Origin of the sequence: Paracoccus homiensis (assembly GCF_900111675.1) — a bacterium.
Classification (GTDB): Bacteria; Pseudomonadota; Alphaproteobacteria; order Rhodobacterales; family Rhodobacteraceae; genus Paracoccus; species Paracoccus homiensis.
This window is the reverse complement of the sequence record NZ_FOHO01000009.1, coordinates 1-106869: the sequence shown is the minus strand read 5'-3', so window position 1 is coordinate 106869 and position 106869 is coordinate 1. Positions and strand designations below refer to the sequence as shown.

Below are 106869 nucleotides of genomic sequence, written 5' to 3'. Positions count from 1 at the left end.
GAAGCTGGGTGCGACCAAGCTCCCACAGGCGTAACGATTCTCCTTTGATGATCTCGTAAATCTCAAGGGGGACCGGGCCAAATTTCATTGCCTTATAGGTTGCGCCAAAAATGGGCTGCAAATGCTCATTTAAATGTGTTTTATCAGCGAAGTATGCTGTCTTTAGGGCTGCGTGCAAGTCAACCGGCACGCCCTGAGAGGCCATCCAGTGGACCGCCTGAAACGCTTTCACTGCTGAAAATCTGTACCGTGCAGTCATGGGGTTAATATAGCCAACGTTTTCGCATCTTTCCAATCACATCTGATTTCCATGGGCGACCCTGTTAGTGGTTGTTCTAAGCATCCTGGCCACTGTGAAATCCGCGAGACGGTATCACTCGTTTGCAGATCTAGGCGTCGGGCTTTCTGGCGCGGCCTGTGTGGCAATCAAGGCATCCAGCCGCTTGATGATTGCGTCCTGTTCGGCGTCGCGCTGCATCTGTTCTAGTCGCTGATCGGCCATGCCGACCCCTCCATCAAAACGATCTGACCCGAAGGCCAGCGCGGCCAGCATGACGCCAAGCACGGTTGCCGCACCGGTCAGGACTGCACCCCAAAGCTGCCGGGCAGAGAGCTGTGAGCTTTCGATGTGCTGAAGGCGCTGGCCAATGCCACGGATCTCGCCAAGAACCTCTGCAAAGCGCGCATCGTTCTGGGCACGGACGGTTTCCATGCTGCGATCGATGTAGTCTTTCTGCGAAATTTCCCCGGTCATCGTTGGCCCCGTCGCCTGGGCCTGCGGGTTTCGCACGCCCTCTATGACTGAATCTAGGAGATTATGTGCGTAATTGCTACTGCCGACCGTATGGATGGCGCGACTTCGCCCTGCCACAGACTTGCGGGCTGCGCGTCTTTCCTTCCATTGGGTCGGTCCAGATGTCGCCATATTACCCACTGGTGTTGGCGTCCTTTAGCGCAGCCTGCAACAATTCGACCAGCTGACTGGCAGTGTACACATCCATCGTGATGGCGCCGCGAGGCGCCAGCGGTTGATCAGGCAGCAGCTGTTCAGCAAAGCCGACCCGGACGATATTGCGCGTCCAGAATGTGTGCACGCGGTTCGCGTGTGGGGCTTGAGATGCCAGAAAGGCCGCCAGTTCATCTTCGCCAATCTGTTCAATCCCGATCGCGTCCACTTGCTCATCACTCATAGTCAACTGTCCTTCTCGGCAGGTTGGCGCGGCGTCAATGTTCCGCTTACGTTCTTTTGTGCAGAGGAATCAGTGAGGGGGTTGGTGTGGTTTATCTTGTGGCGAAAATTGGTCTTTGGCTTGGGGTGAGCCTCAACCTTCTTTTTGATCCCATTCACTGGTTGCGGCTTCGAGCGCGGGGAAAAGGCGATCCTGCACGTCGCCCGGCAGCTGCGCGAAGTCGCCGTTCAAGATGAAATTGAAATCGATGCGATGCGCTCGATAGAGGTATTTCATCACGTCACGGTTGGGGAAGGTTGATCCCGCCATGGCGTTGCTCAGCACAGTCTTCGAGATGCCCGACGCCTTGGCCAAGTCTTGCTGTTTGGGCAGGCCGGTCACGATATAGGCTGCCCGGAGCCTGATCGCGGTCGCGGCCAGCCCCATATCATTCACTCTTGCGAGCTTGGTTTTCTGTTCCAGGTCCATGCGGTGATTATTGCCATCTGTTCAAAAAAATTGAACGGCAGGCGATCTGAACCTTGATAGTCCAGATTATCTGAACTATGCTGAGCGCATGGATCAGAAAACTTGCCCCTCCGTTGCTGATATTTGCGAGGCCATCGGTCGCCCAGTGATCGCTTCTGCGGTCGGGGTAGGTCTGACAGCTGTAAGCAATGCGGCAGTTGAGAACCGCTTCCCGGCGAGGTGGTTCTTCATCATTCGCAGTCTTTGCAAAGAGCAGGGTCTGGATTGCCCAGAGTCGCTGTTCAGCTTTGCCGGGATTGCCAAAACCTCCGAGGGCGCAGCATGACCGCCGCGCCCTCTGTCTCTGTTGCTGTTCAACGATCTCCACGGATCAACAACAGCACAGGAACCCCAGAAATGTCGTCCGGAATTTTGTCCGGGTCCGAGAAGCCACGCAGCTTCGAGGCCCATCTGCGCGATGCGTGGATCGAACTTATCAACAAGCATTTTCAGAGCCCTGAACACGCCGCCGTTTTCTTTGGCGTGTCGGAAAAGACCGCCCGGAATTGGGCCAGCGGATCGTGCGGCCCGCGCGGCGGCCCCGTGGCCTACGCAATGAAACACATGCCTGGGGCAGCGCAAATGCTGCTTGGTGATACGTGAAATCCTTACTTCTCAAGATCTCCAGAATGGAAGTCAGAGCCGCCATGCGCGTCGTCGCGTTTGGCCGGTGGTGGGCAGAGCATGCCCTCCATCGCTGCGGACTTTTCTCCGAACAACAGGGGCCGAGGTGATGCGGGTGCTGATCGGCTGCGAAACATCAGGCGTGATGCGCCGCGCGTTCGATGCGCTTGGGCACGATGTCTGGTCCTGCGATTTGCTGCCCGCCGAGGATGGCAGCAACCGCCACATCAGGTGCGATATCCGCGAACTGCTGGACGATGGCTGGGATCTGCTGGCAGTCATGCACCCGCCCTGCACCCGGCTTTGCCGGTCCGGTCGGCGCTGGATGAGCGGTCCGGGCAAATGGACGCCGCCGAAGCAACTGCCGAAGGGCAGGACCATCGAGGACATGCGCGCCGAGTTCGAGGAAGGCGTGGGCCTGTTCATCGACTGCTGGCGCGCGCCGATCGAGCGGGTCGCCATCGAAAACCCGGAAATGAACGATCTGGCCAAGGACCGGATGCCTGCGGACCTGCCTGCGCCTCAGATCGTCCAGCCGTTCTGGTTCGGTGAGCCGGCCTACAAGGCCACGGGCTTCTATCTGCGCGGGCTTCCAAGGCTCACGGCTACCGATCGACTGCCCGAACCCGAAAGGGGCAGCGACGAGTGGAAGGCGTGGAACGCCATCCATCGCACACCGCCAGGGCCGGATCGCTGGAAGATCCGCAGCCGGACCTTTGAGGGCGTGGCCAAGGCCTGCGCGACGCAGTGGTCGCCACACGCGATGGAGCAGGCAGCATGACCCCCTCCGAGCATTCCTTGGCCTTTCTGCGCGCGGTCCGCACCGGGCCTGCCACGCTGGCGGAGAACGCTGAACGCGCCGGCCTGACGCTGGCGCAGGCGCGCGAGGTGCTGTTTCGCGGCACGCAGGCCGGGCGCCTCCGCGTCAACGACAAGGATCGGCAGAATATCGTGATCGAGGTGGTTGAATGACGCAGCACATCGTCAACGTGAGCGGCGGTAAAGACAGCACCGCCTGTTACCTGCTGGCTTTGCAATCTGGTCGGCCTTTCCGCGCCGTCATGGCCGACACCGGCAACGAGCATCAGATCACAATGGATTACGCCCAAGGGCTTGCAGCCAAAACGGGCGGACCAGAGGTCGAAGTGTTCCGCGCTGATTTTTCAGAGCGGATCGCGAAGAAGCGGCGATATGTGGCAGAAAAATGGCCGCTGAAGGGCGTTCCCTGCGCGACCATAGATCGCGCGCTTGAAGTGCTTCAGCCGACCGGAAACCCGTTCTTGGACCTGTGCATCTGGAAGGGTCGGTTCCCGTCTCGCCGCGCGCAGTTCTGCACAGAATTTCTGAAATCCGAAGCCATCCAGCAGAAGGTTATCGACGTTACCCGTAAATCCGCCACCGTCATTCAGTGGCTGGGCGTGCGTCGCGACGAAAGCATAGCCCGCCGACACTCGCCCATGTGGCAGACGGTCAGGACACCGGGTCAGCATGTCATGCGGTTCTATCGCCCGCTGATCCATTGGACTGCTGAGAATGTGTTTTCTTTCGCCGCGCATCACGGCGTCGATCCCAACCCGCTCTATCTCGAAGGGATGGGCCGCGTCGGCTGCTTCCCGTGCATCAACGCCAGTAAAGCCGAACTTCGCGCAATTTGGCGGCGGTATCCTGATGCTTTCGAGCGCATCGAGGATTGGGAGGACATAGTTGCGGACGCCAGTAAGCGTGGCGCTGCGACGTTTTTCGCGGCTGATGTGACGCCGGAAGGCGCAAGGATGGCGAGAGCCGGGATCAGCGGTGCGCGTGGCGGGCCTCAATACCCAAGAGCGAAACAGGTTGCGGCGTGGGCGCAAACGGATCGCGGCGGTCGTCAGCATAGCTGGCTGATCGACGCTGAAGATGACGGCGTTTCCTGCACTTCACAATATGGGCTTTGCGAATGACGGACCTGCCGACAACCCATGGCGGCTGGCAGGTGATCTATGCCGATCCGCCCTGGCGCTTTGCCAGCAATAGCGCGGCCAAGCCCGGTCGCAACGCGCGCCGGCACTACGACTGCATGACAGTCGAGGAAATCTGCGCCTTGCCGGTCAAGGATATCGCAGCCCCCGCCGCGCTGCTGCTCATGTGGGTGACGGTGCCCTTCGCGCACCGCGCCGACGAGGTTGTCCGCGCATGGGGATTCCGCACCAAGTCGCAGATCGTCTGGCCAAAGCAGCGGATCGGAACCGGCTATTGGGCGCGCAATCAGCATGAACTGGTCGTGATTGCCACGCGCGGCCGGTTCCCATGCCCGCGGCCCGCACTGTTCCCAACCAGCATCGTTCCCGGCGCGCAGCGCGAACACAGCCGCAAGCCGGAATGGGTCGCGGATCAGGTCGATGCGCGCCTGCCGGGCCTTCGCAAGCTGGAAATGTTCGGCCGCCGCCAGCGCGCAGGCTGGGCTGTCTGGGGCAATGAAACCACGAAATTTGAGAGGGTCGGTGAATGATCGTCGCTCGCATCATCCTGCCATGGCCGCCGTCAAATCTGTCCCCGAACGGGTCGCAGAAGGGGCTGCGCGGCAAGCGCGCCTCTGCGCGGGCCTACAAGGCGACCTGCGCCGCGATCATGCGCGAGAAGGGCCGGGCCGTTCAAAAGTTGCCCGCCGGCGCGGTCGTCGAGCGCGTGACGCTGACCTACTGCCCGCCGCCGCGCGTCCGTCTGAACGGCTACGACTTCGACAACATGGGCAAGCGGATGAAGCAGGGCCTCGACGCGCTGGCGGAGGCTATCGGCGTCGATGACGGCGAGTGGCTGGAGCTGCTGCAGAAGCGCGGTGAGCGGTGCCGTGACGGGGCCGTTATCGTGGAAATCGAGGTGGGCGAATGAGCGAGAAGGCCGTTCATATCGCCTTGTATCCGTCCGACTGGCTTGCCGGGACGCGCGGCCTGACGCCGGCAGAAACCGGGGTCTACATCACGCTCGTTTGCATGATGTATGAGCGGCAGTCTCCACTGCCATTCGACCACGCGCGCCTTGCCCGGATGTGCAATTGCCCGGCCGGGACATTCAAGAAGATCCTCGCCGTTCTGATTGACGAGCGGAAGCTGATCGAGACGCCGGATGGGCTCTGGCAGCGCCGCGTTGATCGCGAGATTGCAGCCGCAAAAGAGGCCATTGGCGAGGCGTCCGAACGCGCGAAACGCGCGGCTGATGCCCGCTGGTCGAAATCCAAAGGGCAAAGTGGCGAGTGCGAAAACGCGAAGGTCAAACGGCAAAGTGACGAACAGCAAAGCGACGATCACAGGCCGAAAAAATCAAATGAAAACAGTGAGGGCAATATGCAGGAGCAATGCCCGAGCAATGCTAACCAGAACCAGAACCAGAATATAGGTGGTGGTGGTGGTAGCGCGTGTGCGCACGAGCCCGAAATTCGAGAGCGCGTTCTCGCCGCGATGGGTGTCAGCCCTGATGGCGTTATCGGGCCGTCGAAATTCATCGGCGGGGCAGGGGACGTGTCCGAACTTCGCCGCTGGTTGGACCTGCCGAACCTGAACCCCGACCTGATCTGCGCGGAGATTGCCAGGATATCAGCCGGCAAGCGCGACGGGCCGCCCAAATCCTTCACCTACTTCACCGAACCGCTGCGCCGCCTGAGCGGCCAGCTATCCGCACCTGCCCTGAAACCGATCGAGGGAACCCGCCATGACCCGCAATCTGCCCGCACAGATCACCGCGCCGCTGCCCGCTCCGACGCCACAGCTCGCCAAATCGCTTTCGCCGCAAGAGCTGTCCGCACACCGTCAGACGATTGCTTCTGAGGTCAAGATCGTCATGGCAGCGTATTTCGACCCATCGGAAAGCGATGAGGTCAAAGCGGGCCTGTTGGCGTGGTTCTGCGATGAATTGCAGGACTGGACTCACGAGCAGGTCGTTTGGGCACTGCGGTCCTGGAACCGAGAGAACCCGCGCCGCCGCCCGACGCCCGGCGATATCGTCGCCCTGCTGAAAAAAGCCCGTGGTGAGAAGATCGCCCGCGAGCGCGCCGCAGCCGTGCAGCCCGACGATCACGCCGGCATGAGCCGCGAGGATCACCAGCGCGTCAGCGCCGAAATGTCCGACAAGCTGGCCGCCTTCATCCGGCCAATGCCGAAGGTGGCAGAATGACCACCCTGCCGCGCATCGTGCGCCAACCCGATGCCTCGCCCTTCACCCGCGAGGATGTCGCCGCCATCCGCCGCGCAAGCAGCGAGGTCATGGCGATCGAGGGGATCGCAGGAGAGGCCGCAAAGCTGGCGGGCATGACCTTCGCCCGCATCACCGGACCCGATCGCCACGCCGCCGCCGTCAAGGTCCGGGATGTGATCTGCTATCGCTGCAACGCCCTCGGCTACAGCGCCAGCGACATTGCCCGAGCTCTCAAGCGCGACCACTCGACCATCATCACCGCGATCCGACGCGAAGCCGCAAGAAGGGGCGAGATATGAACACCGACAACATGCAACTGACAGCCATCCGCCGCTATGCAGCGGGCGAGGACGCAACAGCCATAAGTCGCGACCTGGGCATGAATGACACCTGGGCCCGCGTCACGGTCGGCCGCATCCGCCGTGCCGATCTTGCCGAAAGCGGAGAGGATCCGGCGGCTGTCCGCGCCGCATACGGGAAAGGCGGTGGCGCATGACGGTCGATGAAGCCCAAGACCTGCTGCGCCGCGTGATGACCGCCGGCGTTCCCAAGCATCTGCGCCCGAAGCATGACGATCGGCGCGTGTTCGGCAAGGGCAATGCCGCGAGGTCCAAGGCCATCCGCAATTCCGCCCGCGTCGAGGTCTGGGCCCTGCGTGATGCCGGGCTGACGCAAGCGCAGATCTGCGAGCGGCTGAACCGGTCGAAGTGCTTCATCCAGCGGGTTTTGAGGGAGGGGCGCGAGGCATGAGCTGGCAAAAGGCACGGATCACCCGGCGCCTGTCGGATCCAGAAGTTGCCGAGCAGTGGCGGCAAGGTTCCTGTGCCGGAAAGGTTTCGTTCGACACGCCCCAGATGGCCTACCAGACCGCGCGGCGCCAGCGCTTTCCCGGCAAACACTACCGCTGCCTGATTTGCGGAAAATTTCATATCGACGGCGTTGGAAGGAAAAACCGCTGATGGCACCAAAGCCCAAGACTGGCCCCATTGATGATGCCGAGCGCTTCATCATCGCCAACCCCGAAACCACGTATGGCGAGGCCGCCCGCGCGTTCGGCATCACGCACAACGCCATCAGGGCGCGCATCTCGAACAAGTATGGGTCGCTGGCCGAGGCACGCCTGCTGGTCGATGCGGGCATCGTCCCGCGCGACCCGCGCCGCGTCCTGAAACCCATCCGCCGCTGCATGCGCTGCGGAGTGTCCAGCAACATAGATCAGGGGCAGCGAATGTGTAACGGATGCAAGAAGGAAATCGCCAAGCTGCATGATGGGGGTGTTTGAGCATGGACAGCAAACAAGTGAAATCTGCTGCGCCCGCTGAAAAGCCGCGTCGCAAGCCGCCAGCCGCAGGCAAGGGGCGGAAAAAGGGCACGCCGAACAAGATCACCGCCACGCTGAAAGAGGCGATCCTTCAAGCCGCAGAGAACGCAGGCGGGGTAAAGGGCACGGTCGGATACCTTGAAAAACAGGCCAAGGAAAACCCGCAGGTGTTCATGCCGCTGCTTGGGAAGGTGCTGCCAATGCAGGTCCAGCATGAAGGCGCGATCAGGATTGAACGCGTCGACGTTAAATTTGTCGGGGATGAATGATCCTCAACGTCACGCCGCCTAAAGTCTTCGCCCCGCTTTGGAAGTCCAAGGCGCGCTATCTCGGCGCGCATGGCGGCCGGGGCTCGGGCAAGTCCTGGGACCGTGGGGCGCATCTTCTGGTTCGCCATCTGACCGAGCCCGGTCTTTCTTCAATCTGCCTGCGTGACGTTCAGAAATCGCTCGATCAATCTGTTTTCAAGCTGATTGTAGAAACCGCGCACCGCCTTGGCGCGATCGAGGCCATTAAGCCGGTGGAGTCTGATCGCGTGATCAGAACGCCAGGCGGCGGAATCATCACCTTCGCCGGGATGAACGAGTTCAACGCCGAGAACATCAAGTCGCTGGAAGGCTTCGACATTGCTTGGTGGGAGGAGGCCCAGACTGCCGGCCAGCGCGCCCTTGATCTTCTGCGCCCGACGCTGCGCAAGCCCGGATCGCAACTATGGTTCACCTGGAACCCGCGCCTGCGGTCCGACCCCGTTGATCAGATGATGCGCCAGGATCCGCGCTTCGCGGATTCGCGCACCGTGGTCGAAGCAAACTGGCGAGACAACCCGTTTCGCGGCGATGAACTGGAAGAAGAGCGCCTGCTCGACCTTGCGGGCGACGAGGCGCGCTATCGCCACATATGGGAGGGCGATTACGAGGCCGAGTCCGACATGCAGTTCATCGGCGGCGGCATGGTCCGCGAGGCCATGGAGCGCCAGCCGAACCCTACGACGGTCGATGAACTGGTGCTTGGCGTCGATGTGGCGCGCTTCGGGGATGACCGGACGGTGATCAAGGCGCGGCGTGGGCGGGACGGCACGACAATGCCCGCGATCAAACTGCTGCGTGCCGACACAATGCAGGTGGCCGCCCGCGTCATGGCCGAGATTGACCGCCTGAATCCGGACGGAGTATTCATCGATGAGGGCGGTGTCGGCGGGGGCGTGGTCGATCGCTGCCGCCAGATGGGCTACAACGTCATCGGCGTGAACTTCGGAGGCAAGGCAGATCGCGTGATCGATGGCGTTCCGAAATGCGCCAACAAGCGCGCGCAGATGTGGGCGACGATGCGCGAATGGCTCAAGTCCGGGGGCTGCATCGAGGACAATCGTGAATTGGAGATGGACCTGACGGGTCCGCTCTATAGCTTCGACAACAACAACGCGATCGTGCTGGAAAAGAAATCCGACATGAAGAAACGCGGCGTGGCCAGTCCCGACGAGGGCGACGCGCTGGCGCTGACTTTCGCTTATCCGGTTGTGGCCCGGTCGATCGGCCGCGCCGAGGATCAGCGCAAGCAGGAAGAATGGCACCCCGTCTGGGGAAGCCAGAACGGCTGAGCCCGACATATATCGCGGGACTAGCTGTCCATATCCTGCGCGTGCCACAGATCGCAGGAACACACCATGCCCGCCTATACCGTCGCGAATGCAACGCCCGCCCCGCAGACCCTGCCCACGCCCGGCGCTGATGCTTGGGTAATGCCTCTGGGCGGCACGATCCGCATCGCTGAATCTGACGGTGATCTTGCTCTGGCAATGCCGATCGCAAGTGGCGTTCCGTTTCCCGTAACCAATGGCGCGTCAGGCTTGCGCTATGTCTCGGATGGTTCGGCATCCGTCATCGTGCGGATGCAGGATAAACTCTGATGCGTTTTTTCGGCTGGTCTGAGTTCGGGGCGATCTGGGCGGCGCTTCGTGGCGGTGCGAACAATCCACTTGCCCCGTTTTACGCTAGTGGCGCTATCGCGATCCACCACAGCGTGGAGGGCGCGACCCCCGCTGGTGGTCCTGCTACTGCGTTCACGAACCAAGGCGGTGCAGGCGCTGCGTTTGACGCGGAGGTAATCGGCTCACCTCTTGCTCTACAGGGCAAGTTTATTCAGCCACAGCCGAGCGACAGTTACCCGCAAATGGCCAGCGCTGCCGATCTGGTGGGCGTGCATCTAATCTGGGTTATGGCGCCCCAGGTCGCCAACGGCACCTATATGTGCTTTGGCTCTGAGGTTGCCCCGGCGCCTTACCTACGCATTTCAAACGGCATAGCTATTCAGCTGTACGATGGCAGCGGCAGCATATCGTTGTCTGGTATTCCTCAATCGACCGCGCCTCGGATCTTCGAGGTTCGCATCGACGCCACCACTGCGACACTGATTATCAACGGGCAGACAATCGATATCGAAAACCATACATTCACTGCGCTGAATGTTGACAATATCATGCGCCGCAATGGCACTTTCCAAGCCTTCGCCGGAAAGTTTGGTGACATCTTGGGTGTGCTCTTGGATCACCCTCAAGCGGAAGCTGCGCTGTCAGAAGCACGCACATATCTGAACGAACGTTTTTCATTGGGGCTGGCGCTGTGATCCGCGATCTGTTTCGAGCCGAGGCGCATCGGGACGGCTACACATGGATGGCTGTTCTGCTGGCGCATTTCGCCATTGGCGTGGCACTGTGGATGCTATGCCGAGGATGGGGCGATATGAACGCGGTCGCGGCTGCGGGTATCGTCTATGCGCTGTTCGAGCGAGTGCAGGGCTATATCGGTGACCGGTCATTGTATTGGGACTCGGTGCTGGACTGGACGGGCGTTATGCTCGGCAGCGTCGCTGCGATGATGATCTGGCAGCATAATTCCGGGATGTTCGCCACAGCCATCGTATCGCTCGCCATCGTGTCAATCGCTGGTGGGCTGGCGAGAAGCTGATACCCCAACATATATCGGCCCCTATTCCGCCCGCATGATGCCCTCGACGTAACGCGATCGAGGGCATTTTCATGTGCAGCAAGCCGGACATTCCCGAGCCCACCGAATACCAGGCGAGCAAGGCGCCGGTGTTCAACAGCCAGTCTGAAAGCCGCTCGAAGACCGGGCGGCAGGGCACGTTGCTGGCGACCAGCAATCCCGGCGCCGGGCAGGAATACGCCCCTGGCGGCAAGAAAACGCTGCTGGGCCAATAAGCCATGGCGGCGAAGCGCGACGAAATGCTGGCCAAGACCCTGAGGAACCGCCGCGATGCGATGAATCAGGAGTTCAACTATTGGCAGGGCCACTTCCGCGAGCTGCGGGACGTTATCCAGCCGTCGCGCGGCCGGTTCGAGATCAGCGAGCGCCGCGGCGACTCTTCGATCAACCGGCGCATTCTTGACGACACGGCCAAGATGGCGCTGCGCACTCTGCGCGCGGGCCTGATGTCCGGCGTCACCAGCCCGTCGCGCCCGTGGTTCCGCCTTGGGCTGCGCGGGTCCGAGGCCGACAGCGCGGTCTACGAGGTCAAGGAATGGCTGCAGGAAGCGCAGCGCCGCATGTACGAGGTCATGCGCGGGTCGAACGTCTATCGCATGCTGGATGGCCTCTATGGCGATCTGGGCCTCTACGGCACCGGGTCCAGCCTGATCGTGCAGGACTTTGAGGATGTGATCCGGGCGCACAAGCAGCAGGTCGGCCTGTTCCGCCTGGGCGATGATGGCAGCGGTCGCATCACCGGGCTTTACCGCGAGATGAAGATGTCGGTGCGTGGCATCGTGGAGACCTGGGGCCTGGACAACGTGTCGGATCAGGTGCGCCGTGACTGGGATCAGGGCAGCTATTACCAGACCCACGACATCTGCCACATGGTGGACAAGCGCGCCGATGGCGATCCCGAGGCGATGACGTCAGCCCGCCGCCCGTGGGCATCGGTTTACTGGGAAAAGTCGAAGGAAAGCGAGTTCCTGCATATCGGTGGGCATCGCGTCCGGCCGATCCTTGCGCCGCGCTGGGAAGCGATCGACGGCGAAGCGTGGTCCGTGTCATCGCCGGGCATGGACGCCCTGGGCGACGCCGCATCGCTGCAGACGCTGCAGGAGCAGAAGGCCATCGCAATCCAGAAGATGCACAACCCGCCGCTGCAGGGCGGCCCAATGGCTGCTGGCAGCTTCTTCAAGAACGTGCCGGGCGGTCTGACCGCAATGGCGGCCTCGGATCTGAACGCTGGCGGTCTGCGTCCGGTCTACGAGGTGCGGCCCGATATTCAGGGGCTGCTGCTGGATATTCAGGAGACGCAGCGCCGCATCGATGTCGCGTTCTACAAGGACCTGTTCCAGATGACCGCTACGGCATTGGACGGTCGCAGCCAGATCACGGCGCGCGAGATCGCCGAGCGGCATGAAGAAAAGCTGATGGCCTTGGGGCCGGTTCTGGAAAGCCTTGACCACGAGCTGCTGCAGCCCCTGATCGAAGCGACATGGGCCTACATGCAAGAGGCAGACATCATGCCCGAGGCGCCGGATGCAGTCGCCGGGATGCCGATCAAGGTCGAATATATTTCGCTGCTGGCGCAGGCCCAGAAGGCGATCGGCGTCGGCGCGATCGAGCGGACCATCGGATTTGCCGGGACGCTGGCGCAGGTCAGCCCCGAAGTGCTGGACATGCTGGACGGCGACAAGGCCCTGCGCGAGTTTGCCGATTATGTCGGCGGGCCGCCGTCGATCCTGCATTCGCCCGAAGAACTGGAAAAGCGCCGCAAGGCCAAGGCAGACGCCGCAGCACAGGCGCAGGCCGTTGAAGCTGCCGAACCCATGGCCGGGGCAGCAAAGCTTCTGAGCGAGGCAAACCTGAACGGGATCGACGCGCTGCAGCGAGGGTCGGCCCTATGAGCATTCGCGAGGACATCATCGAACAGCGCGCGATGCAGGTTCGTCAGGCCTGGGATGCGATCCTGCGCCAGCCCGAGGGCCGCCTTGCGGTCTGGTCGATCCTCGAAGGCTGTCACCTGTTCGGGCAGACGCACTTCGGAAACGACCTAGACGGGTTCCGGGCAGGCCAACGCGATATCGGGCTTGGCATCTTGCGTGACCGCGTTTTTCCGCATGGGTCGAAAACCTTCACCGACATGCAGATCGAACACGCTGATCTGATCGATCGGCTGGAAGCCGCGGCCGAACGCGATGCCGCCAATGCTGAAAAGGAAAACAGCGATGAGTGATGAAGCCAATGCCTCGACCGAAACCGCCGATGCCACCGCGCAGGCCGCCACCACCGAGGGACTGACCACGGAACAGGGCGCAACCCCCGGCGAGACGGGCACCACGCAGGAGCAGGGCCAGAGGGAAGGCGATCAGAATTCGAATGACGGCGGTGACGCCGGGCCCTTCGCGCTGAAAGCCCCGGAAGGTGCCGAGGCATTCCAGGCGGATTTCGACAAATTTGCGGGTGACATGGATGGCTGGCTGAAAGCCAACCCCAATGCGACCGCGCGCGAGGCGCTGGCAGAGGCCGCCAATCGGCAGGCCCGCACCGCAGGCGAAGGCCAACAGGCCGCGCTGGCGGCGCACAACAAGCAGATTTCGGACTGGGAAGCTGGTCTGAAAGCAGATCCCGATTTCGGGGGCGAGAACTTCGACGCCAATGTCGCGACCTTCCTCAAGGGCGTGGATGCAGTCGGAAGCCCCGAACTTCGGCAAATGCTCGATCGGTCGGGGATGGGAAGCCACCCCGAGATCGTGAAGGCCTTCCACAAGGTCGGAAAGATGGTCGCGGACTCGTCCGTCGCCACCGGCAAGGCGGGCACCGAGACGCGGAGCAACTTCGCGAACTCCCTCTATGGCAGCAACGGAAAGGGTTAAGCCATGGCCGAACTGAATGTGAAGAACCCGGGTCTGGTCGACATCCTGACCCGCACCAACGCCGGGGGCGATATCGCCCAGATCATCGAACTGGCAGAGAAGTCCAACCCCATCATGCGCGATGCGGTCTATACCGAGTGCAATGACGGGACCAAGCACCAGCATGTCATCCGCACCGGCATCCCGGAACCGGCATGGCGCCGCTATAACTCGGGCGTGAAGCAGGGCAAGACCACCACCGCGAAGGTCGTGGACACCACCGGCATGGCCGAGGAATTCAGCGTTGTCGACAAGGCGCTGGCCGACATGAACGGCAATGCCGCGGCGTTTCGGGCTTCGGAAATGTCGGGGCTGGTCGAAGGCTTCAACCAGTTCATGGCCCGCAACATGGTCTATGGCTCGATCGCCACGACCCCCGATGGCTTCATGGGCCTCGATGTCCGCTACAATGATCCGGGCGTCGCTTCGGGCCGCCAGCTGATCAACGGCGGCGGCAGCGGCAGCGACAACACCTCGATTTGGTTCGTGACCTGGGGGCCGCGTGCGACCACGCTGCTTTACCCCAAGGGCTCGGCGGCTGGCCTCTCGCGTCAGGATATGGGCGTGCAGCTGTGGGACGCCCCGGACGGCAGTGGCAAGTTCAAGGCCTATGTCGATCACCTGAAATGGGACATGGGCCTGTCGGTGGGCGACTGGCGCGGCAACGCGCGCATCGCCAACATCGACGTGTCGGCGCTGACCAAGGATGCCGCCACCGGCGCAGACCTTCTGGATCTGCTGATCGACGCCGAGGAAATGATCGACACCTCGTCGCGCGTCGGCATCGACAGCAATGGCAACCTCGTGGAAGGCAAGACCGTCATCTACGTGGGCCGCACCGTCGCGAAGTTCCTGCGCAAGCAGGCGCTGAACAAGAAGAACGTCAACCTGACGGTTGAGGAAGTCGCGGGCGAGCGCGTGACGATGTGGGGCGATATGCCCGTGCGTCGCCTGGATGCGATCACCGACACGGAAAGCGCGATCACCTTCCCGTAAGGGCAGGGCGCGCGCAGGCTTCGCCCTTCGGGGCGGGGCCTTAACCCCATCGCATCGAAAGGAAATCGAGATGCACTTGGACGCTCAAAATCTGTTCTCGGATGCGCAGGCACTGACCGCGACGGCGAACAGCACGAACCATCTGGATCTGCAGGCCACGGCCACCCCGGCCATGTCGCCCGCAGCGTTGAAACGCGACATCGGCGGCGGCATCGACGTTCCGTTGCTGGCCCAGGTCGTGGCCAACTTCACCGGCGGCACTTCGGTCGAGGTGCAGGTGCAGGTCGATGACAACGCGGCCTTTTCCTCGGCAAAGACCGTGGGCTCGTCGGGCGCGATCCCGGTCGCGACGCTGAAAGCCGGTTACAAGTTCCCGCTGCCCGTGATCCCATTCGGGGCCGATGAGCGCTATATGCGCCTGCGCTACGTGGTCAGCGGCACGCCGACCGCCGGCGCCGTGACGGCCGGCATCGTGCCGGGGATCCAGACGAATGGCTGAGAATGGTGAAATCTGGGCCGTGGCGACGCGCCGCGGTCAAACCCCCGATCGGCTCTGGCATTCGCCGGAAAGCGGGCCTTTCCAGATTGATCCTTCTCTGTTCTCGTCGCGCTGGATGCGCAAGGCCACCAAGGCCGATCTGACCGACGCCATGGTCGAGGATGGCGAGGCAGATCAGGCGGCGGTGACCGGCTCGGCAAAGGCCATGAATGAGATGACCGATGATGAGCTGGCCGCGCATTACAAGGCCGTCATGGGCGAAAAGCCCCACGGTCGCGCCAAGCGCGAGACCCTGATCGAGCGGATCACGGAAAAGCTGAACGACGATTGAGGGCGGGCGGCTTTGGCCGCCCCCTTCGCAACCTGGAATTTCTCACATTTGAGGCCCGCGCCATGCAATCCGCCATCGCCATCTGCAACGTCGCCCTTTCGACCTATCTTGGCGCGGCCACGATCACGGCGCTGGAAGGCCCATCCCCGGAAGCCGAGGCCTGCAACCTGCATTATGATCGGGTCCGTCAATCGCTGTTGCAGCGGTTCCCGTGGTATTGGGCTGGCCGACGCGAGGTTCTGGTCGAGGAAACCCTGAACGATCGCGCGGGGGCATGGGCGCACAAATATGCCCGTCCTGCGCATCTGGTCGCTATTCGTTGGGTCAACCATCCAGCCGCGGCGCGCATGGCACTGGAAGCCGGGCGGTCACCGGACAGCCTGCGCGAACTGACGGCCACCGCCATCTATTCCGACATGGCCGACGCCGTGATCGAATACACCCGAGACGAGACCGATCCCACGCTGTTCCCGCCTGCCTTCGCGGATGCTCTTGCGGCCTCGATCGGCGCGGCCATCGCAATGTCGATCACCAAGGATGTGGCGAAGAAAAAGGACGCGGAACAGGCGGCGGCGCTGCTTTTGGATCAGGCTATGGCCATGGATTTCAATGAGCGGCCTGCTGTCGAGCATCGGCATGTTCCGCCCAACCTTGCCGTGCGGGGGATCGTCTGATGCCAGCGGCGCGTTTTCAGCCCAGCTTTGGCGCGGGCGTCCTTGGCCCGGCGATCTGGGGTCGCATTGATCTTGCGAAATACGACACCGGACTGCGCAAGGGGCGCAATGTCTTCATCCACACGCATGGCGGCGTTAGCAACCGGCCCGGCCTGCGATTCATCTGCGAGGTCATGGACAGCACGCACCGGCATCGTCTGATCCCTTTCACGCGCGAGTCCGATGACACGGCCGTTCTGATCTTCGGCGAGAATGAAATGGGGATCGTGAAGGATGGGGCGCGAGTCCAGTCGGGCGGTTCGCCTTACGCCATCTCGACGCCATGGACGGCGGCCATGGTGCAGGATCTGGACTTTGTCCAGTCGATCGATGTTCTGTTCACGGCGCACAGACTGCGCGCGCCGCGTCGCATTTCTCGGTTTGCCGATGATAACTGGGCGATCGATGATGTGCAGATAAACCCGACGACGCCAGTCCCGACGATCAACAGCGTCACGCCGCGCAACGCTGGCGATGAAACCTACCGCTACAAGGTGACCGCGATCGTCAACGGGGTGGAAAGCTTCGCCTCTGGCCCACTTGCGACGACTGCAGCGCAGATGCTGAACGAGGCCGGGGCCTATAACACGATCAATTTCACTGCCGTCGCAGGGGCCGACGAATATCGCATCTACCGGATGCGGAACGGCGTGGCCGGATATATCGGTTTCACCGACAACACGACATTTCGCGACGACAACATTTCGCCGGACACATCAGTCACCCCGCCCAGGCAGGCGAACCTGTTCGGCAGCGCAGGAAATTACCCGTCCGTGGTGTCCATTTATCAGCAGCGTCTGGCGTTCGGCGCTTCAATCAATGATCCCGAAACGATCTGGATGTCGCGGATCGGAGACTACTTCAATTTCACGCGGTCGCAGAATTTCATCGGCTCGGATCGGGCCGAGTTCAATCTGTCAGGCGAGCAACTGAACCGCGTCCGGTCGATGCTGCAACTGCGCGAGTTGCTGGTTTTCACCTCGGCGGGCGAGTTCAGCGTGACCGGCCCCGATGGAGGATTCGACGCGACCAACCCGATCGTGACGCAATACGGCTATGTCGGCTCGTCGCGGGTCAAGCCGCTTGTGGCTGATGACACGGCGCTTTTCGTTGACCGATCTGGCCGGAATGTCCGCGATCTGCGCTATGCCTATGAAAGCGACGGATACAGCGGGAATGATCTGACCATCTTCGCAAGCCATTTCTTCGAGGGCCGTTCGATCGTTTCCTGGGCGATGGCAAAGAACCCCTGGTCGATCATCTGGGTCGTGCTGGACAACGGCAAGCTGCTGGCGCTGACTTATAAGCGCGAGCATCAGGTCTGGGCATGGACCGAAATGGACATCGACGGCGAAGTCGAAAGCGTTGCCTGCGTCACGGAAGGCAATGCCGATGCAACCTACCTGATCGTCCGGCGTCAGGTGAACGGATCGCAGCGGCGCTATGTCGAACGGTTCGATGATCGGTCCTTCAGCACAGCGGCCCAGGCCTATTTCGTGGATTGCGGCATCACCTATCAGGGCATGGCAACGGCGACGATCACTGGCCTGGGGCATCTTGAAGGCCGCGAGGTCGTGGCGCTGGCGAATGGCGACGTGGTGGCCGGGCTGACGGTCACCGGGGGCGCGGTGACGCTGCCGTTTCCGTCGAGCCTGGTCCACGTCGGCTTGCCGTATACCGCAGAGATCGAAACCCTTCCGCCTGCGATCCAGTTCGATGATGTCGGCGCCAGCAGGGGGCGTCCGCATTCTATCAGCAAGATCCGGGTCCAGATGGAGAAGACGCGCGGCATCAAGGTCGTGGTGGATGGCACACGCGAGAATGAGATCGTGCAAACCGGGGGCAATCTGTCAGAGGCGATCCCGTTGTGGACGGGGATGCACGATCTGACATCGCCGCCGCATTGGAACAAGGACGGGACCGTCACGATCCGGCAGGACTATCCCCTTCCGATGACGATCCTTGGCCTTTCGCCGGAGTTGAGCATTGGCCGCGGTTGATCTGAGGCCCATCACGCGCGCGGTGATCGAGGATCTGATCCCACGCCTTCGCCCGCTTGATCGTCTGGAACTGGACTGCATGACGCCGGGCGATCCCGCTGATCGGCTTGCCGAAATGGTCGCCCGGGCGCGAAGATCCCGCGCGGCATATATGGGCGGGGATCTGGTCTGTATCTTCGGGGTCAGCGCGGCGTCTCTGGCCGCCGATGTGGGTTGCCCGTGGGCCTTGATCACGCGGGCGGTCGATCGGCCGGACGTGCGGCGGGAACTGGTGGCGGATTCGCGCGTGGCGCTGGAATGGGTCGGCCAGGACTTTCGTCGCCTCTGGAACTACGTCGCAGCCGAGAACGTCACGGCGATCCGCTGGCTCAAATGGATGGGGTTCAGCTTCGGCGGGCAAGAGGTGGTTCTGCAGGGCCATAGGTTCCTGCATTTTGAGAAGGAAACGGGCTGATGTGTGTGGCGCCAATGGCAATTCTACCCGGCCTTGCATCGGCGGGTTCGGGTGGCGGCATCCTCGGCGGGCTTTCGGGGCTGATGCAAGGCTTCGGCGGCTGGGGCACGGCACTGACGGCGGCGTCCGGGGCGGTCTCCACCTATTCTGCGGTTCAGCAAGGCAACGCAGCTCAAGCCGCAGCAGAGGCGATGGCTAGGCAGCAGGATGCAGCGGCCAAGGATTCACTGCGTCGGGGCGAAGATGAGGCCGAGCAACGGCGCCGGCAGGGCGCGGCGATCATGGCGCAGCAACGCGTCGCGATGGCGGCCAATGGCATCGACACCAGCGCGGCATCCGCGATCGAGCAGCTGGACAGCACCAAGGGCGCGATCGAGGATGACGCCTTCGCCATCCGCAAGAACGCGGCGCAACAGGCGGGCACCTATTCACAGCAGGCGGCCAACAGCCGGGCCGAGGGCGCGGATGCCCGGTCGGCTGGCATGTGGGGCGCGGCGGGCACGCTGCTGACCACGGGCGCAAAGGTCGGGTCGAAGTATTCAGAATGGGCGCGGTCGCGCACCACATCGGCGGGGTATGCGTGATGGCGATGCGCGTTCCGGGATATGAGCGGCGCGAGGTCGTTCAGGTTCAGCAGCCGGTCGGGGTAACCCCCCGGCAAAGCGGCGTCGGGCAGGTTGCACAGGGCTTGGCGAATGCCGGCGCGATGTTCGACCAGTGGCAGGCGGATGTGGACGAGGCCGACGCCAAGCGGGCGGATACGGCGTTTTCACAAGATATCAGGACGGCGCTGAACGATCCTGAGAAGGGATATCTGTATGCTCGCGGTGGCGATGCCATGTCGCGCCGCAAGGAAGTGATCAGCGGGCTGGAGCAAGCCTATAACCAGCGACTGAACGGGTTGAGCCCCGCGGCCAAGGAAATGGCGCAAAGGGCGCTGCAGGCCCGCAAGGATTCGGCCTTGTCTGGCATCGCTACGCACGCGGGGCGAGAGCGGATCACCTATCTGGATAATCAGTCTGATGCCCGGATGCAGGCGGCGGTAAACGATGCCTTGGTCGATCCGCGATCTATTGATCGGTCCCGCCAAATCCTGCGAGGCGAGATCTCGGAACGGGCGTCTCGCGCCGGATGGTCGCCTGAACAAACCGCCGCCGCATACACGACCGCCGAATCCGAGATGTATCGGATGGCCACGGTCAGCATGGCGCAGTCCGATCCTGTCGCTGCCGCTGAGTTTCTGACGGCGCACGCCGCGACGATGGACCCGGGTGAGCTGATGGCGGCGCGGGACGCGCTGCTCAAACCTTTGGCTGCGGTCGCAGAGAGGGATGCGATTTCAGGCATGCAGGCCGGTGATGGCCCGGCGGTCAGTCTCGATGATATCGTCGCCAAGATCATAGGGGCGGAAAGCAGCGGAAACCCCAACGCAAAAAACCCGAACTCGTCTGCATCTGGCCTCGGTCAATTCATCGACTCCACATGGCTGAACGTGGTCAAGAAATACCGCCCGGATGTTGCGGCTGGTCGCAGTGACGCCGATCTTATCGCACTGAAGGGCGACCGTGCGCTGGGTCGTGAAATGACCTTGCGATACACGCAAGAAAATGCGTCCGCCCTGCAGGCGGCCGGCCACGTGGCCACGCCCGGGAACGTTTACCTTGCACACTTTCTCGGGCCTGCCGGTGCGCGAACCGTTCTGGCTGCGTCCGATGATGCTTCGGTTTCGGACCTTCTGCCGGCGGAGGTGTTGAAGGCCAATTCGTTCCTCAGGGGGATGACCGTCGCAGATCTGCGCGGCTGGTCGGACAAGAAGATGGGCGGAACCGGAGTCGTTCAAAGCTTCAGCCCCCGGGTTTCCGAGGCTATCAATGCCCTTCCGTCATTCCAGGCAGAGCAGGTTAGGCAGGCGTCCTTTTCCGGCGTGTCAGCCTGGCAGACGCAGGAGGCGGCGGCGGTCAAAGCGGCTCAGACGCAAGCCGTCGATTCTTTCAAATTGAGGATCGCGCAGGCCGACAAGACCCTGACAGACGGGGAAATCCTTTCAGCCGATATTGATGACGGCGACAAGGCAACCTTGATCACCTCGCGAAAGACCAAATTCAAGGAGGTCGCCCAGACAGCCACGGATGTCGCCGCGTTTCAGGCGGGACGCCTGATCGTGGACCCTTACAGCGGCGAAGGTCGGAAGCGTGCTGACGCCCTCTTTGGCGAGATGGCGAAGACCATCCCGGAGGGGCAGAGCAGCTTGCCGATGATCGAGGGTATCGTTGAGCAGACGGGGATTGTTCCGTCTTCCGTGTCTGGCGCATTGCGCATGGGATTGACCAGCCGTGATCCGGCGCAGGTCCAGCAGGCACTGATGATGGGCCAACGGATCGACGCCATTGACCCGCATGCGATGGGTCGCAGGGATGGCGGCGGGCAAGTGAGTGACCGCGTTGACCTGTTCAATCACCTGACCGGGCCGATCGGACTGTCAGCTGAAGATGCGACGCGGCGGATCATGGATATGGATGACCCCCAGAAACAAGCCGACAGGAAGGCGCTTCTTGGAAGCCCCGATACGGAAACATGGCTCAAGGAAAACGCGACCACCGAGAGCGCGCGCGCCGTTTTCGATGAAGGGTGGTTCAGCAGCGCGCCACAACTTGGCGAGACGCCCATGCAGTCCGCAGCGGCGACGGCGGAATACCGCGAAATCCTGCAGGAGTCGCTGGTCGATGCGAATGGCGACGAAGACATGGCCAAGCAGCTTGCCGCGAGCCGGTTCCGGCGTCGCTATGGCGTGTCGTCATACAACCTTTCGCAGTCGGGCGCGGTCACCAGGCTTCCACCAGAGGTGACATATCCGAAGGGCCTTGACGGAACGCATGACTATATCGGTGAACAGGCCATCGCTGCGCTGTCAGCAGAGGATATCACCGCAAGCAGCGTGTTCATGCAGGCAGACGTGCAGACGGAAGCGGATATGCGCGCGGGACGGCCGCCTCGCTACGCGCTGTTCTATGTCGATGAAGAGGGGATGGTGCAGCAGTTTCAGCATGCCTTCTACGCTGATCCACCGTCGCCGGCGGATATTGCCAAGACGCGCAGGGATGAGGCGATGAAGGCTCAAAGGGATCTTCTTCGCCGAAATCAGGAATTGCGTGCGCCCGAAAATCAACGAGGCAACAATGCCCTTCGATAAGACAAAGACAATCTCGCCATATACGCCGAGCGGCGATCAGATGAGCGCGCAGGGCGTCGGACTGGGGGGCACGCTCGGCGCCGCATTCCGTCAATCCAACATGGTCGGGTCGCTTGCGTCGTCAGATGCCGCCTGGACGAGGGCGCGCGGAACCTATGACAGGGTCGATCCTGCCTATAATGTCTTCGATGACATTTCTGGCTATGAGAGCCATATCGACAGCTTCATCGACGTGTTCAATCCCGAAGCGGCGGCAGCGGTGAAAGCCGATATCGATCGCGAGACGCGCGACCGGAGGACGCTGGAGGCGTCGGGTTGGGTAGGAACCGCGGCTGAAATCGGCGCCAGCATCGCGGACGTGCCAACGCTGTTGCCGGGCGGCGTGCTGGCTCGGACCGGGCGCGTGGGCTATTCGGCGCTTAAATCAGCCGGGTCCGTCTCAGCTGCGGCGGCGGTCGCGACCAGCGTGCAGGAGACCGGGCTGCAGGCATCGCAGGAACTGCGGACAGGAACAGAGAGCGCGTTGGCGATCGGTGGGTCCGCGCTGTTTGGCGCGATCCTTGGTGGCGCCGCTGGCGCGATCATGAGCCGCGCCGAATACAAGGCGGCTGGCTCGGCCATCCAGAATGCAACCCGGCCAGACTTTGACGCCGCGACCGATAGTCTTCACGCCGAATTGGCTGTGATGGCAAAGCCTGAAAGCGCCGGGGCCGCCGCCGCGCCGGTTTCCACGCTTGAGGATTTTGACATTGCAGGCAGGGCGGCCAGCAAGGCCGCGAAGGCCACCGCGCAGTTGAACCCGCTTCTCAGGACGCTCCAAAGCCCATCAAGGCTGGTCCGGGAGATTTCCTCGCAGATGCTGGAAAATCCAGTCTATCTCAAGCGCAACATGGCTGGGGAAGGCGAGGCGGCAGCAGAGACCGCCATGAAGGAATGGACGCGCGGCGCGGTCGGATCGACCGTAGAGACGCTGAATGATGCGTATAAGGCCCTGCGGCAGAGGGGCGCGCAGATGTCACGCACCGAATTCAATGAGGCCATCGGCATGGCGATGCGTCGCGGCGATCAAAGTGATGTTCCTGAAGTCGCAACAGCCGCATCCGCCATCCGCAGCAGCGTCTTTGATCCGCTGAAGGATCGGGCCATCGAGGCTGGCCTCCTGCCAGAGGGCGTAAGCGTGGATACCGCCGAAAGCTATTTCAGTCGGCTCTGGAACCGGAAGGCGATCGAGGCCAACGAAGCCGAGTTCAAGGCGATCCTGCGCAACTATTTCGACGGACAGATAACCGCGGCATCCGAGCGCGCCGCCGCCGATACCGAAAAGGCCACTGAAGCGCTGCGAAGCGCGCGTGAGGCCGTGGAGAGAGGGGTGTCGGCTCGTCGGGCTGATGCGGAAGCATTGTCCGATGGTGTCGCACGGGGCGTGGCCGATATCATGTCCGACGATGCCATGCGCGCGTTTCGCTCTGGCGTTGACGATCTGTCTGGCCGCGTGGTCGGGGAGTTGGACCGCGCCGACGCGGATCGGCTGTCCAAGATCGAGGGAGATTTAGAGAAAATCGGCCGGCGCGGTGAGTTCGATTTCCTGAGCGACGCCGATCGCGCCGACTATCTCGAAGGCATCATCGAGGATGTCTATGCCGCTGTGACCGGTCGAGGCTATGACGGGTCACTGCCGACCGGCATAGTGGTGGCAAAGCGTGGCCCCTTGGCTGAACGTACATTCCATATCCCGGATGAGCTGGTCGAGAAGTTCATCGAAAACAATGCCGACCTGGTAATGCGCCGCTATGCCCGCACCATGTCCGCGGACATCGAACTGCAAAACCGCTTTGGGTCGGTGACGATGAAGCCGCAGATTGAGCAGGTTCGTTCAGAATATGCTGATCTCAAGGCCGCGCTTGAGGCGCGATCCGACCTTGATCCCGCGAAAAAGGCAAAGCAGCTGGCGGATCTGCAGGCGCGCGAACGCTCTGACGTGCGCGATCTTGAGGCGGTCCGGGACATGCTTCGCGGGAACTATCTGGCGGACCAACAGGGAACCGGATTTGCGCGCACGCTAAGCGCCGCTCAGACCTTCAATTACCTGACATCCCTGGGTGGGGTCGCGATCTCGTCTCTCACGGATGCTGTTCGCCCGGCCATGGTCCACGGCCTCCGCTCATATATAGAGGACGGCCTGCGCCCCCTAATCCGAAATCTGGACGGGATCAAGCTGACCAAAAGTGAAGCAAAGCGGGCCGGCGCGATCGCTGAAAAGGTTCTGCAGTCCCGCATGGCGACACTGGCGGATCTGACCGACCCCTATGCACAAGGGCATCCCTTCGAGCGGTTTCTGAACAATGCGGCAAACGGCTTCACCAAGATGACCGGCTTGCTGCACTGGAATGATTTCCAGAAGACGCTGTCCGCGACGATGACCCAGAACCGGATCCTGAAGAATGCAGAGATCGCGGCCGAGAAGGGGTTCGACGCCCTTCCCAAGCCCGAGCAGGCCTATATGGGCTATCTGGGTGTCGGTCGTGACAGCGCCGAATTGCTGGGAAGGCTGTTTCGCCAGCACGGCGATACGTTGGATGGCGTCCGCGTAGCGAATGCTGAAACTTGGCCGCCCGAAATGGATCACATGCTCCGGGCGTGGCGCGCGGCGATCAACAAAGACGTGGATTCAATCATCGTCACCAAGGGCCTCGGTGATACGCCGCTGTTCGCCTCGACTCCGATCGGCCGTGCTGTCCTGCAGTTCCGATCCTTCGCACTGGCGTCCAATCAACGCGTCATGCTGCGGGGGCTGCAGGAAGATCAGACGCGCTTCTGGGGTGGCGTGCTTGGCATGTCCACCATCGGGGCGTTCATCTACTGGATCAAGAACCTGGAAAGCGGTCGGCCAATTTCGGACAATCCCGGCAAGTGGGCCGCTGAGGGGCTGGACCGTTCCGGTATTTTCGCGATTGCCTTCGAGATCAACAACGCGCTGGAAAAAGCTGGTGGGCCAGGCATCTACAAAACTGCATCCGCAGCGTTTCCGAACGCCAGCCAGCAGGCGCCAGCATCGCGTTTCGCAACCCGAAACGTAGTGTCAGGTTTCATGGGGCCGACCTTCGGTCGAGCGGAGGATGCGGTCGGAATGCTGTCACTCGGGTTCCGCGCAGGGGGCGATTTGCTGGCCGGGGAGGCGCCGGACATCGCGGCGAGTGACGTATCCCTCATGCGTCGCCAAGTGCCCTTCGCTTCGCTGCCTTATTGGCGGTGGCTCATCGACGGACAGATTTTGTCGCCACTGAAGGAGGATCTGCAGAGGTAAGCTGTCGATACTCTGAATGCAGATCTTTCCCCTGACTGTACCATTTCTCGTGAATTTCTCGCCACGCCCTTCTCGCCGAATAGTAGTCTATGGCGTAGCGCGAAAGAAATCCGGCAGCCAACGCCATTGAGACGATCGCGCTTAACGAGTTAGAAAACCAGAGCGACGCACCAAGGCCGATCCAAGCAGCCACGCCAAATAGTGCGTAAGGCCCGGCGTCCGCCTCTATTTTATGAAGTTCCTCGGACTTCGCGTAGTCGCGCAAAATCTCGCCACGCCTATCCTCATCCCACGCGCGCCGCCAAGCCTCGGCGGATCTTGGGTCGAGGTCGTTGCTCATTCAGCCGGATGCCGGTTCTGCCGACGACTATCCCGCCCGGTATACCAGACGAGAAACCCGGCGATCAGCAAGCCGCTGGCCGGCATGATAAGCAGCGTGAGTTCCAGTCCGGTCATGGTTCAAGCCTCCGCAAGATGCGTCGTGCTATCAAATGTAGGGCCAATGAGCCGATCAGACAATATGCCATGAGGATGGCGACCAATGGTGCCGGGGGCACTGACCCGGCCGCCATACCGATGGATGGCGCCAGACCTCCCACGGCGAACATCGCAATTGCCATCCCGTTGATGAATGTCGCGGTCAGCTTGGTCTGTTCATTGCGGAAGTGGTTCATTTGGTCTTGTCAGACGATGGCTGTGATGCGTCGCGCCCGCGATAATCGGCCAACTTCTCAGAAAGATCGTCAAGAACCTCCACAAAAAGGCGCTTTGCAACATCTTCACCCACGCCCTCTGGAAGCGCATAAATCTCTGCAAGAAGTTCGTTTTTTTCGGCTTCTGTCCGGGGCACAAGGCCTTCCTCTAATAGGAAGTCTAACATCTTAGACAGGATGTCTCGGTAGCTGTCGCGGGGGGCTGGGTATTCCTTTTCCAGCGTTGCCACGATTTCAGCGTTCATACTGCGGTTGTTTGCCTCGGCGGCGGCCTTGATCCGGTCCCGCATCCCGTCAGGGAGGCGAAGCATAAAGCGGTCGCTCTCGCGGTTGGTAGGTATTGTTGACATCTGCGATTCCCTCTTTGTGCCACGGTGACATAAAAAAATTATTGCAGCCATGCTTCCACCGTGGCATAGATGAATTGTGCCACGGTGGCATATTTGGAGGTGAGATGAAGAGATACCCCAGCCAAACCGCAGATCGCTTTATGATCCGTCTTCCTGACGGATGGCGAGATGTGATCAAGGTGGAGGCGGCCAAGAACCGCCGGTCCATGAACAGCGAGATCGTGGAAGCCATCGCGACGGCGATGCGCGTTAAGGGGGTGCAGCTTGAGCAGGCATCCTGAAACGAATGAAGCCGCCGGGAGTGCCATCCCAACGGCTTCGATGAAACCCAACATGTGCATAGGAGGGAGTTCCCTATGAAAATGGAACAGAACCGCCCGGAAATCAAGATGCCTGCCATCATGGGTGCAGGTGAAACGCTGACCATGAGCAGCCGCGAGATCGCGGATCTGGTCGAGGCGCGCCACGACAACGTCAAGCGGACCGTCGAAAGGCTGGCTGAAAAAGGGATCGTGACTTTTACTCCGGCGGAGGAAAAGTCCTCCGGGGGTCGTCCGGGCACGGTCTATCACGTCAACAAGCGCGACAGCTTCGTCGTTGTCGCACAGCTTTGCCCCGAATTCACCGCGCGCTTGGTGGATCGCTGGCAGCACCTTGAGAAAGAGAAGGCCAATGGCACCGCGGCCATGCTGACTGGCCCGCAGCTGATGGCGGCGGCGCTGATCGAGGCCGATGCAACCATGAAGGCGCAAGCGGAACAGATCGAGGTCATGAAGGAGGATGTTGCCGCGCATGAACGGCTGGTGAAGGCTGAGGGATCGCTGAACATCACCGAAGCAGCGAAGAACCTGGGCATGCGGCCCAAGGACCTGTTCGACTGGCTGTCGCACAACGGCTGGATCTACAAGCGGGCCGGGTCGGCAGGTTGGCTTGGTTATCAGCCGAAATGCAATCAGGGGCTATTGGAGCACAAAAGCACCACGGTTACGCGGGCAGATGGAAGCGAAAAGATCACCGAACAGGTTCGGGTGACGCCCAAGGGCTTGTCAGTTCTGGCGAAGCTAATCTTCCCGACTGTTCGTCAGATCGGGGGTGCGCAATGAATCGCCGCGAGATGATGGCCGCGCTGCCCGCTGCGGCGCTGGTTCCTGCTGCCGCGCTGTCGGGCGAGATCCTGCCGCCGATCACGGAAACGCCGGTCATGGCGCTCTACCGGAAATGGGAGTCGATTTTCGCTGTCCAGAACGGCGCGGAAGGGGAACGCCTGACTGAGGCGGAGCATGGTCGCCTCGATCGGCAGCGGTGGGCGCTTGAAGACGCGATTTTTGAAACGCCGCCGCAGAATGCAGCTGACGTTCTGGCAAAGGTCGCGGCGAGGTCGAACCTTGGGGATCACCCCCTGCCGGACATGAAGGAAAGCCCTGCGTTCTGGCAAGATCTAAGAGACGCCATCTTGACATGACCGGGGTTCAATCACTGATCACGCCGGATGATGTTCGCCGCCTCGTCCGGTACGACGCAGAGACGGGCCGCCTCTATTGGCTTCCCCGACCGCCGGAAATGTTCCCGACTGGTCGATACAGTACAGAAAGGCGCGCTGCCCTATGGAATAGTAGATGGGCAGGGAGGGAGGCATTCACTTCAGCCAGTCACGGATATCGGAGCGGGTTAATTTGCGATCGGAAGATGCAGGCTCACAGGGTTGCATGGGCGGTCATCCACGGTCGATGGCCGAATGGCGAGATCGATCATATCAATGGGGATCGCAGTGACAACAGGCTTGCCAATTTGCGAGAGGTGACCAAGCGCGAAAATCATCGCAACATGGCCATACGTAGCGACAACACATCAGGCGTTACGGGGGTCTACTGGGCTCGGGAAAAGGGCAAATGGGCAGCCTATATTAAGGCGGATAAGATGGTTGCGCTTGGGCGTTATGACACATTCGCGGAAGCTGTCGCGGCGAGGCGGGCGGCGGAAAAAGTTCTTGGGTATCATCCGAACCATGGGCGGCGATAATTCGCTCGACCGGGCAGAGTCCGAACCAACCGGGGTCCAATTCCCCTTATGTCCAGCCGCAGAGGGCTGATCTCACTCGGTCGAGCAAACGAAAGATACTCTCCCGCGAAGATGTTTTCAAGAAACCGGATCGGTCCTGGGCCGAGATGTTCCTGGGCTCGAACCCGCTGGATCGGTAACCGCCAACATATATCGCGAGTTGTGCGGTTCCTAACCTGCGCTTGACCCAGACAAGCGCAGGTTAGACATGACCGTCGAATCCACCAAGAATAAATCCGGCCCATTTAATGCAACCGGGGCTGGCGGGACCTTTCCGCGTGATTTCCTCATTCTTGATGAAGACCACCTGCGTGTCATTCGCGTTCGCGGCGAGATCGAGACGGACCTGACTGCGGGTGTCAGCCATACCGGCATCGGAGAAGCCAGCGGAACGGTGGTGGTCAGTTCCGGGTTGCGGGCCGGCGATCAGGTTTACTTGCTACGATCTGTCCCGAACCTGCAACGCTCGGACTATAATGCGCAAGGCAGGGTGCGCACGGATCAGGTTGAAACCGACCTCGATCTTCTGGAAATGCAGATTCAGGATCATGGCGAAGTTCTGGATCGTGCGCTGGTCGTTCCTGTCAGCGAGGAGATGCCCGGCGAAGAGGCGATGAGGGAATTTCTGCTCGCCGCTGAGAGATCGGCGGCGGCCGGTGCCGCTGCGATACGCGCGAACAATGCCGCCGATTTGGCTGAGGCAGCAGCCGGAATGGTGGTTCGTGATCCATACATCATCCTCGTCCTGGGACAGTCCCAGGCGCGCGGGAACGCGGGCAGCACCGGGGGCGATTACTCGACGCCAGAAGGCGTGTTCTTCTGGGACAACGACATGAGCGGCAACAGCTCGGCCAGCTTTGTCGAAGGCACCGCATGGCGGCAGGCCGCTTTCGGCACGCCGCCCCTGAATATCTGGAACGGCGGGCAAAGCCTCTATGCCAACAACCTCGCGCTGGCTGCGGCCCGGAAGGCGTGGAAACAAGGCTTCGCGGTCTATGTCATCCAGATCGCCATCGGCGGAACGCCCGCAGAAACCTTCATCACCGATGCCGGTCTTTCCGCAAACGGCTGGACCCGCACGGGCGGCGAGGACATGACCCCGTTCATGTATCCCGGCATCAGGACGGCTATCGACGCCGTGCCGGGCCGCGCCGGTAGTGCAGCAGACGCCCTGTTCTGGGTCCACGGCGGCGACAACGCATTCGAGTTGCCCGAGACCCATGCCAGCAAGGTTAAAGTTGTTTTCGATGAGCTGGAAACGGCGGGCCTGATCGACCAGCAGCAGACCCCGATTGTCAGTTCCCAACTGGCGACCTATGGCGAACGGACGACGAAGATCAAGCGCCATGCCGCGGCGATGTATTCCCTGCAATATCGCTGCCCGACCCTGCGCGTGGTCGAGACTGTCGGGATGGCGACGCATGACGGCATCCACGCCACGGGCCGCGCGATGGGCGAATGGGGCGCACGGTATTTCGACGCCACGATGACGCCGCCGGTCTATCAAAACCTGCTTGGCCGACCGCTGCCGATGGAGGCAAATCCCGACACGGGCTTCCTTGATTTCACCTATGCGCCCGCAATCGACAACGCCCGGGCCGCGCCATGGAACCCGGTCAGCACCGTGTCGGACGTGATGGATGCCTACGAGGACAGCATCCTCGGCTGGTGCTTCCGCCGCGCCGCCGGATCGCAGGGCGTCGTGGTCTGCCGCTACAAATGGGACAAGCCGACACGCGCCAAGGCGGTCATCGAGGTCGCCGCGCGGTCGTCCGGCACCTCTGCCATCGGCTGGCGCATCTATGAGTTCGGCGCGGATGGCGAATTGCTGGATCCGCCCTTCATAGGCCAGTGGTTCGAAAATAACGGGGCCTATCCATTCAACGGATCGGCCAGGTCCTTTTCGGTCGAGATCAATCCTTCAGGATCGTCAGGCCCCACCTTCCGGAATGAAACGCGCTATTGGACCTTCGGCCTGGTCTATGGCACCGGGACGGGTGACGATATTCGGTTCAACCTTCGCAGGTTCGACATCGAGCAGGTCACCACGGGCGGCGCATGGGTCAATGTGCTGGGCAGTCGAAGCCCGAATGCCGCCTATACCAATACCAACGATCACGAGGTCGAGGTCGCGCTGTCAGGCGTTCCGACCGCACAGCAGTTCGTTCAGGTTTCGGAAGATGGGTCGTCCTGGATCTCTGTCGGCAGGCTTTCCGCCGGCACGGGCGATACCTGCACCTTCACCGTGCCCATCGGCCATCAATACCGGATCAATGGCCCGGTCGAGACCCTGAATTTCTGGGCCGAGCGGAGGCGGTGATGTCGTGGGAACAGCTCATATCAGAGCTGGGTGGCGGCCTGCCAAGCGTCGTGATCGTGGGGCTGGCCTTCTGGGGCTGGAACCGCGACCGCGAAGTCACCCGGCAAAGCGACCTGCGCATTCAGGATCTGCACAAGGCCAACAAGGAGCACCAGGACCTGGCGCGGGAATTTGCCCGCAGTCTCGACGCGGCTGTCGATAGTTTGCGCAATGGTCGGGGGTGAGGCGATGCACATCTGGCCGTTTCGCAAGCGCCCGCAAGAGGTCGATTTCGAGAGCCAGCGCGAACTGGCGGAAATGGAAAACAGCACGCGAGAGGTTCGGGTGAAGGTCGATCAGTTCACCGCGCTTCTGGCTGAACTTACGGAAAAGAAGCGGGGTCAAAATGATCGTTGAATGGCTGGCATGGGGCATCGCCATCGGGCTCGCGGGGATGATGGCGCTTGTCATCCGGGGCTTTCTGCCGGTCGCGCTGCACAACAACGGATCGGCTGTATATCACCTCTCGATCGGCGTGATCCTGATCCTGATCGCCAGCGCGGCGCGTGCCCTTTACTGGGACGCCCTGCCGATGCTGCTGGACGCGATCCAGCCCGGCCTGTGGGCGCTGTGGCACCAGCATATCGGGCGGCCGCTGCCGAATATCGCGATGGGCCTGATCTTCGGCGCCGGCCTGCTGCACATGCTCAAGCTTTCGCTGCTGCTGATCCCGGAGCCGGACCGGTCCCGCTACTCGATGTGGTCGGCGCCGTTCTATCCGCAGCGCGTCTGCATCATCCGCGGCGTCGATGCGCTGCGCCGTGTTTGGAGGAAAGACCGATGAGAGCGAATACCGAAAAGGCACTGGCATGGATTGGCCTGTCCGAAGGCGGCTATGTGAACCATCCCGATGATCCGGGCGGGGCGACGGACCGCGGGATAACGCAGCGCACGTTCGACGCGTGGAACCGCAGCCAAGGGCGGCCCGCGCGACCCGTTCGCGGGATTTCCAAGTTCGAAGCCGAAGCGATCATCGTCTCGCAGTATTTCCAGCCGGTGCGGTTCGATGACCTACCTTCCGGTCTCGACTATGCCGTCGCTGACTGGTCGGTGAACAGCGGACCATCGAGGGCCGCGAAAGAGCTGCAGCGGATCGTCGGCGTGGCGCAGGATGGCGTCATCGGGCAACAGACCCTAGCCGCCGTGGCGCGGGGCAGCACGACCCAGATCATCAACGCGTATTGCGACCGCCGCATGTCTTTCCTGCGGTCCCTCAAGACCTGGGGCACCTTCGGACGCGGATGGTCGTCCCGCGTCCAGGCCGTGCGCGAACGCTCGATCGACATGGCGATGGGCGCGGATCGTCCCGACACGTCCACCGTTCCGCGCACGCCGAAAGCACCGGACGCGGACCGGGCAGAAAGCGCATGGATCAAGAAAGCGCTGGAAGAACCGGCGGTGTGGATTCCCGCAGCCGGGGGCGTCCTGTCCGGTCTGACGGACGGCGACGGGCCGATGCAATGGGCCTTGGCCGCCGTGATCGTGGTGGGCGCTGTCTATGCGGCCACGAGGCTGCTGAAGAAGGCGGGCGCGTGATGCGCGCCTATCTCGCAGCTGGTGCGCTGGCGGCGGTTCTGTCCGCGCTGGGGCTGGCCTACTGGCAAGGGCGCGGGGCTGGCGAGGCCGACCGTCTGCGCGATCACATCAGCACAAGGGAACGGATGGATGAAGTGGATACTAGCTTTGACGGCTGTGGCTGGTTTGACCGCCTGCGTGAAGCCTGCGAGTGACGGCGCGATCTGCGCTGGCCTCAAGCGCCCCGTTGCCGAACTGCGCGGGTCGCTGATGGCGCATCCCGAAACCCCGCAGGACGTGGGCGAGGCCGGGACGCGCGTTGTGCTGCTGACCGAAGCCGGGTGCCGGTGAGGGCGCGGCGGGTGTGGCCGTATTGGGCGCGGATCATCAGGCCGAAGTAGGCCAGTCGGCGGGGCGGTATGATACGAGGTAGGCGCGGACTAGTCGGACGCTGCGGCCATCGGCGGGGGTTCTGGATGATCTGGCTCGGCCGCAGGCAGTCGGCGAGGACCTTGGACTTTCCGAAGATGAAGCAGCGTAGTGAGGCGACCCCCCCTGCAAGAATTCCTCGGGGGTGAAATTGCTTCGAGGAATAACGCGCATTTGTGGAGGTCCGAAGCTCAATGCATCGGATCTCCACTGATTTGCTATTTAGCGATCATCCTCAGAACAGGAAAACGTCGTCTCTCAGATCCGACAGTGCATCAACATTCTCGACGATGAGTTTGTGTTTGCCATCCAGATCAAACACAGCATTGCCGCCCTTTATTTCTGCATCGCGAAATAGCTGCGCTTTGCTGCCAGAGTAGAAGTCCCGGTCGATCTTGATTGTGTCCACATCATCTTGGAAGTCAGTGATGCGGTCACGTCCCCCGGTGAAGATGAATTTATCGGCGCCTGCGTCGCCGGTCAGAGTGTCAGAGCCTTTGCCGCCATCGATAACGTCGTTTCCTCGGCCACCGCTGATAAGATCATTTCTATCACCGCCCCACAGTCTGTCGTGACCGCCACCGCCTAGGATCGTATCGTCACCTTGCCCTCCAAAGACATGGTCTGCCCCCGCGTTGCCAAATAGGCGATCTGGGCCTCCCTGTCCGTAGATAGTATCGTTACCACTGCCGCCGTAGACGACGTCGTCCAAATCTCGCCAAAAAAATGGATCGTCAAACGCGCCTTCATACACGGGGGTGCCGGCGAAAATCACATCGTGACCGGTTCCGCCGTATATATTGTTCGCGCCCTCTGGTGCGCGGACTGTATCGTTACCTGCGCCGCCGTCGATTCGATCACCCGCCGTGCCAAAAGGAGCGTCCCAATAGGTCGGGTGTTCGCGGCTGAAGCTCCAAGACCTTACGATGATCAGGTCATCGCCAGCATGCCCATTGATGTAACGGTGGGGCAAATTGTTATGATAGAAGGTAGTTATTTTATCATCAAATTTGGTCCCATCGACGTATTCACCGTCGGGGTAAACCCGAATCACAGCCATTTTTTGCTCCGAAAACAAACCTTTATTTTGTTATCGATATGAATGCGTCCAATCAAGCAGATTTGGCTTACTCTTCGATGTGTTCGCATCGGGCTTTGCATTCCCCCTTAAACCCAAAATCGCTACGGGTACGGGGTCCTTTCATTTCGCGCTGTTTCACCACCGCATCGATCACGCGTAACAACCCGCGCTCAATCGAAATGTTTGCCCGCGCAGGCGCGGTGTCGACCGGCCGCGACGTTCTTGCGGTCTATGTCGCCTGGACTGGCCCGCGCTGACCGCTTGCGCTTTTGTTCTGCATTCGTTCTTGTCGAGCGATGCGAATCCACACCCCGTTTTTCGCGCGCGACACGGCGCTGTTCATCATCTGGGCGCATCCTCCCAAGGGGGAGCCCTACACCTTGGCTGCGGGCGGCTTGCGGGCGATGAATGCCGCTTGGCCGACCGTCCAGGATGAGGCGCGGGACTGCGAACTGACGCTGCAGCACGGGGCGCGGGTGATTAGGAGCCGGGATCCGGTGGGGAGGTGATGCGCGTGAGATCTGACTTTTTCGGCCTTGTGTAGCAATCGCACCAGACCAAAAATGAACTTTGGTCAGTGAAGGAAAAAGACTCACGAAATCGTCAGCTGCGTGCCAATCTCTCGGAATGACAGAGATTCGTCTTCCCCTAACAATCGTTTACGAGACACAGGCACCTGTGGCTGTTCGCGATGTGATCGCCGCGCTATCTTCCGCTGACGAGATAGCGAGCGATGTGGCGTCATTGCTTCCAGGGCTAATAGATGGCTTAATCGTAGAGCGAAGTTCGCTAAACGTTCGTGTCGTGAAAGAGGGCTCGCTTCGCGAGGCGTTGTTTCTCGCAATACTAGTTACCTATCAGGACGACCTGTCGAAGGAGGTGCCCCCCATGCTTGAACGCATCTTCGACGTGACGGTCAGCGATAAGTACGACACATTGGCAACTGTGGTTTTTCTTACCGTTCTCTTCTATGGGGCTGGCCTTGCTGTAGATGCGGCGAAGAAAGCTTTTAGTGACAGCCTGCCGCGACAGAAGCTTGATGAACTGATTGATGTTTTGGCAAGGGAAACAGGCAAACCCGCCTCCGACATTCGCAGTCAGGTAGAGGCTCGGTTTAGGAAACCAGCCGCCGCAAAGCGCGTGGTCAAATCCGCCAAGGAATTTTTCTTGCCCAGCCAGAGACAGAGTAACGCCCCTGTGAGTTTTGATCGCGACCGAGTCCCTTCGGAAGTGATCCGCGAAATCCCGTATCCTAGTGCAGCCGATAAAGAGCAAGACTTCGACAGATACATACCCAAGTATGATGTTGAGTTGGAGCTTCATGCACAGGACAAAGATAAGCGGGCGACGGGATGGGCTGCCATTGCCAAAGATGTGTCAGATGAGCGGCTAAAGTTGCGGTTTGTTGATCCTGTTCGGCCCGCCGATTTATGGCAGAAGGAAACAGCCCGCGCGGATATAGTGGTGGTGTCAAAGCTCACATCAGAAGGCTATGTTCCCGCAGAGTTACAAGTCATTGCTGTGCATTCGGCCAGTTAGAGGCGAACTTCGCTCATCCCAATTGCGGATAAGCACTGCAAGAGGATCGCCGCGCTGAATTTGCCGCGGGACAGCTTATTGCGAGTACTGCAGATTTGCCGCTATGGCCCTGTTCGCTGAACGCCTAACACCCTCACGAAGCCACTTGTCGGACCATCTTCGTCATCCGCGAAATATTGTTCAGCTTCCAGTTCGGTCTCTGCCCAATTCAAGAGAATCATGCCTTTGCCTTTCCGGGGTAGGATTGGCGTTTCCCACTTTCCCGATTCGTTTACGGTATGTCTGTGGGACAAAATTCCTGTATTGTATTGATCTGTTTCAGTTTAGGTGGGATTCAAAATCCGCCGGAGCAATCCATGCCGGTTCGAGTCCGGCCTCGGGTACCAAGCTTCCAGACTGAACGCGCAAGGCCGACTGGGTTCCAGCCGGCCTTTTGCATGTCCGGATAACGGGATGCGGCTTGCGATGGGCGCACACGCTATCTAGGTGTTGCCGAAAGCGCCGTTTCGGGCCTGATCACAGGAGATATCTGATGGACCTTCCCCACACGCAGGAGCCGCGCCTGACCTCGCTGTCACATGGCGGGGGATGCGGCTGCAAGATCGCGCCGGGCGTGCTGACCGGCCTGTTGCGCGGCACCGCGATGCTGCCCGTGCCCGAGGAACTGATGGTCGGGATCGAAACCTCGGACGATGCTGCGGTCTATCGGCTGAACGACCGGCAGGCCCTTGTCGCGACCACCGATTTCTTCATGCCCATCGTCGATGACCCGCTGGATTTCGGCCGCATCGCCGCGACCAACGCGATCAGCGACGTCTACGCGATGGGCGCCACTCCGATCATGGCGCTGTCGCTGGTCGGCATGCCGATCAATACGCTGTCGGGCGAAACCATCGCGCGTATCCTGGAGGGTGGCGCGATGGCCTGTCGCGACGCGGGCATTCCCATCGGTGGTGGCCATACGATCGATTCCGTCGAGGCGATCTATGGCCTTGTCGCCTTGGGTCTGATTGATCCCGACCACGTAAAACGCAATGCCGGCGCGCGTCCGGGTGATGTGTTGATCCTTGGCAAGCCGCTTGGGGTCGGCATCATGTCCGCCGCGTTGAAACAAGGGCAGCTTGGCGACGAGGGTTACGCACGCATGATCGGGGCGACCACGCGGTTGAACACGCCCGGCCCCGATCTGGCGCGGATGGACGCCGTGCATGCGATGACCGATGTGACCGGGTTCGGGCTTGCCGGGCACGCGCTGGAAATGGCGCGCGGATCGGGCTGCGGGTTGCAGTTGGACTGGTCTGCCGTGCCGCTGTTGCAGGATGCGCGCGATCTTGCGGGACAGGGCTTTGTCACCGGCGCCTCGGGCCGTAACTGGGCCAGCTATGGCGGCGATGTCGAACTGGCGGCAGGCTTTGCCGATGTCGATCAGGCGCTTCTGTCGGATCCGCAGACCAGTGGTGGCTTGTTGGTCGCCTGCGCCCCCGACAGCGCCGAGGCAGTGCTGACGACCTTCCGCGATCATGGCTTTGCCGAGGCCGCGGTCATCGGTCGCGCGGTAGAAGGGCCGGGACGCCTGCAGGTCGCCTAGGCCCACGAAAAGGGCCGCCGCGACATTATCGCGGCGGCCCATGTCATCGGCGATCCGGACGATCAGCCTGCGTTCGGCGCCAGTTTGCCGTTGCGCTGCTGGATCATCATGAAGGTATCGAAGGTGTATTCCGCGGTCTGGGCATACAGATACCAGTCGTTGCGGAATTCCAGCATGGCTTCATACTGGGTCTTGAACCATTCATTTTCGGCCGACAGTTCCGCATAGACTTCGTTCGCGGCGTCGAAGGATGCGGTCAGGATTTCCTCGCTGAACGGACGCAGCTGCGCACCGGCGGCAACCAGTTCCTTTAGCGCGGGCGGGTTCTTGCTGTCGTATTTCGCCTGCATGTTCTGGTCGGTGGCCTGCGCGCAGGTGCGAACCAGGGACTTGTAGGTATCGGGCAGCTGATCCCACTGAGCCTTGTTGAAGAAGAAGCTGACCGTCGGCCCGCCTTCCCAGAAACCCGGATAATAGTAATAGGGCGCGACCTTCTGGAAGCCCAGCTTGCTGTCGTCATAGGGGCCGACGAACTCGGTAGCGTCGATGGTACCCTTTTCCAGCGCCGCATAGATGTCGCCACCGGCGATCTGCTGCGGCACCACGCCCAGCTTGCTGAGAACGCGCCCGGCCAGACCTGCGATCCGCATCTTCAGCCCCTGAAGATCGGCGACGGTGTTGATTTCCTTGCGATACCAGCCGCCCATCTGGGTGCCGGTATTGCCGCCCGGGAAGCTGACCAGATTGTACTGTTCCAGGAACTCGTTGTAACGCTCAAGCCCGCCGCCGTGGTAGTTATAGGCAGCCTTCGCACGACCCGAGAAGGTGAAGGGCAGATCGGCGCCGCAGGCGAATGCCGGGTCCTTGCCCCAGTTGTAATAGCCGACCGAATGCGCACATTCGACGGTGCCGTCGGTGGCTGCATTGATCGCGTCCAGACCGGGAACGATCTCGCCGGCGGCAAAGACCTGAAGCTTGAACTTGCCGTCTGTCGCCTCTTCCAGGCGCTTGGCGAATTCCGGTGCGCCGCCATAGATCGTGTCCAGCGAGGTCGGGAAGGACGATGCCATGCGCCAGTTGATGCTGGGCATGTCCTGCGCGATCGCGGGCGCGGCCAATGCCGTTCCGCCAGCCGCCGCCGCTGCGCCGCCGATCGAGGCACGCGTCAAAAAGGAACGACGGTCCAGGTTTTTGGATTCTTTCATTTAAACTCCCTCCGCATCGGGTGGTTGGGCCAATGGACCCTGTATTCGACCACCCAGCATGGGGCCGCAGTTTAATCGCGGATGCCCGGCTGTCGAGGGGGCAAACCCGTTGATCGGGATGAATTTTGGATCGGATTTTCACGCATTCCGCGATGGGATCCAGATGCCGCAACGTCACCATGAAAAACGCCCCCGCCCGGAATGCGGGCAGGGGCGCGGTGCAGATCGACCGTTCAGGTCTTAGCGCAGGATCGAGCGGCCGGCATATTCCGCGGTCGCGCCCAGCATCTCTTCGATGCGGATCAACTGGTTGTATTTCGCCAGACGGTCCGAACGGGCCAGCGAGCCGGTCTTGATCTGACCGCAATTGGTGGCGACGGCCAGATCGGCGATTGTCGCGTCCTCGGTCTCGCCCGAGCGATGCGACATCACGCTGGTAAAGCCCGCGCGGTCGGCCATGCGCACGGCGTCCAGCGTTTCCGACAGGGTGCCGATCTGGTTCACCTTCACCAGCAGGCTGTTGCCGCAGCCCTTGGCAATGCCGTCGGCCAGGCGCGCGGGGTTGGTCACGAACAGATCGTCACCGACCAGCTGCACCTTGTCGCCCAGCTTGTCGGTCAGCATCTTCCAGCCGTCCCAGTCATCCTCGGAACAGCCATCCTCGATCGACAGGATCGGGTAGTCGGCGCACAAAGCGGCCAGGTATTCCACATTCTCGGCCGGGCTCAGCGATGCACCTTCGCCCTTCATCTCGTATTTGCCGTTCCTGAAATACTCGGTCGAGGCACAGTCCAGCGCCAGCATGATATCGTCGCCGGGCTTGTAGCCCGCCTTTTCGACGGCTTTCAGGATGAAATCCAGCGCGTCGCGGGTGCTGGACAGGTTCGGCGCAAAGCCGCCTTCATCACCGATCCCGGTGGACAGGCCCGCCGCCGACAGTTCCTTTTTCAGCGTGTGGAACACTTCCGAACCCATGCGGACGGCCTCGCGGATGTTTTCCGCGCTGACCGGCATGATCATGAATTCCTGAATGTCGATCGGGTTGTCGGCATGTTCGCCGCCATTGATGATGTTCATCATCGGCACCGGCAGCAGCCGGGCCGAGGTGCCACCGATATAGCGGTACAGCGGCTGGCCCGTCGCTTCGGCCGCGGCCTTCGCCACCGCCATGGACACGCCCAGAATTGCGTTCGCACCCAGACGGCCCTTGTTCGGCGTGCCGTCCAGTTCGATCATCAGCGCGTCGATGGCGCGCTGTTCGGTGGCGTCTTCGCCGACCAGGTTTTCCGCGATCTCGCCATTGACGGCGGCAACCGCTTCCAGAACGCCCTTGCCCATATAGCGCGACTTGTCGCCGTCGCGACGTTCGACCGCCTCATGGGCACCGGTGGACGCGCCCGAGGGGACCGCCGCGCGACCCATGATGCCGTCTTCCAGCGTCACATCGACCTCGACGGTCGGATTGCCGCGGCTGTCGAGAATTTCACGTGCGTAGATGTCGATGATGGCGGTCATAGGCCCCTCCGTTGACTGACGTTAGCGCCTACATAGCTGCCCCAAGGGCAGGCCGAAAGCCGCAATTTCTAGGGCAGCCGGATTTGTGCCCAGATCGGCAGGTGATCCGAGGCATTGCGCGCATCCGCGCCCGAAAAGACGCCGTGGCGAATGACCTGAATGTCGCGCGACATCGCCATGCGGTCCAACCGCAATTGCGGCATCGGGGCGGGATAGGACGGGCCCGGCGCGATCACCTGAAACCCCGCAAGCGATTCCAGCCCGCGATCGTCGCGCCATTCGTTGAAATCGCCCATCATCACGATATGGTCCTCTGCGATCCGCGCGGCCTGCGCCGTGATCCGGGTCAGCTGCGCGCGTCGCGACGACCGCGCAAGCCCCAGATGCATCGCGATCACCGTCAACCCTTCCAGGCGCAACGCAAGCGCGCCGCGAGGCTCGATCCCCGGCAAGGGCAGGCGGCGCAGTCGGGCGGTTGCGGCAATGTCAGGGCGCAGCAGGATCGTCTGACCATGCCAGCCCAGGGAATTCGTGCCCGTGCGCCCGACGATATCCAAGGGCACCAGCCCGGTCATTTCCGCGATCAGGCCGCGCGGCAATGCCTCGGGGCGGGCGCCAAAGCGGAAATCCACTTCCTGCAGGGCGATCAGATCGGGTTGCAGGGCATGGATGACCGAAAGGTTCCGTTCCGGTGCATGGGGGCCGGTCAGCCCCCGGCACTTGTGCAGGTTATAGCTTGCAAGCTTCAGAACTGTCACAGGTCTTCCTCGTCACCCGAAACCGACGATATCCTGCCAGCGGCCACGTGCAAGCCGCGATCACGTTCCGCAGAATGTCTGGCTGACCACCTGTTCCGGCCGTGGTGCCAAGGCCAGATCGGCCCATTCGCGGCGTTCCTCGCGCAGGTTCGTCAGGGCGACCGACAGGCGATGGAAGGGCGCGAAATCGCCGTTGCTTGCGGCCGTGATCGCCGCCTCGATCTGATGGTTGCGGGGGATCCTGCGCGGATTGGCCGTCGCGATCAGATCCCTGTCGGGGCCTTGCGCGCACCACGTGCGGATCCATGCGTCAAAGGGGGCAGGATCGGTGAATTCATGCCGTGCGGTGCCATCCGTCAGCCCCGCGAAGACGCGGGTGAAATCGGCACGCTGCCGCGCCATGACGGTCAACAGTTCTTCGGCCAGTGGTTGGATCTGCGGGTTTTCGACAAGGCCCAGCTTTGCCCCGAAGCGGCGCAGCCACGCTGCCTGATACAGCGGCGCGAAATCATGCACAGCCTTGGTCGCGGCCTCGATCGCGCTGTCCTGTTCCCCCATCAGCGGGATCAGGCTGCTGGCGAATTGCGCCAGATTCCAAACCGCGATCTGTGGCTGTTGCGCCCAGGCATAGCGGCCCATCCGGTCGATCGAGGAAAACACCGTGTCGGGGTGATAACCATCCATGAAGGCGCAGGGCCCGTAATCGATCGTCTCGCCCGAAATGGCCATGTTGTCGGTATTCATGACGCCGTGAATGAAGCCCAGACCCATCCATTGCGCGATCGTATCGGCCTGCCGTGCGACAACCTGCTGCAACAGCGTCAGGGGGCCGTCGGCGGTGGGGTAATGGCGCGAAATCACGTGATCGGTCAGCGCGGTCAGCGCGGCCTCGTTTCCGCGCACGGCAAAGAACTGGAAGGTGCCGACGCGGATATGGCTGGCGGCCACACGCGTCAGAACGCCGCCCGGACGCCCGGCTTCGCGCCACACCGTTTCGCCGGTCGACACGGCGGCAAGTGCCCGCGTGGTCGGTACATCCATCGCCGCCATGAATTCGCTGACCAGATATTCGCGCAGCACCGGGCCGACCCATGCGCGCCCGTCACCGCGGCGCGAGAATGGCGTCTTGCCGCAGCCCTTCAGCTGGATGTCATGGCGCTGCCCGTCGGGCGAGACGACCTCGCCCAGCAGCACCGCACGCCCGTCGCCCAGTTGGGGGACGAAGCCACCGAACTGATGGCCCGCATAGGCCTGTGCGATCGGATCGGCCCCTTGCGGCAGGTCGTTGCCGGCCAGCATCGCGATACCTTCGGGCCCGCGCAGCCAGTCCGGATCAAGCCCCATCGCGCGCGCAAGGGGCTCATTCAGGGCGATCAGGCTGGGCGCGGCCACAGGCGTCGGGCGCACGCGGGCGAAAAAGCCGTCTGGAAGCCGGGCATAGCTGTTGTCGAAATGGATCATCGCGACCTCCTTTGGTTCCTACATAGGGGGCCGGGCCGGGTTTGCCATCCCCGCGACCCGCTTGCGCCGCGCGTCACATCGGTCTAGTGCGATCCGCAAAGGAGCGCTGTGATGAAATTTCTGGACCTGGCGAAAGTCTATATCCGTTCGGGCGGCGGTGGCGCGGGATGCGTGTCCTTCCGCCGCGAGAAATTCATCGAATATGGCGGACCGGATGGCGGGGATGGCGGCAAGGGCGGCGATGTCTGGGCCGAGGCCGTGGACGGGCTGAACACGCTGATCGATTTCCGCTATCAGCAGCATTTCTTCGCCAAGTCCGGCCAACATGGCATGGGCAGCCAGATGACCGGAAAATCGGGCGACGATATCGTGCTGAAGGTGCCGGTCGGCACCGAGATCCTGGAAGAGGACGAGGATACCGTCATCGCCGACCTGACCGAGGTGGGGCAGCGGGTGTTGCTGGCCAAGGGCGGGAATGGCGGCTGGGGCAACCTGCATTTCAAGACCTCGACCAACCGCGCGCCGCGCAATGCAAATCCGGGTCAGTCGGGGATCGAGCGTACGATCTGGCTGCGGCTGAAGCTGATTGCCGACAGCGGCCTTCTGGGTCTGCCGAATGCCGGGAAATCGACCTTCCTTGCAGCGGTGTCGAATGCCCGGCCCAAGATCGCAGATTATCCCTTTACCACGCTGCATCCCAATCTGGGCGTTGTCGGGGTCGATGGTTATGAATTCGTGATGGCCGATATTCCGGGCCTGATCGAAGGCGCAAGCGAGGGTCGCGGCCTTGGCGACCAGTTTCTGGGCCATGTGGAACGCAGCAATGTCCTGCTGCATCTGGTCGATGGCACCTCCGAGGATGTGGCAGGCGATGCCCGCACCATCCTGAACGAGCTGGATGCCTATTCGCCGGTCCTGATGGACAAGCCGCGCGTGACCGCCCTGAACAAGATTGACGCGCTTGACGATGAGACCATCGCCGAACGCAAGGCTGCGCTAGAGGCCGAAATCGGCGGCCCGGTGCATCTGATGTCCGGCGTCGCCAAAATCGGCGTGACCGAGGTTCTGCGGGCGCTGTGGGTCGAAATCGCGCCCAGCCGCAAGGGCGAAGATCAGGAACCCGACGCACCATGGCAGCCCTAGCACCGTCGCTGACCGGCGCAAGACGGCTGGTCGTCAAGATCGGCTCGGCCCTGCTGGTCGGGCCGACCGGGCTGAATGCGGATTGGCTGCGTGGGCTGTGCGACGATGTGGCCGATCTGCGCGGGCAGGGGATCGATGTCGTTCTGGTCTCTTCGGGGTCGATCGCGCTGGGGCGGCGGGTGCTGGACCTGCCGGCAGGGGCCCTGTCGCTGGAACAGGCACAGGCAGCGGCGGCCGTCGGGCAGATCCGGCTGGCCCGCGCCTATGAAGAGGCGCTGGCCCCGCATGGCGTCAAGACCGCCCAGATCCTGCTGACCCTGGAAGACAGCGCGGATCGCCGCCGCTACCTGAACAGCCGCGCGACGTTGCAGACGCTGCTGTCGCTGGGGGTCGTTCCCATCGTCAATGAAAACGACACCGTCGCCACCGATGAAATCCGCTTTGGCGACAATGACCGACTGGCCGCCCAGATCGCCGTCACCTGCGGCGCGGATCAGCTGTTGCTGCTGTCCGATGTCGACGGGCTGTACACCGCGAACCCCAAGACCGACCCGACCGCACGGCACCTGCCGGTGATCGACCAGCTGACGCCCGAAATAGAGGCGATGGGTGGCGATCCGGTATCCGGCCTGTCGAAGGGCGGGATGAAGACGAAACTGATGGCCGCGCGCACCGCCATTGCCGGGGGCTGCGCGATGGCCATTGCCGAAGGATCGGTCTTGCGGCCGTTGTCGGCTGTCATCGACGGGGCGCGTTGCAGTTGGTTCCTGCCGGAAAACGACCCGCAACTGGCGCGAAAACGCTGGATCGCGGCGATGAAGCCAAAGGGCAGCCTGCAGATCGACCAGGGCGCCGCCGATGCGCTGCGTCGTGGCAAATCGCTGTTGCCCGCCGGGGTGCGCGTGGTTCAGGGCGATTTCGGTCGCGGCGAGCCGGTGCAGATCACCGGCCCCTCGGGCGAAACGCTGGCGACCGGGCTGACCCGCTATACTTCGGACGAGGCGCGGCAGATCGTGGGCCATCATTCAGCCCGGATCGCGGAAATATTGGGTTATCCGGGCCGCGCCGCGCTGATCCATCGCGACGATATGGCGGTCTAGGATGGCGCATCTGGAAATCACCTATTGCACCGGCTGCAACTGGCTTCTGCGCGCGGGCTGGTATGCGCAGGAATGCCTGTCGACCTTCGGCACGGCGCTGCGCGTCACCATCATTCCCGATGACAGCGGCGGCGTCTTTCGCGTCGAGCTGGACGGCACGCAGATCTGGGAACGCAAGGCGGATGGCGGATTTCCCGACATCCGCACGCTGAAACAACGCATCCGCGACCAGATCGAGCCCGAGCGGTCGCTGGGGCATCTGGATCGGCACTAGCGGTCAGGCGATCTTCTTCTTGCGCCCGATGATGCGTGGCCCGGTGACGCCCTGCCGCAGACGCGGCGCATCCGGTCCCGGTTTCGGAAGGGCCAGCACCCGGTCGCGAAGCAGGGAAATCGCCTCGTCACCGCTGCGCGGTAATGTGGTGGGATCGACCGGCTGACCGATGGTCACGCGATAGGGCTGACGCGCCTTGTTCAGCACCTCGTTGAACAGGGTCACATCGCGCAGCGTCGGATGGATCGCGTCCAGCAGATAGAACAGGATCGAGTTCCGCGCCCGGATATGCAGCGGGATGATCGGCACGTCGAATTTCCGTGCGATCATCGCCGCGCTGGCCATCCAGGGTCGTTCATGCAGCGTCAGACCATGCCGTTTCGCAAGACGACCCGAGGGGAAGATCAGGCCGATCCGACCCGATTCCAGCGCGGTTCGGGTGTAATCCATCGTTGCCTTTGTCTTGGCGTGACTGCGCTTTTCCAGCCGCCATTCGACGCCCGCGATCATATCGGCCGTCTGCGGCAGGACGCGGATCATGTCGTGATTGGCATAGATGAACAGATCGTCGCGCAGGTTCGAAATGACCGAGTGCATGACGATCCCGTCAGCGATCCCGGTCGGGTGGTTCGACACGATCAGCGCCGGCCCCGAGGCCGGGATATGTTCCAGCCCTTCGACCTGAACATCGCGGACGATCAGGCGGCTGACGCGGCGCATGATCTCATCGGTCGGCAGGTCGCGAAATTCGGACGCAAGCTTGATGGTGCGCGGATATCGCAGCAGCCGCATCATGACAGTCTGGGCGATCCGGTGATGCGGCTTTCCGGAATAAAGCCACGGTGCCCGCTCGGCGATCAGCGGGTCCAGCCTGGCCTGCATATCGGCCTTTGGATCGGCATGTGCGTTGTCCATTTCGCCTATCTTGCCCCGCTCCATGACCGCTCGCAAGCTGTTCATTATTTCGCCTCCAGCATGCGCGACACCATTTCGCGCAGATTACGGCTGATGTCGGTCAAACCCGCAACCCGCTGCAATTGTTCCCGAACCAGCTGTTGCCGGTTTTCATCATACCTGGGCCAGGTCTCGAAGGCGGTGGACATGCGCGCCGCGATCTGCGGATTGACGGCATCCACGCGCATCAGCCAATCGGCGGTAAAGGCATAGCCCGCGCCGCCTGCGTGGTGGAAACCGGCATGATTGGCGGCCAGACCGCCCAGAAGCGCACGGAACCGGTTGGGGTTCTTCCAGTCGAAATCCTGCCGCTGCGACAGGCGTTCGGCAATGGCGGCTGCGTCGTCGGACGGGGCCGCCATGACCTGAACCGAAAACCACTTGTCCATGACCAGCCTGTTGTCGCCGAATTCATCCAGCATGGCATCCAGTGCCGCCTGTCCGCGACCTCGGCGGATCAGGCAGGCCAGCGCGGCCATGCGTTCGGTCATGTTGCCGGCGGTGCCGAACAGAACCTCGGCCCGGTCGCCGCCATCGATCCGGTTCAGCAAACCCAGCGCGGCAATGCGCAGCGACCGTTTCGCCGCCGGTTGGGCATCGGGCGAATAGGGGCCATCGACCGCCATGTCCTGATACAGCCGATCCAGCAGCTCGTGATTGGCCTGGGCCAAGCGCGTTGCCAGACCGTCGCGGGCGGCGTGAATCGCATCGGGGTCGGGAACGTGACCCAGCGAGGACAGCCGGGTCGCGATCTCTTCTTCGCCGGGCAGGTTCAGGCACAGCGCCCGGAAGGCGGGATCGGTCGCATCCTCGGCGGCCAGTCGCGCGACGGACCCGATGAAATCGTCGCCCGCGTCCTGCCCCTGCGCCAGCGCGGTCAGCGCGGACAGTGCCAATTCTCGCCCGGCCTCCCAGCGGCTGAACGGATCGGTGTCATGCGCCAGCAGGAAGGCACGCGTCGCATCGTCGATCTGTCGATGCAGCACGACGGGCGCCGAAAACCCGCGCAGCACGGACACGACCGGCCTGGCCCCCAACCCGTCAAACGAGAAACTTTGCCGCGCTTCGGTCATCTCAAGCACGCGGGTCGCCGCAACCTCATCGCCATTGGGGCCGATCAGCCCGGTCGCGATGGGGATGACGCGCGGCGGCTTGTGGTCCTGGCCCGGTGTCGGCGGAGTCTGCTGTTCGAAATGCAGGACCAGACCGCCCTTGCCGTCCCATTCCTCGGTCATGGTCAGATGCGGGGTCCCGGCATCCGTGTACCAGCGTTTGAACTGCGTCAGGTCGCGCCCGGTCGCATCCTCGAAGACCTTCAGCCAGTCCTCGATCGTGGCAGCGTCGCCATCGTGGCGATCAAAATACAGGTCCAGCGCCCTGGCATAGCCCTCATCGCCAACCAATCGTTTCAGCATGCCGATCACCTCGGCACCCTTTTCATAGACGGTCGCGGTGTAGAAATTGTTGATCTCTTCATAATGGTCGGGGCGGACCGGATGCGCCAGCGGTCCCTGATCCTCGCGGAACTGGCGGGCACGCAGCGTCTGGACATCGGCGATCCGCTTGACCGGGGCGCTGCGCATGTCGCTGGTGAATTGCTGATCGCGAAAGACGGTCAGCCCTTCTTTCAGGCACAGCTGGAACCAGTCGCGGCAGGTGATGCGATTGCCGGTCCAGTTGTGGAAATATTCATGGGCGATCACCGCCTCGATCCGTTCGTAATCCAGATCGGTCGCGGTTTCGGGGCTGGCCAGCACCAGTTTCGAGTTGAAGATGTTCAACCCCTTGTTTTCCATCGCCCCCATGTTGAAATCATCGACGGCAACGATGTTGAATACATCCAGATCGTATTCGCGGCCATAGACCTGTTCATCCCATTTCATGGATTTGATCAGCGATTCCATGGCAAAACCCGCGCGAGTTTCGTCGCCCGGACGGACCCAGACATTCAGCGCCACATCGCGGCCCGATGCCGTCTGGAACGCGTCGCTGATCGCACGCAGATCGCCGGCGACAAGGGCAAACAGATAGGCCGGCTTGGGCCAGGGGTCGTGCCATTCGGCAAAGCCCTGGCGCGTTTCGACCGGGTTGCCGTTCGACAGCAGCACAGGCAGATCGGAATGAATGCGGACGCGGAAGGGCGCCATCACATCGGGGCGGTCGGGATAGAAGGTGATATGGCGAAAGCCCTCGGCCTCGCATTGGGTGCAGAACATCCCGCCCGACAGGTAAAGCCCTTCGAACGCGGTATTCGCCGAGGGGTCGATGCGGACCGTGGTGGCAAGCGTGAAGGGCCCGTCCGGCAGTGCGGCGGCGGCGATGGTCAGGCGTTCGTCATCGCGGCTGACATGGGCGGGATCCGGCTCTTGCCCGTCGATGCCCAGGGCGATCAGTCGCAACCCCTTGCCGCCGTCAAGAACCAGATCGGCGTTCTGATCCACAGGGCTCAGTGCCAGTTCGGCCCGAACCTCGGTGTCGTCGGGGTTCAGAACGAAGGTCAATCGCGTCTCTTCAACCGCAAACGGGTAGGGACGATAGTTCGACAGATATTGTACGGGGTGCTTCTCGGCCTGGGTCATTGTCTTCCTCTGCCTCAAAAAAGCGTCATCAGATCGGGAACTGTGCGCTTATCCGGGTTGTTATTCGGCTGAACGCCGGGCCGCAAGCCATTGGGCAGGCTCTTGCCGATTGACTTTCATCCCGCTTGCCGGGACAGATGAGGCGGCTAACCCGGTGATGGTAAAGACATAATGGAGGCCAGCAATGACCTATGATCCGAACGACCCGAAACGCAATCCGCCTGCCGATCGCGATCCCGCCGCCCCGCGCGAGACTTATGTCGAACCTGTCGAGCGTCGTTCCTCGCCCCTGCCGCTGATTATCGGCGTTCTTCTGGCGCTGGCGCTTGCCTATTTCGTGCTGCAGCGCTTCATGACCGACGATACCGTTGCGGTTGAAGGTGACACCACCACCGTGACCACCACGGAAGAGGCCCCCGCCGACGCGGCCGCAGATACCGCCGCCGCAGAAGCCGAAGCTGCCGCGGAAGACGCCGAAGCCGCAGCCGAGGACGCAGCCGCTGAAACCGAAGCGGCGGCAGAAGAAGCCGCGGCCGAAACCGAAGCCGCCGTCGAAGACACCGCAGCCGATGCCGAGGCCGCAGCCGACAATGCCGCTGCGGACGCCGAAGCCGCCGTCGAAGACACCGCCGCGGATGCCGAAGCGACCGCAGACAGTGCCGCCGACGCCGCAAGCGAAGCGGCCGCCGATGCCGAAGCCGCCGCTGACGATGCCGCAAGCTCGGCCGCAGAGGCGCTTGAGAACGCGGGCGATGCCGCCGCCGAGGCCGCATCGGATGCCGCTGACGCTGCGGCCGAGGCCGCAGAAGATGCTGCAGATGCATTGGACAGCGCCATCACCGTCGAAGAGGAACCCGTCGTGACCGACGAGGCCACGACCACCGAAACGCCGGAAGAAACCACCACCGGCAACTGACCCGGTTCGCCGTTTCAGCCATCGCACGCCGCGCGGATCCCGTATCCGCGCGGCTTTTTGCGTTTCGGCGCGTAACATTCCTGAAGTGACGTCGCGGCACGAATGTCATAGATCTTATACTGAACACGCCCTTGTGAAAGATTATTGCGCGATGCTATGCAGTCGCAGAATGGGACATCTATCAAAGGGGGACGCGACGCCATGAAGATTGGCGCTTTGAAGGAGGTGATTGAGGGAGAGGCGCGCGTAGCCGTCACACCCTCATCCGCAGGCCATCTGCAAAAGCTTGGACATGACGTCTTTGTCGAAAGCGGGGCAGGTTCGCGGGCCGGTTTTTCCGACGAGGATTACCGCAAGGCGAATGTGACCGTGCTGGGCAATGCGTCCGAGGTGATCGGCGCGGTCGATGTGGTCGCGAAGGTCCGAGTTCCGGAAGACGGCGAAATCAAGCAGATGCGCGAAGGGCAGACGCTGATCTCGTTCTTCTATCCGGCACAGAACGGCGAATTGCTTGAGGTCGCGAAGGAACAGGGCATCACCGCCATCGCGATGGACATGGTTCCCCGGATCAGCCGCGCGCAGAAGATGGACGCGCTGTCCTCGATGGCCAATATCGCCGGCTACCGCTCGGTGATCGAGGCTGCCAACAATTTCGGGCGGTTCTTCACCGGTCAGGTGACGGCGGCGGGCAAGGTGCCCCCGGCCAAGATCCTTGTCGTCGGTGCGGGTGTCGCCGGTCTGGCGGCCATCGGTACCTCGACCAGCCTTGGCGCGCAGGTCTATGCCTTTGACGTGCGCCCTGAAGTGGCCGAACAGATCGAATCCATGGGCGCAGAGTTCGTCTTTCTCGACTTCGAGGAAAAGGCGACCGACGGTGCCGCGACGGGCGGCTATGCCGCGCCCTCAAGCCCGGAATTCCGCGAAGCGCAGCTGAAGAAATTCCGCGAACTGGCCCCGCAGATGGATGTGGTGATCACCACCGCGCTGATCCCCGGTCGCGATGCGCCGGTGCTGTGGACCAAGGACATGGTCGAGGCCATGAAGCCCGGCAGCGTCATCGTGGACCTTGCCGCAGAAAAGGGCGGCAACTGCGAATTGACCGTCGCGGACGAACGTGTCGTCACCGAAAACGGCGTGGTCATCATCGGCTATACCGATTTTGCCAGCCGCATGGGGGCGCAGGCCTCCGAACTTTACGGCAACAACATCCGCCATTTCATGGCCGATCTGACGCCCAAGAAAGACGGCGTCATCGATCACAACATGGATGACGATGTGATCCGGGGCGCGACCGTCGCCCATGATCACGACGTCACCTGGCCGCCCCCGAAGCCGAAGGTTGCCGCCATCGCGGCCCAGAAGCCGAAGGAAAAGAAGAAAGAGCTGACCCCGGAAGAGCGCAAGGCCCAGGAAGTCGCGGCCTTCAAGGCCGAGACGAAATCCCAGGTCACGATGCTGGCGCTGGGTGCGGTCGTGCTGCTGTTGGTGGGTCTGGTGGCCCCGGCCAGCTTCATGTCGCATTTCATCGTCTTCGTGCTGGCCTGCTTTGTCGGATTCCGGGTGATCTGGAACGTCGCCCATTCGCTGCACACGCCGCTGATGGCGATCACCAATGCGATCAGTTCGATCATCATTCTGGGTGCGCTGATGCAGATCGGCTCGGGCTCGTGGCTGGTCGTGATCCTTGGCGCGCTGGCCGTGCTGATGGCGGGCGTCAACATCTTCGGTGGCTTCATGGTCACCCGGCGCATGCTTGCCATGTTCCAGAAGTCGTAAGGGGGTAGGGCAAATGGAATACGGATTCACCACAGCCGCCTATGTGGTCGCCGCGATCCTGTTCATCCTCTCGCTTGGGGGGCTGTCGGGTCAGGAAAGCGCGAAACGCGCAATCTGGTATGGCATCGTCGGCATGGCACTGGCCGTTCTGGCAACGCTGTTCGGGCCCGGTGCGGGCAACTGGCTGCTGTCGATCGTGATGATTGCCATCGGCGGCGCGATCGGCTGGGTCGTCGCCAAGCGCGTGCAGATGACGGAAATGCCGCAGCTGGTTGCCGCAATGCACAGCCTTGTCGGCCTGGCCGCGGTCTTTGTGGGCTTCAACGCCCAGATCGAACTGGGCCGCGTGCTGCGCATCAAGGCCGAGGCCGCCGCGCATGAGTTTCAGGGCTTCGCCGCCGTTCTGGCGCACAAGACCCCGGCCGAGATCGCGATGCTGAAGATCGAGGTGTTCCTTGGCATCTTCATCGGCGCGGTGACCTTTACCGGTTCGGTCGTGGCCTTCGGCAAGCTTGCGGGCCGCGTCGACGGCAAGCCGAAAAAGCTGCCGGGCGGGCATATGCTGAACGCCGGCGCGCTGGCATTGTCGATCCTGTTCGGCATTCTGTACTTCACCGGGACGGGACCGGCGCTGTTCTGGCTGCTGCTAATCACCCTGCTGGCCTTCTTCATCGGCTATCATCTGATCATGGGCATCGGCGGCGCCGACATGCCGGTCGTGGTGTCGATGCTGAACAGCTATTCCGGCTGGGCGGCTGCGATGATCGGCTTTACCCTGTCGAACGATCTGCTGATCGTGACGGGGGCGCTGGTCGGTTCGTCGGGTGCGATCCTGTCTTATATCATGTGCAAGGCGATGAACCGTCACTTTGTCAGCGTGATCCTGGGCGGGTTCGGCGGCGACACCGGTCCCGCGGCCGAGATCGAGGGCGAACAGGTTGCCATCGACGCCGATGGCGTCGCGGCTGCGCTGAACGATGCCGACAGCGTCGTCATCGTGCCGGGCTATGGCATGGCGGTTGCGCAGGCGCAGGGAGCGGTCAGCGAACTGGTTCGCAAGATGCGCGCCGCCGGCAAAGAGGTCCGTTTTGCGATCCACCCGGTCGCGGGCCGTCTGCCGGGCCACATGAACGTGCTGCTGGCCGAGGCGAAGGTGCCCTATGACATCGTTCTGGAAATGGATGAGATCAACGACGACTTCCCCGATACGGATGTCGTGATCATCATCGGCTCGAACGATATCGTGAACCCTGCCGCGCAGGACGATCCGAACAGTCCCATCGCCGGGATGCCGGTTCTGGAAGTCTGGAAAGCCAAGCAGGTCTTCGTCAGCAAGCGCGGGCAGGGCACCGGCTATTCCGGGATCGAGAACCCACTGTTCTTCAAGGAAAACACCCGCATGTTCTATGGCGATGCCAAGGACAGCGTGAACAAGCTGCTGCCGCTGCTGGACTGATCCGCACAGGCAAAGCGACGGGAAAGGCGGGTCATCTGGCCCGCCTTTTTCAGTTGCCCGTGTCTTGGGCAGGCTGACAAGAAAATTCTCGCGATAGCTGTTTCAAGGAACTTTCGTCGCAGAAAGCGGCTCACGGTCTTGTCATCAGTGCGCCGACAGGCTGTGTTCGGATTGTTAACAATCTGACAGGCGAGAAAAATGGACCATCCCGATTTCATCCAGACAAGCGGTGGCGATCCGTCACTGTATAATGAGGATCTTGCCCCCATTCCCAACAGCCAGCGGAACTGGGGCGCGTTCGAGATATTCAACGTCTGGAACAACGATATCCAAAGCCTGTTCGGCTATACGCTGGCGGCGTCGCTGTTTCTGACCTATGGGCTGAACGGATGGCTGACCTTCACCGCGATCATCGTGTCGGGCCTGCTGGTCATGTGGCTGGTCAACCTGTCGGGACGCCCTTCGGTGCGCTATGGGATCCCCTATGCGGTCATGGCACGCTCGGCGATGGGGGTCAAAGGCGCGCGGTTCCCGGCGCTGGTCCGCGGGATCGTGGCAATTTTCTGGTATGGCGTGCAGACCTATTTCGCCTCGACCGCGGTGGCCTTGGCGATCCACGCGCTGTTTGGGATCGCGCATGGCAGCGGCGGGTTTCTGGGCCTGACCGGGATCGATTGGATCGCCTATATCATTGTGGCGGGCTTCCAGATCGGGCTGTTCCTGATGGGGATCGAATGGGTCGGCAAGTTCCTGAACTGGGCCGGGCCTTTCGTCTATCTGGTGATGATCGCCCTGGCGCTGATGATCTGGTATCAGGCCGGCAACGGAATCTGGGCCGAGATCGGCACGATCTTTCAGGGTGGCGAGGGTAGCAGCGTCGCGGGTTTTGTCGCGGTCGTGGGCACGATGGTTGCCTATTTCGCCGCCGTGATCATCAATTTCGGTGACTTCTCGCGCTTTGTGAAAACCGAGACGCAGATGCGGGCAGGCAATTTCTGGGGGCTGCCGGTGTCGATGGCGTTTTTCAGTTTCATCGCGCTGTTCATCACCGCCGGGGCCGTGGTCCTGTTCGGCGAGCGTCTGACCGATCCGACCGCCATCGTGGAACGTGTCGACAATCTGGCGCTGACGCTGATTGCGGCCGTCACCTTTTTCGCGGCCACGGTCGGGATCAACCTTGTCGCGAATTTCATTCCAGCCGCCTATGATATCGCGAATATGGCGCCTGCCAAAATCAGCGCCAGGACCGGCGGGCTGATCACGGCCGGGATCGCCTTTGTCATTGGGGCGCTTTGGGTGTCGCTGATTTCCTCGATCGGGATCGCGGGGTTCGTCGATACGCTGGGGGCGATCCTTGCGCCGCTTTATGGGATCCTGATCGCGGATTACTATGCGGTGCAAAAGCGACAGTTGCGGGTCGATCAGATGTTCACCGAGGACCCGGCAGGCGCCTACTACTATGATCGGGGCTGGAATCGCCGTGCCATTCTGGCAGTGGGGCTGGCGGCGCTGTTTTCGGTCGGGACCGTATGGCTGCCGGCCCTGCAGGCGCTGTCGGGCTTTGGCTGGCTGATCGGCGCGGTTCTGGGCGGGGTGCTGTATATCCTGCTTTGCGGTCGCAGATAAAACGGAGGAATGGCGTGGGCCCGGCAACCGAACACCCTTTGCGCTATGCGCTGGTCAACGAATTGCATGCCCGGCCCTCGCCACGCATCTCGGCCCCGGCGACCTGTGCCTTCGTCGCCTTCAAGGAGCCGCGCGACGCCGCCAATCGCGATCGCCTGCGCGATACGGCGCATTTGCAGGAACTGACGGATCGGCATGGCGGACCCAAGCCCGATCCTGATGAGATCCACTATCAGGCGCAACTGGGTCGGCACGAACTGAAATGGGAAAGCCATACCGAATTCGTGACCTATATGGCGACGACGCCCGGCCTGCCGATCCGGCCCTTCGACCCCAGTGCCGCCGCGATCTTTCCCGAGGAATGGCAGTTGAATGCCCCCGGAAAAAGGGTGGCGGCGGTGCTGGTTCAGATCGACACGCTGCCCGAAGATCCGACACAGGCCATGGCGCAACTGGGCGACTGGCTTGCCCGCGACAGCCTTGCCGCCGTCTGGGTTCTGGAAGAGGCCGCGCTGGTCGCCAGTGATTTCCGCATCGACGCCAATGGCTTCATGCGGTTTGCACTGTTTGCGCGGGGCGATGTCGGGCAGGGGCGGATCGGCCGGATCGTGCACCGGCTTGTCGAACTGGAAACCTATCGCGCGATGTCGATGCTGGGCCTTGGACAGGCCCGCCGCCTGTCGCGCCGCCTGAATGAGCTGGAGCCGCGCCTGTCGGCCATTGTCGAGGCGATGGGCAACGAGGAAAAGCGCGCCGAGACCGTGCTGCACGAACTGCTGGAAGTATCGTCCGAGCTAGAGGCGCAGGCGGTGCAGACCTCGTTCCGCTTTGGCGCGACCAGCGCCTATGAGGCGATCGTGATGGACCGCGTCTCGGCCTTGCGCGAAACCCGGTTCATGGGCCGCCAGATGCTGACCGAATTCATGCGCCGTCGCTATCTGCCGGCCATGCGGACGGTGAAATCCGCCGAGGACCGGCTGCGCAGCATGATCGAACGCGCGACACGGACCAGCGACCTGCTGCGCACGCGTGTCGATGTCGAACGCTCGGCCCAGAACCACCTGCTGATGGAGCGGATGGACAAACGCGCCGATCTGCAATTGCGGCTGCAACACACGGTCGAGGGACTGTCCGTCGTCGCCATCAGTTATTACGCGGTCGGCCTTCTGTCCTATGCGCTGTATCCGCTGGCTGCGAAGCTGTCAGTCGACAAATCCTATCTGATCGCCGCCATGACGCCCTTGGTCGTGGTCGCGGTCTGGTGGTCGATGCGACAGATCCGCCGGAACCTGCACAAGTCGGACAGGGACCATCCGCAGATGTAGCTTGTGCGGGCTGATGTGACGGGCGATAAGTCGCGCTGAACAGATCATCCACCGGACGACCCCATGAAAGCCGCGTTCTGCCTTGCCCTTCTGACCCTTCTTTCGGGTTGCGGGGTGCCTTTTGTCCCCTTCATCTGAGGTGAAACCATGTCGAAAACCCTGACCATGTACGGGCTTGGCCATTGCTCGACCTGCCAGAAGGCGCAGGCCGCGCTGGAAGAACATGGCTGGCAGGTGACGTTCCGCGACGTCCAGAAACAGCCGCTGTCGGAAACAGAGCGTCAGCGCATGGCCGATGAATGGGGCGACAAGATCATCAACCGCGCAAGCCTGACCTGGCGGGCCATGACCGACGAGGAACGCGCAGCCGCCCCCGTGCAGATGATGGGCGCGAAACCCGCCGTGATGAAACGCCCCGCGATCGAGGCGGGCGATCTGCGTCTGCTGGGTTGGACTGCGAATGTGAAGCGGGGCCTGGGCGTTCCCGCCTGACGCCCCGGAACAACCGGGGGCTTATCAGCCCCGGTTGTTGGCCAGCGATGCAATCAGCGGACGGATCTGCGACAGATCGTATCCTGCCTGTGCCGCGGTTTCGAGGATCTCTGCCTCGCTGCGGCGACCGGCCTGCGTCAGCGCCCACAGGACGGTGCAGCGGTTTCCCGACCGGCAATAGGCGATGACGGGTTCGCGCCCGGCAGTCGCCTCGGCGAAGCCTGAAATCAGGTCGGGCGTGATCTGCCCGGGATGAAACGGCAGATAGTGATAACGCATCCCCGCAGCCTCGGCCGCCCGGGCCATGACATCATGGTCGATGCCCGAATCGACCTCTTCGTCGGGGCGGTTGTTCACCAGAACCTTGAACCCGGCCTCGGCCAGTTGCGGCACATCCTCGGGCAGGATCTGCGGCGACACGGCAAGATCGGGGCTAAGCTGACGCAGGTCCATCGGTAGTCTGCCTTTCTGGTTGGTCTTGTGCGGTTCGGTCGGGCTTGCGGTCAATCGGCCCGACTTGTCAAGCAAGCCGCGCAACGCGGGCCGGGCTTTGCGCGATCAGGCGGGAATATGTGCCTCGATCAGCGCCGGAAGGGCGGCAAAATCATCAAAGCTTGCCTGATGCGGCAGGTCGCGGATGGGGGTGTTGCGATAACCGCGGGTGAACAACAGGAACGGCACACCCGCCGCCGCCGCGCACTCTGCGTCATATTCGCTGTCACCGACATAGATCGCGTGGCGTTGTCGCGGATCGCCGCCAAGATTGGCCAGCGAGGCCAGCAACGGCGCCGGGTCGGGCTTCTTCTGCGGCAGGGAATCGCCGCCGATCACGTCCCCGAACAGCTGTTCGATGCCGAAATGCTGCAGAATATGGCGTGTGGGGGCCAGCGGCTTGTTGGTGCAGATCCCCAGAGGGTGGGCGCGATCGGCCAGAACGCCCAGGGCATCTTCGACGCCGGGAAACAGCCGGGTCAGGGCGGTGGCCGCCTGATAGCGCGCCATGAATGCCGCCATCAGATCGCGCCGCGCCGTCTGCGGGATGCCCGTCGCGGCAATGATCCGGTTCCACAGGATGTCGACACCGCCACCGATGAAGCTGCGGACCTGTTGCAGGCTCAGCGTGCCGTAACCTTGCGACCGCAGCGCGGCATTCACACAGGCATGAATATCGGGGGCGCTGTCGATCAGCGTGCCATCGAGGTCAAAGATGACGGGGCAGGGCGCCAGACAGACATTCATGCGGTTTTCCACTTGATCGAGCATCCCATCGAAGGCACCTGATCTTCCGGCCCGCGCCCGGTTTCCGCGATCAGAACCATCGCCTCGTACAGGTCGCGGCGGGCATCCACCGGCCCGGCCGTCCGGCGCGAGGCATCCAGCCGCCCCCGATACTGCAATTCGCCATCCGCGTTATAGCCGAAGAAATCCGGCGTGCATTCGGCACCATAGGCCCGCGCCACCGATTGCGATTCATCGTAGAGATAGGGAAAGGTGAAACCGTGGCGCGCGGCCTCGGCCGCCATCTGTTCCGGGCCGTCCTGCGGGTAGTCCTGCACATCATTGGCCGAGATCGCGACCACGCCGACACCCTTGGCCTGCAGGTCGCGCGCGTCCCGCACGATCCGATCCATCACGGCCTGCACGTAAGGACAGTGGTTGCAGATGAACATCACCAGCGTGCCATTCGGCCCCTTGATATCCTGCAGGTCATGCATGCGACCATCGGTTCCGGGCAGACTGAAATCATGCCAGGGCGCACCAAAATCGCAGACGGGTGGAGTTACCGCCATCATATCCCTCCTGTTGCCGTGCCCCGAAACTTTCACATGCACCCCGAGGCGACAATAGCCGATCTGCGAAAGGCTATCGCACATCGGGCGCGCACACCGTTTCGGCGCAAAACAAAGCGAGTGTTTGCATAGTGCGGCAGAACGATGAGAGATGTGGCGGAGGCTGTGGGATTCGAACCCACGGTGGGCGTTAACCCACGTCGGTTTTCAAGACCGGTGCATTAAACCACTCTGCCAAGCCTCCGACCGGGGACGATTAGCCGTTGCGCCGGATGGGCGCAACCGCACATCGCTATCGGCGCAGGGTAATCGTGTTCGAGGCGCCGCTGATTTCCACAGCGACGACACCGGCAAGCTGGACGAAAGACAGGGCAAGCGCGGTTGTGATGGTGTCGGTCTGCGGGTTGGCGGGGATGCGGGCTGTTTCGGTCTCGGGGTTGGGGGCGGTCGCCACGAACCGCAGGCGCAGGACGCCGTCGGCATCGGGCGAGATGCGGCCGGCGGGCTGGGGTCGCGCCGTGATCAGTTCGGCATCATGATAGCCCTTGGTCGGTGCAAAGCCGGTCACGACCAGCAACTGTCCTTCGCCAAGGCGCTCGAACCGGGCCGACAGGATCTGGGGAATGCCCGGACGCTGATCCTGCGTGCTGGCATAACCACCCTCGGGCAACAGCGTATCTGCGGGCGCAGAACCGCTGACCCAGCGCAGCGGGTTCCATCCACTGTCGCTGTCACGTCCGCCGCATCCGGCAAGCAGCAGGGCGGTACACAGAAGCGATGCGGCCAGTCGGGTCATGTCGATGCGTCCCTCTTTGATTTGCCACGATTGTTAGGCGAAAGCAGCCAAGGGTTAAAGCCTGTTTAGCGGCAGGGCGCCTGCGGCACACAGAACAATCTTTGACCTTCCCGCCGCATCAGAGTAACCCGCTGGGTCAAAGAAGGAATGCTGCATGCCGACCCCCGCTTTTGAAGAAATCGCCGAAACCTTCGACTTTCTGGACGATTGGGAAGAACGCTATCGCCACGTGATCGAACTGGGCAAGGCGCTGCCCGGCATGGATCCGGCGCTGCAGGTCCCCGCCACCAAGGTCGATGGTTGCGCCAGTCAGGTCTGGATCATGCCGCAAATTCAGGACGGGCGTTTTGATTTTCAGGGCGACAGCGATGCCATGATCGTGCGCGGGCTGATCGCGGTGCTGCACGCGATGTATGCCGGGCTAAGCGTGGCCGATGTGGTCAAGGTGGATGCGCAGGCCCAGCTTGCGCGGCTGGGCCTGGATGAGCATCTGTCGTCGCAGCGTTCGAACGGGCTGCGCGCGATGGTGCAGCGAATCAGGAAGCTGGCCGCCGACGCAGCGTGATCCAGCCGCCGCCCAACACCCGCGTGCTGTCATTGGCATAGAAAACGCAGGCCTGACCGGGGCTGACGCCCTCTTCGGGGTCCAGCAGCTCGACCTCGGCGCGGCGGGCGTCGATCGGGCGCAGGATCGCGGGTTTCGGCGGTCGGGTCGAGCGGATGCGGACCATGCAGGAAATCTCGCCCTTGAACGGTTCGTCACCCAGCCAGTTCACCTCGCTGACGGGCACGATCCGTGTGGCCAGCGCGGTTTTCGGGCCGACGACGACGCGACGGGTCTCGGGTTCCAGCCGCACGACATACAGCGGATCGCCAAGGCCACCGATGCCAAGACCGCGCCGCTGACCGATGGTATAGTGGATCACGCCGCGATGCTGTCCCAGAACATTGCCATCCAAATCCACGATCTCGCCGGGATCGGCCGCGCCGGGGCGCAGTTTTTCGATCACCGCAGCGTAATCGCCATTCGGTACAAAGCAGATATCCTGACTGTCGGGCTTGTCGGCGACGGACAGCCCGTATTCGGCGGCCAGGGCGCGGGTCTCGGCCTTGCTTTCCAGATGTCCCAGTGGAAAGCGCAGAAAGTCCAGTTGTTCCTGCGTGGTCGAGAACAGGAAATAGCTTTGATCGCGGTTGTGATCGGCGGCCATGTGCAGCTCGGCCCGGACGCTGCCGTCCTTGCGCTGGATATAATGGCCCGTCGCCATGCAATCGGCATCCAGATCGCGGGCGGTTTCCAGAAGGTCGCGGAACTTGACGCGTTCATTGCAGCGGATGCAGGGAACGGGCGTGGCACCGGACAGATAGGCATCGGCGAATTCGTCGATCACGGATTCGCGGAACTTGTTTTCATAGTCCAGCACGTAATGCGGAAAGCCCATGCGCTCGGCCACGCGGCGGGCGTCGTGAATATCCTGACCGGCACAGCATGCGCCCTTCTTGGCCAGGGCGGCGCCGTGATCGTAAAGTTGCAGCGTCACGCCGACGACGTCATAGCCTTCGGATTTCAGCTTGGCCGCGACGACCGAACTGTCAACGCCGCCTGACATCGCCACCACCACGCGCGTCTGCGAGGGCGGCTTGGCAAAGCCGAGGCTGTTCAATTCGATATCATCTGCCCGGTGGGCAGCGGCGGGTGCGGTGGCGGTCATGGATGGCTCCGGGCGCTAGGCCGACAGTAATTTGCATCAAAATATAGGCAAATGCTGCACATTCTCAACCCATGCGCCGACGGTTTTCGGGGTTAGGATAACCGCGATTTAAGCCCTTTGCGCCATGGTCGGACATGACGCAAAAAGGACAGGCTGAATGTTCGTGAAGAAGACAGACACACCTCGCACCGCCGTTCTGCCGGATGGCTCGATCCTCAGCATCGCGGATCTGCCGCCCGCGAACACAAGATGGGTCGCCAACCGAAAGCTGGCAGTGGTGAACGCGGTTGTTCATGGCCTGATCACGCGGGAAGAGGCGCTGCGCCGATACGGATTGTCGGACGAAGAACTGGATGGCTGGATGACGGCTGCGAAAAAGCACGGCAAACGCGCGCTGAAAGTGACTTCACTGCAACGATTTCGGCAACCCTGACGAGCATTAACAAGCTTTAGTCAACTTATGGTAACGACATTTTAACCAGTTGCGGCAATTCTCTGCTTATGAGTCATGAAGAATCAGGGGCAAAGTGACGCAATGCGCATACTTCTTGTTGAGGACGATCCTACCACCGCTCGCGCGATCGAGCTGATGCTGACCGCGGCCAGCTACAATGTCTTCGTGACCGATATGGGCGAGGAAGGGATCGACCTTGCCAAGCTTTATGATTACGACCTGATCCTTCTGGATCTGGACCTGCCGGACATGCACGGGATGGAGGTTCTGCGCCACATCCGCCTTGCCCGGATCGATACCCCGATCCTTATCCTGACGGGGTCGGACGACACGGAATCGAAATTGCGTGGTTTCGGGTTCGGTGCAGACGATTACATGACCAAACCTTTTAACCGCGACGAATTGCAGGCCCGCATTCAGGCGATCATCCGCCGTTCCAAAGGCCACAGCCAGGCGATCATCCGCACCGGCGAGATCGTCGTCAATCTGGACGCGCGCTCGGTCGAGGTTCAGGGCAAGCCGGTCAATCTGACAGGCAAGGAATATCAGATCCTTGAACTTCTAAGCCTGCGCAAGGGCACCACGCTGACCAAGGAAATGTTCCTGAACCATCTTTACGGCGGCATGGATGAACCCGAACTGAAGATCATCGACGTGTTCATCTGCAAACTGCGCAAGAAGCTGTCCGAAGCACTTGGCGGGGAAAACCATATCGAAACGGTCTGGGGGCGTGGCTATGTGTTGCGCGATCCGGGGCCCGGCAACGCGGAACGTCTGGCCATTGGTGCGTGACACGCGCTGACAGTCGAACAGCCCGCCCCCTGTGGCGGGCTTTTTCATGGTCAGGTGACAGAAGGCCGTGCTTGGGTCTGGGCCTTGCCCCGCGCATTGTCCTATAGAGAGGCAAACAGGTTAATGCGCCCGCAGATGATGCGGCAAAGAAGGGTTCATGGACGTCATGGCAGGCCAGAACGATCAGCCGGTAACGGAACTTGACGCGCGACAGGCCGCCGATCAGATCGCGGAACTGACGGCCCGGCTGGCGCAGGCCAATGACGATTATCACGCCAAGGACACGCCGCAGATCAGCGATGCCGATTATGATGCGCTGAAACGCCGTCTGGCTGCGCTTGAGGATGCCTTTCCGGAACTTGCCACAAGTGACAGCCCGACCCTGCAGGTCGGCGCGGCCCCTGCCGAAGGTTTCGGCAAGATTACCCACTCCGTGCGCATGATGTCGTTGGCCAATGCTTTCGAGGCCGGGGAGATTGACGACTTCGTCGCGAGGGTCCGCAGCTTTCTGAACCTTGCGCCGGATACGCCGTTGGATTTCACGTCCGAGCCGAAGATCGACGGGCTTTCACTGTCGCTGCGCTACGAAAAGGGGCAGTTGATTCAGGCGGCGACGCGCGGCGATGGCTCGGTCGGGGAAAACGTCACGGCGAATGCGCGCACCATTTCGGACATTCCGCAGCAGTTGATGGGCGATGTTCCCGATGTCCTGGAAGTCCGGGGCGAGGTGTATATGTCGCATGCCGATTTCGCCGCGCTGAATGCCGGCGACGGCGCGCGGGTCTTTGCAAATCCGCGCAACGCCGCGGCGGGATCGCTGCGACAGCTGGACCCCGGTGTCACCGCTGAACGCCCGTTGAAGTTCTTTGCCTATAGCTGGGGTGAGCTGTCCGAACCCCTGGCAGACACCCAGATGCAGGCGGTCACACGGCTGAAGGGCTTGGGCTTTTCGATCAATCCCCTGACACGGGTCTGCCGCACGGCCAGAGAACTGGTTGCCGCCTGGGCCGAAATCGAACAACAGCGTGCCACGCTTGGCTATGATATCGACGGCGTTGTCTACAAGGTCAACGATCTGCGCTATCAGGCGCGGCTTGGCTTTCGCGCGACGACCCCGCGTTGGGCGATCGCGCACAAGTTTCCGGCCGAAACGGCATGGACGCGGTTAGAGCGGATCGAGATACAGGTCGGCCGGACCGGTGCCCTGTCACCCGTCGCCCGGTTGGAGCCGGTGACCGTCGGCGGCGTCGTTGTGTCGAACGCGACGCTGCATAACGAAGATTACATCGCCGGTCGCGACAGCAATGGCGAGCCGATCCGAGAGGGGCGCGACATTCGCGAAGGCGATTGGGTCAAGGTCTATCGCGCGGGCGACGTGATTCCCAAGATCGCCGATATCGACCCCGATCGCCGGCCTGCCGACAGCCAGCCCTATGTCTTTCCCAAGGCCTGCCCGGAATGCGGGTCGGACGCCATCCGTGAACCCGGCGATTCTGTCCGGCGCTGCACGGGGGGACTGATCTGCCCCGCACAGGCCATCGAAAAGCTGAAACATTTCGTCAGTCGTGCCGCATTCGACATTGAAGGTCTGGGCGCGAAACAGGTCGAGATGTTCTTTGCCGATGACCAACTGCCGATACGCGAGCCTGCCGATATCTTCACCCTGGCTGATCGCAACGCCGGGAACCTGACCAAGCTTCAGAACCGCGACGGCTTTGGCGCGCGCTCGGTCGAGAAGCTGTTTTCCGCGATCGACGCCAAACGGCGGATCCAGCTGAAACGCCTGATCTTCGCCCTTGGCATCCGTCATGTCGGCGAGGTTGCGGCAACCACCCTGGCACGACATTTCGGCACATGGGATCAACTGGTTCAGACCGTTGACGCCGCCGCAGCCGAGCCTGCGTTCCGCGCCGATGACAAGGGTCGCAAGGCGGTATTGGCCGAAAGCCCGCATTGGGCCGAGCTGGTCGGCATCGACGGCATCGGCGCGGTGTTGGTGCAATCTCTTGTCACCACCTTCCAGCAACAGGCCGAGCGTGCCAGCATCGACCGCCTTGTCCGCGAACTGGATATCCGGCCAGACGAACGCCAATCCGCGCAGGACACCGAGATCACCGGGCTGACGCTGGTATTTACCGGCACGCTGGAAAAGATGACCCGCGCCGAAGCCAAGGCGCGGGCCGAGGCGATGGGCGCCAAGGTTGCAGGCTCGGTCAGCGCCAAGACCGATCTTCTGGTCGCGGGGCCGGGGGCGGGGTCGAAGGCCAAGAAGGCTGCCGATCTGGGCGTCAGGGTCGTGGATGAGGACGAATGGCTTCGGATCGCGGGACAGTGACCCAGCCCAAGGGCCGCCCCCCGGCGTTGTTCCCGCTATTTGCGGGAATCGATACGCTGCCGGGCATCGGGCCAAAAGGGCAGGCGGCCCTGGCGCAAATGGGGATCGAGCGTCCGCGCGACATGGTGTTGACGCTGCCCTCTGGCGGGATCACCCGGCGCAGCATCGCGCGTGTCGGTGACGCTCGTGCGCCTGAGATCGTGACACTGGCCGTGACGGTCGAACGGCACACCCAACCCAGCGCGCGCGGGCGGCCCATGCGCGTCCAGTGCAGTGACGATCACGGCGGCGATCTGACGCTGGTCTTTTTTCACCCGCGCAAGGATTGGATCGAGCGGCAGCTGCCCCTTGGCCAGCGCCGTATCGTCAGCGGCAAGCTGGAACTGTTCGATGGAATGGCCCAGATCGTCCATCCCGATCATATCCTGCCCGAGGGCGAGGAACTGCCCCCCGCCTTCGAACCGGTCTATCCGCTCTCGGCGGGCTTGACGCAGAAGGCGATGACCAAGGCTGCCGAGGCCGCATTGACGCGCCTGCCCGAAACGCCGGAATGGATCGATCCGCAGGTCATGGCGGCGCGTGGCTGGCCCGATTTTGCAACGGCCTTGCATCAGGCGCATCATCCCGATTCTGCCCAAGGGCTGTCGCCTGCCAGCCCCGCCCGCGCAAGGTTGGCCTATGATGAGTTTTTGGCCCATCAGATGACGCTGGCCCTTGTGCGCCGCGAGAAGCGTCGATCAAAAGGGCGGCCCAGCACGGGCGATGGCCGATTGCGTCAGGCGGTGCTGGACAACCTGCCTTGGCCGCCCACCAATGCGCAGGCCCGTGCGGTTCGGGAAATCGCTGCGGATATGGCTGGCGACCACCGCATGAGCCGGCTTCTGCAGGGCGATGTCGGCGCGGGGAAAACCTTGGTTGCCATGCTTTCGGCGCTGATCGCGGTCGAGGCGGGGGGGCAGGCGGTGCTGATGGCCCCGACCGAGATCCTGGCCCGCCAACATGCCCGCGCCCTTGAACCCTTGGCGCGATCGGCAGACATCCGGTTGGCGGCGCTGACCGGACGCGACAAGGGCGAAGCGAGGGCGCAAATCCTTGAGGATCTGCGCGAAGGCCGGATCCAGATCCTTGTCGGGACCCATGCCGTTTTTCAGAAAGATGTCGAGTTTCGCGACCTGCGGCTGGCAATCATCGACGAACAGCACCGTTTCGGTGTGGCGCAGCGATTACAACTATCCGCCAAGGGCAATGCACCGCCCGATATTCTGGTCATGACGGCCACGCCGATTCCGCGTTCGCTTGCGTTGACGCAATATGGCGATCTTGACCTTTCCGTTCTGGATGAAAAGCCGCCGGGTCGTCAGCCGATCACCACGGTCATGATCAGCGATGAACGTCTGGATCAGGTCGCTGATCGCCTGCAGCATGCCATTGCCGAGGGTGCGCGGGCCTATTGGGTCTGTCCGCTGGTCGAGGAAAGCGAGGTCAGCGACCTGACCGCAGCCGAGGCACGGTTTCAGGCATTGCGTGCCCGGTTCGGCGATGCGGTACGGCTGATCCATGGCCAGATGCCCGCCGATCAGCGCGACGCCGCCATGGCCGATTTCAGCAGTGGCGTGGCGCAGATTCTTGTCGCGACCACGGTGATCGAGGTCGGCGTGGATGTCCCCGAGGCGACGATCATGGTGATCGAACGGGCCGAAAGCTTTGGTCTGGCGCAGCTTCATCAGCTGCGTGGCCGGGTGGGGCGCGGCAAAGGCGCGTCGACCTGCCTGCTGATGTATCATCCACCTTTGGGAGAGACCGGCGCGAAACGCCTGACCACCCTGCGCGACACCGAGGATGGGTTTCGCATCGCCGAGGTCGATCTTGAAATGCGCGGCGCCGGAGATGTCATCGGCACCGCGCAATCCGGTCTGCCTCGGTTCCACATCGGCGATCTGGAACATCAGGCAGGGCTGATGGCAACGGCGCGAAAGGATGCGCGGGCGCTGTTGGAACGCGACCCGGAGCTAAGTTCGGATCGCGGCAAGGCCCTGCGTTTGCTGATGTGGCTGATGTCGCAGGACGAGTCGATTCGCCTGATCGGCATTGGCTGAACACCGATCCAAGCCTGAATGTTCTTAAAAAGTTCTTTACAGGTGCGCGTGAATGTGAGAACAAAATAGCAACAGAGAGGAGTTGCTGCCATGTCCCGCGAATTCGTCTGTGATCTGTGTGGGGTTGCCGCGCTGACCGTGACCACGATTGTGGTTCTTTGGTTGCCTGCGATCCTGCAAGCCTAGGTTTCTGCCCCGCGTTGCAAGCACGGCACCACGCCTGTGTGCCGTCACTGTCCCTTCTGCACGCGCAACTGACCGGCCCATCGGGCCGGTCTTTTTACAGGCGGCGCCGATCAGGCAGCCTCGGCCGCCTGATCGATGGCCGCGAGGGTCGCATCCCATGCAAGCAGGATCGAGGCGTGACGGTTGGGGTAGTCGCGTGCGGGCAACAGGGCCTCAAGCTCGGAAAAGCTGCCATCGGGCGGGGTGCCATCCTGTTTCAGCATCGCGTGAAGTTCGTCGCGCGTTGCAAGGATCTGATCGCGGGATTTTCCGATGACCGAGGCACCCAGGACCGCCGCAGATGCCTGTCCCAGCGCACAGGCGCGGACCTGTTGGGCAAATTCGGCAATCTGGCCATCCCGCATTCGGATGTCGACGGTCACGGACGAGCCGCAATGCGGCGAACGGCGCGTAGCCGAGCCTTCGGGGTAATCCAGCCGGCCCTGATGGGGAATGGCGGTGGTCAGCGCCAGTATACGGCGCGAATAAAGCTGCATCAGGTCGCTGTCGCCCATCGGTCCTTCCCCGCGCGTGTCATTCACCCTAGATAGGGATCGCAATGGTGAAAGGAAACCCGATGCTTGACCCGGTCAGCCTGAAGTACGATGCCAATGGCCTGATCCCCTGTATTGCGCAGGACCATGCCAGCGGCGAGGTTCTGATGATGGCCTGGATGAATGCGGACGCGGTGGCGCAGACCTTGCAGACGGGCCGCGTCACCTATTGGTCGCGGTCGCGCCAATCCTTCTGGATCAAGGGCGAAAGCTCGGGCCACGTGCAGAGACTGGTCGAGCTGCGGATCGATTGTGATCGCGACTGTCTGCTGGCGCTGGTCGATCAGACCGGGCCTGCCTGTCACACGAACCGGCGGTCGTGCTTCTACACCGCGGTCCGTGACGGCCAGGAGGTCGTGATCATGGAGCCGATGACGTAAGAGGGGCGCTGCCCCACCGCCCTGCGGGCGGTCCCCCGGGATATTTATGCACAGAAGATGGGCTAGAGCCCGATCAGACGCCGGATGTCCTCCGGCGTCGCGCCGTCGTCGCGGAACTGGCGAATGGCGCGGGCATCGTCGCGTTTCGCAAGACGCTTGCCCGCATCGTCACGGATCAGGCGATGGTGGTGATAGGTCGGTTGCGGCAGGTTCAGCAAGTGTTGCAGCAGCAGATGGATCCAAGTCGCGCCGAACAGGTCCTTGCCTCGGGTGACCAGGGTGACCCCCTGGGCCGCGTCATCGACCACGACCGCCAGATGGTACGAGGTTCCCATGCCGCGCCGCGACAGGATCACGTCGCCGATATCGCTGATAAATTGGTCGCGCGTCATGCGATGCGGGCCGACGGACAAGATCGCATGATCGTGAAATTCGAGTTGGTCGCGCCGCAGATGGTCGAAGGCGCGGGCCACGTCCAGGCGGATCACGTCACCGGGCCCGATATCCGACATCGACCGGTGCTGACAGGTGCCCGGATAGATCAATCCATCGGGGCCGGCGGGCAGCGCGGCTTCCTGCGGGGCGGACAGGGCGGCGCGGATGTCGCCGCGACGGCAGCGGCAGGGATAACAGAACGGTGCGAGTTGGGTCAGCGCCCGATCATAGGCGGCCATGCGATCTGACTGGCGCATGACCGGTTCCTGCCAGCGCAGGCCCAGCCATGCCAGATCCTGTTTCAGGGCCTGTTCAAACCGAGGTTTGCAGCGGTCGCGATCGATATCCTCGATGCGCAACAGAAACTGCCCCGGATCGGCAAGCGACTGGGCCAGAAGCGCCGAATAGGCGTGGCCCAGATGCAGAAGCCCCGTCGGAGAAGGGGCGAAGCGGGTGCGCGTTACTGCGTGGCCAGCCATGCCGAGAAATCGTCCTTGGCGCGCTGGGTATAGGCAGGGTAGCGATCCTTGCGGCCCTTGCGCCCGCCTTTCATCTGATCCAGCGGCGGGAACAGCCCGAAATTGACGTTCATGGGCTGGAAGGTCCTGGCCTCGGCGCCGCCGGTGATGTGATTGACCAGTGCGCCGGTCGCGGTGGTGAAGGGTGGGGGGGCCAGATCCTGCCCCTTGGCCTGTGCGGCGGCCATGCGACCGGCCAGCAGACCCATCGCGGCGCTTTCGACATAGCCCTCGACCCCGGTGACCTGTCCGGCAAAGCGCAGATTGGGCTGGTTGCGCAGGCGCATCCGGTCATCCAGCAGCGTGGGAGAGTTCAGGAAGGAATTGCGGTGAATGCCACCCAGCCGCGCGAAGCTGGCATTTTCCAGACCGGGGATCATCCGGAACACCTGCGTCTGGGCGCCGTATTTCATCTTGGTCTGGAAGCCGACGATATTATACAGGGTTCCCAGTGCGTTATCGCGGCGCAGCTGGACGACGGCATAGGCCTTTTCTTCGGGGTTATGCGTGTTGGTCAGCCCCACGGGCTTCATCGGGCCGTGGCGCAGGGTTTCGCGGCCGCGCTCGGCCATGACCTCGATCGGCAGGCAGCCGTCGAAGTAACCGGCGGTCTCGCCTTCGTGGAATTCGGTCTTGTCGGCTGCCAGCAGCGCGTCGATGAACGCCTCGTATTGCGGCTTGGTCATCGGGCAGTTGATATAGGCGCGACGCTCGGCTTCGGTTTCGCCCTTGTCATAACGGCTTTGTTCCCAGGCGACGGACATGTCGATCGTGTCGGCATGGACGATCGGGGCGATGGCATCGAAGAAGGCCAGTGCCTCGGTTCCCGTCAGGCCACGGATCGCAGTTGCCAGCCGGTCAGAGGTCAGCGGCCCCGTCGCCACGATCCAGTTGCCGGTGTCGGGCAGATCGGCGATTTCACCGTTGCGGATCTCGATCAGCGGATCGGCACGCAGCGTCTGGGTGACGGCCTGTGAAAACGCGTCGCGATCCACGGCCAGCGCGCCACCGGCGGGCAGGCGATGACGGTCGGCCATCTCCATGATCAGGCCGCCCGCCGCCCGCATTTCCCAATGCAGCAGGCCGACGGCATTCATCACGTCATCGTCGGAACGGAAACTGTTCGAGCAGACCATTTCAGCGCAATCGCCGGTCTTGTGCGCGAAGGTTTCGACGCTGGGACGCATTTCATGCAGGATCACGGGCACGCCCGCACGGGCGATCTGCCATGCGGCCTCAGAGCCTGCCAGGCCAGCACCGATGATGTTGACGGGTTCCATGAGCACTCTCCTGATCCGGGATCGGCGCATCCGCTAGCAGGCGCCGGGGCAAAAGGAAAGGGCGGCGCCAAGCGGCACCGCCCCGTGGATCTTCTGGCCCTGAACGGGCGCAAGGATCACTCTTCGGCTGCGGCCTCTTCGACCTCGGCGCCTTCGGCTTCTGCCGCGTCGTCGTCCGAACGCAGGGCCGAGGGTGCCGCGATGTTCGCGATCACGAAGTTGCGGTCGATGGTTGCCTTGGCGCCGGCGGGCAACTTCACATCATTGATGTGGATGCCGTCGCCGATGTTCAGGCCGGCCAGATCGACGGTGATGTGATCCGGGATGTCGCCGGCGGTCACGTTCAGTTCGACCTCGTTGCGGACGGTCACAAGCGTGCCGCCTTTTTTCAGGCCCGGGCATTCTTCGTGGTTGATGAATTCAACCGGAATGAACAGCGAGACCTTCGAGGTGCGGCGCAGACGCATGAAGTCGATATGGACGGGCAGGTCCTTCACGACGTCTTTCTGAACGGCGCGGCAGATGACGCGCACGTCGTCCTGACCTTCGACCTTCAGGTTGAACAGCGTCGACATGAAGCGACCGGCACGCAGTTGCGTCAGCAGCTTGTTGAAGTCGAACTGGATCGCGACGGCATCCTTGTGGTCACCATACACGATACCCGGAACCTTACCTTCACGGCGAGCTTGGCGGGCGGCCCCCTTGCCTGTCCCCGCGCGAGGCTCGGCCACCAGATCAGGGATCTCTTTGGCCATGATATATATCCTCAAACAGTTGTGTTGACCGCCATCCTCCAAGGGTGCATGACGGCAGAGCGCGGCCTATAGCGCAGCGTGGCGATTTTGTGAAGGGCGAATCTGCGCCCCTATGCGCCGTATTCCGACAGGAAGCCCTGCGGCAGCATCACGTTCTGCCGACCCAGCGCCTGCACGCGTTTTTCGCCGCACAGCGCCATCGTGGTATCCAGTTCGGCACGGATCACTTCCAGGGCGCGCGTCACGCCGGCCTCGCCCATCGCGCCAAGCCCATGAACGAAGGCCCGCCCGATCCAGGTGCCATGCGCCCCAAGGGCCAGCGCCTTCAACACGTCCTGACCGCTGCGGATACCGCTGTCCATGTGGATCTCGACCTGATCGCCCACGGCTTCGACGATATGCGGCAGCATCCGGATCGAGGACAGCGCGCCGTCCAGTTGCCGTCCGCCATGATTGCTGACAACGATGGCATCCGCGCCGAAATCAGCCGCGATGCGGGCATCTTCGGGGTCAAGGATGCCTTTCAGGATCAGCTTGCCGCCCCACATGTCGCGGATGCGGGCGATCTTGTCCCAGTCCAGCTTTTCGTCGAATTGCTCGGCCGTCCAGCTGCCCAGGGAACTGGCATCGCCGACGCCCTTGGCGTGCCCGACGATATTGCCGAAGAAGCGGCGCTTGGTCTGCAGCATCCCCATGCCCCAGCGCCAGCGCGTCGCAAGATCCAGCATCGTGGGCAGGGTGAATTTCGGCGGCGCCGACAGGCCGTTCTTCAGATCCTTGTGGCGCTGACCCAGAATCTGCAGATCCAGCGTCAGAACCAGCGCATTGCAATTGGCGCGCTTGGCCCGCTCGATGATCGCGGCAAGGAAATCCTGATCCTTCATGACGTAAAGCTGGAACATGAAGGGCTTTGTCGTGTGCTGCGCGACATCCTCGATCGAGCAGATCGACATGGTCGACAGGCAGAAGGGCACGCCGAATTTCTCGGCCGCGCGGGCGGCCAGGATTTCGCCATCCGCGTGTTGCATCCCGGTCAGGCCGACAGGGGCAAGCCCCACGGGCATCGCAACGGGCAGCCCCACCATGTCGCTTGCGGTCGAGCGGCCCGACATGTCCACGGCAACTTTCTGGCGCAGGCGGATCCGGGCAAAATCGGTGCTGTTGTCGCGAAAGGTCTGTTCGGAATAGCTGCCCGATTCGGCATAGTCGTAGAACATGCGCGGTGTGCGCGCCTTGTGCAGCCGTTTCAGGTCGTCGATGCAGGTGATGACAGGCATGGGCAACTCGCTTTTTGGTCAAAAGTTCTTACCAAGCGAAGCGCCTTTGCGCAATCAGTTGCGACCGCCCTGCATCCGCTGGCGCAATTCCGGCTCGATCACGGGGCCGCGCAGCGCGTCAGCCCGCGCCCGCAGCGCATCGGCGCGGCTTTCGGCGGTCTGGCGAGTGGTGGCCGGGGCGTTTTCCTCGGGGGTCAATTGCGGTGGGGTCAGCATCTCGGCCGTGGGGCGCAGATCGGGATAGCCGTCATCGGCCGCGCAGGCGGCAAGGATCAGGCACAGAAGGGCAGGGCATGTCAGGACAGGACGCGGCATCATGGCCGCAGATTAGGCCGCGCCAACGGGCTTCACAATGGCCTTCCCCCCGAACGGGTCAGCACTTATGACAGTTGCATGGCACGCACCCAAGGTTCCCGCGCCGAGATCACCGGCCCCCTGATCCGCACCCATGCCCTGCAACTGTTCGCGCGGCAGGGCTACGCAGCCGTGTCCATGCGTCAGATCGCGGCGGCGGTCGGCGTGCAGGCGGGTGCGCTGTACAGCTATATCCCTGACAAACAGGCGCTTCTGGCCGATCTTCTGGAAAGCCACATGCAGGATCTACTGGACGCCTGGCGGGATGATCCGGCGCTGCCCGCGCTGCGGCGGCTGGAAGGTTTCGTGCGTTTTCACATCGATTTCAGCCTTGATCATTCCGACGCGGTCTTTCTGTCCTACATGGAACTGCGCAACCTGACCCCGGACAATCACCACCGGATCGTCGCCTTGCGCGAACGCTATGAAACCGCACTAGAGGTGATCCTGCGCGACGGCGTGACTTCGGGCACGATGCGGCTGGACGATCCGCGGCTGACTACGATGGCGCTGATCGCCATGCTGACCGGCGTGACCAACTGGTATCGCGAAGGCGGGCGTCTGGATCGGCAGCGCATCGGCGATATCTACTGGGGATTGGTGCGTGGCGCGGTCGGGGCCGATTGACCGCGGCCCGTTTTGACCCCACATCCTTTCTAGCCCAAGATTGGCGCTGCCGCTTGCCGAACCACCGAACCAGTCAGATAATCGCCCCATGAGTCTGCCCCCCGGCTTCCTCGACGAACTTCGCAACCGCGTTCCGATCAGCCGCGTGATCGGGCGCAAGGTCGTCTGGGATCAGCGCAAGTCGAATCAGGCGCGCGGCGATTGGTGGGCGCCATGCCCGTTCCATCAGGAAAAATCGGCCAGTTTTCACTGCGACGATCAGAAGGGCTTCTATTACTGCTTTGGCTGCCAGGCCAAGGGCGACGCTCTGACCTTCCTGCGCGAAATGGATGGGCTGGAATTCATCGAGGCCGTCAAGGTCCTGGCCGCCGAGGCCGGCATGCAGATGCCCGAACCCGATCCCCGTTCCCGCGAACGCAGTGACCGCCGATCCCGGCTGATCGAGGTGACCGAGGCCGCCTGTCGCTGGTTTCGCCTGCAATTGCAGACCGGTGCCGCGGCGGATGCCCGCGACTACCTGCTGCGTCGAGGATTGGACCGCGATGCCGAGGATCGCTTCGAGATCGGCTTTGCCCCGAACAGCCGCACCGCATTGTTCACGGCGCTGCGCGAAAAGGGGTTCGACGAGGCGCTGATCATCGAGGCCGGTGTCGCCGCGCGCCCCGATGGTGGGGGCACACCCTATGACCGGATGCGCGACCGCATCATCTTTCCCATCAGGGACGGGCAGGGGCGCTGCATCGGCTTTGGCGGACGGGCGATGGATCCGAATGCACGGGCCAAATACCTCAACAGCCCCGAAACGCCGTTGTTCGACAAGGGCCGCAACCTTTACCATATCGGCCCCGCCCGCGCCGCCGTTGCCAAGGGACAGCGCCTTATCGTCGCCGAGGGCTATATGGATGTGATCGCGCTGGCCCGTGCGGGTTTCGAAGGTGCGGTCGCCCCGCTTGGCACCGCGATCACCGAAGATCAGCTGCGCCTGATGTGGCGGGTCAGCCCGGAACCGATCATCGCACTGGATGGCGACGCGGCTGGTCAGCGCGCCGCGCGCCGGCTGATCGATCTGGCCTTGCCGCTGACCGGGCCCGGACAGGCGCTGCGCTTTGTCATGCTGCCGACGGGGCAGGACCCGGATGACCTGATCAAATCCGCGGGGCCGGGGGCGATGGGTGCCCTGCTGGATCAGGCGAGACCGCTGGTTGACCTGCTGTGGGAACGCGAAACCGAAGGGCAGGTCTTTGACAGCCCCGAACGCCGCGCCGCCCTCGACCGGCGTCTGCAAGAGGCGATCGGCCGCATCCCCGACGAACTGACCCGCCGGCACTATACCGACACCATTCGCGACAAGCGCCGCGAGGTGATGGGCGGCTGGAAACCGCGCGCCAAGGGCCGTGGCAATGTGCAGGCGGGCCCATGGCCCGCCCGGCGCGGCGGGGCCTCGATGGCCCCGTCCGCGCCGCGCCCCCCGATCCCGATGAACGGCCCGCAATCGACGGCGGACCTGCTGGAAGGGGCCAGCCTGTTGATCTGCGCATTGCGCCCCGAATGCGTGGCGCAGATCGAATCGCGACTGGAACGGCTTTTGCCACGCGATGCGGACCGGGCCGCTTTGCTGCATGACCTGCTGACCGGCGGCGATACCGATGCCGGGCGGCGCGCCCTTGAAACCCTGCGCACCGACGCCCATCTGGGCCTGACCCCGAAACTGATCGAAAGCCAGGACCTGGAATCGGCGCAGGCGATCCTGACCAACCTGATCGACCGTCTGGACGCCGAACGCGCAGCGGGGGCCGAACTGGTCCGCGCAGAGGCCGAAATTCAGGGCGAAGCGGATGAGGGCCTGACCTGGCGCATTCAGCAGATCACCCGCGCCCGCCACCGCGCCGAACGCCCCGAGATGGAGGAACGCGGCGATCTGAACGAGGACCGCGACGCCCTTTCGGCCCAGCTGGATCAGTTCCTTTCGGGGCAGATCTGGCGCAAGCCGACCCGTTGAAACCGATGCCGCAACGCGACCGAAACCGAATCACCCGAATCGAAACTGCGAATCATTAACTGCCTGCGTCTTTGATTCGGTTCTGAACCGCGCTAGAACGCATCAATGACCTCTCTGATTCGCTGCCCCGCCTGCGAATGACCGCCCCGAGAAGGAGCCCTGGATGGCCGCCAAGGACGACGAGCAAGACAAGAACGACAAGGACGACAACGCCCATTCGCTGGACATGAGCCAAGCGGCCGTCAAGAAGATGATCGCCGAGGCGCGAGAGCGTGGCTATATCACCTATGATCAGCTGAACACGGTGCTGCCCCCCGAACAGGTCAGCAGTGAGCAGATCGAAGACGTGATGTCGATGCTGTCCGAAATGGGCATCAATGTCATCGAGGACGAGGAAGGCGCCGAAGAGCCCGAAGGCGGCGCGGTTGTCACCACCGGCTCTGGCTCTCGTGAGGTGGCGGTCGCGGCGACCGAAACCGAAAAGCTTGATCGCACCGACGATCCCGTTCGCATGTATCTGCGCGAGATGGGCAGCGTCGAACTGCTGTCGCGCGAGGGCGAGATCGCCATCGCCAAGCGGATCGAGGCCGGTCGCAACACGATGATCGCCGGGCTGTGCGAAAGCCCGCTGACCTTCAAGGCCATCACCATGTGGCGCGAGGAACTTCTGGAAGAAGAGATCCTTCTGCGCGACGTGATCGACCTGGAAACCACCTTCGGTCAGTCCATGGATGACGAGGATGGCGAGGGCGAAGAGGAACTGACGCCGCAGGCCAGCAGCTCGGAACCTCAGCAGAAGCGCGAGGAACTGGATGCCGACGGCAATCCGATGCGCGGCGAGGATGACGACGAAGAGGATGAGGGCGCAAACCTGTCGCTGGCCGCGATGGAAGCCAGCCTGAAGCCCAAGGTTCTGGAAACGCTGGAAATCATCGCGCGCGATTACGAGCGTCTGGCCGATATGCAGGACCAGCGGATGTCGGCGACGTTGAACGAAGACAACAGCTTTTCGGCCACCGCCGAAAGCGACTACCAGAAACTGCGCAGCGAGATCGTCGTGCTGGTGAACTCGCTTCATCTGCACAACAACCGGATCGAGGCGCTGGTCGATCAGCTTTACGGCATCAACCGCCGCATCGTGACCATCGACTCGGGCATGGTGAAGCTCGCTGACGCCGCACGCATCAACCGCCGTGAATTCATCGATGCCTATCGCGGCAGCGAACTGGACCCGACCTGGGTCGAACGCCTGTCGCAGAATGCCGGCCGTGGCTGGCAGGCGCTGTTTGACCGGTCGCGCGCCAAGGTCGAGGATCTGCGCGCCGAGATGGCGCAGGTCGGCCAGTATGTCGGCGTCGATATCGAGGAATTCCGCCGGATCGTCGCGCAGGTTCAGCGCGGCGAGAAAGAGGCACGTCAGGCCAAGAAGGAAATGGTCGAGGCCAACCTGCGTCTGGTGATCTCGATCGCCAAGAAATACACGAACCGCGGGCTACAGTTCTTGGACCTGATCCAGGAGGGCAATATCGGCTTGATGAAGGCCGTGGACAAGTTCGAGTATCGCCGCGGCTACAAGTTCTCGACCTATGCGACCTGGTGGATCCGTCAGGCGATCACCCGCTCCATCGCGGACCAGGCGCGCACGATCCGCATCCCGGTCCACATGATCGAGACGATCAACAAGCTGGTCCGGACCGGTCGCCAGATGCTCCACGAGATCGGCCGTGAGCCGACGCCCGAGGAACTGGCCGAGAAGCTGCAGATGCCGCTGGAGAAGGTTCGCAAGGTGATGAAGATCGCCAAGGAACCGATCAGCCTCGAAACCCCGATCGGGGACGAGGAAGACAGCCAGCTGGGCGATTTCATCGAGGACAAGAATGCCGTCCTGCCATTGGACAGTGCGATTCAGGAAAACCTCAAGGAAACGACCACCCGCGTTCTGGCCAGCCTGACCCCGCGCGAGGAACGGGTTCTGCGGATGCGTTTCGGCATCGGCATGAATACCGACCACACGCTGGAAGAGGTCGGTCAGCAGTTCAGCGTGACCCGCGAACGGATCCGTCAGATCGAAGCCAAGGCCCTGCGCAAGCTGAAGCACCCCTCCAGAAGCAGAAAGCTGCGTTCCTTCCTTGACCAATGATCTTGCCGATACCACCGACGGTCTAGCCTTCGTTCTTTATCGCAGCGCGGCGCGCGACGGGCTTGGCAAGGATGATCTTCAGGCCATCCTTGCCTCGGCCCGCGAACGCAATGGGCAGCACGGCATCACCGGCTGCCTGCATCACGAGGACGGGCTATTCTTTCAGTGGCTGGAAGGTCCTGCCGAAAAGATCGACCTGGTCATGGCGATGATCCGCAAGGATGGCCGCCATGACCAGTTGACGGTGCTGGACGATGGGGCGCTGAATCAACGGCGCTTCCGCGACTGGCATATGCGGTTTTCGGACCGCAATCAGAAATCGCTGATGGACTGGCTGGCGCAATCCGACGCCTCGACCGTCAATCCCGGCGAATATACGCGCGGAATTGTCGCCTTCTTGCAGGCGCTGGCGATCTGACCCCCCCTGCAACCGGGCTTGCGGTTTCAGCACAAAAAGTGAACACTCCGCGCAGATTTCGCGAATGGAGACAGCATGTCCGAACAGATCGCCGCCTGGTTCAATGATGTGTCGCGGTTGCAGTTGATGCTGGGACTGGCGGTGCTGGCGCTTGGGGCGGTGGTGCTGATCTGGCGCCGTGGCCGGCAGGATCAGGTGGCGCTGTCATCTGCCCTGGCCGAAAGCCGCGATCAGGCCGCCGCGGAAAAGGCCCGCGCCGATCAGTTCTCGGACAATCTGCGGCAGGCCGAACTGCGTCTTGGTCAGCAGGATGTCCGGCTTGAATCCCACGGGGCGCGGCTGGCCGAACTGGCCGAGGAACGCGACGGTCTGACAGACGCGCTGCATCAGGCCCGGCAACAGGCCGCACAGATCCAGACCGAATTGGCCGAGGCCAGGCTGCGGGCCGAAAAAGATCGCGAAAATGCCGCGCGTGAGATTCAGACCTTGCGTGAATTGCGCGAAGAAATGACCGGCCAGTTCAAGCTGATGGCATCGGAAACGCTGCGGGTGCAGCGGGCCGATATGCAGCGCTCACAGGGGGAACACCTGTCGGCGTTGCTGACACCGTTCCGCGATCAGGTGCACCGCTTTCAGACCGAATTGCAGACCCGCAACAAGGTTCTGGACGAAGAGGGCGCCCGCCTGCGCGAACAGATCCTGACGCTGCACCAGAGATCGGAACAGATTTCGCGCGAGGCGGTCAACCTGACCCGTGCGCTGAAGGGCGAAAAACAGCGACAGGGCGCATGGGGCGAAATGGTTCTGGAACGCATCCTGGAAGAATCGGGCCTGCAATCCGGCACGCATTACGACATCCAGTCCAGTTGGCGCGACGAGGACGGCAAATTGTGGCGACCCGACGTTGTCGTCAAGATGCCACGGCAGAAGATCATGGTCATCGATAGCAAGGTTTCGCTGAATGACTATGAACTCTCGGTCAACAGTGAGGACCCTGCCGAGGCCGAGGCCGCGCTGCGTCGCCATGTCGCCGCGATCCGCACCCACATCACCACGCTTGGTGACAAGGGGTATCATCAAATGGATGATAATTCAGTGGATTACGTTCTGATGTTCATCCCGATTGAAGGCGCTTTCTCCGAGGCGTTGCGCGCTGATCCATCGCTTGCCGCCTTTGCGCTGGAACGTGGTGTCGGTCTGACGACGCCGACCACGTTGATGCTGACCTTGCGGACGGTGGAACATATCTGGGCGGTCGAGCGGCGCGAAAGCAACGCCATGGAAATCGCGCGACGCGCCGGCGCGCTGTACGACAAGGTTGCCGGCTTCGTCGACTCGATGGAGCAGGTGGGCAAATCGCTGGATCAGGCCAATCGCGCGCATGGTCAGGCTATGGATCGCCTGACGCGCGGATCGGGCAACGTGATCCGTCAGGTCGAGATGCTGCGCGAGTTGGGCGCGCGGGCACAGAAGAAAATGGCGATCGATCACGATGGTGCCGAGGTCGGGGAACTGCCGCATCCCGATCAATCCTCGCAGACGGGCTAGGTCATGCTGCACAGCCTGATCCAGATCGACACGGCAGGGCCAGCCTTCCACGAATTCACCGACCGGCTGTCTGAATGGCTGCGCGACAATGCCGTGCAGGACGGAGTTCTGACGCTGATGGTCAGGCACACGTCCTGTTCGCTGCTGATACAGGAAAACGCCGATCCCGATGTTCAGGTCGATTTGCTGAACTGGCTGGATCGGATCGCCCCGCAGGCTGACCATCCCGACATGCGCTGGATTGTCCATCGCCATGAGGGGCCGGATGACATGCCCGCGCATCTGAAATCTGCCGTGCTGCCGACCAGCCTTCAGGTCCCGGTCATCGGCGGACGGATGGCGTTGGGCCGCTGGCAGGGTGTTTACCTTGTCGAACACCGCCACGCCCCGCATCGTCGGCAGGTCGTGGCGGCATTCATTCCCGGTTAGTTCTGCGGCATCAGATAGATTTCCCGGATCGCGGCGCGCTGCGGGGCCGTGATCGCCTGAATGACGGCCTCTGCCACGTCCTGCGGTTGCAGCTTGTCCGGGGCGCCGTTGTCGAAGAACGGGGTGTCGACCATGCCCGGCGCGACAACCGCGCAGCGACCGCCCCATTCACGCATTTCATCGGCCATGTTCCCGGCATAGCCATGCACGAACCATTTCGTCGCGCCGTAGATCGAGCCCTTGATATGCTGCCGTCCGGCGGATGACCCCGTCAGGACCAGCGTGCCCTTGGTCTTTTTCAGTTCAGGCAGGGTCGCGCGGGCGGTCTGCACAAGCGCGGTGATATTCAGTTCGATCATGCCCCGGATATCGTCCAGATCGCCTTCGACCGTGCCGGGCTTGTCCAGTCCCCGCCCGGCATTCGCAAACACCGCATCGATGCCGCCGAATTTGCCGATACAGTCCGACACCGCCTGATCCAGATCCGCCATCCGCGTCACGTCGCCCACGATCGGCAGGGCCTTTTCGCCCAGATCCTGTGCCAGCGATGTCAGCTTGTCCGCGCTGCGCGCCATCAGGGCGACGTTCCAGCCCTGTTCGACAGCAGCCCGCGCCGTGGCGGCGCCAATCCCCGAGGATGCGCCCGTGATGAAAAGAGTCTTGGCCATGAGAAGGTCACTTTCGTCTGCGAATTCTGCCGAGGAACGCGGCTTTCGGGACACAGGTTCCAGACCCTGCATCTAGTGGCCTGTGGATAACGCTACCCAACCGCTGGCCATTTACCTATAGTGTATGGGGAATCTGGGTCAGAGGGGACAAGGGATGCGCTGCCCGTTTTGCGGAAATGTGGATACGCAGGTCAAGGATTCACGTCCTGCGGAAGACAATGTCGCGATCCGGCGGCGTCGCTTTTGCCCGGCCTGCAGCGGGCGATTCACGACCTATGAACGGGTCCAGCTGCGCGATCTGGTGGTGGTGAAATCGAACGGCAAGCGCGAAGATTTCGATCGCGACAAGATGGCACGTTCGATCCGCATCGCGATGCAGAAACGCGCCGTCGAACCTGATCGCATCGAACAGATGATCAGCGGCATCGTCCGGCGTCTGGAAAGCACCGGCGAAACCGATATTCCATCCAAGGCTATCGGCGAGATCGTGATGGAGGCACTGTCACGCATCGACAACGTCGCCTATGTCCGCTTTGCCAGCGTCTACAAGAATTTTCAGGACGCCGACGATTTCGACAAGTTCGTGTCCGAACTTCGCCCCAACAATCTTCCCGAATAGCCCGTGCCGGCAACGCAGGACGACCGCCGCCACATGGCCCATGCGCTGCGCCTTGCGCGGCGCGGATTGGGCAATGTCTGGCCGAACCCCGCCGTGGGCTGTGTCCTTCTGCGCAAGGGTCGGATCGTAGGCCGCGGCTGGACCCAACCCGGCGGCCGCCCCCATGCCGAGCGTATGGCCCTGGACGTCGCAGGCGATCTGGCGCGGGGCGCAACGGCCTATGTCACGCTTGAACCATGCGCCCATCACGGTCGAACCCCCCCCTGTGCCGAGGGGCTGGTCCAGTCGGGCGTCCTGCGCGTCGTCAGCGCATTGACCGATCCCGACAGCCGCGTCGCCGGTCGTGGCCATGCGATCCTGCGCGACGCCGGGGTCGAGGTGGTGGAAGGCGTGATGGAGGCCGAGGCCCGTGACTTGCAGGCGGGCTTTCTGTCCCGCATCACACGCGGGCGTCCTTTCGTCACGCTGAAGCTGGCCAACAGTTTCGATGGGCGCATCGCCACCGCGAATGGTGACAGCCAGTGGATCACCGGGCAGGCCGCCCGCGCCCATGTTCACGCATTGCGTGCCCAGCATGACGCGGTTCTGGTCGGGGCAGGGACCGCCCGCGCGGATCGCCCGCGCCTGAACGTGCGCGGCATCGCCACCCCGCGCCAGCCCGTGCGCGTGGTACTGGGCGGCGACATCCCCGGCCTTCCGCCCGAAGGTGCCGAATTCGGGCCGCTGTGGCATCTGCAAGGCGATCCGGTTGCCGCGCTGGCCGAACTGGCCGATCGCGGCATCACCCGCGTCTTCTGCGAAGGGGGCGGTGTGCTGGCGGGCAGCCTGCTGCGCGCGGGGCTGGTCGATCATCTGATCGGCTATACCGCCGGGGTCGTTATCGGCGCCGACGGACGCCCGGGCACCGGGCCGATGGACCTGCCTGCCTTGTCGCACGCGCCGCGGTTTCGGCTGATCGAAACGCGGACGATCGGAGGCGATCTGTTCCACCGGTGGCAGGCGATCTAGCGCCGCCATATCCAACTGTGACCAGCCAGTGCGCCCTGAGCCTTGGCCAGCAGACGCAGCATCGGTGGCCCCGCCGTCAGGTCGGGATCGGCCAACCGGTCCAGCGCAACCTCTGGCGGGCAGGGCAGGCCCGTGACCGGGTCGCGATAACGCGGATAGGCGATCAGCGCGGCATAGGCAAAGGCCGCCAGCGAGGGGCGTGCTTGCCGCCGTGGCGGCACCGGACCCATATCGCGCGTCAGCCCCCAACCGGCATAGAAGGGCGCCCCAAGGGTCACGACCGGCAGATCACGCAAAAGCGCCTCGAACCCCATGGTCGAGCTGATCGTCCACAATTCATCACTATTGGCGATCAGCGTCAGGGGATCGGCGTGCCGTGCGATGTGATCGGCCAGCTTGCGCAGCATGGCTTCTTCGACCCGACCGGGGCGCAACCCGGCTTCGACATCGGGATGCGGCTTGTAGGTGATGAACGCATCCGGGTTGTCGCGCCGGACCCGGCTTAACAGGTCCAGATTGCTGCGCTCGGCCCCGCCGCCAAGACGGACCGAGGCGTCATCCTCGACCTGTCCGGGCACCAGGATGACCTTGCGACCAGCAGTATCGGGCATCATGTGTGCAGCACTGGCCAGATTGTATTTCGACAGGGCAAGCTGCCGGATCTGCGCGATCAAGGCGGCCGCCCGCGCCTCGCACCCCGGTGGCGGACCGTCCGCGATCATGCGTTCAAGCCTGCTTTCGCGCGACGGATCGTAATAGATCCCCAGATCATCCGCGACCAGTGACAAGGGTTGCACAAGCTGCGCGCCCAACCCGCGCGAGCGGATGAACCCATCCTCGACCCGGATCGCGCGGCTGTCGGGCTGCGCCTTGCCTGCCCAGACAAGCGTCACCGATGGATCGGGCCTTGCGGTAAAGCGCACCCCCTTGCCATCGCCGAACGCCTTCGAGATGAAGCCCCGTTTCCACAAACGCATGCCATGCGCCAGATGCCCGCCGTGATCCTGACGATAGGTCTTTGACTCGGCCTGCAACTGATCGATCGCGCCGGAAAGATCGGTCAGCCGATCGCGACAGGGATCGTACCAGACGGGGGCCAGCATATGGCTGGCGGCGAACAGGGCGGGCACATCGACCGGAGACCGGCGCGCGATGGGATTACGATCATCGCTGTTGCCCCAGCCGGCATAGAAAGGTTGCCCGAACAGCACGGGCCGGTGCCCCGCCAGCATCGCCTCGTAGCCCAATTGCGAACTGACGGCATAGACCGCGTGGGCGTTTTCAACCAGCCTCCAGGGTGAAACCGGGGCGTCGCAGATCACCTCGTCGGGATGCAGGTCATCGGCCGTCAGATGGCCGGGGCGCAGCCCTGCCGCGGTTTCGGGGTGGCTGCGCAGCACGATGCGCCGCCCCGGGTTTTCGTCACGCGCGGCTTGCAGCATCGTCAGAAACAGGCCGCGATCCGCACCCATCAGCGACGCGTCACCCCGTGTCTGATCGACCACCAGAACATAGCCCGGCCTGGGCGGAGCGTTCTCTGGCAGATGGGCGTTGTATTTCGACAGATCCAAGGCCCGCAATCTTGCGATCAGTTCGGTGGCCCGACCCCGTTCCGCGCCTGCATCGGGCGATGTCGCCAGGCGTTCGATCAGGGATGGTCCAGTCGGGTCGAAATGCAGGCCCACCGGATCGATCAGCAGCCCTATGGGTCCACGCCGCGCCACGGTATGACGCGCGCGTCCCGGCAGGATGGATCGCAGAAAGGCATCCTCGACCGTGACGATCCGCGCATCGCGACGTTTTGCCACCGCGCGGCCGCGCCAAGCATGGGGGCTGGCCCCCCAGATGCCGACATGATCGCCCGCAAAGGGCAGGCCCATGCGAATGTCCCACCCGGCAAGTGCAAGGATACGCCTGATGCGGGGCTGGCGCCAGAAACCGGCCGTATAGACAAAAAGCCGCCGGGAATTCCCGGCGGCTTCATGGTCGTTCATCGGACGGGGTCCGGGATCAGTTGGCAAGGTTCTGGACGGAGTTGACCGAACCGATCGTCCCCACGACCGCGCCGATCCGCTTGCGCCACTGGGCCATCGGCGCCTCGGTGACGTAGACGGTATCGCCGTCGCGAATGTAGAAATCGCGGGCAAGGAACAGACCGTTGGGGCGCGTCAGGTCCAGCACATAGGCCATCCGCTGCGAACCGTAGACCGGCTTGCCCAGAACCTTGCTTGCAACGGCCTCGGGCTCGTCGCGCAGAACGAACACGCCGGTCGGGTCGGCCAGGTTCGAGTTCAGACCGCCGACCATGGCAATCGCCTCGATCGCGCTGATCATTTCATTGCCCAGGGGCACGCGGGTCTGACCGCCCAATGCGCCAAGCGCGGTGAAACTGCGCTGATCTTCCTCGACCAGGATGATGTCGCCGGGGCGCAGGGCGATGTCGTTGGACGCCCCTGCATACAGATCGGTCAGCCAGACCTTGCCGGTGCTGTTGCCGCGTTTGACGGTGACAACCGCGATTTCGGGTTCGATCGCGACACCGCCCGCCTTGGCCAGCATGGCCGACAGGCTGCGGGTCGGACGCTCGATCGGGTAGACACCCTGACCGACGACCTTGCCCAGAACCGAAACTGTCGCGCCATCGCCCGCCACGCGGGTCACGGTGACCTGCGGGTCCGGGGTCTGTTCGCTGAGCCGCGTGGTGATCACTTGACGCAGCTGATCGGGGGTCGAGCCTGCGGCACGCACGCGCCCGGCATAGGGCACGAAGATATAGCCGCCGCTGTCGACCTGGATCTGCTGCAACTGGCTGGACGACGCCCCAAGCGAGGTCAGCAGCCCGTCATCGACGTTTTCCCAGATCGACAGCCCCAGCACATCGCCCGCGCGGATTTCATCCGCACCGACGGCGCTGGCATTGCGAAAACTGTTCGAAAAGCCGTAAGCCGGGGTGAAATTGGACGCCCGGGTCACATGGTCATTGACGAAAATCACCTGAGCGTCGCCGCCGCGTTCCACGGCCCCGTCATAGATTTCGGGCTTGTTCGGACCCGAGCGGGGCAACGCAGCGCAGGCAGTGAGAAAAATCAGCGACGCAAGCATGGAGGCACGCGCCGCCAGGTTGCGTGAAAGAAAGGCTGTCACCTCGTGAACTCCTGTAGTCGTGCGCCGTCTTCGCGGCAATTGGTACAAATCTATCGCCGAAAGGTGATGAAGGCCACAACAGATTGTGTGGATCAGAAACTGTCGGTGACCTGTTGCCGAATTCCACTACGGCCCGCGGCCAGCAAACCATAGGTATCCTCGGGTTCAAGGATCAGGTCGCTGACGATGCGCAGGGCATGACTGCGCGAACGTTCGGAATAGTATCCACCGGGGATCTGGCTGGTCTGCAGCAGAAAATCGCGCAGGATCTTGTAGGCCGCCGGATCGGGCGGCTGCGGGTCGGCAAAGAAATCCGCCAGCGATTGCGGCGAAACGATCCCGGGCTTTTCATAGATCGCGCGACCCAGCGTCTTGACCGGGATGCCGCGCCACAGTGCCTGCTGCGCCCCGGTCGAATTCACGGTGACGATCGACTTCGCCAGCGCCATCATCGCCGCAAGACGACCGCCGCGCAGGTAATGAACGCGACCCTGCAACCCGTATTCACGGGCAAAGCGCCGGATGGTGCGCAGGTTCTGCGAGCGCCCATCCTCAAGCGGATGGGCCTTGAAGATCAGGTGGTGATGGGTCGGCGCGGCCTTGGCGAAATCGGCCATGACCACCTTGATGAACTGCGCGTTGCTGCGAAACCTGGAATGGCCCTGAAAGTTTGAATCATGTTGCAGCTGCATCAGGACCAGCGAATAGGGCGCACCGCTGCGACGCACCTGCCGCCATCTGCGACGCCGTTGCAGATCATAGGCGGGCATCATCAGCAACCGTTTGAGGTTCAGGCGAAATTCCTCGCGGACGCTGATATCGCGATGGCCGCGGTAATTGCGATAGGCGCGGTTCCGCACCATCACAAGGAAATGGTACAGCGCGCCATAGAATTTGTGCTGCCGCATGTCGCCCCAGCTTGCCGGCGGCCGTTTCACGTCGCCAAGCGTATCGCGCAGCGCCGCACGCATGTCGCCCAAGGGGATCCGCATCAGCGGCGAATGTCCGTTCGAGCCCCCGCGTTCATAGCTGATCCAGTAGGGCCTCAGATACCCTTCCTCAAAGACATGCATGCGGATGCCGTCTTCCTCGGCGGCGGCGCGCGCCACCGCGTGGATCGGCCGCACATCCCCGTAAAGGACGATATCTGTCACGCCCTTTTCCGTGATGATCCGGTCCAGATGCGGCGGCCAGTCATGCAGCGTGCCTTCGTGACGGATAAAGCGGTCACTGTCGGACCAGAAGAATTCGTCGCCCGCGTTGAAGCCCACGCGCCAGACCTGCGCACCCGCCGCACGCAGCAACGCGCCCAGACGGTCAAAGAACGGCCCATGTGGCCCCTGCAGCATCAGAAACACGCGCTGATCGACCGGCGGCAGGGCCGATCCGTCGGCGGCTTGCGCAAAGCCTGGCAGTGGCGGGGCGTCTTGCTTCATCAGAAATACATAGGGCCGAAGGGCTTAGGAAAAGTTAACCGCCCCACCTTGCCATGTCGCGACCGGGCTTACCAGTGACAAGAAGGACGGGGGCTTGGGCCAGATGCTTGCGCGATGGCGGGGGATGGCCTAGGTCAGTTCTGTCAACAAGGATAATGCAATGTTCACCGGGATCATCACCGATATTGGCACCGTTCAGGCGGTTGAACAAAAGGGCGACATGACGGCACGGATCGCCTGTCACTATGACATGGCGGGCGTCGATATGGGCGCGTCGATTGCCTGCGACGGCGTGTGCCTGACCGTGGTTGCCAAGGGGCAGGACTGGTTCGACGTCGATATCTCGGCCGAGACGATCTCGAAGACGAATATCGGCATGCAGCACTGGCAGCCGGGCCGCCGCCTGAATCTGGAACGGGCGCTGAAGGTGGGCGATGAACTGGGCGGCCATATCGTCAGCGGCCATGTCGACGGCGTCGCCAGGCTGACGGCGATGACGGACGAAGGCGACAGCGTGCGCTTGACCTTCACCGCGCCCGCCGCGCTGGCGCGGTTCATCGCGCCCAAGGGTTCGGTGGCGCTGAACGGCACATCGCTGACGGTGAACGAGGTTCAGGGCGACAGCTTTGGCATTAACCTGATCCCGCATACCCAGCAGGTCACGACATGGGGCGACGTGGCGGTGGGTGATGCCATCAACCTGGAAATCGACACGTTGGCCCGCTATGTCGCGCGGCTTGCCGAAGCGACCGCGTCCTGAGGTCCGGACGATGACGGGCGCGGGCATCGGGCACAATCAGGGACCGCAGATGCAGGGCACTGCATGGCGCACGCATTGCTGGACCGCCGCGCGCAAGCGGCTGTTACCGGTGCTGCCGGTCGAAGTCGTGCGCCTTCGGGTGCGCCGCGCGCAGGCGCTTGGGCTGGATTACAAGACCTATGCCGGGGTCCGGGCCACGACCGGGCGCGATCTGGTGGCGTTTCTGTTTTCGTCAAACGGGCTCGGCGTGTTTCGCGACCTTGATCCCGTGCCCGCCGATGCCGCGCGGAAACTGACATCGCTGGCCGCGGCACGTCACCTTGGCGCCGCGCCGGGACTTGACGCGCAGGCGCTTGGGCGGCGGATCGGGGCGGTTTCGGCACAGGACCTGCCGCATTTCGGCAGCAGCTGGGCGGGAATGCGCGATCTCATGAAATCATGGCTTCACCGGCAGGGCCTGCCGGGGGACGCCGTTCTTCTGGTCGGCGAGACCGATCACGAAAAGGAAATCTGTGGCGCGGGCGGATTGGCTGGCTTTGTCACCGCTGCGCGTTATTTCGAAAGGGCAAGCCATGCAATTTGAACAGCCGGGCCAGGTCGAGCAGTCCCTGTCGGCAGACATCTCGCCGATCGAGGATATCATCGCGGATGCCCGCAACGGGCGCATGTTCATCTTGGTCGATCACGAGGATCGCGAGAATGAGGGCGATCTGGTCATTCCCGCGCAGATGGCGACACCGGATGCGATCAACTTCATGGCCACCCATGGGCGCGGTCTGATCTGCCTGTCGATGACCGGCGAAAGGATCGACGCCCTGGGGCTGACCCTGATGAGCCCCAAGAACAGCAGCCGCCATGAAACCGCCTTCACCATGTCGATCGAGGCGCGCGAAGGCGTCACCACCGGCATCAGCGCCCATGATCGCGCCCGGACCATCAGCGTAGCGATCGACAGCAGCAAGGGCGCGCAGGACATCGCCTCGCCGGGCCATGTCTTTCCGCTGCGCGCACGCGAGGGCGGCGTGCTGGTCCGCGCCGGGCATACCGAGGCCGCCGTCGATATCGCGCGCCTTGCCGGGCTGAACCCCGCCGGCGTGATCTGCGAGATCATGAACGAAGACGGCAGCATGGCCCGCCTGTCCGATCTGATCGGCTTTGCCAAGAAACACGGGCTGAAGATCGGCACGATCAGCGATCTGATCCGCTATCGCCGCCGCCACGACAACCTGATCGCCGAACGCAACCAGAAGCCCGTGCATTCCCAGCATGGCGGCGACTGGATGATGCGGATCTTCGCGGATGAAACGCAAGGGGCAGAGCATATCGTCCTGACCAAGGGCGATCTGACGGCGCCGGGCCCGGTGATGGTCCGGATGCATGCGCTGGACCCGTTGCACGACGTTCTGGGTATCGGCCGCGAAGGCGCGGGCGATCTGGCGGCCGCGATGCGTGTCATCGGGGATGAGGGCAGGGGCGTCGTGGTGCTGATCCGCGATCTGACCAACGCATTGTCGATTCCGGGCGAACCGGGTCCGCATACATTGCGCCAATATGGGCTGGGGGCGCAGATCCTGTCGGCATTGGGCCTGTCGGAACTGGTCCTGTTGACAAATTCCGCGCCGGTGAAGGTCGTGGGGCTTGACGCCTACGGTCTTTCCATTCATTCCACCCGGCCTATCCCGAAGGAGTGAATCGATGGCATCCAACAGCCAGCATCACGAATTGCCTCTGCCCGAGTTTCAGGCTCCGGTGCGTTTGCTGATCGTCGTTGCGCCCTATTACAAGGCGATCGCCGATGATCTGGTCGCCGGTGCCCGCAACATCGCCGAGCGCGCAGGTGCAACGGTCGATCTGGTCGAGGTGCCCGGCGCGCTTGAAATCCCCTCGGCGATCGCCCTTGCGACGCGTGGGGCGAATTACGACGGCTATGTCGCGCTTGGTTGCGTGGTCCGGGGCGAAACGACGCATTATGACACGGTCTGCAATGACAGCTCGCGTGCCTTGACGCTGCTGGGCCTGCAAGGCCACGCCATCGGCAATGGCATTCTGACGGTCGAAAACATGCCGCAGGCCGAGGTGCGCGCAAATCCCGACGGTCAGAACAAGGGCGGCGGTGCCGCGGCGGCCGCGCTGCATCTGGTCGCGCTGGCCCGCAAATGGCGCAAATCCGGCATCGACAGCCCGGCACCGCGCGATCACGACGTCATTCGCCTGGCCGGTGAAATCGAAGGACAGACCCGGACATGACCAAGCCAGATCGCCGCGCGCTTAGCAGCGCCGCCCGTCTTTATGCCGTTCAGGCGCTGTTCCAGATGGAGGCCGCAGGCCAGTCCGCCGATCGCGTCATGCGCGAATTCCGCACCTATCGTATCGGTGCCGAGGAAGAAGAGGGCACCCAGCCCGAAGCGGATGAGACGCTGTTCACCCGCATCGTCGACGATGCCGTGATGTGGCAGTCGCGGATCGACCGCGCGACCGATCGCGGTCTGGTGGCGAAATGGCCGATCGACCGCATCGACCCGGTTCTGCGCGCCCTGTTCCGTGCGGCCGGGGCCGAACTGTCGACTCCGAAAACGCCGGCCAAGGTGGTCATTACCGAATATGTTCGACTGGCCGAGTCGTTCTTTCCCGAGGGTCGCGAACCGAAATTCGTCAACGCGGTCCTGGATCACGTGGCCCGCGACCTGCGCCCTGACGCATTTCCTGCCTGACACGGCGACTTTGCGGTTCTTTGATGGCGCTGGTGCTGGCACGCATCAGCGCCGTTTCGCGTTTCAGGCGTCGGCGCAGGTCGCGGAAGGCAGGCGGCTGTGTTTTTTCGACCCGCTCTTGTGTCGATTTGGCAACAGAAAAGGGATCGCCACTGGGCACAACTTCTGCCTATGTGATGGGCATTCACGCGATTATTTCAGCGATAGTTAACGCACTAAACTGTCTGGATTTGGAAATTTGGCAGATTAATGCCGTCCATGACGGATTTATCGAATGTCATAAAAAGTTCCGTTCTCCGTCATCACAATTCCATTTCAGCGCATTACCGCCGACACTCCGACAGAACACATTTGGTCACAAAATCGCGACTTCATGCTTTCGCTGCACAGGCTTTGAACCATAGGGCCACCGGCGTATTTACCCATCAGCAGCGATGCACTGGTGCTGATTTCAGCATCGGCAAATTGAACTCAGCTGATGAGGAATTGAGATGAAGAAGATTGCACTTCTCAGCGGCGCGACCGCGATCCTGACCGCCCTGTCGGTCCCGGCCTTTGCACAGACCGAAATCTCGACGGGTGCGGATGCCGCCGGCGTCAGCGAAGTTGATGACCGCATCACCGATATCGAAGATGATGTGATCGACAGCTTTGACCGTTCCGCGGATGCCGACCGCTTTGGCCCTGCAGACCGCCGTCAGGGTCTGTTCGGCTCGATGTCGCTGCAGTACAGCGGCTCGACCGGCAACTCGGACTCGCAGGATCTGGCGATCGCTGGCCGCGTGTCCTACAATCAGGCGCCCTTCGCCCAGTCGGTTGGCCTGGCCATCGAATTCGGTGAGAATGACAATGGCGACAAGGACAAGGAAGAGGTCAGCGCGATCTATGACGCGCAGTACTACTTCAATGACCGCTTCTATGCCTTTGCCCTGGGCCGGTTCGAGATCGACAGCCTGGTTGACGGTGTTGCCGATTATGCGGGCGACGATGCCTCGGACGAACTGAGCGACCTGCGTCGCGACGGCTTTCTGGGCTTCGGTCCGGGTTATCGCGTCGTCAACAACGACACGACCACCTGGCGCATTCAGGCCGGTGTCGGCGTTCGCTATACCCAGACCGGCCAGCAACATCTGGACGACGATTCGGAAACCGAAACCGGCTATATCGCGTCGTCGCGTTTCTACCACCAGATCAACGACATGATGTTCGTGACCAATGACACCGACTATCTGGGTTCCAGCGATGCCGATGACGTCATCACCAACGAACTGGGCCTGAACTTCAAGATGTCGGATCAGCTGGCAACCCGCGTCAGCTATACGACCGAATATCAGGAAAACCGCGAAATCCGCACCGACAATACGCTTGGCGTTGCGGTCGTTTACGGTTTCTGATCGGACCCGAAAAACGTCTCTCTGGAAAGGGCAGGTGGTTTCACCTGCCTTTTTTCATTCCGGCGACATTTTCATGTTCGGACTACACAAAAACCCGCCCGGTTTTATCCGGGCGGGTTTTTAACGGCGGCGGGAACCGCAGCGACCGCGGCAGCGACAGAATTCCCGAAAGCCTGAATAATCAGGTGGGTGCCAGGTAACGAGACCAGGGCCTCGACAGAGCCAGCCCCCTCGGAAAAGTTATAGGCCAGTGGAAAAAAGGCCACACGCGAGAAGAGCAGAAGCCCGCCAGTGCTGACAGATAGTCAGTCGCCGCGGTGCCTTCAAGGGGCTGCGCGATTTCAGTCATCTTGCGCTGAGTTTATGGTTTGTTCTACACTGCCTTGATGGACTTGCCACCCGCACATCTGCCCGTGATGGCCGGACAGCGCCTTGCGCGTGGCGTTGGCAGGATGCTGCGCAGTATGGGCCATGCAAGTCTGGTAGAATTCATTCCCGCACGGGGGTTGCGCGTCGATGTCATCAGTCTTGGCCCGAAGGGAGAGATCTGGATTGTCGAGTGCAAAAGCAGCCGCGCCGATTTCGCCACCGACCGTAAGTGGCAGGGTTATCTGGACTTTTGCGACCGATATTTCTGGGCAGTGGATGCCGATTTCCCGATCGATCTGCTGCCCGCGGAATCCGGGCTGATCGTCGCGGACGCCTATGGCGCCGAAATTCAGCGGATGCCCCAGGAAACGCGACTGGCGGCCGCGCGTCGCAACAAGCTGACACGGGAATTTGCGCGATCCGCCGCCCTGCGGATGCAGGGTCTGGCGGATCCCGAATCGCTTAGCGGCCCTTTTTAGGCTTGCCGCCACCTTTGCCCATGCTGCGTGCCGCATCGGCCGCAGCCAGAAGTTCCTCGGCGATTTCGGTCGCTTCTTCAGGGTCGAAATCCAGCGGAAGATCAATCCCTTCTGCCTCGACATAGATGCGAACCATGCCCTGATCGGTCGGCCCGACCTGAAGATTTGCCGCGATTTGGCTTTGGTTGTTGATGCTCACGACGTCTTTCCCTTGTGTAACGAAGCCTTTCTGTATCTTGCTGCGTTTTTCCGGGCAAGTCGGGCTTGCAACCGCCGCGCAGTCGCATTAGAAGGCCCACCTGTGCCGCCTTAGCTCAGTTGGTTAGAGCGCTAGATTGTGGATCTAGAGGTCCCCCGTTCGAGCCGGGGAGGCGGTACCATCCCCCAGAATTCAGTGTTTCATATGCCGCAGGACGGCATCGGCCCATCTGTCGGCTGCCGCGCCGAAACAATCATGCAACGAGTCGACGGCGATCACACTGCCCAGCCCCATCCGCCCCAGCAGATACAGGCCATCGTGGGACCGTCCATGTTCATCCACGACCTGACCGCCCGCATGCAACTGCGCACCCATGCCGTCGGTGACCGGGACCATTCGTCCATGTTCCACCAGGGCGCGAATCATCGGGTCGGCGATTCGCGACAGATCGGGCGATGGCAGAACCGCATCGACCATCACCGACACCAGGGCGCTGTCATCCCCCTCGATCAGCTGCCAGCCGCTGTCGATCATGCGAATTTCGGGATCGTCCGCCTTGCGCGGATCGACCAGTCCCGCCCGGATCAAGGTCAGCATCTGCCGCGCGGTCTGGATCGGCGGTCCGTAGGAATACCGCTTCAATCCGTTGTCAAAGCCGACAAGGGCCGCTGCGGTCCCGGCATCGACAAGCGCGGGGTTAAAGCCCTGACGCATTTGGTTCTGCCATTTGCGGCTTAGCTGGCCGATGGTGTAGCCGATGGACGCAGGGCGCTGACCGGATGCTTCGGCGATACCGTCGCGCAGCGCCGTCGCCGTATCCCGGTCGTCCTGGCTGTCGGGATCTTCGCATTCCGCGCGAAGCCAATCCTGGATCTGACCCGACGTTGCGCGCCCTGACATCAGGCGCAGCGTCGGCGCGACAAAGGCGCTGGCCAGCCTGCGTGGCGCCCTTTCCGGCGGTTCTCTCATCGCACTGGCAAGTGCGGCGCGAAAGGCATCGGTTTCCTGCACGGTCGGATCGAAACCAGCATCCAGATCGGCCGTCGCGGGTTTGGGGAAGGGCGCACGCCCGGTCAGGGAAAAGGGCAGGATCCGCGCAGGCTCGGCCCCGGATGGCAAATAGCGATCTCCCTGAAATCGCCCGCCCAGCCCAAGCGTCAGCACACGCAACACATCCAGTGTGGACAGGCCCAATCCGCGGATCGCGACGTTGCGCCCGCCCCAGCCCTTCGCCGCCGTCAGCAGGTCGCGCGCCGGATAAGCGGATGCGATCCCTGCGCCGACGGATGTCGCGTGGTCCCGCCAGGCCGACAGTTGCGGATCGTCCCTTGTCGCGGGCTGACCAGGCGTCATCAAAACCGCATCATAGGGACCGTGACGCATCTCGTCGCAGGTCACGATCCAACCCGCATCCTGTTTTCGCAGGTCATTCGCAGAGGCCCCGATGGTCGATATGCGAAGGCTTGACGCATTGACAGTCAAAGCCTTGAACCGCGCCATCAGATAGTCGCCCAGACGCGAACGCGCGGGAAACCCCTCGGCGTTATCGTCGCCCAGCCAGTCCTGAACGCTGCAAAACCCGACACCCTTGCCAAGATCAAGCGCCCGCACTGGAATATTCAGCTGGCACAGGTCGGTTTCCGCCGGATCGAAATTGGGTCCGGCCCCATGTGCCGGATGCGGATCGAAAATATCGACATGGATTTCCGGCGCCGAAGGGGACTGACGCAAGGCCAACGCTTCCAACGCCCCAAGGGCGCGCGGGCCACAGCCGATCACGGCCAATCTGGAAATCGCTTTCGGCATCGTCTTTCCCCGCCCCAAGGCCGTGCTGTCTAGATCTGAACTGCCAAGGACCGGCTGTGGTTGCAGGCCCGCCGCGTGATCGGGAAAAATTTCGTCGCCTTGGTGGAACTGCCCGCCCAAGCCGTTGTTGATTTCGCGACGGGTGAACGCACACCGAAAGGACAAGATGATGAGCAATCCGAACGAAGCTGCAAAAAGTGCAAAGGCCGAAGCCGAAAGCCAGTTCGAACGCGTGAAGGAACGCGGTGCGGAAATGGCCGGGAATGTTCGTGAGGCCGGTCGTGAATATGCCGAAAAGGCGCGCCAGCGGGGCCAAGACTATGCCGACCGCGCTCGCGATCAGGCCGATCATCTTTACGAGGCGGGCAGCCGCCGCGCTGACGAAGCGGCCTTTTACGCCGAATTGGGGTATGAAGAGGTATCCGACGTCGTGCGCCGCAATCCGGTCCAATCGCTGGGGATCGCCGCAGGTGTCGGCTTTCTGTTGGGTCTGATCGTCGCACGCCGCTGAGGCCGGGCCATGTTCGATTATGCAAAACGGCTGCAACTTGCGCTTGCGGACACCGCGCGGCGGACCGGGATCAAGGCGGCCGCCGGCGCAATCCTGTGTCTCGCCGCCGGGTTTCTTCTGGCGGCGCTGTGGTCGTTTCTGGCAAATGACCTTGGCTGGGGCTCGACCTATGCTTCGCTGACGATAGGAGGCATCTTTGCAGTGATCGCCGGCGCGCTTTGGATGGTCGCCGCGAAGCCTCGTCACCAGATGCCCACGAGCGAAGACCTGAAGCGCGAGGTCGAGGCACGGATCAATCTTGCCGCCGATGCCGCCGCGGATCGCGCAAGGGCCGAGGCGATGCGCGTGATGGACATGGCCGAAAACAAGATCTACTCGGCGATGGACACGGCCAGCTATCGCGCGAACAAGATGGCGGACGATGCCGAACGCCGTGTCCACGGCTTCATGCGCGACACGGTTCAGGGTTCAAACCGATCGCACCCGAATTGCGCTGATGCGGCGCGACAAGGATCGGGTGGCAATACCGCCAAGATGGTCGCGGCGCTGGCCTTGGGACTGACGGTCGCCGCCAAGATGCGCGGCCGCCGCCAAAGGCCGCCCGACGACGATGAATTCATGCTTTAGGCTTTGGGGCGGCGCGATTGCCGCCCTTTTTCATGCGTGCATACGATTGACCAGCACACTCAGATCCTGCTGCGAAAACGGCGCCGCCAGACTGTGCCAGCCGCGTGCCTGAACGCTGCTGGTGCTGTCGATGCCTTCGCGGACCACCACGTCGCAACCATGATGCTGGGCAAGCTGCGCAAGCCCGCTTGCGTCGATTTCCGCAACCGACAGCTTTGTGACGACGATATTGTGGTGCTGTCTGTCCACAGTCGCGGGCAGGCGTTGGTGCATTTCATCGACGCTGTGAAAATGATGCAGGCGGCAGTCGCCTTCGTAGAAGGAAAGCCCCTGCATCATGTCCATTGCGATGAAGCTGTCCTTTTCCAGGATCAGAAAGTTCAGCGGTCGCGTATCCATGATCCAAGCCTGCGCCACGCATGGCGCGACCACAACACAATTTAAATCAACCGGCGGGACATGGCCGCACAGCAACGGGTTTGCCCGGATCCTTGCCAAGGTCATGACAGCGTTGCCCGTCGCATAGGTGCCACGAGGAAACCGTTGCGCCACTGGCCGCCAGCAGCAGTTCGGGTTGCGGCGGCAGGTCGGGTGCCCAGACCCACCACCCGTCCTGCAGGACCGCACCTGGCCCCGGTTCCATTCCCGCACCCGAGCCTTTGACGGCTGCGCGGGTCAGATGCAGGCGATTGCCCGTGACCCGCCAGTCTTCGCGCCATTCGATCTTTTCGACCGAATGCGTCCATTCCAGCGTGAAATCGGGCGAGGCGAGGGCGATTGCCGCCCCCGCCACCATCAGGCAAACGCTCATGCCGCGAGGTTTGCGTTGTTCTTGCGCCACCACAGGAAACCGAACAGCGCAAACAGCGCCAGCCCGATCTCATCGGTCATCGGCAGGGCCGCGATCAGCGTGAAGGCCGCAAGCGCCGCAAGCAGCCGTTCCCAGACCGCCATGCGATGGCCCAGCCAGCCGATCACCGCCACGCCCCACAGCCCGATCGCGATGATGCATTTCAGCACGATATAGGCGACCGCTGGAACATAACCGATGTTCTGCGCCAATGGCCCACCATCCTGCAGCATCAGCGCGGGGGTGTAGACCGCCATATAGGGAATGACGAAACCTGCCGCGGCGACCTTCAACGCCTCGAGGCTGATCCTCAGGCCGTTTTCCTTCGCGATGGGGGCTGCGGCAAAACAGGCCAGCGCGACGGGCGGCGTCAGATCCGCGAGAATGCCGAAATAGAACACGAACATATGGCTGACGATCAGCGGCACACCCAGTTCCAACAGCGCGGGCGCCGCGATGGTCGAGGTGATGATATAGTTCGGGATCGTCGGAATCCCCATGCCCAGCACGATACAGGTCAGCATCGTCAGGACCAGCGACAGGATCAGGCTGTTCTGCCCGACAGACACGATGTAAAGGCCAAAGGTGTTGGCCGCGCCGGTCAGCGTCATGGTGCCGATGATGACACCGACAAGCGCACAGGCGACACCGACGGGCAGGGCGGTCTTGGCGCCTTCGGCAAGGCTGTCGATCACCTGCCGGATCGTCGTGCGACCCCCGGCATAGATCGTGTTCCACAGCAGCAGCGCACCGATCCCGCCCCACAGGGCGGCGTTGCCGAATTGCAGGAAACTGGCCGCGACAAGCCCCAGCCCGATCCAGAACAGGATGCGCAACACGCCCTGCGGCAGACCCAGTGCCGCCGAAGCGCCAAGGATCAACATGATCGTCAGGCCCAGACCGACCGTCCCCGCGAATAGCGGCGTGTAGCCCGAGAACAGCAGGTAGACCAGAACCGCCAGCGGCAGGATCAGGTGCCAGCCTTCGCGCAGCGCCTTGCGTGCCGAGGGCAGTTCGTCCTTTGCCATGCCGCGCAGGCTGCGACGGCCAGCCTCAAGATGGACCATCCAGAAGGCGCTGGCGAAATACAGGATCGCGGGAATGATCGCGGCGCGAACGACTTCGACATAGGCCACGCCCAGGGTCTCGGCCATGATGAAGGCCACGGCGCCCATCACCGGAGGCATGATCTGCCCGCCCATGGATGCCGTCGCCTCGACCCCGCCGGCGAAAGCGGGGCGATAGCCAAAGCTTTTCATCAGCGGAATGGTGAATTGGCCAGTGGTCACGACATTGGCGACGCCCGAACCCGAAATCGTCCCCATCATGCCGGAACTGACGACCGAAACCTTGGCCGCGCCCCCCATGCGATGACCGACCATCCCCAGCGACACATCCGTGAACAGCCGGATCATCCCGGCCTTTTCAAGAAACGATCCGAACAGGATGAACAGGAAGATATAGGTGGCCGAGACATACAGGGGCGTGCCGTAGATGCCTTCGGTGCCATAGCTCATCTGTTCGACCACCTGGCCGAAATCATAGCCGCGCGTGACCATCGGCCCCGGAAAATACTGCCCGAACAGCGCATAGATCAGGAACAGGCCCGCAACGATCGGAAGCGCCGGACCCATGACGATCCAGGCCGCGCCAAAGGTGGTCACAAGCGCCAGCACGCCGATGATAATGTCGGTCTGGTTCATCATGCCGCTGCGCATCATCAACGGGACATATTCGACCCACTGATAGCCTGCCACGACGATGCCAAGCGCCGCCATGAACCAGGCGATCGCGGTGCCGACCGGGCCACGTTTACGCAGCGCCGCCAGCAAGGGAAAACACAGCAGGATCAGGAAACCCAGGTGCAGCGCACGTTGGATCTGGCTGGACAGGCTGACGATATGTGCGGCGATCGCGATCTGATACAGCGAAAAGGCCACGGCGATCCAGTAAAGCAGCTTGCCCTGAAAGCCGGGCGGAAAGCTGTCGGCAAGCGGGTCGTGCAGCCCCAGATCGGGATCATTGGCGGGGGCAGGGTGCTGGGCTTCGGTCATCTTCAACTTCTTTCAATGAAGAAGGGCCGGGACTGTGCCCGGCCCGTCCGATCATTCGGCGCTGACGCCGACTTCGTCATAATAGCGCTGCGCACCCGGATGCACCGGAATCGGCATACCCTTCAGGGCGTTCTGCACATCGACGGCATTGGTCGCGGCATGGGCGGCCTTCAGCTGATCCAGATTTTCATACATCAGCTTGGTCATCTCGTAGGCCAGATCATCGCTGACCTCGTCGCTGCTGACGAGGAAGTTGATGACGGCAACGGTCGGAACGTCTTCGGACTGGCCGTCATAGGTGTTCGCGGGGATGGTTTCCGCGATATAGGGTGCGCCCAGTTCGGTCGCGATCTCTTCGGGGACCGAAACGACGGTGATCGGGATCGAGGTCGACAGGTCCTTCAGCGAGGCCACGCCCAGGCCGGCCGATTGCAGCGTCGCGTCCAGCTGACGGTTCTTCATCAGCTCGACCGATTCCGCGAAGGGCAGGAATTCGACCTTGTCCAGATCCTCATAGCTCATCCCGGCGGCGCCAAGGATCGCGCGGGCGTTCAGTTCGGTGCCGGATTTCGGGGCGCCGACGGACAGCTTCTTGCCCTTCAGATCGTCCAGCGTCTTGATGCCGGACTCCTCACTGGCGACGATCTGGATAAAGTTCGGATACATGGCCGAAATGCCGCGCAGCTTTTCCAGGGGCTGCGGAAAACCGGCCTCTGCATTGCCTTCGGCGGCGAATTTGACCGAATCCCCAAGCGCGATACCAAGTTCGCCCTTGCCCTGTTGCAGCAGGTTCAGGTTTTCCACGCTGGCCTTGGTCGACTGGACTTGCACCTTGGCGTCAGGAATGCCGTCGGTAAAAATCTTCGAAAGCGCGCCGCCGACCGGGTAGTAAACGCCCGATGTTCCGCCCGTCAGAATATTGACGAATTGCTGCGCGCTGGCCGTAAACGGAACGACACCAAGCGCCACGGCTGCGGCGACGGCCGCAACCTTGATACGGATGGTCATGTTTCCCTCCCTGGGTATGTTCGTAGGTGCAGATTAGGGCCGTATGCGGATCGCGTCAAAACGTAAAGCGGGCATTGCGGCCAAAGAAAAGGCGCTGCAAAGAGGACTTTGCAGCGCCTTGAATGATCTTGCGAAAATTACGCGTTCGCTTCACGGATCTTGTCGGCGGCGTCCTTGTCGTAGCCCACGCCCTGCTGGTCGAAAAGCTGGTCCAGTTCACCCGACAGGGTCATTTCGGTGATGATGTCGCAGCCGCCCACGAACTCTCCCTTGACGTAAAGCTGGGGGATGGTCGGCCAGTCAGAAAATTCCTTGATGCCCTGACGCACGGCTTCGTCTGCCAGCACGTTCACATCGCTATAGGTGACGCCCATATAGTTCAGGACGCCGGCCACACGGCTGGAAAAGCCGCATTGCGGCATTTCCTTGGTCCCCTTCATGAACAGCACAACGTCATTTGCGTTGATGGTGTCTTGGATCTGCGTTTTCACATCGCTCATCGGCGTTATCCTTCCGGTCGAGGCCCGGATCTGCGGGCCGTGTCAGTCAGACGGGCAGGGGCCGCCCGTGTTATTCGGGCGCCTTCGTGGTCAGCGCCAGCGCGTGCAATTCCCCGGCCGAGCCGTCCATCTTGCCCTGCAACGCGGCATAGACGGCGCGCTGCTGCTGAACGCGGTTCTTGCCACGGAAGCTTTCATCGATGACCTCTGCCGCATAGTGGTTTCCGTCGCCGGCCAGATCCGTGATGGTGATCTGCGCGTCGGGGAACGCGGCGCGAATAAGGGCTTCGATATCGTGGGCTTCCATCGCCATGGCGTCGTCCTTTTCCAGTTACCTCAGATGTAGGCCAAGGGCCAAACACCCGCAAGGGCAGCCAGCACCACGGACTAGTCAAGATCGCCCGCAAGCGCCTGAACCATCGCGCCGATCCGCCCGACCCGCGCGGGCCAGGACCGGCCGCGCCGGGAAATGCACCAAAGCGCGTGGAACTGCGGCTGGGGCAGGTCCGCGATCTTCACGCGATCAACAAGGGGAAAGGCCGCAAGCCCGCTGCGGGGCAGCAGCGTGTAGCCAACACCCTGCGCAACCGGCAGCGGGATCTGTCCGATCTGATTGACATGGCTGCGCCGCCGCAGCCTGTCGGCGCCCTGATAGCTGTTCGGAAAATTCGCCGAGAAAACATCATCGGCATAGCGTGCGACATCGGGATGCGCGATCAGTCCCAGCGCCTGAAGCTCATCGAAATCCGGGCGGTCCGGCCCATCGGCGGGCAGGACAAGGCACAGACCTTCCTGACCGATATGCTGGGCATCCAGACGCGGATGGGATGGCTTCTCGGCTATGACGCCCAGATCGAAATCACCGTCCAGCACGCCGGATACGATCCGCGATTGCGGCGCGGCCTCGATCTGGATCGACAGGCCCGGCGCCTTTTGCATCAGCGCGATGGCATGCGGATAGAACAGCATCGCAAAACCGCCCGAGCAAGCCAGACGCACCTCGCCCTGATCGGGGTCGTCACGGGCGATGTCGCGATGCAGCGCACGTTCCTGCGCCCGACGGGATAGTCCAAGATCGCGGACGATCTCGCCCGCGGCCGTCAGGGTGAAGGCCTTGCCGTCACGTGCGATCAGGCGCTGGCCAAGCTGTTGTTCCAGCTTGCGCAGATGCTGCGACACGCCGGGCTGCGTCATGTTCAGGCGCTGTGCCGCGCGGGTGAAATGCCCTTCCTCGGCAAGCGTGGTGAAGGTCTCTAGCCAGGTTGCGTTCAGCATCATCATAAATTTACGTTCTGATTTTTATGTCAGATGATAATTTCAAAAGATGCTGCGCAATGTCTAGCTGTGTCTGATCGCTCAACACAGGAAGATGACATGACACAAACACCGCGCAGCTTTTCTCATATCGGATTGTCCGTGCCGGACCTTGACGCGGCGGTCGAATTCTATTCGGGCGTCATGGGTTTTTACGTCTTGATGCAACCCAGTCCGGTGGTCGAGGATGACAGCCCGATCGGCATGATGTGCACGGATGTTTTCGGTCCCGGCTGGCACAGTCTACGCATCGCGCATCTGTCCACTGCGAACGGGATCGGGATCGAATTGTTCGAATTCAACGGCAATCACGCGCCGGACGACAACTTCGCCTATCGCCGTCACGGCACGTTCCATTTCGCGATCCAGGACCCGGATGTCGAAGGTCTGCTGGCTAAGATCGTCGCGGCTGGGGGCAAGCAGCGCATGCCCATACGCGAATATTTCCCCGGCCAGAAACCCTATCGCATGGTATATGTCGAGGATCCGTTCGGCAATATCTTCGAGCTTTACAGCCACAGCTATGAGTTGACCTATTCCGCCGGCGCCTATTCCTGATGCCGAAACGCCTTGCCCCGTGACGTCATCATATATCGCCTGCAAACTCGGTTGCGATGGCCTCGATCAGCCGTCGCAACCAGATGTGACCGGGATCACGGCGCAGGCGCGGATGCCAGGCGATCTGGCTAGGAAAACCGCCCAGATCGACCGGCACTGCAAGATTTCGCAGCCCATAGGGTTCGGCCGTCATCACGGCCACGCGGGCAGGGACGGTCGCAATGCCCCCCAGTCGCGCGACCACAGGTGGCGCCGACAGGAAATGCGACACGATTACCGCGGTTCGCCGTCGCAGGCCGACGGCGTCCATTCTTTTATGCAGGCCCGTGCGCCATTTCCCCGGCGGTGCGATCACGACATGGGGCAGGGACTCGTACAGGGTCTTGTCCAATGTTCCAAAAGGCGAAACGGCCTCGGGCGCAACGATGCAGCGAAAGCCGTCATGGAGCAGATCCGACACGACAAGTTCATCCGGAGGCATGTCAAACCGACCGATCGCCAGATCGAAATGCCGTCCCGCCAGATGACGCGCATCCAGATCCGGACCGATCGGCGTTACCTCCAATGCGGCCAAGGGGGCCTCGGCCGCAAAGGCCGCCGCAAGGCGCGGAACAAGAACGATCTCGGCATAAGGGCCCAGCAACAGGCGAAAACGGCGCGTCGTTCGCGATGGATCAAAGGGCTCAGCCGCGCGAAAGGCCTGTTCCAGCCGCTCCAACCCTGCCGCGATGTCTGGGGCGATCTCCATCGCCTTTTCGGTGGGCTCAACACCGTATCGCGCACGTAGGAACAATTCGTCTCCCATGGCGTCGCGCAACCGTGACAGCGCCGCACTGACGGTGCTTTGCGATTGACCCAACCGGGCCGCAGCAGCGGTGACATTGCGTTCTTCCATCACGGCATGGAACACGCGCAGCAAAGAGATATCGGGCGTCATATAGCCAGAATATCGATTTCTGACGTTGCCTGCATCAATTTGTTGATCGGATTATCGCGCCCACATTGGATCCAGAAGCGCGGCCCGCACGTTTGACAACGAACCGGGGCCCGCCCCGATACACAACTGACGGAGACCTGAACATGGCACGTATCCTCATCCTGTCGACCGCATCCGATGTGCTGGGCGAAACCGGCAAACCCACCGGCGTCTGGTACGAAGAGCTTGCAACGCCGTATTACGCCTTCCTTGACGCCGGGCATGAGGTGGCCTTGGTGACATTGGGCGGCAAGGCCGTGCCGATCGATCCGAACTCCGATGTGACCGGCGATGACGCGCCCGCAACGGTGACCCGGTTTCGCGACGATGCGCAGGCAACTGCATTGCTGAAAAATCCGGGCCGCCTTGAAGATGCGGATATCAGCGCCTTCGACGCACTGTATATCCCCGGCGGCCACGGAGCGATGTATGATCTGGCCGAAAGCGATCTGGTCGCGCAGGTGATCGGCAAGGCTTGGGACACGGGCAAGATCGTCGCCTCTGTCTGCCACGGCCCCGCAGCCTTTGCCAAAGCTGTCGATGCCAATGGCGACCCGATCGTGAAAGGCCGAAAAGTGTCGGCATTCACTGACAGTGAAGAACATGCCGTTGGCCTCGCGGATGCCGTGCCATTCCTGCTGGAAAGCAAGCTTCGCGAGCTGGGCGCCGATTTTGAAGGCATTGAGGACTGGCAGCCCCATTCGGTGACCGACGGTCGTCTGGTCACCGGCCAGAACCCCGCGTCATCTGATGGCGCAGCCGAGAAAGTTCTGGCACTGCTGGCATGATGCCACCCATGCGCCGCCCTGGCACCGGGGCGGCGTACACCATCGTGCAGACATCTTAGACTTGGCTGCGCCGTTATAGGTGGCAGCGCTTTCCGGCGAAGGAATGGTGGCTAAATAACTTCGGACATCCGGCAACGCTCGGATCATTCCACTGCCCAGACTGAACTGACCGTCGTTTCGACCGGACACCTTGGCCTGACCAAGGAGGCTTAAGGATGGCCTTAAGCACGTGCTCATGTCTGAGATTGAAAACATCACCGATGGCGGCCGCCCTCGTCGCTGGTCTGCGGCGGAGAAACTGCGGATCGTAGCAGAGACCATCTATGACGGGAAGAGCATTTCTGCCGTCGCCCGCCTCAATGGTGTGGCACCAGATCTTCTGTATCGTTGGCGCAAGCCTATGCTCGAAGAAGGCTGCATCGGCGTGGCAGAAGACGACAGCGTAAACGGGAACAGGACCGTCCGCGAGATGGAAAGCCGCATCCGGGAACTTGAACGCCAGCTCGGGCGCAAGACGATGGAAGTAAAAATCCTGAAGGAAGCGCTGGACAAGTCACGGGCAAAAAAACCGAACTTGCTTGCGCAGTCGTTGAGACGGGGCGGTTCACCATGAAGGCCGCAGCAGCAACATTGAATGTGTCCCGGTCCCGCCTGTGCGACCGTTTGAGCGGGAGCGCAAAGCCGCGTCAGGGCTACCAAAAAGCCCGGGACGCGGCGGTGCTGCCACGCATCCAAGCACTTGTGGCGAAGCGCCCGACGTGTGGCTACCGCCGGATCACGGCGCTTCTAAACCGGCGGTCGCTTGCGCAGGGTTTGCCGCCTGTTAACCACAAGCGCGTCTATCGCATCATGGAACGCAACGATCTGCTGCTTCGGCGATCCGGCTTTGACAGGGCCGAGCGAAACCATGACGATAAAGTCATCATGATGCTCTCGAACATGAGCTGGTGCAGCGACGGCCTAGAATTTACCTGCTGGAATGGCGACGTGATCCGCCCGGCGTTCCTCATCGGTGCCCATGACCGCGAGTTCATCTCATGGCGGGCCTTGGCGAATGCCAGGGTCAGCGGATCGGATGTGCGCGACATGCTGCTTGAGGCGGTTGAACACCGGTTTGGCGCACACTGTGCGCCAAAACGTGTCGAGGTGCTCTCCGACAATGGCAGCGCCTACACCGCTAAAGATACGCGCCTCTTCGCGCAACAACTCGGGCTGAAATCATGCTTCACGCCGATGAAAAGCCCGCAATCCAGCGGCATGTCAGAGGCGTTCGTCAAAACGCCCAAGCGGGACTAGGTCCGCGTCAACCCGTTGCCAGATGCCGAAACCGTGCTGTCGTTGATAGGAGATTGAATCGAAGACTATAGCGATCTGACTCGCTTCGGATTTGCCGGAGGCTCCAACTCCTGAGCAGGATGGAGCATCATGAGCGAAACGTCGAACAAGTATTCCTCCGAAGTGCGCGAGCGCGCGGTTCTCATGGTTTTGGACAACCTCGGGCAGCATGAAAGCCGTTGGACGGCGATCCCGTCGATTTCGTCGAAGATAGGTTGTGCACCTCAGACGCTGAACGAGTGGGTCAAGAAGGCCGAAGTGGACCGAGGTGAGCGCGCTGGCGTGACCAGCGAGATGGCTGAGAAGCTGAAGGCTCTGGAGCGCGAGAACCGGGAGTTGAAGCAGGCCAACGAGATCCTCAGAAAGGCGTCTGCATATTTTGTCCAGGCGGAGCTCGACCGCCGGTCCAGGACATGATCGCCTTCATCGAAGAACACCGTGACGCCATCGGGGTCGCGCCTATCTGCACGCACCTGCCGATTGCCCCGTCCACATTCTACAATCACCTTGCCAAGCGGGCGAACCCTGAGCTTCTGTCGGATCGGGCTAGGCGCGATATGGCGTTGCGGCCTGAGATCGAGCGCGTTTGGAAACAGAACTACAAGGTATCCGGGGTGCGCAAGGTCTGGCATCAGATGCGCCGCGAAGGTCTCGACATTACCCGATGCACGGTGGCACGGCTGATGAAGGAATTGGGGCTCGAAGGCGTAATCCGTGGCAAGAAGGCCAGAACGACGATCCCGGACAAGTCTCAATCCCGTCCGCTGGACAAGGTGAACCGCCAGTTCAAGGCACCCCCGCCGAACATTCTCCGAGTCAGCGCCTTTACCTATGTGGCGACATGGCAGGGCTTCGTTTGCGTGGCCTTCGTCATCGACGCTTTCGCCCGCCGCATTGTGGGCTGGCGGGTCAGTCGGACGGCCCATGCCGGGTTTGTGCTCGACGCCCTCGAACAGGCCCTTCATCAGAGACAACCCGGGGCGGGCCTGGTACATCACTCGGATCGCGGATCGCAATATCGGTCCATTCGCCATACCGTGCGCCTCGCAGAGGCGGGGATAGAACCTTCCGTGGGAAGCGTTGGCGACAGTTATGACAATGCCTTGGCCGAGACGATCAATGGCCTGTTCAAAGCTGAGGTCATCCACCGGCGCGGACCATGGCGCAGTTTCGACGCCGTGGAATACGCTACACTCGAATGAGTCGACTGGTTCAACAACCGCCGCCTGCTGGAACCCATCGGGAATATCCCGCCGGCAGAGGCCGAGACAAACTTCTACGCAGCTCTCGAAACATCTTCATCAAGGCAAAAACCGAAACCGCTTAGGTGTCCGGTGAAACAGGGACCGGATCACCGACACCATGAATGAAACCGTGCCGATCAGCCGTTCGACTACTCGACTTGTGTAATTGTCGGAACGGAGGCCAGAATGGCCATCATCTCGACTACAAATTCTTAATGTCAATCAAACCTAAGTCATGGATAATCCGTATTATGTAACTATAGGAAGGTATTGCTGCATCGAAAGGAAGATATGAAAACAGCACCCGTGAGTTCTATGACGGTTTCGCGTGCAATAAACTGCGTAACATTCCCAAGGCGCAAGGTCAGGCATTTGGTCAGGGTTCCCGTCTCGATCCAGCCTCGGCAAAGCTACATAACTCGCCTGGCGCTACCATTTCCCGAATAGTCTGATCCAACTGCTTCGGTGAGGTCGTTTCGAAGCGTGGCTAGCCGCTGAACACGGTGATGCAGACTTCGACTTGCGCGGCTCAGGGATCAAGGCCGCGCGGCACGAGGAACCACAAGAGAAGTTTCACGCCATTGTATCGACCCAACGAAAACCTGCTCATGCTACAAAAGGAAAGAGCTAGCGATAAGTGCACCATTGGAAGACAATATCAAGTTCTGAACGGCGAAGCGCAGAACAGCGCTGGTGCTCGAGATTATGCAGGACAAGATATCAGTTTCAAAGGCCAACCGGCCATTTGGTCTGTCGCCTTCCAAGGTCAAGGGCTGGGTGGCGAATGCCAAGCGGGGCATGGAGAGCTCGCTACGGGCATGCAAGCCGACCTGGCCGTACCGTCGTCCTTCGCTCCCGAGCATCACGCCCGCGCCCACAAGGTGGCCGAGTTCCTCCGCAACCACGACGCTTGGGACCGCGGTGAATATGTCACCCAGACCATCGACGGTTCGGAGTTTGTCGTGATCGACATAGGCATGCGGATACTGGCGCCACGCGAACTGTTCCGCGCGCATGGATCCCCGGACAACTATGTGATCGGGGGGCCTCGCCACCTCCGATCTGGTCTGGCGCCAGTTCCCGAAGGATGTGCAGGTCAGCTGCTGCAACAACAGCGCCTGCACGACGCTGGCCGAGGCTATCGTGGGCGCAGCCTGCGGGCACCTTGCAGTCGCGCCCGCATGACCCCCACTGCGACCACGCTAATTGCGAGATCCGGCGAACCCCGGAGGCACCAATGACCGGTAGCCTCTCAAGAGAAGCCACGCGTAAAGCCTATGAAAAACCCGGCTTCGACGATTCCCCGCTGACCTTTGAACGCATGGCGGCGCATCGAGATACGATCAATTCGGAAATGCTCGCCGCGCGGCTGATGCAGGCCAGCTACCACATGGCTCACCCTTCGAGGATCGGCGTTCACGGAAGCAACTGCGCCGAGGTCACCGGTTTCTATGCCGCAACGCTCAGCACGGCGCGGGCGACAATCACGAATCCCCCCAATGGTGAGACTAGCAGCAAGGGCCATGGCCGCTGGCCACGCCACACGCTGACGCTGGCAGGCTGCGACTATCTCGCCCTGCTGCTGTCGAGGGAATGACCTGCGGCGACGACGAATGGGCTGGGCGAGATGCTGGAACATCAGCCATTCAGCTGGCGCTATCTCATAAGGTGGAAAATCAACTTCACCGGCGAGGGCAACCCGGCATAGTTAAACGACTGATTCGTCTGGTAAAAAAGCTATCCGTGCGGCTCAGATCATCCCGCGGCACTATCCTGATTTCCGATTGATGAATCGCGTCATTTCAAAGCAGAAGGTAATGTTCTGATTGGACGCCGCGCTACCTTCATCGAAGCAGAAGCCGCCGCCCGTTCCTCAGCACGATCTCGAGCTGAACGTCCGGGGTGTCGCGCGGTGTCTCATGGGCAGTCGCGAGCACTGCCGCAGGCGCCATGGGCGAAACCGCCAGCGGGATGAATGAAGGCGGCGTCTCGTCGCCAAGCTCACCGTCGCGATACTGCCGCCGCCATATCGTCAGCAGAGACCGCGACACACCATGCCGCGGTGCCGTTGCCGCCACCTGGCGATGCCCCAGAAAACTCTCCTCCACGATCCGGATCTTATCCGTATCACTCCAATATCGCCGACGCGGCACATCCGCGGCAGAGAGGACTTCGATCTCGGGTCTG

General features: G+C 62.2%; 123 protein-coding genes, 2 tRNA genes, 2 pseudogenes and 1 other annotated feature (1 of these 128 only partly in view). Of the genes and pseudogenes, 85 read left to right on the top strand and 42 right to left on the bottom strand.

All coding sequences use genetic code 11. From position 1 onward, the window contains the following. The 4 genes from BMX67_RS13060 to BMX67_RS13045 form a co-directional block, all read right to left on the bottom strand. Positions 1 to 205 carry the 5' portion of a Panacea domain-containing protein gene (locus tag BMX67_RS13060; protein ID WP_217645854.1) on the bottom strand. It extends 272 nt beyond the left edge of the window, so the window shows 205 of its 477 coding nt (coding positions 1-205); its start codon is at positions 203 to 205; its stop codon lies beyond the left edge, outside the window. A 168-nt stretch (positions 206 to 373) separates the two neighbouring features. Beyond that, positions 374 to 754, bottom strand: coding sequence for a hypothetical protein (locus BMX67_RS13055; protein ID WP_090735743.1), 381 nt, complete (start codon positions 752 to 754; stop codon positions 374 to 376). A gap of 172 nt (positions 755 to 926) precedes the next feature. Next, positions 927 to 1190, bottom strand: coding sequence for a hypothetical protein (locus tag BMX67_RS13050; protein WP_090735742.1), 264 nt, complete (start codon positions 1188 to 1190; stop codon positions 927 to 929). A gap of 132 nt (positions 1191 to 1322) precedes the next feature. Next, positions 1323 to 1658 carry a hypothetical protein gene (locus tag BMX67_RS13045; protein ID WP_090735740.1) on the bottom strand — a complete coding sequence of 112 codons (336 nt, stop codon included), beginning with the start codon at positions 1656 to 1658 and terminating at the stop codon, positions 1323 to 1325. Between the two features lie 88 nt (positions 1659 to 1746). On the opposite strand from BMX67_RS13045, the gene BMX67_RS19355 reads away from it, so the two are divergent. The 32 genes from BMX67_RS19355 to BMX67_RS12890 all read left to right on the top strand — a co-directional run bounded on the left by BMX67_RS19355 (position 1747) and on the right by BMX67_RS12890 (position 25198). Further along, complete coding sequence (locus tag BMX67_RS19355; protein WP_139206524.1) at positions 1747 to 1983, top strand: hypothetical protein; 237 nt, start codon at positions 1747 to 1749, stop codon at positions 1981 to 1983. Further along, positions 1980 to 2300, top strand: coding sequence for a hypothetical protein (locus BMX67_RS13040; RefSeq protein ID WP_245739448.1), 321 nt, complete (start codon positions 1980 to 1982; stop codon positions 2298 to 2300). The genes BMX67_RS19355 and BMX67_RS13040 overlap by 4 nt, the downstream gene beginning before the upstream one ends. Positions 2301 to 2430: 130 nt before the next feature. After that, positions 2431 to 3102, top strand: a complete 672-nt coding sequence (locus BMX67_RS13035) for a hypothetical protein (protein ID WP_090735737.1) — start codon at positions 2431 to 2433, stop codon at positions 3100 to 3102. Continuing rightward, entirely contained in the window at positions 3099 to 3293 is a 195-nt protein-coding gene (locus BMX67_RS13030; RefSeq protein WP_090735736.1) for a hypothetical protein, read from the top strand. Before BMX67_RS13035 ends, BMX67_RS13030 begins: the two co-directional genes overlap by 4 nt. Beyond that, entirely contained in the window at positions 3290 to 4261 is a 972-nt protein-coding gene (locus tag BMX67_RS13025) for a phosphoadenosine phosphosulfate reductase domain-containing protein (protein WP_090735734.1), read from the top strand. Before BMX67_RS13030 ends, BMX67_RS13025 begins: the two co-directional genes overlap by 4 nt. Then, positions 4258 to 4809: an MT-A70 family methyltransferase gene (locus BMX67_RS13020; protein WP_090735732.1), complete on the top strand. Its 552-nt coding sequence runs from the start codon at positions 4258 to 4260 to the stop codon at positions 4807 to 4809. Before BMX67_RS13025 ends, BMX67_RS13020 begins: the two co-directional genes overlap by 4 nt. After that, positions 4806 to 5189, top strand: a complete 384-nt coding sequence (locus BMX67_RS13015; RefSeq protein WP_090735730.1) for a RusA family crossover junction endodeoxyribonuclease — start codon at positions 4806 to 4808, stop codon at positions 5187 to 5189. The genes BMX67_RS13020 and BMX67_RS13015 overlap by 4 nt, the downstream gene beginning before the upstream one ends. After that, complete coding sequence (locus tag BMX67_RS13010; RefSeq protein ID WP_090735728.1) at positions 5186 to 6121, top strand: YdaU family protein; 936 nt, start codon at positions 5186 to 5188, stop codon at positions 6119 to 6121. The genes BMX67_RS13015 and BMX67_RS13010 overlap by 4 nt, the downstream gene beginning before the upstream one ends. After that, a complete protein-coding gene (locus BMX67_RS13005) occupies positions 6006 to 6467 on the top strand; it encodes a hypothetical protein (protein ID WP_139206523.1) in 462 nt (153 codons plus the stop codon). The genes BMX67_RS13010 and BMX67_RS13005 overlap by 116 nt, the downstream gene beginning before the upstream one ends. After that, on the top strand, positions 6464 to 6787 hold the full coding sequence (locus tag BMX67_RS13000) for a helix-turn-helix domain-containing protein (RefSeq protein ID WP_090735725.1): 324 nt from the start codon (positions 6464 to 6466) through the stop codon (positions 6785 to 6787). The genes BMX67_RS13005 and BMX67_RS13000 overlap by 4 nt, the downstream gene beginning before the upstream one ends. Continuing rightward, the gene (locus BMX67_RS12995) at positions 6784 to 6984 is read left to right on the top strand and encodes a hypothetical protein (protein ID WP_090735722.1); all 201 of its coding nucleotides are present in this window, start codon (positions 6784 to 6786) and stop codon (positions 6982 to 6984) included. The genes BMX67_RS13000 and BMX67_RS12995 overlap by 4 nt, the downstream gene beginning before the upstream one ends. Beyond that, positions 6981 to 7238 carry a hypothetical protein gene (locus BMX67_RS12990; RefSeq protein WP_090735721.1) on the top strand — a complete coding sequence of 86 codons (258 nt, stop codon included), beginning with the start codon at positions 6981 to 6983 and terminating at the stop codon, positions 7236 to 7238. Before BMX67_RS12995 ends, BMX67_RS12990 begins: the two co-directional genes overlap by 4 nt. Beyond that, positions 7235 to 7447, top strand: coding sequence for a hypothetical protein (locus BMX67_RS12985; RefSeq protein ID WP_090735719.1), 213 nt, complete (start codon positions 7235 to 7237; stop codon positions 7445 to 7447). Before BMX67_RS12990 ends, BMX67_RS12985 begins: the two co-directional genes overlap by 4 nt. Then, entirely contained in the window at positions 7447 to 7770 is a 324-nt protein-coding gene (locus BMX67_RS12980) for a hypothetical protein (protein WP_090735717.1), read from the top strand. Before BMX67_RS12985 ends, BMX67_RS12980 begins: the two co-directional genes overlap by 1 nt. A gap of 2 nt (positions 7771 to 7772) precedes the next feature. Beyond that, positions 7773 to 8078: a hypothetical protein gene (locus tag BMX67_RS12975; RefSeq protein WP_090735715.1), complete on the top strand. Its 306-nt coding sequence runs from the start codon at positions 7773 to 7775 to the stop codon at positions 8076 to 8078. Then, the gene (locus BMX67_RS12970) at positions 8075 to 9406 is read left to right on the top strand and encodes a phage terminase large subunit (protein WP_090735714.1); all 1332 of its coding nucleotides are present in this window, start codon (positions 8075 to 8077) and stop codon (positions 9404 to 9406) included. The genes BMX67_RS12975 and BMX67_RS12970 overlap by 4 nt, the downstream gene beginning before the upstream one ends. Before the next feature lie 66 nt (positions 9407 to 9472). Next, positions 9473 to 9715, top strand: a complete 243-nt coding sequence (locus tag BMX67_RS12965; RefSeq protein WP_090735712.1) for a hypothetical protein — start codon at positions 9473 to 9475, stop codon at positions 9713 to 9715. Further along, on the top strand, positions 9715 to 10431 hold the full coding sequence (locus BMX67_RS12960; protein WP_090735711.1) for a hypothetical protein: 717 nt from the start codon (positions 9715 to 9717) through the stop codon (positions 10429 to 10431). The genes BMX67_RS12965 and BMX67_RS12960 overlap by 1 nt, the downstream gene beginning before the upstream one ends. Positions 10432 to 10478: 47 nt before the next feature. Further along, a complete protein-coding gene (locus BMX67_RS12955; RefSeq protein WP_090735709.1) occupies positions 10479 to 10772 on the top strand; it encodes a hypothetical protein in 294 nt (97 codons plus the stop codon). Positions 10773 to 10843: 71 nt separating this feature from the next. Further along, a complete protein-coding gene (locus tag BMX67_RS12950) occupies positions 10844 to 11026 on the top strand; it encodes a hypothetical protein (RefSeq protein ID WP_090735707.1) in 183 nt (60 codons plus the stop codon). 3 nt (positions 11027 to 11029) lie between these two features. Further along, positions 11030 to 12703: a portal protein gene (locus tag BMX67_RS12945; protein ID WP_090735706.1), complete on the top strand. Its 1674-nt coding sequence runs from the start codon at positions 11030 to 11032 to the stop codon at positions 12701 to 12703. After that, complete coding sequence (locus BMX67_RS12940) at positions 12700 to 13032, top strand: hypothetical protein (RefSeq protein ID WP_090735704.1); 333 nt, start codon at positions 12700 to 12702, stop codon at positions 13030 to 13032. The genes BMX67_RS12945 and BMX67_RS12940 overlap by 4 nt, the downstream gene beginning before the upstream one ends. Further along, positions 12995 to 13672 (top strand): hypothetical protein, encoded by a 678-nt coding sequence (locus BMX67_RS12935; protein ID WP_139206521.1) that lies wholly within the window; start codon positions 12995 to 12997, stop codon positions 13670 to 13672. The genes BMX67_RS12940 and BMX67_RS12935 overlap by 38 nt, the downstream gene beginning before the upstream one ends. A 3-nt stretch (positions 13673 to 13675) precedes the next feature. Continuing rightward, a complete protein-coding gene (locus BMX67_RS12930) occupies positions 13676 to 14707 on the top strand; it encodes a major capsid protein (RefSeq protein ID WP_090735701.1) in 1032 nt (343 codons plus the stop codon). A 70-nt stretch (positions 14708 to 14777) separates the two neighbouring features. Beyond that, positions 14778 to 15206, top strand: coding sequence for a Bbp16 family capsid cement protein (locus tag BMX67_RS12925; protein WP_090735699.1), 429 nt, complete (start codon positions 14778 to 14780; stop codon positions 15204 to 15206). After that, positions 15199 to 15537 (top strand): hypothetical protein, encoded by a 339-nt coding sequence (locus tag BMX67_RS12920; RefSeq protein WP_090735697.1) that lies wholly within the window; start codon positions 15199 to 15201, stop codon positions 15535 to 15537. Before BMX67_RS12925 ends, BMX67_RS12920 begins: the two co-directional genes overlap by 8 nt. Before the next feature lie 62 nt (positions 15538 to 15599). Next, positions 15600 to 16211 carry a phage connector family protein gene (locus tag BMX67_RS12915; RefSeq protein ID WP_139206520.1) on the top strand — a complete coding sequence of 204 codons (612 nt, stop codon included), beginning with the start codon at positions 15600 to 15602 and terminating at the stop codon, positions 16209 to 16211. Beyond that, entirely contained in the window at positions 16211 to 18250 is a 2040-nt protein-coding gene (locus tag BMX67_RS12910; RefSeq protein WP_090735693.1) for a phage tail protein, read from the top strand. Before BMX67_RS12915 ends, BMX67_RS12910 begins: the two co-directional genes overlap by 1 nt. Beyond that, on the top strand, positions 18237 to 18704 hold the full coding sequence (locus tag BMX67_RS12905; RefSeq protein WP_090735691.1) for a hypothetical protein: 468 nt from the start codon (positions 18237 to 18239) through the stop codon (positions 18702 to 18704). Before BMX67_RS12910 ends, BMX67_RS12905 begins: the two co-directional genes overlap by 14 nt. Positions 18705 to 18718: 14 nt before the next feature. Further along, positions 18719 to 19288 (top strand): hypothetical protein, encoded by a 570-nt coding sequence (locus BMX67_RS12900; protein ID WP_139206519.1) that lies wholly within the window; start codon positions 18719 to 18721, stop codon positions 19286 to 19288. Beyond that, entirely contained in the window at positions 19288 to 21894 is a 2607-nt protein-coding gene (locus tag BMX67_RS12895; protein WP_139206518.1) for a hypothetical protein, read from the top strand. The genes BMX67_RS12900 and BMX67_RS12895 overlap by 1 nt, the downstream gene beginning before the upstream one ends. A gap of 40 nt (positions 21895 to 21934) precedes the next feature. After that, the gene (locus BMX67_RS12890) at positions 21935 to 25198 is read left to right on the top strand and encodes a hypothetical protein (RefSeq protein ID WP_090735683.1); all 3264 of its coding nucleotides are present in this window, start codon (positions 21935 to 21937) and stop codon (positions 25196 to 25198) included. Here the strand turns inward: BMX67_RS12890 and BMX67_RS19350 are convergent. Then, the gene (locus tag BMX67_RS19350; RefSeq protein ID WP_139206517.1) at positions 25149 to 25538 is read right to left on the bottom strand and encodes a hypothetical protein; all 390 of its coding nucleotides are present in this window, start codon (positions 25536 to 25538) and stop codon (positions 25149 to 25151) included. The two genes, BMX67_RS12890 and BMX67_RS19350, sit on opposite strands and share 50 nt — an antisense overlap. Before the next feature lie 330 nt (positions 25539 to 25868). After that, positions 25869 to 26261, bottom strand: a complete 393-nt coding sequence (locus BMX67_RS12880) for an Arc family DNA-binding protein (RefSeq protein ID WP_090735677.1) — start codon at positions 26259 to 26261, stop codon at positions 25869 to 25871. 104 nt (positions 26262 to 26365) lie between these two features. On the opposite strand from BMX67_RS12880, the gene BMX67_RS20055 reads away from it, so the two are divergent. The 11 genes from BMX67_RS20055 (at position 26366) to BMX67_RS19595 (ending at position 32544) form a co-directional block, all read left to right on the top strand. Next, positions 26366 to 26542, top strand: a complete 177-nt coding sequence (locus BMX67_RS20055) for an Arc family DNA-binding protein (protein ID WP_090735674.1) — start codon at positions 26366 to 26368, stop codon at positions 26540 to 26542. Between the two features lie 75 nt (positions 26543 to 26617). Next, positions 26618 to 27364, top strand: a complete 747-nt coding sequence (locus tag BMX67_RS12870; RefSeq protein WP_217645852.1) for a phage antirepressor KilAC domain-containing protein — start codon at positions 26618 to 26620, stop codon at positions 27362 to 27364. Then, positions 27361 to 27723 (top strand): hypothetical protein, encoded by a 363-nt coding sequence (locus BMX67_RS12865; protein ID WP_139206516.1) that lies wholly within the window; start codon positions 27361 to 27363, stop codon positions 27721 to 27723. The genes BMX67_RS12870 and BMX67_RS12865 overlap by 4 nt, the downstream gene beginning before the upstream one ends. Beyond that, positions 27720 to 28280, top strand: a complete 561-nt coding sequence (locus BMX67_RS20020; RefSeq protein ID WP_090735668.1) for an HNH endonuclease signature motif containing protein — start codon at positions 27720 to 27722, stop codon at positions 28278 to 28280. Before BMX67_RS12865 ends, BMX67_RS20020 begins: the two co-directional genes overlap by 4 nt. A 247-nt stretch (positions 28281 to 28527) precedes the next feature. Continuing rightward, entirely contained in the window at positions 28528 to 30639 is a 2112-nt protein-coding gene (locus BMX67_RS12855; protein ID WP_090735666.1) for a sialate O-acetylesterase, read from the top strand. Further along, positions 30639 to 30863 carry a hypothetical protein gene (locus BMX67_RS12850; protein WP_090735663.1) on the top strand — a complete coding sequence of 75 codons (225 nt, stop codon included), beginning with the start codon at positions 30639 to 30641 and terminating at the stop codon, positions 30861 to 30863. Before BMX67_RS12855 ends, BMX67_RS12850 begins: the two co-directional genes overlap by 1 nt. A gap of 4 nt (positions 30864 to 30867) precedes the next feature. Continuing rightward, a complete protein-coding gene (locus tag BMX67_RS19610; protein ID WP_175479899.1) occupies positions 30868 to 31035 on the top strand; it encodes a hypothetical protein in 168 nt (55 codons plus the stop codon). Next, on the top strand, positions 31025 to 31462 hold the full coding sequence (locus BMX67_RS19605; RefSeq protein WP_175479898.1) for a hypothetical protein: 438 nt from the start codon (positions 31025 to 31027) through the stop codon (positions 31460 to 31462). The genes BMX67_RS19610 and BMX67_RS19605 overlap by 11 nt, the downstream gene beginning before the upstream one ends. Next, on the top strand, positions 31459 to 32214 hold the full coding sequence (locus BMX67_RS19600) for a glycoside hydrolase family 108 protein (RefSeq protein WP_175479897.1): 756 nt from the start codon (positions 31459 to 31461) through the stop codon (positions 32212 to 32214). Before BMX67_RS19605 ends, BMX67_RS19600 begins: the two co-directional genes overlap by 4 nt. Further along, on the top strand, positions 32214 to 32408 hold the full coding sequence (locus tag BMX67_RS12840; protein ID WP_090735659.1) for a hypothetical protein: 195 nt from the start codon (positions 32214 to 32216) through the stop codon (positions 32406 to 32408). Before BMX67_RS19600 ends, BMX67_RS12840 begins: the two co-directional genes overlap by 1 nt. After that, positions 32392 to 32544, top strand: coding sequence for a hypothetical protein (locus BMX67_RS19595; RefSeq protein ID WP_175479896.1), 153 nt, complete (start codon positions 32392 to 32394; stop codon positions 32542 to 32544). The genes BMX67_RS12840 and BMX67_RS19595 overlap by 17 nt, the downstream gene beginning before the upstream one ends. A 313-nt stretch (positions 32545 to 32857) precedes the next feature. On the opposite strand, the gene BMX67_RS12835 is transcribed toward BMX67_RS19595, so the two are convergent. Continuing rightward, positions 32858 to 33682 carry a calcium-binding protein gene (locus BMX67_RS12835; RefSeq protein WP_090735657.1) on the bottom strand — a complete coding sequence of 275 codons (825 nt, stop codon included), beginning with the start codon at positions 33680 to 33682 and terminating at the stop codon, positions 32858 to 32860. A 317-nt stretch (positions 33683 to 33999) separates the two neighbouring features. Here BMX67_RS12835 and BMX67_RS12830 point away from each other — a divergent pair, with 317 nt between their 5' ends. Both BMX67_RS12830 and BMX67_RS12825 read left to right on the top strand, forming a co-directional pair. Further along, complete coding sequence (locus BMX67_RS12830; protein WP_090735654.1) at positions 34000 to 34212, top strand: hypothetical protein; 213 nt, start codon at positions 34000 to 34002, stop codon at positions 34210 to 34212. Between the two features lie 118 nt (positions 34213 to 34330). Next, positions 34331 to 35242 (top strand): hypothetical protein, encoded by a 912-nt coding sequence (locus BMX67_RS12825; protein ID WP_139206515.1) that lies wholly within the window; start codon positions 34331 to 34333, stop codon positions 35240 to 35242. Here the strand turns inward: BMX67_RS12825 and BMX67_RS19900 are convergent. Beyond that, a complete protein-coding gene (locus BMX67_RS19900; protein WP_281249171.1) occupies positions 35239 to 35316 on the bottom strand; it encodes a DUF6471 domain-containing protein in 78 nt (25 codons plus the stop codon). The genes BMX67_RS12825 and BMX67_RS19900 overlap by 4 nt on opposite strands. A 458-nt stretch (positions 35317 to 35774) precedes the next feature. Between BMX67_RS19900 and selD the strand changes: the two genes are divergently transcribed. After that, positions 35775 to 36830, top strand: a complete 1056-nt coding sequence (gene selD, locus BMX67_RS12820) for a selenide, water dikinase SelD (RefSeq protein WP_090735650.1) — start codon at positions 35775 to 35777, stop codon at positions 36828 to 36830. Between the two features lie 62 nt (positions 36831 to 36892). On the opposite strand, the gene BMX67_RS12815 is transcribed toward selD, so the two are convergent. From BMX67_RS12815 to BMX67_RS12800, 4 genes are all read right to left on the bottom strand, one after another. After that, a complete protein-coding gene (locus BMX67_RS12815) occupies positions 36893 to 38017 on the bottom strand; it encodes a TRAP transporter substrate-binding protein (RefSeq protein WP_090735851.1) in 1125 nt (374 codons plus the stop codon). Positions 38018 to 38275: 258 nt separating this feature from the next. Further along, on the bottom strand, positions 38276 to 39550 hold the full coding sequence (gene eno / locus BMX67_RS12810; protein ID WP_090735648.1) for a phosphopyruvate hydratase: 1275 nt from the start codon (positions 39548 to 39550) through the stop codon (positions 38276 to 38278). A 68-nt stretch (positions 39551 to 39618) separates the two neighbouring features. Continuing rightward, positions 39619 to 40308, bottom strand: a complete 690-nt coding sequence (locus tag BMX67_RS12805) for an endonuclease/exonuclease/phosphatase family protein (RefSeq protein WP_090735644.1) — start codon at positions 40306 to 40308, stop codon at positions 39619 to 39621. Between the two features lie 60 nt (positions 40309 to 40368). After that, positions 40369 to 41769: a protein adenylyltransferase SelO gene (locus BMX67_RS12800; protein ID WP_090735640.1), complete on the bottom strand. Its 1401-nt coding sequence runs from the start codon at positions 41767 to 41769 to the stop codon at positions 40369 to 40371. 111 nt (positions 41770 to 41880) lie between these two features. On the opposite strand from BMX67_RS12800, the gene obgE reads away from it, so the two are divergent. From obgE to BMX67_RS12785, 3 genes are read left to right on the top strand one after another with little or no spacing between them, the layout of a single operon-like run. Beyond that, positions 41881 to 42912 (top strand): GTPase ObgE, encoded by a 1032-nt coding sequence (gene obgE / locus BMX67_RS12795; protein ID WP_090735638.1) that lies wholly within the window; start codon positions 41881 to 41883, stop codon positions 42910 to 42912. Next, complete coding sequence (proB, locus tag BMX67_RS12790; RefSeq protein ID WP_090735635.1) at positions 42900 to 44012, top strand: glutamate 5-kinase; 1113 nt, start codon at positions 42900 to 42902, stop codon at positions 44010 to 44012. Before obgE ends, proB begins: the two co-directional genes overlap by 13 nt. 1 nt (position 44013) lies before the next feature. Continuing rightward, positions 44014 to 44286, top strand: coding sequence for an Rdx family protein (locus tag BMX67_RS12785; RefSeq protein WP_090735632.1), 273 nt, complete (start codon positions 44014 to 44016; stop codon positions 44284 to 44286). Between the two features lie 3 nt (positions 44287 to 44289). Here the strand turns inward: BMX67_RS12785 and BMX67_RS12780 are convergent, their stop codons facing one another. Continuing rightward, positions 44290 to 45201: a 1-acyl-sn-glycerol-3-phosphate acyltransferase gene (locus BMX67_RS12780; RefSeq protein WP_245739445.1), complete on the bottom strand. Its 912-nt coding sequence runs from the start codon at positions 45199 to 45201 to the stop codon at positions 44290 to 44292. 44 nt (positions 45202 to 45245) lie between these two features. Beyond that, positions 45246 to 47819, bottom strand: a complete 2574-nt coding sequence (pepN, locus tag BMX67_RS12775) for an aminopeptidase N (protein WP_090735629.1) — start codon at positions 47817 to 47819, stop codon at positions 45246 to 45248. Between the two features lie 184 nt (positions 47820 to 48003). Here pepN and BMX67_RS12770 point away from each other — a divergent pair, with 184 nt between their 5' ends. The 6 genes from BMX67_RS12770 (at position 48004) to BMX67_RS12745 (ending at position 55410) form a co-directional block, all read left to right on the top strand. Beyond that, positions 48004 to 48735 (top strand): hypothetical protein, encoded by a 732-nt coding sequence (locus tag BMX67_RS12770; protein ID WP_090735627.1) that lies wholly within the window; start codon positions 48004 to 48006, stop codon positions 48733 to 48735. 201 nt (positions 48736 to 48936) lie between these two features. Continuing rightward, a complete protein-coding gene (locus tag BMX67_RS12765; RefSeq protein ID WP_090735624.1) occupies positions 48937 to 50511 on the top strand; it encodes a Re/Si-specific NAD(P)(+) transhydrogenase subunit alpha in 1575 nt (524 codons plus the stop codon). A gap of 13 nt (positions 50512 to 50524) precedes the next feature. Continuing rightward, entirely contained in the window at positions 50525 to 51967 is a 1443-nt protein-coding gene (locus BMX67_RS12760) for an NAD(P)(+) transhydrogenase (Re/Si-specific) subunit beta (protein WP_090735621.1), read from the top strand. A 198-nt stretch (positions 51968 to 52165) separates the two neighbouring features. Beyond that, the gene (locus tag BMX67_RS12755) at positions 52166 to 53593 is read left to right on the top strand and encodes an NCS1 family nucleobase:cation symporter-1 (protein WP_090735618.1); all 1428 of its coding nucleotides are present in this window, start codon (positions 52166 to 52168) and stop codon (positions 53591 to 53593) included. 14 nt (positions 53594 to 53607) lie between these two features. Further along, complete coding sequence (locus tag BMX67_RS12750; protein ID WP_175479895.1) at positions 53608 to 54918, top strand: DUF3422 family protein; 1311 nt, start codon at positions 53608 to 53610, stop codon at positions 54916 to 54918. A gap of 147 nt (positions 54919 to 55065) precedes the next feature. After that, positions 55066 to 55410, top strand: a complete 345-nt coding sequence (locus tag BMX67_RS12745; RefSeq protein WP_245739444.1) for an arsenate reductase family protein — start codon at positions 55066 to 55068, stop codon at positions 55408 to 55410. A 24-nt stretch (positions 55411 to 55434) separates the two neighbouring features. Here BMX67_RS12745 and BMX67_RS12740 read toward each other — a convergent pair whose 3' ends face one another. From BMX67_RS12740 to BMX67_RS12720, 5 genes are all read right to left on the bottom strand, one after another. Then, on the bottom strand, positions 55435 to 55917 hold the full coding sequence (locus tag BMX67_RS12740; RefSeq protein WP_245739443.1) for a protein tyrosine phosphatase family protein: 483 nt from the start codon (positions 55915 to 55917) through the stop codon (positions 55435 to 55437). Positions 55918 to 55968: 51 nt separating this feature from the next. Continuing rightward, on the bottom strand, positions 55969 to 56649 hold the full coding sequence (gene gph, locus BMX67_RS12735) for a phosphoglycolate phosphatase (protein WP_090735842.1): 681 nt from the start codon (positions 56647 to 56649) through the stop codon (positions 55969 to 55971). Next, a complete protein-coding gene (locus tag BMX67_RS12730) occupies positions 56646 to 57200 on the bottom strand; it encodes a thioredoxin family protein (protein WP_090735839.1) in 555 nt (184 codons plus the stop codon). The genes gph and BMX67_RS12730 overlap by 4 nt, the downstream gene beginning before the upstream one ends. A 154-nt stretch (positions 57201 to 57354) precedes the next feature. Beyond that, a tRNA-Ser gene (locus BMX67_RS12725) sits at positions 57355 to 57444 on the bottom strand. A gap of 48 nt (positions 57445 to 57492) precedes the next feature. Beyond that, a complete protein-coding gene (locus tag BMX67_RS12720) occupies positions 57493 to 57996 on the bottom strand; it encodes a hypothetical protein (protein ID WP_090735609.1) in 504 nt (167 codons plus the stop codon). Positions 57997 to 58150: 154 nt separating this feature from the next. Here BMX67_RS12720 and BMX67_RS12715 point away from each other — a divergent pair, with 154 nt between their 5' ends. Continuing rightward, positions 58151 to 58561 carry a SufE family protein gene (locus BMX67_RS12715; RefSeq protein WP_090735606.1) on the top strand — a complete coding sequence of 137 codons (411 nt, stop codon included), beginning with the start codon at positions 58151 to 58153 and terminating at the stop codon, positions 58559 to 58561. Here the strand turns inward: BMX67_RS12715 and mnmA are convergent. Beyond that, on the bottom strand, positions 58533 to 59708 hold the full coding sequence (gene mnmA, locus BMX67_RS12710) for a tRNA 2-thiouridine(34) synthase MnmA (RefSeq protein ID WP_090735603.1): 1176 nt from the start codon (positions 59706 to 59708) through the stop codon (positions 58533 to 58535). The genes BMX67_RS12715 and mnmA overlap by 29 nt on opposite strands. A 157-nt stretch (positions 59709 to 59865) precedes the next feature. On the opposite strand from mnmA, the gene sciP reads away from it, so the two are divergent. The 4 genes from sciP (at position 59866) to recG (ending at position 65385) form a co-directional block, all read left to right on the top strand. Then, a complete protein-coding gene (gene sciP, locus BMX67_RS12705; RefSeq protein WP_090735601.1) occupies positions 59866 to 60141 on the top strand; it encodes a CtrA inhibitor SciP in 276 nt (91 codons plus the stop codon). A 102-nt stretch (positions 60142 to 60243) separates the two neighbouring features. Then, positions 60244 to 60954 (top strand): response regulator transcription factor CtrA, encoded by a 711-nt coding sequence (gene ctrA, locus BMX67_RS12700; protein ID WP_090735598.1) that lies wholly within the window; start codon positions 60244 to 60246, stop codon positions 60952 to 60954. Positions 60955 to 61120: 166 nt separating this feature from the next. Then, positions 61121 to 63289: an NAD-dependent DNA ligase LigA gene (gene ligA, locus BMX67_RS12695; protein WP_090735837.1), complete on the top strand. Its 2169-nt coding sequence runs from the start codon at positions 61121 to 61123 to the stop codon at positions 63287 to 63289. Continuing rightward, the gene (recG, locus tag BMX67_RS12690) at positions 63265 to 65385 is read left to right on the top strand and encodes an ATP-dependent DNA helicase RecG (RefSeq protein ID WP_090735596.1); all 2121 of its coding nucleotides are present in this window, start codon (positions 63265 to 63267) and stop codon (positions 65383 to 65385) included. The genes ligA and recG overlap by 25 nt, the downstream gene beginning before the upstream one ends. A gap of 296 nt (positions 65386 to 65681) precedes the next feature. On the opposite strand, the gene BMX67_RS12685 is transcribed toward recG, so the two are convergent. Beyond that, positions 65682 to 66125, bottom strand: a complete 444-nt coding sequence (locus BMX67_RS12685) for an iron-sulfur cluster assembly scaffold protein (RefSeq protein WP_090735594.1) — start codon at positions 66123 to 66125, stop codon at positions 65682 to 65684. 62 nt (positions 66126 to 66187) lie between these two features. On the opposite strand from BMX67_RS12685, the gene hisI reads away from it, so the two are divergent. Beyond that, positions 66188 to 66544, top strand: a complete 357-nt coding sequence (gene hisI, locus BMX67_RS12680) for a phosphoribosyl-AMP cyclohydrolase (RefSeq protein ID WP_090735592.1) — start codon at positions 66188 to 66190, stop codon at positions 66542 to 66544. Between the two features lie 62 nt (positions 66545 to 66606). Here the strand turns inward: hisI and gluQRS are convergent, their stop codons facing one another. The 5 genes from gluQRS to BMX67_RS12655 form a co-directional block, all read right to left on the bottom strand. Continuing rightward, the gene (gene gluQRS / locus BMX67_RS12675; RefSeq protein ID WP_090735589.1) at positions 66607 to 67458 is read right to left on the bottom strand and encodes a tRNA glutamyl-Q(34) synthetase GluQRS; all 852 of its coding nucleotides are present in this window, start codon (positions 67456 to 67458) and stop codon (positions 66607 to 66609) included. Then, positions 67440 to 68777, bottom strand: a complete 1338-nt coding sequence (gene trmFO / locus BMX67_RS12670) for a methylenetetrahydrofolate--tRNA-(uracil(54)-C(5))-methyltransferase (FADH(2)-oxidizing) TrmFO (protein WP_175479894.1) — start codon at positions 68775 to 68777, stop codon at positions 67440 to 67442. The genes gluQRS and trmFO overlap by 19 nt, the downstream gene beginning before the upstream one ends. 116 nt (positions 68778 to 68893) lie before the next feature. Continuing rightward, positions 68894 to 69532, bottom strand: a complete 639-nt coding sequence (locus BMX67_RS12665) for a 50S ribosomal protein L25/general stress protein Ctc (protein WP_090735583.1) — start codon at positions 69530 to 69532, stop codon at positions 68894 to 68896. Between the two features lie 110 nt (positions 69533 to 69642). Further along, on the bottom strand, positions 69643 to 70809 hold the full coding sequence (locus BMX67_RS12660) for an alpha-hydroxy acid oxidase (protein ID WP_090735580.1): 1167 nt from the start codon (positions 70807 to 70809) through the stop codon (positions 69643 to 69645). Positions 70810 to 70863: 54 nt separating this feature from the next. Then, complete coding sequence (locus BMX67_RS12655; RefSeq protein WP_090735578.1) at positions 70864 to 71127, bottom strand: hypothetical protein; 264 nt, start codon at positions 71125 to 71127, stop codon at positions 70864 to 70866. A 75-nt stretch (positions 71128 to 71202) separates the two neighbouring features. On the opposite strand from BMX67_RS12655, the gene BMX67_RS12650 reads away from it, so the two are divergent. The 6 genes from BMX67_RS12650 to BMX67_RS12625 all read left to right on the top strand — a co-directional run bounded on the left by BMX67_RS12650 (position 71203) and on the right by BMX67_RS12625 (position 78324). Beyond that, complete coding sequence (locus tag BMX67_RS12650) at positions 71203 to 71790, top strand: TetR-type transcription factor C-terminal domain-containing protein (RefSeq protein ID WP_090735575.1); 588 nt, start codon at positions 71203 to 71205, stop codon at positions 71788 to 71790. Between the two features lie 88 nt (positions 71791 to 71878). Further along, positions 71879 to 73789, top strand: a complete 1911-nt coding sequence (gene dnaG / locus BMX67_RS12645; protein WP_090735573.1) for a DNA primase — start codon at positions 71879 to 71881, stop codon at positions 73787 to 73789. 163 nt (positions 73790 to 73952) lie between these two features. After that, on the top strand, positions 73953 to 75929 hold the full coding sequence (rpoD, locus tag BMX67_RS12640) for an RNA polymerase sigma factor RpoD (protein ID WP_090735570.1): 1977 nt from the start codon (positions 73953 to 73955) through the stop codon (positions 75927 to 75929). Next, on the top strand, positions 75919 to 76347 hold the full coding sequence (locus BMX67_RS12635) for a BLUF domain-containing protein (RefSeq protein WP_090735568.1): 429 nt from the start codon (positions 75919 to 75921) through the stop codon (positions 76345 to 76347). The genes rpoD and BMX67_RS12635 overlap by 11 nt, the downstream gene beginning before the upstream one ends. 75 nt (positions 76348 to 76422) lie before the next feature. Next, entirely contained in the window at positions 76423 to 77895 is a 1473-nt protein-coding gene (locus tag BMX67_RS12630; RefSeq protein WP_090735565.1) for a DNA recombination protein RmuC, read from the top strand. Between the two features lie 3 nt (positions 77896 to 77898). Further along, entirely contained in the window at positions 77899 to 78324 is a 426-nt protein-coding gene (locus tag BMX67_RS12625; RefSeq protein ID WP_090735562.1) for a secondary thiamine-phosphate synthase enzyme YjbQ, read from the top strand. Here the strand turns inward: BMX67_RS12625 and BMX67_RS12620 are convergent. Then, positions 78321 to 78992 carry an SDR family oxidoreductase gene (locus tag BMX67_RS12620; RefSeq protein ID WP_090735834.1) on the bottom strand — a complete coding sequence of 224 codons (672 nt, stop codon included), beginning with the start codon at positions 78990 to 78992 and terminating at the stop codon, positions 78321 to 78323. The two genes, BMX67_RS12625 and BMX67_RS12620, sit on opposite strands and share 4 nt — an antisense overlap. 154 nt (positions 78993 to 79146) lie before the next feature. Between BMX67_RS12620 and nrdR the strand changes: the two genes are divergently transcribed. Together nrdR and ribD are read left to right on the top strand one after the other, a co-directional pair. Beyond that, entirely contained in the window at positions 79147 to 79611 is a 465-nt protein-coding gene (gene nrdR / locus BMX67_RS12615) for a transcriptional regulator NrdR (RefSeq protein ID WP_090735559.1), read from the top strand. A 3-nt stretch (positions 79612 to 79614) separates the two neighbouring features. Beyond that, on the top strand, positions 79615 to 80619 hold the full coding sequence (ribD, locus tag BMX67_RS12610; RefSeq protein ID WP_281249170.1) for a bifunctional diaminohydroxyphosphoribosylaminopyrimidine deaminase/5-amino-6-(5-phosphoribosylamino)uracil reductase RibD: 1005 nt from the start codon (positions 79615 to 79617) through the stop codon (positions 80617 to 80619). On the opposite strand, the gene BMX67_RS12605 is transcribed toward ribD, so the two are convergent. From BMX67_RS12605 to BMX67_RS12595, 3 genes are all read right to left on the bottom strand, one after another. Beyond that, on the bottom strand, positions 80616 to 82613 hold the full coding sequence (locus BMX67_RS12605; RefSeq protein ID WP_090735554.1) for a capsular polysaccharide biosynthesis protein: 1998 nt from the start codon (positions 82611 to 82613) through the stop codon (positions 80616 to 80618). The two genes, ribD and BMX67_RS12605, sit on opposite strands and share 4 nt — an antisense overlap. A 16-nt stretch (positions 82614 to 82629) precedes the next feature. Next, complete coding sequence (locus BMX67_RS12600) at positions 82630 to 83682, bottom strand: polysaccharide biosynthesis/export family protein (protein ID WP_483874351.1); 1053 nt, start codon at positions 83680 to 83682, stop codon at positions 82630 to 82632. A gap of 173 nt (positions 83683 to 83855) precedes the next feature. Continuing rightward, the gene (locus BMX67_RS12595) at positions 83856 to 85199 is read right to left on the bottom strand and encodes a capsule biosynthesis protein (protein ID WP_090735552.1); all 1344 of its coding nucleotides are present in this window, start codon (positions 85197 to 85199) and stop codon (positions 83856 to 83858) included. A gap of 160 nt (positions 85200 to 85359) precedes the next feature. Here BMX67_RS12595 and BMX67_RS12590 point away from each other — a divergent pair, with 160 nt between their 5' ends. The 8 genes from BMX67_RS12590 (at position 85360) to BMX67_RS12560 (ending at position 90912) form a co-directional block, all read left to right on the top strand. Continuing rightward, positions 85360 to 85959, top strand: coding sequence for a riboflavin synthase (locus BMX67_RS12590; protein WP_090735549.1), 600 nt, complete (start codon positions 85360 to 85362; stop codon positions 85957 to 85959). A 49-nt stretch (positions 85960 to 86008) separates the two neighbouring features. Beyond that, a complete protein-coding gene (locus BMX67_RS12585) occupies positions 86009 to 86542 on the top strand; it encodes a hypothetical protein (protein ID WP_245739442.1) in 534 nt (177 codons plus the stop codon). After that, positions 86532 to 87650, top strand: coding sequence for a 3,4-dihydroxy-2-butanone-4-phosphate synthase (ribB, locus tag BMX67_RS12580; protein WP_090735544.1), 1119 nt, complete (start codon positions 86532 to 86534; stop codon positions 87648 to 87650). Before BMX67_RS12585 ends, ribB begins: the two co-directional genes overlap by 11 nt. A 4-nt stretch (positions 87651 to 87654) precedes the next feature. Next, entirely contained in the window at positions 87655 to 88206 is a 552-nt protein-coding gene (locus BMX67_RS12575) for a 6,7-dimethyl-8-ribityllumazine synthase (RefSeq protein ID WP_090735541.1), read from the top strand. Next, a complete protein-coding gene (nusB, locus tag BMX67_RS12570) occupies positions 88203 to 88670 on the top strand; it encodes a transcription antitermination factor NusB (RefSeq protein WP_090735538.1) in 468 nt (155 codons plus the stop codon). Before BMX67_RS12575 ends, nusB begins: the two co-directional genes overlap by 4 nt. Positions 88671 to 88693: 23 nt before the next feature. Then, positions 88694 to 89074 (top strand): hypothetical protein, encoded by a 381-nt coding sequence (locus BMX67_RS19345; RefSeq protein ID WP_139206513.1) that lies wholly within the window; start codon positions 88694 to 88696, stop codon positions 89072 to 89074. A gap of 87 nt (positions 89075 to 89161) precedes the next feature. After that, a complete protein-coding gene (locus tag BMX67_RS12565; RefSeq protein WP_090735535.1) occupies positions 89162 to 90064 on the top strand; it encodes a DUF481 domain-containing protein in 903 nt (300 codons plus the stop codon). 386 nt (positions 90065 to 90450) lie between these two features. After that, on the top strand, positions 90451 to 90912 hold the full coding sequence (locus tag BMX67_RS12560; protein ID WP_090735532.1) for an MmcB family DNA repair protein: 462 nt from the start codon (positions 90451 to 90453) through the stop codon (positions 90910 to 90912). Here BMX67_RS12560 and BMX67_RS12555 read toward each other — a convergent pair. After that, the gene (locus tag BMX67_RS12555) at positions 90896 to 91111 is read right to left on the bottom strand and encodes a DUF6324 family protein (RefSeq protein ID WP_090735529.1); all 216 of its coding nucleotides are present in this window, start codon (positions 91109 to 91111) and stop codon (positions 90896 to 90898) included. The genes BMX67_RS12560 and BMX67_RS12555 overlap by 17 nt on opposite strands. A gap of 104 nt (positions 91112 to 91215) precedes the next feature. Here BMX67_RS12555 and BMX67_RS12550 point away from each other — a divergent pair. Beyond that, positions 91216 to 91292: transfer RNA gene (locus BMX67_RS12550), tRNA-His, on the top strand. Between the two features lie 11 nt (positions 91293 to 91303). Here BMX67_RS12550 and BMX67_RS12545 read toward each other — a convergent pair. After that, positions 91304 to 92917, bottom strand: coding sequence for an FAD/NAD(P)-binding protein (locus BMX67_RS12545; protein ID WP_090735526.1), 1614 nt, complete (start codon positions 92915 to 92917; stop codon positions 91304 to 91306). Positions 92918 to 93086: 169 nt separating this feature from the next. On the opposite strand from BMX67_RS12545, the gene BMX67_RS12540 reads away from it, so the two are divergent. Further along, positions 93087 to 93428, top strand: a complete 342-nt coding sequence (locus tag BMX67_RS12540; RefSeq protein WP_245739441.1) for an ElaB/YgaM/YqjD family protein — start codon at positions 93087 to 93089, stop codon at positions 93426 to 93428. Positions 93429 to 93437: 9 nt separating this feature from the next. Continuing rightward, positions 93438 to 94055 carry a hypothetical protein gene (locus tag BMX67_RS12535; RefSeq protein WP_090735520.1) on the top strand — a complete coding sequence of 206 codons (618 nt, stop codon included), beginning with the start codon at positions 93438 to 93440 and terminating at the stop codon, positions 94053 to 94055. 30 nt (positions 94056 to 94085) lie between these two features. On the opposite strand, the gene BMX67_RS12530 is transcribed toward BMX67_RS12535, so the two are convergent. The 7 genes from BMX67_RS12530 to BMX67_RS12500 all read right to left on the bottom strand — a co-directional run bounded on the left by BMX67_RS12530 (position 94086) and on the right by BMX67_RS12500 (position 99742). Next, positions 94086 to 94454, bottom strand: coding sequence for a hypothetical protein (locus BMX67_RS12530; protein WP_090735517.1), 369 nt, complete (start codon positions 94452 to 94454; stop codon positions 94086 to 94088). Positions 94455 to 94500: 46 nt separating this feature from the next. Continuing rightward, positions 94501 to 94866, bottom strand: a complete 366-nt coding sequence (locus BMX67_RS12525) for a DUF1850 domain-containing protein (protein ID WP_090735515.1) — start codon at positions 94864 to 94866, stop codon at positions 94501 to 94503. After that, complete coding sequence (locus tag BMX67_RS12520) at positions 94863 to 96959, bottom strand: TRAP transporter permease (RefSeq protein ID WP_090735512.1); 2097 nt, start codon at positions 96957 to 96959, stop codon at positions 94863 to 94865. The genes BMX67_RS12525 and BMX67_RS12520 overlap by 4 nt, the downstream gene beginning before the upstream one ends. 51 nt (positions 96960 to 97010) lie before the next feature. Continuing rightward, positions 97011 to 97967 carry a TAXI family TRAP transporter solute-binding subunit gene (locus BMX67_RS12515; RefSeq protein ID WP_090735509.1) on the bottom strand — a complete coding sequence of 319 codons (957 nt, stop codon included), beginning with the start codon at positions 97965 to 97967 and terminating at the stop codon, positions 97011 to 97013. A gap of 137 nt (positions 97968 to 98104) precedes the next feature. After that, positions 98105 to 98467 (bottom strand): Grx4 family monothiol glutaredoxin, encoded by a 363-nt coding sequence (gene grxD / locus BMX67_RS12510; RefSeq protein ID WP_090735507.1) that lies wholly within the window; start codon positions 98465 to 98467, stop codon positions 98105 to 98107. 70 nt (positions 98468 to 98537) lie between these two features. Beyond that, positions 98538 to 98780 (bottom strand): BolA/IbaG family iron-sulfur metabolism protein, encoded by a 243-nt coding sequence (locus BMX67_RS12505; protein ID WP_090735504.1) that lies wholly within the window; start codon positions 98778 to 98780, stop codon positions 98538 to 98540. A gap of 74 nt (positions 98781 to 98854) precedes the next feature. Continuing rightward, entirely contained in the window at positions 98855 to 99742 is an 888-nt protein-coding gene (locus BMX67_RS12500) for a LysR family transcriptional regulator (protein ID WP_090735828.1), read from the bottom strand. A 99-nt stretch (positions 99743 to 99841) separates the two neighbouring features. Between BMX67_RS12500 and BMX67_RS12495 the strand changes: the two genes are divergently transcribed. Next, complete coding sequence (locus BMX67_RS12495) at positions 99842 to 100339, top strand: lactoylglutathione lyase family protein (RefSeq protein ID WP_090735501.1); 498 nt, start codon at positions 99842 to 99844, stop codon at positions 100337 to 100339. 28 nt (positions 100340 to 100367) lie between these two features. Here the strand turns inward: BMX67_RS12495 and BMX67_RS12490 are convergent, their stop codons facing one another. Next, on the bottom strand, positions 100368 to 101276 hold the full coding sequence (locus tag BMX67_RS12490) for a LysR family transcriptional regulator (RefSeq protein ID WP_090735498.1): 909 nt from the start codon (positions 101274 to 101276) through the stop codon (positions 100368 to 100370). 143 nt (positions 101277 to 101419) lie between these two features. On the opposite strand from BMX67_RS12490, the gene BMX67_RS12485 reads away from it, so the two are divergent. The 3 genes and pseudogenes from BMX67_RS12485 to BMX67_RS12470 all read left to right on the top strand — a co-directional run bounded on the left by BMX67_RS12485 (position 101420) and on the right by BMX67_RS12470 (position 104808). Then, positions 101420 to 102103 carry a type 1 glutamine amidotransferase domain-containing protein gene (locus BMX67_RS12485; protein ID WP_090735495.1) on the top strand — a complete coding sequence of 228 codons (684 nt, stop codon included), beginning with the start codon at positions 101420 to 101422 and terminating at the stop codon, positions 102101 to 102103. A gap of 235 nt (positions 102104 to 102338) precedes the next feature. Continuing rightward, positions 102339 to 103453, top strand: a pseudogene (locus tag BMX67_RS19895) (IS3 family transposase); the annotation flags it as partial. Positions 103454 to 103528: 75 nt separating this feature from the next. Continuing rightward, positions 103529 to 104808 (top strand): annotated as a pseudogene (locus BMX67_RS12470) (IS3 family transposase). Continuing rightward, positions 103810 to 103926, top strand: a sequence feature (AL1L pseudoknot). It overlaps the preceding pseudogene by 117 nt. Positions 104809 to 105293: 485 nt before the next feature. Here the strand turns inward: BMX67_RS12470 and BMX67_RS19590 are convergent. Then, entirely contained in the window at positions 105294 to 105698 is a 405-nt protein-coding gene (locus tag BMX67_RS19590) for a hypothetical protein (protein WP_175479893.1), read from the bottom strand. Positions 105699 to 105919: 221 nt separating this feature from the next. On the opposite strand from BMX67_RS19590, the gene BMX67_RS12460 reads away from it, so the two are divergent. Next, entirely contained in the window at positions 105920 to 106279 is a 360-nt protein-coding gene (locus tag BMX67_RS12460; RefSeq protein WP_090735487.1) for a hypothetical protein, read from the top strand. 247 nt (positions 106280 to 106526) lie between these two features. Here the strand turns inward: BMX67_RS12460 and tnpA are convergent. Continuing rightward, positions 106527 to 106869: IS66-like element accessory protein TnpA (tnpA, locus tag BMX67_RS12455; RefSeq protein ID WP_245739440.1), on the bottom strand; the 343-nt coding region annotated here is incomplete at its 5' end.

What these genes read in the sequence shown, in the direction of transcription:
- BMX67_RS12855 (WP_090735666.1), top strand. Translation starts at nt 28,528, where the DNA reads ATGACCGTCGAATCCACCAAGAATAAATCCGGCCCATTTAATGCAACC.
- BMX67_RS13005 (WP_139206523.1), top strand. Translation starts at nt 6,006, where the DNA reads ATGACCCGCAATCTGCCCGCACAGATCACCGCGCCGCTGCCCGCTCCG.
- BMX67_RS12560 (WP_090735532.1), top strand. Translation starts at nt 90,451, where the DNA reads ATGGACTTGCCACCCGCACATCTGCCCGTGATGGCCGGACAGCGCCTT.
- nusB (WP_090735538.1), top strand. Translation starts at nt 88,203, where the DNA reads ATGACCAAGCCAGATCGCCGCGCGCTTAGCAGCGCCGCCCGTCTTTAT.
- BMX67_RS12940 (WP_090735704.1), top strand. Translation starts at nt 12,700, where the DNA reads ATGAGCATTCGCGAGGACATCATCGAACAGCGCGCGATGCAGGTTCGT.
- BMX67_RS12950 (WP_090735707.1), top strand. Translation starts at nt 10,844, where the DNA reads ATGTGCAGCAAGCCGGACATTCCCGAGCCCACCGAATACCAGGCGAGC.
- BMX67_RS12945 (WP_090735706.1), top strand. Translation starts at nt 11,030, where the DNA reads ATGGCGGCGAAGCGCGACGAAATGCTGGCCAAGACCCTGAGGAACCGC.
- dnaG (WP_090735573.1), top strand. Translation starts at nt 71,879, where the DNA reads ATGAGTCTGCCCCCCGGCTTCCTCGACGAACTTCGCAACCGCGTTCCG.
- BMX67_RS12530 (WP_090735517.1), bottom strand. Translation starts at nt 94,454, where the DNA reads ATGGATACGCGACCGCTGAACTTTCTGATCCTGGAAAAGGACAGCTTC.
- gph (WP_090735842.1), bottom strand. Translation starts at nt 56,649, where the DNA reads ATGAATGTCTGTCTGGCGCCCTGCCCCGTCATCTTTGACCTCGATGGC.
- obgE (WP_090735638.1), top strand. Translation starts at nt 41,881, where the DNA reads ATGAAATTTCTGGACCTGGCGAAAGTCTATATCCGTTCGGGCGGCGGT.
- BMX67_RS12895 (WP_139206518.1), top strand. Translation starts at nt 19,288, where the DNA reads ATGGCGATGCGCGTTCCGGGATATGAGCGGCGCGAGGTCGTTCAGGTT.
- BMX67_RS12850 (WP_090735663.1), top strand. Translation starts at nt 30,639, where the DNA reads ATGTCGTGGGAACAGCTCATATCAGAGCTGGGTGGCGGCCTGCCAAGC.
- BMX67_RS12925 (WP_090735699.1), top strand. Translation starts at nt 14,778, where the DNA reads ATGCACTTGGACGCTCAAAATCTGTTCTCGGATGCGCAGGCACTGACC.
- BMX67_RS12900 (WP_139206519.1), top strand. Translation starts at nt 18,719, where the DNA reads ATGGCAATTCTACCCGGCCTTGCATCGGCGGGTTCGGGTGGCGGCATC.
- BMX67_RS12730 (WP_090735839.1), bottom strand. Translation starts at nt 57,200, where the DNA reads ATGGCGGTAACTCCACCCGTCTGCGATTTTGGTGCGCCCTGGCATGAT.
- BMX67_RS12505 (WP_090735504.1), bottom strand. Translation starts at nt 98,780, where the DNA reads ATGGCGATGGAAGCCCACGATATCGAAGCCCTTATTCGCGCCGCGTTC.
- hisI (WP_090735592.1), top strand. Translation starts at nt 66,188, where the DNA reads ATGCTTGACCCGGTCAGCCTGAAGTACGATGCCAATGGCCTGATCCCC.
- BMX67_RS12565 (WP_090735535.1), top strand. Translation starts at nt 89,162, where the DNA reads ATGAAGAAGATTGCACTTCTCAGCGGCGCGACCGCGATCCTGACCGCC.
- ribB (WP_090735544.1), top strand. Translation starts at nt 86,532, where the DNA reads ATGCAATTTGAACAGCCGGGCCAGGTCGAGCAGTCCCTGTCGGCAGAC.
- BMX67_RS13040 (WP_245739448.1), top strand. Translation starts at nt 1,980, where the DNA reads ATGACCGCCGCGCCCTCTGTCTCTGTTGCTGTTCAACGATCTCCACGG.
- BMX67_RS13000 (WP_090735725.1), top strand. Translation starts at nt 6,464, where the DNA reads ATGACCACCCTGCCGCGCATCGTGCGCCAACCCGATGCCTCGCCCTTC.
- trmFO (WP_175479894.1), bottom strand. Translation starts at nt 68,777, where the DNA reads ATGGAACCCGTCAACATCATCGGTGCTGGCCTGGCAGGCTCTGAGGCC.
- ctrA (WP_090735598.1), top strand. Translation starts at nt 60,244, where the DNA reads ATGCGCATACTTCTTGTTGAGGACGATCCTACCACCGCTCGCGCGATC.
- eno (WP_090735648.1), bottom strand. Translation starts at nt 39,550, where the DNA reads ATGACCGCCATCATCGACATCTACGCACGTGAAATTCTCGACAGCCGC.
- mnmA (WP_090735603.1), bottom strand. Translation starts at nt 59,708, where the DNA reads ATGACCGCCACCGCACCCGCCGCTGCCCACCGGGCAGATGATATCGAA.
- BMX67_RS12630 (WP_090735565.1), top strand. Translation starts at nt 76,423, where the DNA reads ATGTCCGAACAGATCGCCGCCTGGTTCAATGATGTGTCGCGGTTGCAG.
- BMX67_RS12660 (WP_090735580.1), bottom strand. Translation starts at nt 70,809, where the DNA reads ATGCCTGTCATCACCTGCATCGACGACCTGAAACGGCTGCACAAGGCG.
- BMX67_RS12985 (WP_090735719.1), top strand. Translation starts at nt 7,235, where the DNA reads ATGAGCTGGCAAAAGGCACGGATCACCCGGCGCCTGTCGGATCCAGAA.
- BMX67_RS12760 (WP_090735621.1), top strand. Translation starts at nt 50,525, where the DNA reads ATGGAATACGGATTCACCACAGCCGCCTATGTGGTCGCCGCGATCCTG.
- BMX67_RS20020 (WP_090735668.1), top strand. Translation starts at nt 27,720, where the DNA reads ATGACCGGGGTTCAATCACTGATCACGCCGGATGATGTTCGCCGCCTC.
- BMX67_RS13025 (WP_090735734.1), top strand. Translation starts at nt 3,290, where the DNA reads ATGACGCAGCACATCGTCAACGTGAGCGGCGGTAAAGACAGCACCGCC.
- BMX67_RS12520 (WP_090735512.1), bottom strand. Translation starts at nt 96,959, where the DNA reads ATGACCGAAGCCCAGCACCCTGCCCCCGCCAATGATCCCGATCTGGGG.
- BMX67_RS12540 (WP_245739441.1), top strand. Translation starts at nt 93,087, where the DNA reads ATGAGCAATCCGAACGAAGCTGCAAAAAGTGCAAAGGCCGAAGCCGAA.
- BMX67_RS19345 (WP_139206513.1), top strand. Translation starts at nt 88,694, where the DNA reads ATGGCGCTGGTGCTGGCACGCATCAGCGCCGTTTCGCGTTTCAGGCGT.
- BMX67_RS12525 (WP_090735515.1), bottom strand. Translation starts at nt 94,866, where the DNA reads ATGAGCGTTTGCCTGATGGTGGCGGGGGCGGCAATCGCCCTCGCCTCG.
- BMX67_RS12715 (WP_090735606.1), top strand. Translation starts at nt 58,151, where the DNA reads ATGCCGACCCCCGCTTTTGAAGAAATCGCCGAAACCTTCGACTTTCTG.
- proB (WP_090735635.1), top strand. Translation starts at nt 42,900, where the DNA reads ATGGCAGCCCTAGCACCGTCGCTGACCGGCGCAAGACGGCTGGTCGTC.
- BMX67_RS12605 (WP_090735554.1), bottom strand. Translation starts at nt 82,613, where the DNA reads ATGAACGACCATGAAGCCGCCGGGAATTCCCGGCGGCTTTTTGTCTAT.
- BMX67_RS12590 (WP_090735549.1), top strand. Translation starts at nt 85,360, where the DNA reads ATGTTCACCGGGATCATCACCGATATTGGCACCGTTCAGGCGGTTGAA.
- BMX67_RS12995 (WP_090735722.1), top strand. Translation starts at nt 6,784, where the DNA reads ATGAACACCGACAACATGCAACTGACAGCCATCCGCCGCTATGCAGCG.
- BMX67_RS13010 (WP_090735728.1), top strand. Translation starts at nt 5,186, where the DNA reads ATGAGCGAGAAGGCCGTTCATATCGCCTTGTATCCGTCCGACTGGCTT.
- BMX67_RS12655 (WP_090735578.1), bottom strand. Translation starts at nt 71,127, where the DNA reads ATGATGCCGCGTCCTGTCCTGACATGCCCTGCCCTTCTGTGCCTGATC.
- selD (WP_090735650.1), top strand. Translation starts at nt 35,775, where the DNA reads ATGGACCTTCCCCACACGCAGGAGCCGCGCCTGACCTCGCTGTCACAT.
- sciP (WP_090735601.1), top strand. Translation starts at nt 59,866, where the DNA reads ATGTTCGTGAAGAAGACAGACACACCTCGCACCGCCGTTCTGCCGGAT.
- BMX67_RS12595 (WP_090735552.1), bottom strand. Translation starts at nt 85,199, where the DNA reads ATGAAGCAAGACGCCCCGCCACTGCCAGGCTTTGCGCAAGCCGCCGAC.
- BMX67_RS12785 (WP_090735632.1), top strand. Translation starts at nt 44,014, where the DNA reads ATGGCGCATCTGGAAATCACCTATTGCACCGGCTGCAACTGGCTTCTG.
- BMX67_RS12650 (WP_090735575.1), top strand. Translation starts at nt 71,203, where the DNA reads ATGGCACGCACCCAAGGTTCCCGCGCCGAGATCACCGGCCCCCTGATC.
- BMX67_RS12500 (WP_090735828.1), bottom strand. Translation starts at nt 99,742, where the DNA reads ATGCTGAACGCAACCTGGCTAGAGACCTTCACCACGCTTGCCGAGGAA.
- BMX67_RS19600 (WP_175479897.1), top strand. Translation starts at nt 31,459, where the DNA reads ATGAGAGCGAATACCGAAAAGGCACTGGCATGGATTGGCCTGTCCGAA.
- BMX67_RS12835 (WP_090735657.1), bottom strand. Translation starts at nt 33,682, where the DNA reads ATGGCTGTGATTCGGGTTTACCCCGACGGTGAATACGTCGATGGGACC.
- BMX67_RS12980 (WP_090735717.1), top strand. Translation starts at nt 7,447, where the DNA reads ATGGCACCAAAGCCCAAGACTGGCCCCATTGATGATGCCGAGCGCTTC.
- BMX67_RS12830 (WP_090735654.1), top strand. Translation starts at nt 34,000, where the DNA reads ATGCGAATCCACACCCCGTTTTTCGCGCGCGACACGGCGCTGTTCATC.
- BMX67_RS19355 (WP_139206524.1), top strand. Translation starts at nt 1,747, where the DNA reads ATGGATCAGAAAACTTGCCCCTCCGTTGCTGATATTTGCGAGGCCATC.
- BMX67_RS12770 (WP_090735627.1), top strand. Translation starts at nt 48,004, where the DNA reads ATGACCTATGATCCGAACGACCCGAAACGCAATCCGCCTGCCGATCGC.
- nrdR (WP_090735559.1), top strand. Translation starts at nt 79,147, where the DNA reads ATGCGCTGCCCGTTTTGCGGAAATGTGGATACGCAGGTCAAGGATTCA.
- BMX67_RS13035 (WP_090735737.1), top strand. Translation starts at nt 2,431, where the DNA reads ATGCGGGTGCTGATCGGCTGCGAAACATCAGGCGTGATGCGCCGCGCG.
- BMX67_RS12990 (WP_090735721.1), top strand. Translation starts at nt 6,981, where the DNA reads ATGACGGTCGATGAAGCCCAAGACCTGCTGCGCCGCGTGATGACCGCC.
- BMX67_RS12495 (WP_090735501.1), top strand. Translation starts at nt 99,842, where the DNA reads ATGACACAAACACCGCGCAGCTTTTCTCATATCGGATTGTCCGTGCCG.
- BMX67_RS12780 (WP_245739445.1), bottom strand. Translation starts at nt 45,201, where the DNA reads ATGGACAACGCACATGCCGATCCAAAGGCCGATATGCAGGCCAGGCTG.
- BMX67_RS12575 (WP_090735541.1), top strand. Translation starts at nt 87,655, where the DNA reads ATGGCATCCAACAGCCAGCATCACGAATTGCCTCTGCCCGAGTTTCAG.
- BMX67_RS12915 (WP_139206520.1), top strand. Translation starts at nt 15,600, where the DNA reads ATGCAATCCGCCATCGCCATCTGCAACGTCGCCCTTTCGACCTATCTT.
- grxD (WP_090735507.1), bottom strand. Translation starts at nt 98,467, where the DNA reads ATGAGCGATGTGAAAACGCAGATCCAAGACACCATCAACGCAAATGAC.
- BMX67_RS12460 (WP_090735487.1), top strand. Translation starts at nt 105,920, where the DNA reads ATGACCGGTAGCCTCTCAAGAGAAGCCACGCGTAAAGCCTATGAAAAA.
- BMX67_RS12545 (WP_090735526.1), bottom strand. Translation starts at nt 92,917, where the DNA reads ATGCCGAAAGCGATTTCCAGATTGGCCGTGATCGGCTGTGGCCCGCGC.
- BMX67_RS13020 (WP_090735732.1), top strand. Translation starts at nt 4,258, where the DNA reads ATGACGGACCTGCCGACAACCCATGGCGGCTGGCAGGTGATCTATGCC.
- BMX67_RS13050 (WP_090735742.1), bottom strand. Translation starts at nt 1,190, where the DNA reads ATGAGTGATGAGCAAGTGGACGCGATCGGGATTGAACAGATTGGCGAA.
- BMX67_RS12665 (WP_090735583.1), bottom strand. Translation starts at nt 69,532, where the DNA reads ATGGCCAAAGAGATCCCTGATCTGGTGGCCGAGCCTCGCGCGGGGACA.
- BMX67_RS12930 (WP_090735701.1), top strand. Translation starts at nt 13,676, where the DNA reads ATGGCCGAACTGAATGTGAAGAACCCGGGTCTGGTCGACATCCTGACC.
- BMX67_RS12910 (WP_090735693.1), top strand. Translation starts at nt 16,211, where the DNA reads ATGCCAGCGGCGCGTTTTCAGCCCAGCTTTGGCGCGGGCGTCCTTGGC.
- BMX67_RS12840 (WP_090735659.1), top strand. Translation starts at nt 32,214, where the DNA reads ATGCGCGCCTATCTCGCAGCTGGTGCGCTGGCGGCGGTTCTGTCCGCG.
- BMX67_RS13045 (WP_090735740.1), bottom strand. Translation starts at nt 1,658, where the DNA reads ATGGACCTGGAACAGAAAACCAAGCTCGCAAGAGTGAATGATATGGGG.
- BMX67_RS12975 (WP_090735715.1), top strand. Translation starts at nt 7,773, where the DNA reads ATGGACAGCAAACAAGTGAAATCTGCTGCGCCCGCTGAAAAGCCGCGT.
- BMX67_RS12970 (WP_090735714.1), top strand. Translation starts at nt 8,075, where the DNA reads ATGATCCTCAACGTCACGCCGCCTAAAGTCTTCGCCCCGCTTTGGAAG.
- BMX67_RS20055 (WP_090735674.1), top strand. Translation starts at nt 26,366, where the DNA reads ATGAAGAGATACCCCAGCCAAACCGCAGATCGCTTTATGATCCGTCTT.
- BMX67_RS12685 (WP_090735594.1), bottom strand. Translation starts at nt 66,125, where the DNA reads ATGGGCGACAGCGACCTGATGCAGCTTTATTCGCGCCGTATACTGGCG.
- BMX67_RS12485 (WP_090735495.1), top strand. Translation starts at nt 101,420, where the DNA reads ATGGCACGTATCCTCATCCTGTCGACCGCATCCGATGTGCTGGGCGAA.
- BMX67_RS12960 (WP_090735711.1), top strand. Translation starts at nt 9,715, where the DNA reads ATGCGTTTTTTCGGCTGGTCTGAGTTCGGGGCGATCTGGGCGGCGCTT.
- BMX67_RS12935 (WP_139206521.1), top strand. Translation starts at nt 12,995, where the DNA reads ATGCCGCCAATGCTGAAAAGGAAAACAGCGATGAGTGATGAAGCCAAT.
- BMX67_RS13055 (WP_090735743.1), bottom strand. Translation starts at nt 754, where the DNA reads ATGACCGGGGAAATTTCGCAGAAAGACTACATCGATCGCAGCATGGAA.
- BMX67_RS12620 (WP_090735834.1), bottom strand. Translation starts at nt 78,992, where the DNA reads ATGGCCAAGACTCTTTTCATCACGGGCGCATCCTCGGGGATTGGCGCC.
- BMX67_RS12535 (WP_090735520.1), top strand. Translation starts at nt 93,438, where the DNA reads ATGTTCGATTATGCAAAACGGCTGCAACTTGCGCTTGCGGACACCGCG.
- BMX67_RS19590 (WP_175479893.1), bottom strand. Translation starts at nt 105,698, where the DNA reads ATGCGCGCGGAACAGTTCGCGTGGCGCCAGTATCCGCATGCCTATGTC.
- BMX67_RS12745 (WP_245739444.1), top strand. Translation starts at nt 55,066, where the DNA reads ATGTCGAAAACCCTGACCATGTACGGGCTTGGCCATTGCTCGACCTGC.
- BMX67_RS12865 (WP_139206516.1), top strand. Translation starts at nt 27,361, where the DNA reads ATGAATCGCCGCGAGATGATGGCCGCGCTGCCCGCTGCGGCGCTGGTT.
- rpoD (WP_090735570.1), top strand. Translation starts at nt 73,953, where the DNA reads ATGGCCGCCAAGGACGACGAGCAAGACAAGAACGACAAGGACGACAAC.
- BMX67_RS12515 (WP_090735509.1), bottom strand. Translation starts at nt 97,967, where the DNA reads ATGACCATCCGTATCAAGGTTGCGGCCGTCGCCGCAGCCGTGGCGCTT.
- BMX67_RS12825 (WP_139206515.1), top strand. Translation starts at nt 34,331, where the DNA reads ATGACAGAGATTCGTCTTCCCCTAACAATCGTTTACGAGACACAGGCA.
- BMX67_RS12800 (WP_090735640.1), bottom strand. Translation starts at nt 41,769, where the DNA reads ATGATCCATTTCGACAACAGCTATGCCCGGCTTCCAGACGGCTTTTTC.
- BMX67_RS12890 (WP_090735683.1), top strand. Translation starts at nt 21,935, where the DNA reads ATGAGCGCGCAGGGCGTCGGACTGGGGGGCACGCTCGGCGCCGCATTC.
- BMX67_RS12870 (WP_217645852.1), top strand. Translation starts at nt 26,618, where the DNA reads ATGAAAATGGAACAGAACCGCCCGGAAATCAAGATGCCTGCCATCATG.
- ligA (WP_090735837.1), top strand. Translation starts at nt 61,121, where the DNA reads ATGGCAGGCCAGAACGATCAGCCGGTAACGGAACTTGACGCGCGACAG.
- BMX67_RS13015 (WP_090735730.1), top strand. Translation starts at nt 4,806, where the DNA reads ATGATCGTCGCTCGCATCATCCTGCCATGGCCGCCGTCAAATCTGTCC.
- BMX67_RS12720 (WP_090735609.1), bottom strand. Translation starts at nt 57,996, where the DNA reads ATGACCCGACTGGCCGCATCGCTTCTGTGTACCGCCCTGCTGCTTGCC.
- BMX67_RS19610 (WP_175479899.1), top strand. Translation starts at nt 30,868, where the DNA reads ATGCACATCTGGCCGTTTCGCAAGCGCCCGCAAGAGGTCGATTTCGAG.
- recG (WP_090735596.1), top strand. Translation starts at nt 63,265, where the DNA reads ATGGCTTCGGATCGCGGGACAGTGACCCAGCCCAAGGGCCGCCCCCCG.
- pepN (WP_090735629.1), bottom strand. Translation starts at nt 47,819, where the DNA reads ATGACCCAGGCCGAGAAGCACCCCGTACAATATCTGTCGAACTATCGT.
- BMX67_RS12765 (WP_090735624.1), top strand. Translation starts at nt 48,937, where the DNA reads ATGAAGATTGGCGCTTTGAAGGAGGTGATTGAGGGAGAGGCGCGCGTA.
- BMX67_RS12920 (WP_090735697.1), top strand. Translation starts at nt 15,199, where the DNA reads ATGGCTGAGAATGGTGAAATCTGGGCCGTGGCGACGCGCCGCGGTCAA.
- BMX67_RS13030 (WP_090735736.1), top strand. Translation starts at nt 3,099, where the DNA reads ATGACCCCCTCCGAGCATTCCTTGGCCTTTCTGCGCGCGGTCCGCACC.
- BMX67_RS12955 (WP_090735709.1), top strand. Translation starts at nt 10,479, where the DNA reads ATGGCTGTTCTGCTGGCGCATTTCGCCATTGGCGTGGCACTGTGGATG.
- BMX67_RS12585 (WP_245739442.1), top strand. Translation starts at nt 86,009, where the DNA reads ATGCAGGGCACTGCATGGCGCACGCATTGCTGGACCGCCGCGCGCAAG.
- BMX67_RS12880 (WP_090735677.1), bottom strand. Translation starts at nt 26,261, where the DNA reads ATGTCAACAATACCTACCAACCGCGAGAGCGACCGCTTTATGCTTCGC.
- BMX67_RS12490 (WP_090735498.1), bottom strand. Translation starts at nt 101,276, where the DNA reads ATGACGCCCGATATCTCTTTGCTGCGCGTGTTCCATGCCGTGATGGAA.
- BMX67_RS12965 (WP_090735712.1), top strand. Translation starts at nt 9,473, where the DNA reads ATGCCCGCCTATACCGTCGCGAATGCAACGCCCGCCCCGCAGACCCTG.
- BMX67_RS12625 (WP_090735562.1), top strand. Translation starts at nt 77,899, where the DNA reads ATGCTGCACAGCCTGATCCAGATCGACACGGCAGGGCCAGCCTTCCAC.
- gluQRS (WP_090735589.1), bottom strand. Translation starts at nt 67,458, where the DNA reads ATGGCTGGCCACGCAGTAACGCGCACCCGCTTCGCCCCTTCTCCGACG.
- BMX67_RS19605 (WP_175479898.1), top strand. Translation starts at nt 31,025, where the DNA reads ATGATCGTTGAATGGCTGGCATGGGGCATCGCCATCGGGCTCGCGGGG.
- BMX67_RS12755 (WP_090735618.1), top strand. Translation starts at nt 52,166, where the DNA reads ATGGACCATCCCGATTTCATCCAGACAAGCGGTGGCGATCCGTCACTG.
- BMX67_RS19350 (WP_139206517.1), bottom strand. Translation starts at nt 25,538, where the DNA reads ATGAGCAACGACCTCGACCCAAGATCCGCCGAGGCTTGGCGGCGCGCG.